Origin of the sequence: Stieleria bergensis (assembly GCA_007745635.1) — a bacterium.
GTDB lineage: Bacteria > Planctomycetota > Planctomycetia > Pirellulales > Pirellulaceae > Stieleria > Stieleria bergensis.
This window is the reverse complement of record CP036272.1, coordinates 1344792-1460134: the sequence shown is the minus strand read 5'-3', so window position 1 is coordinate 1460134 and position 115343 is coordinate 1344792. Positions and strand designations below refer to the sequence as shown.

Genomic DNA, 115343 nt, shown 5'->3' with positions numbered 1-115343 from the left:
TGCCAAGGACTCCAAGCAAGCCTGGGAAGATGTGATCTGGGCGATGCTCAACGCGAAGGAGTTCCAATTCATTCGCTGACCGTTGCTTCCGTCCTTTTCTGCTCCCTCATCCAGTGCCCGTATCAAGTGTCATGATCAAGCGTTCCCCCTTCGCGTTGGCTGTCCTGCATGTCATCATTGCTGTGTCAGTCGCCACTGCACAGCTTCCTGAGACGCACTTGGGTTCCATCTATCCTGCTGGGGCTCAAGCAGGCCAGAGCCTGACGCTGGAAATCTCCGGTGTTGACCTTGATGCAGTCAATCAGCTGGAGTTTTCGCACCCTGGCATCTCCGCGACTCAGAAACTGGCCGAAGCGGGGCCGTTTGAGGACCAACCCCAGCCCGTTGAAAATCAATTCGAAGTCAAAGTGCACGGCGATGTTCCCTCCGGTCAATACGAGGTCCGTTGCCGTGGCAAGTATGGACTGTCTAACCCACGTGCATTTCAGGTTGATTCACTGACAGAGTATCAAGAAAGCGAACCCAACCAAGATCCCGATACCGCGACCGAAGTGAGTTTCCCGGGGATCATCAATGGGCAACTCAAAACCACGTCCGACCACGACCTGTTTCAATTCGAAGGCAAGCAAGGTCAGCAACTGACGATCGATGCTTTGGCCAGACGGATCGATTCTAAATCAGAACTGATGGTCACCCTGCAAGCGCCCGATGGACGCACCTTGCAGCAGAGCCAAAACCAAGTGCAGGGAGATCCGCTGATCAACCTCACGCTGCCTCAAAACGGCAACTATCTGATCAAGGTTCGTGACTCCCTGCATCGCGGCGGTGCTGAATATGTGTACCGACTCGTGCTGTCAACGAGGCCACAAATCGACTTTGTCTTTCCGCCTGCTGGGCTGCTTGGCTCGAATGACAAATACACGGTCTACGGTCGCAATCTGCCCGGTGGAAAAGCCAGTCGCTTCACAATCGATGGAACGCCATTGCAACAGTTTGAAACCAACATTCCGATCCCCAAGCAAGTCGCTGATCAACTTGATTTCGACGCTCGCTTGGACCCGCATCAAGCGGGTTTGGATGGGTTTACATTCCGCATTGATTCTCCCGCTGGAAAATCAAACGCCTTTCTGATGACCGTCGCCGGTGCCAAACGCGTCCTGGAACAGGCTGAAAACGATTCCCCCCAACAAGCACAATCCATTGACTTTCCGTGCGAAATCCATGGCCAGTTTTATCCCAAACGAGACATAGACTGGTTCACTTTTGAAGCCACCGCGGGACAAAAACTAGCCATTGATTTATTGTCGCATCGGTTGGGCCAGCCGACCGATCCTTCGCTACTGATCCAACGCGTCACCCTCACCGACGAGGGCGAAGAGAAGCTGCAACAGATCGTTTGGCATGACGAGCTAACCACCCGCATTCGAGACAAGGGTTTTGACCATCGGCACAACGATCCAACGTATTTGTTTACAGCCCCCACAGACGGAACGTATCGATTGATGGTGCGTGACTCGTACAGCAGCGTGCAGAGCGATCCCCGCTTGGTCTACCGTCTTTGCATTCGCCAGCCACAGCCTGACTTTCGTCTTGCGGCATCACCGATCGATCATCCTGGTTCGATTCTGATCCGCAAAGGCGGCCGGACGGCGCTGCGAATCACAGCCTATCGTCGGGATGGTTTTGACGGTGAAATCACCGTCACAGCCAGCGGCTTACCAGCTGGAGTCACAACCGACCCGATCATCATCGGCCCGGGCAATGATTATGGCGTGTTGGTGCTGACTGCTGCGGCGGATGCTCCCGGGGCAACGTCCACACTTGCTGTCCAAGGCACCTCCACCGTCAACGGGCAAAGCCTCAAACGACTGGCACGTTATGGACGCGTGCTGGAAACCTACCGCTTTCAACAACCCAATGCCAACGTCTCTAGCATTCCGGCGCGTCTCACTCCAGCGCTGATGCTGACCGTTTCCAATAGCGAACAGTCGCTGGTGTCCTGCACCACCGGTGATGGCAAGACGATCGAAACCGCTCGCGGTGGCGTGATCAAGATCCCCTATCAGGTCAAACGTGCCGAAGGTGTTGGCGGCAACCTGACTGGCTATCCGCTGGGTCTGCCACCGAATGTCAATTTGAACCAAGTGGCGATGGCGGCCAACGAAAAGGGCGAGTTTGAACTCAAACTGCAAGCCACCACGGTCCCCGGGACCTACACGTTTTACTTAGCGTGCTCTGCTCAAGGTTTCCAATACAGCCGCAACCCCGAAGCAACCGAGGCAGCAGTCGCAAGGCAAGAGCGGTTCGCCACGATCCTTGCTGACGCCAAAAAGAAAACTCTGGAAACGCAAAAATCTGCTCAAGACGCAGCACGCAAGCTAACACAAACCGGGACAGACCTGAAAACTGCCCAAACCGCAGAGACGAATGCTGGCAATGCCGTCACAGCAGCTCAAAAGGAATTGCAAGACGCAACCAAGCGGCAGCAAGACGCGACCAAACAACTGGCCGCCAAGCCAGATGACGCCGCGATGAACCAAGCCGTTGCCGAGGCAGCCAAGGCGGTCACTGCGGCAACGGAAAAGGTCAACAACAGTCAAACGACCATGAAGACGGCGACGGATAAAGCGACTGCGATCAGCGCCCAGCAGAAATCCGAACAGGAAGCCAAGACCAACGCGGACAAGGCCTACGCAGACGCCCAGCAGACCGAACGCTTGGCACAACAAGAGAAACAGCGTGCCGATCAGGCCGCTCAGCAGGCCAAGCAACGGTCCAACAAACGCAGCACGAACTTCTCCACGGCCTCAACACCGATCACAATCAAAGTGGCGTCTTACCCCATCGAGCCAACGCTGCCCAATGCGTTGACGGTCAAACAGGGCGAGAACGCTGAAGTCACATTCGCCATCGAGCGGTTGTATGGATTCGACAGTAACGTCAGCATTCAACCACGGCTGCCTGGCGGCGTGGGCGGCCTGTCCATTCCAACGGTCAACTTGGACAAAGCGAAGAAAGCCGCCGTCGTAAACGTCACCGCCAACGCAACGGCGACGCCGGGTGAGCATGAGATGACGTTTCGATTGCAAATGAACTTCAATGGTCAAAACTTGACTTTGGAACACCCCTTCAAACTGACGGTTATCGAAGTCGAAAAGAAATAATCAATGGAACACCGTGGCATGAGGCGACGGTGTGTTCGACAAGTGATTCGCTTGTCACTTCCACTTGCAAAGGATGCTAACCCTTCCACTTGCTTACGGTTCAGCCTTGAAACGGTCACTGCTCATTCTGTCCTGCTTGATCGCCTGGATCACCAACATCACCGCCGAAATTCCGGTGGCGAGTGTCCAGCGTGATCAACCAGTGATGTTCGAAAAAGACATTTTGCCGATCATGCAAAAGAATTGTTTGGCCTGTCATAGCTTGACAGAAAAGCAGGGCGACCTCGTGCTGGAATCAGCGGCGGGCATCCTAAAGGGCGGTGACTCTGGACCGGCAGCCATTGCCGGAAAAGGGTCAGAGAGCTTGCTGCTGAAGGTTTGCTCGCATCAATCGGATCCCATCATGCCGCCAGAAGACAATGATGTCGCGGCCAGCAACTTGACCTCACAGGAACTTGGCCTGCTAAAACTTTGGATCGATCAGGGAGCCCGTGGGTCCGGTGGCATCGCCAGCTTATCCCCCAAGCAATGGCGTCCGCTGGCGAAATCAATTGGCCCCGTCAATGCGGTGACTCTCTCACCAGACGGCCAATACGTGATCTGTGGCCGAGCCAATCAACTGTACCTGTACCATGTCCCCACCGGCCAGCTGGTCACTCAATTGTCTGACCCTGCGTTGTCCAGCGACACCATGGGCAATGTCGCGCACCGAGACTTGGTGCAATCACTGGCGATCAGTTCCGCGGGCGATCTGCTGGCATCGGGCAGTTTCAGAGAAGTCAAACTCTGGCGTCGTCCACGCGATGTTGTGCGACAGCAGATCAACACCGCTGCTGACGTCCAGGCGATGACCGTTGACCAAACCAATCACCGCATTGCGACCAGTGGCAAAGATCATACGATTGTTGTTTGGGATAGCCAAACCGGCCAGCCACTGCAAACGCTTAGCGGGCATACCGCTCCAGTCAGCTCACTGCGTTTTTCAGCCGGCGGCAAACAACTGATCTCTGGGTCGCTTGATCAAACCATCCGCATCTGGAATCCAGACGATGGTTCGCTCAGCGGTCTCATTGAAACCCCTGCTGCGGTCAACGCAGTCGAATGGGTCAATGCCAACAATGATCCCAATCGTGATGAAAGACTCTTGGTTTCCGGTGGCAGTGACAAACTGATTCGCACCTGGCAGTTCCCCGCGTTTGCTCCAGAGATCCACCCGCTTGTCAGTCCTGCATTGCAACAAGCGATCTTTCGCGCCAATGGACAGCTGATTGTCTTGCTGGGCGAGAACCAAAAAGCGACGACGATTTCCGTTGACCCCAAAGGCGTCGTCAAACAGTGGTCGCCAGATCAAGCCTCCATCACTGCCATCGCGGCCGCCGGCGCAACAACGCTTGCCACAGCGTCCAGCGACAATTTTTTGACTCTGTGGAGTGTTGGCGAACAAAAGCAGATCGATCAATGGTTGATCCAAGCCGATGAAAGCGAGCTGCCAGCGATCACGCGGTTAGCCATCACGGCCGACGGCAAACGACTGGCCAGCGGTCACAGTGACGGACAACTCATTTTTTGGAACCTGCAATCGGATCCACAGCCCACACAAGAAGGCGATCCCAAACCCAAGCACTTCCAGCAAAGTGTTGCCGGAAACAAGCAAGCAGTCACCTCGCTGCGTTTCTCCCCCGACGGAACCACCTTGCTGGCGGGCTACGCAGACGGTGTTTTTCGAGGATTCAATCCCGACAATGCTCAACAGCGATTCGCAACCAGCCATGGTGCGAGGATCAACGACATTGCCATTTCAAACGATGGCAAAGTCATCGCCACCGCTGGCCAGAACAACAGCGTGCGACTGTGGCAAAGCAACGGCAGTGGATTCGGAATCAGCCAAGTCAACCAACTGCGGGGACCAGCCACCAGCGTCACACTTTCACCCGATGGCAGCCAAGTGATCGTTGCGGTGCAGGCCGAATCGCCGATCTGCCTGATCCATGAGACCGCTCAAGGCAAACTGCTCCAGCAATACACCCAACACAAAAACAGCATTGCCGCATTGATGACCGACCAGCAGGGGCGCATTGGATCACTGGACGCCACCTCGATCCAGCTTTGGTCGACCAACGGACTGAAAGTGATCACTGGACACAACGATCAGATCACCTCCTTGGCCGCGATTCCGAATGCCCCCCTACAAGTGATTTCAGGCAGTCGTGATTCAACGGCCAAACGCTGGGATTTAAACAGCGCACGGCAGGTCACCCAGTTCAGCCACGGTGGCCCGGTGACGGCCGTTGCCGCTAGTCCCGACGGCTCAAGAGTTGCAACCGCAGGCGAGAACAACCTGGCAAGACTGTGGAACATCAATGGCCAACGAATCGCCGACCTGAAGGGCGATCTGCGTTTGCAGTTATCAGCATCGCGCGCCGTGCAGCAAGAGAAAACCGCACAAGCCCGAGTCACTTCAGCCAAGAAGCAACTTGAAGACGCGGAAAAGCAACTTCCGACTCGAGTTGAAGCCGCCAAGAAAGCTGACGAGGAACTCGCCACTGCGGACAAAGATTTGCAGGAGAAAACCGCTGCACTGGACAAAGCGACCACTGAGAAAGTTGCGGCGGAAAAGCTTGCGATCGAGGCCTCCAAACAGGCAAGGGCAGCGTTGCTAGAAAAACTGCGTGCCGAAGCGGACGCTCAATCGGCTGCCGATGCTCTGAAAACAGCCCAAGCACGCTCCACTCAATTAGTCGCTGCCGCCAACGCAACCCCTGGAAATGACGCGTTGAAACAGGCGTCACAAAACAGTCTGGCCGCCGTCAAAACGGCCCAAACTGAATCCAGCCGCCTGCAACAAGAAATGAAGGCACCGATTCAAATGGCTCAGGCAGCGATCCAAAAAGCAAACGAAATGACCCAGAAGGTGTCTGTCACCCAAAAGCCATACACCGATGCATTGACCGCCAAACAGAGTGCGGAGACCGCTCGCAATTTGGCCGCTCAAAAGCAAGCCATCGCTGCCCGCGATAAACGCGAAGCCGAAGCCAAGGTGCCTGTGGCAAAAACCGCAGTACAGGAAATGGAAACAGCGTTGGTCGCCGCCAAAGAACAAGTCACGCAGGCCAATCAAGCAGCGAAGGATTCCGAGCAACCCCTGAACGCGGTGGCGTTTTCCGACGATGGTTCACTGCTGGCCACCGGCGGCCAGTTTAGTAACGTGCACACCTGGGATGGAACAACCGGGACAGCAGTCGCGGCGTTTGCGGGACATCAAGGACCGAATCGCTGCGTCACGTTTCTTGATGCGAATACTCTAGCTTCGACTGGGGCTGATCAGTCGCTTCGACTCTGGGATCTCAATCCAGGCTGGAAACTTCAACAAACGATTGGCGCTGCCGATCAACCTGAATTGATTTCACATCGCGTGACTTCGCTGGACTTTGATGCCACCGCACAGCACTTGCTGGTCGCCGGGGGGACGCCATCACGATCGGGGGAACTGTTGGTCTTTCATCTAGACGATGGACAGCGAACACTGTTTCTACCGCAAGCCCACGACGATGTGATTTACGCGGCAAAATTCTCACCCGATGGCAAACGCATTGCCTCCGCATCGGCGGACAAATACATCCGCACCTTCGATGTGATCAGCAGCCAACCACTGCGACGATTGGAAGGACACACCAACTATGTCCTGGACCTGGCATGGAAAAATGACGGCAGCCTGCTGGCATCGGCGTCAGCGGACAACACGATCAAGGTCTGGAACCCCGACACAGGTGATCAGTCGAGGACGATTCAGAACTTTGAAAAACAAGTCACCGCAATTCGCTTTGTCGGCGAGGGCAGCGACGTCGTGTCCAGCTGTGGCGATCGTCGAGTTCGAATGCAGCGCACGTCCAACGGCGGAAACATTCGCAACTTTAGTGGCACCACGGCATGGCAGCACTGCGTGGACATCACGCCTGATGGCAAAACCATTGCGGCAGGCACAGCCGATGGCAAGGTTTATTTGTGGAACAGCACCAATGGACAACTTCTGAAGACACTGGAGGTCGGACAGTAACCCCACCCCGCCAGACTGTTTCGCTTGCCATTGGTTCCCGCACATAGCGATGAACCGCTGGACAGGTCACCGAGTGAAGAAACAGCCCCAACGTCAAACTCGCCGTACACCGCTTCACCAACACTCCGCCGCGAGGCTGCCTATGCAAACCCCTGAGCGACCTTAACGAACATTCATTCTGCGAGATTTCGGATTCCGACGGCGTTTGATTTCGTTGCAATTCCCGCATAAATCTCACAGCGGCAACGTCAACCATGATATGATTGGCGGCTTGCCGACCCGAGCGATTGGCATTGATTGCCGCCGCACTGATGCCCGACACATCATCCATTGGTGATGTGTTTGTTTGAAATCAGGACGCAAGGTTGCGTCATACTCGTCCATTCCAAACAGGTAGACACAGATGCTAAAAATTTCTAACACGCGCCGTCACGAAAAGTGTGACGGCAGCAGTCGTCGCGACTTTCTTCAGGTTGGCGCGCTAGGACTTGGCGGCTTGACTCTTAGTGACATGCTGCGGAATAAAACCGAAGCTGCCAATGCCGGGATTTCGACGACCGATAAATCAATCATCTGGCTTTGGCTTAGTGGTGGGCCGACGCATGTGGAAACCTTTGATCCCAAGATGACCGCTCCGGCGGAGTATCGCAGCGTGACCGGCGAAGTCAAAACAAATTTGCCGGGCGTGACTCTCGGTGGCAACTTCCAACGCATGGCACAGGTTGCTGACAAGATGGCATTTGTGCGTTCGTTTGCACACACGAATAGTGGACACTCCGGTGGCACACACTATGTCATGACTGGCTATGACAATCGCTTGGCGGACAACGGCGCGGTGTCATCTCGACCGGGTATCGGTTCCATCCTTTCTCGCGTTCGGGGAACCAATCATCCGGTCACGGGGATGCCAACGTATGTGCGTCTCAATGGGATCTATGCCGACGGCCCTGCTTTCCTGGGCACCGCGTACGGTCCATTTGATTCAGGCGGGGAAGCTCGTCGCAACATGGCTTTGAATGTAGCTCGTGAGCGTCTGGATTCGCGCCGTGAATTGCTAAAAGGCATCGACAACCTGCGTCGTGACATCGACAGCAGTGATGTGATGAACGGCCTGGATGCCTTTGATCAACAAGCCTTTGACATCATCCTCAGTCGATCGCAGCAAGCCTTCGATCTCAAGTACGAAGACCCGCGTGTTGTCAGTCGCTATGGCAAGGGACTTGGTGAAAAGCTCTTGCAAGCGCGTCGACTCTGTGAAGCTGGCTGTGGCTTTGTCACCGTCAACTTTGGTGGCTGGGACATGCACGGCAACATCAAGCAATCAATGGATCGCCTGGGTCCACAAGTTGACCAAGCGGTTGCCGCCTTGGTCGAAGACCTCTCGCTACGCGGCCAACTCGACAACACGCTGCTAGTTGTCAGTGGTGAATTTGGCCGCACGCCGAAGATCAATGGCGGTGGCGGTCGTGACCACTGGGCGCCGCTTAGCACGCTTGCTCTGGCCGGCGGTGGCTTGCAAATGGGACAGGTGATTGGCGAATCAGCCGAAAAGGTCGACGTCCCCAAGACGTCTCCGATTGGTCCACAAGACTTGTTGGCGACCATCTTCCATGTGATGGGCATCAACCAACGATTGCAGTTTGTCAATCAAGCGGGTCGTCCAACCTACATGGTTGAACAGGGCAAACCAATCGAAGCGCTGGTTTAGAGCTGATCAGAAGGCTTGGGAACATTGGCAAAACGCAGCAACATCACGGTCAGCTGATCTTGCTGCTGCACGCTCTTGCCCGAGAACATCTGCTTGCCAACCCCTTTTTGAGGCACGGTTCCACTGATCATGAACCAGTCTCCCTCAGCGCCAGCGATTTCAAACTCAAGCTCTGCCAAAGACCACGCATCACGTCTCATGTCGATGCGTGAACCGGCTTGACCACGAATCACGTCGGGCCGCATGCTTCCCAATTGAACTTCGGGACGGATCTTTAACCTGGCTTCACCCATTTCGTCGGAAGCCAGCGCGGTGATTGCCAAGATGAATTGTGGATCGAGGAGCGTTTTGCCGATCGGCTGCGGCTCTTGATAGACAATCACGGCATGCTCGCCAGCCAAGGGTTGCCGAATGGAGAATTCCATGCGGCGTCCTAAACTAAGCGGCACCAGCTTGGCGCCTTCGGCCTGTGGCCCAGACAAGGTCGCTGCAGCCAGAAACTCGTCCAGCACATTGCCTTGTGTTTCGTCTTTCATCGTCTGCAGACGCGACAGCAGCCGCTGCTCTTGAATCACCTTGCCGATTCTCAGGCCGTTGCGTTGCAAGTCTTTCCGCAAGGCGCTGGGCACCACGGTCTCATCGGTCCACTGCCAGAGCGACTGAATTTGATCGGCCTGATTGGGATCAAAATTGACCTGAACGTAGCGAGTGTCCAGCTCTAAACGACGTGACACTTTCCCCGGTGGCAGCTGGTCCTGCAGCGTTGGCTTGGACGCTCGCTTGATCACATTTTCAGTGCTATCCCAGGCGGCCCAGGAAGCGCATCCAGCAAGTGCCGCAGTGAGTCCCAAGCACAGCATGGCCACAGCGCATCGGCGAATGGCCACCACTGAGCAAAGCTGCGTTCTGGCTGCGAATCGATTCGGCATCATACGGAGGGATAGTCAGGCTCGCTGAGAACCAACACCCAGGCTGAGTTCAACGACGACGGGATGAGGGAATTTCCCTCCATCGATACAAAAGCGCTTCGCGCGGCGTCAATCCCGATTCGCTCACAGCGAAACCTGATTCATTGACATCAGCGCCACCCGCCAGAGGACTGGTTGTCTTTACTGGGAACCAGCAGAGGAGCTGCCCAGGTACGGATAGTCTGGCCGAATCAACTGCTGCTCTTTGAGTTCCCGCCAGAACGCCTGCGGTAGCTCCACCGTTGCCATGTGAGCATTGATGTCCACCCACTTCACGCGGCTATTGTTGAGCGCGACGGAGACCACACCAGGCGGAGACACACTGAAGGCGACAGCAGCTTCTGCGGGCGTCGTCTCAAACTGCTGGCACAGGGACCAAAAGCGATCGCGCCAATCGTACAGTTCGGCATCCCGCGTCTCATCGCGGTTCAGCTGGCGGTAGTTAAAGAAGTCGCCGCCAGTCAGAAAGCCGCCATGAAACACAGCAGAGTTAATCACCGCAACGTTTCGCCGTCGCAGCGACTCGATAAACTCGATCAACGCTTGGTCGTGATCATAAATGGTGAAGCAGCCAGCGATCATGACCCAGTCTAAGTCGCAAGTCTCAAGGATCTGCTGTGCGATTCGCCAATCTTTGACGCCGGTCCCGATCGCCGTCGCCTTGCCAGCCTCTCGCAGTTCGTTCAAGGCTCGATAGGCACCACGAATGTCATCCCAACGCTTTTCAAGATCCTGGTCGCTGTCGGCGGCAGCCAGGTATTCGTCAGGATCGTGAACCGACAATAGCTGAGCGTCATAGCCGGCCAGGAATTGATTGCCTTCTTCCCAACAGCGCAGGATGCCATCATAGCTGATGTCTTGGACGGCATCGTGCTTCAAATCCACCCAGACGCCAGGCTCAAAGGTTGGCTCATCACCCTGCAAGGGAATTCGCCGCCAGCCGAGTTTGTTGCTGATCAGGACTCGCTCTTGGGGAACATTGAAACGCTTGAGCGATTGTCCCAGATTTTCCAGCGCCAATCCGGCGCCGTACTTCCCAGCGGAATCAAAGGCAATGATTCCGGGACAGACGTCCAGAACGCGGCCAATGATTTGATCGCGCGTCTCCTCGGCCATCACTCGATAAATGTTCCCCAGACTACTGGTGCCAAAGACAATCTTAGGGATCGCAGAAGAGGACGAGACTTGCATGAGGATCACCTTTGGAAAGGACATGACAGTGCAGGGCAGAGGCTTTCCCGATGTGAATGCCAATCCATCACCACCGTTGCCCGTCAAAGCCTGGGAATCTTAGCGAACCACTCGAGCCCCGCCACCCCCGACCAGGCGTTGGACTTCCGCCTTGGAAGCCATTGACGTGTCACCGGCAGTGGTCATCGCCAGGGCTCCATGCGCGGCACCGTATTCCACGGCCAGCTGCGGGCCAAGATCATTTAGGAGGCCGTAGATCAAACCCGAGGCAAAGCTGTCACCGCCTCCAACGCGGTCGAGGATTTCCAGATCTTCCCGGTGAGTCGCTTCATAGAAGGCTCCATCGGCCCAGCAGATGGCTCCCCAGGAATTGATCGTCGCTGTCTTCACCGTCCGCAGCGTGGTGGCAACGACTTGAAAGTTCGGAAATTCCTGGACCACATTTCCAATCATCGCTTGAAAGGAGTCCACTGGAATGCTGGAGATTTTCTCATCAACGCCTTCCACTTCGAAACCTAAACATGCGGTGAAGTCTTCCTCGTTGCCAATCATCACGTCGACATCTTTTGCGATCTCTCGATTCACTTGGCGAGCCTTTTCCACGCCGCCGATGCTTTTCCAAAGCGACGGTCGATAATTCAGATCATACGAGACAAGGGTGCCATGTCGCTTGGCTGCTTGAACTGCCTCGATCGTCAGCTCGGCGGTGCTCTCCGACAAGGCGGCAAAGATGCCTCCGGTGTGAAGCCATCGTGAACCGCGCTGCCCAAAGACGACGTCCCAATCGACATCCCCTGGCTTTAGCTGGGATGCGGCGGTGTGGCCGCGATCGGATGTTCCCAATGCACCTCGAATTCCAAACCCTCGCTCGGTGAAGTTCAAGCCGTTGCGGACGCGACGTCCGATCCCATCATCGGGCCGCCACTGAATCATCGATGGATCCACGCCACCTTGCAGAATCAAGTTCTCCAGCAAGCGGCCAACTTCGTTGTCAGCGAATGCCGTCACGACACCGGTGCGCATTTCGAAACAACGACGCAATCCACGCGCGACGTTGTACTCGCCACCGCCTTCCCAAGCGTTGAATTGCCTGGCGGTGCGAACACGCCCCTCGCCGGGATCGAGTCGCAACATGATTTCGCCGAGAGACACCAGATCGAACTCGCAGGAATCTGCCGAGCGAATCGCCAAAGGATCAGTCATGATGGTTTCTTATTAAATGAGATCGGTTGATCGAAAGAATCGTTCAGATCAAGTTCATTGCGTCGCGCGTCAACTGAGTGATCTCATCAAAGCGCCCCGCGCTGATCAGATCAGACTTCACCATCCAGCTGCCGCCACACGCAATCACGAAGGGTAAGTTCAAGTAGTCCACGATGTTGGATGCAGAGATCCCGCCGGTGGGCATGAATCGAATGGTGTGATAGGGACCATGAAACGCTTGAAGCGTCTTGATGCCCCCCAGGGCCTCGGCGGGGAAGAATTTGACGACCTCCAAGCCAAACTCAAGGGCCATCTCCAAATCAGTTGGACTGGAAATGCCCGGAAAGATCGGCACTTCGTTTTCCACACACCACTGGACGGTCTTGGGATTGAAACCGGGCGAGACAATGAACTGAGCCCCCGAGTCCACGACTTGTTTCGCTTGGGTGACACTGTGCACCGTCCCAGCCCCCACTAAGAAACCATCGCGTTTGCGAAGTCTTTCGATGGACGCCAGGCCAGCCTCGGTACGCAGTGTGATCTCGGCACAGGGAAGGCCACCGCCGGTCAATGCGTCAGCAAGCCGATCGGCGTGACGGACATCTTCGATCGCGACCACCGGAACGATTTTGAGTGACTCTACGCTTGCAATGATTTCCTTCATCAATCCACCTCAGTGATGCCACGGCGAACTCGCCTCTTCGTACACAACCGTTCTCTCTCGCCATGTTATCCGACATGGCGCATCGCAACCTCAAAATGCGTCTCCATGACAAAGCGTGCCTGCAGAGCGTCGTCAAGGTCATGGCCGCCTTCAGGAGAAAGACTGTCAGAGACGATACGATACTCTTTGATCTGGATGTTGCGACAGTGGGCAACGTGAATTCGTCGCCGTGTCACCCAGGTTGACGCGGCGCAGGCGAACCGACCTCGCCTGCCACCAGAGCGTCAAGAAGGCGCACCATTGACTACCGATTCCAGCAAGCGAGATTGTGCATCCATGATGGCGGCGGCGGAAAGTTGAAAGCGTGGATTGGGCGAGCCCAGTTCATTCCAAGCAAAGCCACGCCACAGTGCCAGCACGGCCGGCCCGTTGACGATCCCCAATTCGCGTTCCATCAGATCCACGCCATAGGCAGCGAGGCTGGCATCAACGAACGTCGAACGCTGCTTGAGCAATCCTTCCAAGACTGAATCCGGAACGCTTCGATGGCGCTCAACGGCCAATCCAGCCATCACGTTCACACGCATGGTCTGCGCTCGGCGTTTGGCTCGGGAATCCACCTTTTTGGTTTTCAGATGCGGTGCCTCAACGAACCAGCTGCACATCGGACAGAAACAATGTGCCCCGGGCGAGTATCGCTGCTTTCCCGGTTTTGCAACCAGATCAAACGAGTTTGACAGGTAAGTCGAAAAAAAGTGACTGAATGCCTTTAAATCCTGCCTGTCAGGTCGAGCATTGACAGGCAAGTTGCTGTAATGCTCGACCATCCACGGCTCCGTTGCCTCGGGCAGCGTGGTGTATTGATGGGCAGTGTCAAAACGAATGAATTGACTTGTCACCGCCTGACTGACCCATTTGAGCAACCGATAGCTGCGGTGTTGCATGTCCACCAGTCGCTGCATGTTTGCTGCGTCTAACATGAATCAATTTCCTTGCATCGAGAATCCAACGTTGCTTTCTAGATCCTCTCTGGCGAAGTCAGGTTCGCCTGCCGCTGTCTCACCGGCTCGAAAGATCACCGGCTCGAAAGATCACCGGCTCGCTAGTCTCCTGATCAGCACGACCGCTGCGAGGAGCCGACTGCCCACCGGGCAACTACCTGGTCATAGCGATGGCAAACCCGGCAATGAACATGATCACCCCAGCGACCAAGTTGTAAATCAAGATCGGCACGAGGTTCGATTTACCGCTGCGCCCGTTGTACTTCGTCCCACACTGGTCGCACTTCACATGATGAAAGAGCTTGGGCCCGAGGGCCCCGCCCCACAACGTGAACTTGACCTTGGTCGCATAAACACTTTGACACCCGGGGCAATTCGCGTGGACTTCGCCGCTGGGCACCGGCTGACGATCATCGGTGGGTAACGGAGACTGATAGGGATTGTTGCTCATCGTTGACAAAGGCCTGAGGATTCAAAACGGGATCAGCTCAAGAGTCTTGGCAAGACAATTAGAATCGCCACGCCGAGCGATTGCCAGCGTTTGGCCAGCAGTTAAGCGGCGAATCGCCAATCGCAGTCAGGGAAGAAGCCTCTGGCGGTGCGGGTGAACTTGGGTAATGAGGCGTGATTGGGGCGAACTCGCCAGGCAGCCTCCTCTCTGGGATTCGTCTTTCGCTGAGCAGAGAGATTTTCTAGAGTAGACTTTTCCCGCTGTTTGACTGGCAAAAACTGCCGGTTTTGACCCTGTCTGGACGTCTGGTGCTCACCCACTGGTGTTCAGAATGATTGACTGACATGGCCAAGGAGGAGCCTACCGTGTTGCTGGATCGCATTGATATCGACACGCACGGATTGTTGAACCGAGTGGAATTGGGACCGTTTTCCCAGGCGATGAATCTTGTCAGCATGCCAATTGGCGCTGGCAAAACCGCTTTGGTCCGGTTTGTCCGTGATTCACTGGTTCGACGCCAATATCCCTTGGGCATGATGAACAGCTCGGCCGGCCGTGTGGTCTGGGTCGAAGCCAATGGCAAAATTCATTGCCGCCGTGAACAGGATGGCAGCCAACAAGGTCGACGCACGATCGAATTCGAATCTCGCGGCGATGTCACGCATCGATTTGACTACCACCACGACAGTTGGATCAACGGCATTGCCGACACAACCCCTGCCTCGCGTGCGTTGCAAGCGATCCAATTGCCCGACAGCATCGTCGATGGCATTTTAACCGATACCGCAGTCAGCAGTGTCACGCGCAGCGTTCAAGCCTGCTTGCTGGCAGGGCTTTGCGATCCCGAGTTGACCGCTCGCTGCCAAAACGCAACGCAGCCGATTCACGCGTCTCGCCCCACCGCATCGTTCGCCGATCTGGCCAGCTCTTGGCTGAACCGACTTTCCAGTGGTCGATTGCGAACCATCAACTGGGACGCTTCTCAGTTCGTTGCTTCAGGCGACTGGCAAACCGTTCGTCCGCACGGCGGCTTGGTCGACATCAACGGCCAACCGGAAACGCAGCATGGTGCGGCTGAGCGCGCGTTAGCTGTGATTGCCGTTCGTTTGGCAGCAGCGGATGTGATCAAACAAAGCGGCTTGATGGCCAGTGCAGGACATGGCATTCCGTTGCTCATCGAAACGCAACCGGAATTGATCACTGGCGCCCACTGGAACGCAACCCAAATCGATCAGCTGGTGCAAACACTTCGACAAGCCAGTGAGTCCAGTGGACATCAGCTGATTGTTCTGACCAGCGATCGCATCCTGACCAACGTGATGATCTCTGCGGGTGCCAAATCGTTTGCCGTGCATGGCAAACGCGACGGCCATCAACACCGCCCGCTTTGGAAACCGCATTACGCGCTCGAACGCTACTCCGGGCCGCACTATCACGCCACTCAGCCAATCACCCATGATCCATCAAGCGATGCCAAGGTTGGCTTGGAGCATTACAGCGACGAGGCCGCCAGCTGGGAGCGATTGGCCAAACATTCACCGCTGCCGGAGGCACGCAGCCTGGATGCTGTCAACGAAGACTTAGACCAAGCTTACTGGGAATCAACCGATGCGACCGCAGCCGCATTCCAGATTCCTCCCATGTCCAAGCCAACACTCGATTACCCCGCCGGCGGCCAACGCCCCGCGGCACTAGGACCGGTCCCCCAAAAGGTTACTCAGCAGGTTACTCAGCGGGCTCATCGCTATGGCCATCTGGACAACATGCAACCTTGGGCGGATGGCTATTACTTTAGCGAGCACTTCACAACCGACGCGCCGATCGCTCGCCACGCTCAGCCTGCGCACTCGCCGTTGACGCTCCCCCAGGGCACACAACAGCCTGCCTCATTACAGAGCCCCTCACAAAGCCTTGCCGCTGGACAACCGCCACTGGGACTCAGCCAACAAGCTTCCGCACAGAGCCCCTTCTTTTTGAACTTTGACAGCCCGATCGATCAAGCGCCTTCAATCGATGCGGTTGCAGCGGCCAGACTGCGTCGTTTGGAAGTCACACACATCAATCACTTGATGAACCAAGATCCCAATCGGCTTAGCGACGCCTTGGGTTTAGCCGGTGTGACCGCCGCGACAGTTCGTCGTTGGCAAGCCGAATGTCGTTTGGTGTGCCATGTGCCGCAACTGCGCGGCTTCGATGCACGCATCTTGGTTGGCTGTGGGATCAAGGATGCGGCAACGCTTTCAGCCACCAATCCAAACTCACTGCTCGATCGCGTCGAAGCTTTCCTGGCCACCGAACGTGGGCAGCAGATTCTACTCAGTGGCACCAGCTATGAACTCGCTCGGCTGACCAGCTGGATCGCTGCTGGCAATGTGCAACCCGTCGAAACCAACACGGCGACGACAAAGGGGACAGTGAAAAAGGCATCTGCAGCGCAAGCGGAAAGCGATTCTCATGACGAAGTGGTTTACGAGTTTGTCGATGATCATGGACAAACCGCACAGGCCTCCTCGAAACGGAAACGTCAGCGGCAAGCACCCGTGGTGGAGGCCTCGGCGGGTCATGAATTGGACTCGATCAAGTTCTACTTGAACCTCGATAGCCCCATCGTTGACGCACCTTCGATTGGCGAGCGAATGGCAAGCCACTTGCACGCGATCGACCTTTGGACCGTCGCTGACTTGGTCACAGCCGACGCTGAAACAGTGGCCGATCAATTGCAACAGCGCCGCGTCGATGCTGCTGTGGTGACCACCTGGCAAGCGCAGGCCACGTTGATGTGCCGCGTGCCAAACCTACGCGGCCACGATGCACAGCTGTTAATCGCCGCTGAAATCACCAGCCCAGAAGAACTCACTGAGTACGATGCCGAGACACTGTTGGACACGATCAGCCCGATCGCCAAGAGTAACGAAGGCAAACGGATCTTGCGTGGGAGCCAACAGCCCGATCTGGAAGAATTGCAATCGTGGATCGATAGCGCTTATCATCAGCGGGAGCTCCGAGCAGCCTAGGCTGTTCAAAGAAACCGATCTCCCCCCCGAATGCCGAAATTGCTTGCATTGCCAGGCGGAATCGCAGAGAATCTGCCTACAACCCTTTCGCAAACGGATCTGCTGACTCGTTTGTGATCGCAGCGCAATCGCCGCCCCAAAGGAGTTAGGCATGAGCACTCGGATCCCTGTCAGCCAAAGCGACCAGGAAGCTCAGCAACGTTCGCTGAGTTTGGAATTGAGCATTGCAGAGATTGGCTTGTCGGTTCGCACAACGAACTGCCTGGAAACCACAGGCATTCTGAACGTCCGCGACCTTTTGAAAGCCAGCCCCAAGCAACTGTTGGCGATCAATAACTTTGGTGAAAAAACGCTTGGGGAAGTCTATGAAGCCCTGGAAAAACTGGGTTTCTATCGGCCAAGCCGCCGGCCCCGAAAGCCTCGCTAGCGAGACCTGACCGCGGTCCCTTAGTTCGAAAAACGACAAACGCCGCTGTCACCCAGGCGGTGACGACCTACAATTTGCGACCGTTCTGTTCGCCCCACGTTCTCATCAAGTCACTGGTATGCCCCGTTTTCCGCAACCTTGGAGCAAAAAACGGGGCGGGCGTTTTATTGGCGACGAACTTCGTAGCATCCTCTGGGAAACAGCCTTCTATAGCTGTGTATTCCTCGCAGGCGTGTTCGTGGTCGCCTTGGTGTTGATCAACCAACTGGCCAGCTGGGAATCGATCGCTCAGCTGACCAATCTTGACCCAAACACAGTGACCCCCAAGGAAATTCAGGGCAGTGGTCTGGGCGCCTGGGTCTTTGGCGTGACCGGCTTTGCCGCCGCTGCATCCGGCGTGGCTGGATTGGTGTACCGCTTGTTTCACATCGGCGCCAGCCATGAACGTCGCTCCGCGATTGCCAATCGAGCCTCCTCGATTGAAATCATCGTGCCCGAACCGACCAGCGAAGACCGCATGCCAACGGTTCCCAGCGGCGAAGCGATGAACGATTCGCCGGGCGAGCGTCTAACCTATCGCCTAGCCGCTGAGCGGGCCCAGGGCAAGGATTTGGTCGGCCCAACGCTGCTGGCGCTGCTCTGGAATTCCGTCTGGTTTGTCCTGCTGGCGGTGGTCATTCTGGGCTTCTGGCATGCTCAACCGCGTTACATTCTGGCCGGCCTGCTGATTCCCTTCGGCTGGGTGGGTTACTGGTCATTTTCCTACTTCCTCGCTCAGCTCCGACGATCCGTGGGACTCGGGTCCACCATCGTGGAAATCAGCGACCATCCGCTGTTCCCCGGTGGCAAGTACCGCGTCTTCGTCTCGCAGGCCGGAAAATTACGATTACGACGACTGCGCGTGCGTGTTTGTTGCGAAGAGGAAACGGTGTACAGTCAAGGGACGGACGTTCGCGTGGAAAGTTGTGAAGTTTTCGCGGAAGAATTGTGTGAAGAACGCGATGTACGCGTTGACCCGCAGGCTCCCTGGGAACAACAATTCACTTTAGATCTGCCTGACAACGTCATGCATTCGTTTGTCGGGCTGCACAATGCCGTCCGCTGGAAAGTCATCGTTTCCGGAGAAGCACGCAAGTGGCAATCATTCTGCCGAAACTACCCCGTCGTCGTCCGTCCTCCGGGCTTGCCGCAGAAACGCAGCCCGCGATGAGCGTGTGCCTGTGCCGTGAAGACGGCATGTACGAAGGCGGCAAGACGCTTGAAGCGCGCTGGCGAATCAGCCGCGTGGACCTGGATGCGTTGGCAGCCGTTGAAGTCTCTGTGCTGTGGTACACCGAGGGCAAAGGTGACACGGACATGCAAGTCCACTATTTCACTCGGTTTGAAAAAGACGACTTGCATCGCTGTGGACTGGCCGATGAGCAATCGTTGAACTGCTTGCTGCCCGCGACACCACTGAGTTATCACGGTCGTTTGATCCGCGTGAAATGGGCGGTGCGCATCCGAGCCTTCACCGTCGACGGTCGCAAATTCATGACCGAACAACCGTTCTACATGGTCGCTCCCGGATCCATCAGCAACGGAACGCAGTCGGTCGTTGGTGAACAACGCCGACGTCTCTCCTAGTCACCCCAGCGATTCAAGCAACAGGACACAGCCGCTAATGCTGTGTTGACTGAACTCTCCCGCAAGCGAGAGGATGTTGCTGAAAGCACTCGTTGACTGAACTCTCCCGCTGGCGGGAGAGTCGAGCCTAAGCGAGGTGAGGGTGAAGTGGTTGGCAACGCCAACCGCAATGCCACAACGAAACCCTCCCCGGCCGGCCAGTGAGACAACCATTGCTCCGCCTTGTAAACCTGCAAACTCACCAGCGCGCCACCACCGCAAACCGGCCGACCCTTGTATGTTACATTCTAGTGGTGTTTCGTTGGACACTACAGATGCAGTTGCTTTAGCCTCTGAGCGTAGCGAAGAGGCTAAAGCAACTGCGGCCGACGGCAGATCGTTGACCCTCGAGTGCTGCAACGCAGATACTGTGCGGGAGCTGGATCGTCGTCGGCCTTTGGTAAATAGCCCGAACAGCCGCCTGAGCCGAGACAAGCTCTCGAGCTCGCATTTGCAAGGAAGGGATACATCCAAGATGAGTTTTCAACACTTTATCGGAATCGATGTCTCAAAAGCCAAGCTTGATCTCGCGTTTGATGAACAAGCCACGACAACAGTCGTTCCCAATGATCCAAAGGGAATTGATGAGCTAGTGGATTTGTTGCCAGAAGCGAAGTCTTGCCTGATCGTAATTGAGGCCACTGGCAACTACGAACGTCCACTCGCTGTGCGACTTGTTGAAGCCGGCCATGTTGTCTCTGTGGTCAATCCGAGACAAGTGAGAGACTTTGCCAAAGCGATTGGAAAATTGGCAAAGACTGACAAGATCGACGCACGCATCATCGCACTGTTTGGGAAATTGACGAGGCCTCGAGCCGTCGCCAAAACCAAGCAATTGCAGGGTGAATTGGATCAGCTTGTGACTCGAAGAAGACAGTTGATCGGCACCAGAACTGCCGAGAAGAACCGACAGGGACAAGCCGTGTCCGGAGCGGTTCGCAAGAGCATTCAGCGCGTTCTCGATGCAATCAACAAGGACATCAAAATGATTGATCGTGAGATCCAAAAGCTTGTGCAGTCTGATGATGACTGGAAGCATCGCGCCGAATTACTTGGGACGATGCCTGGTATCGGCGATGTGACATCAGCAACGATCATTGCAGAGTTACCAGAGCTTGGCGACCTGAACCGACAGGAAATCGCCTCGCTCGTTGGACTAGCACCGTTCAACCGGGACAGCGGGCAGATGCGAGGCAAGCGTTCGATTTTTGGAGGCCGTGGATCAGTGCGATCGGCGCTCTACATGGCCGCACTGAGTGCTCGCCGATACAACCCAGCGATCGCAGCCTTTTCCAAGAGACTGGCCGAACAAGGCAAGCCTCCAAAGGTCGTTATTACCGCATGCATGCGCAAAATCCTCATCACACTCAACACAATGGTCAAAACAAATACAGCATGGGAAAATCCACAAAACGCTTGACATCTAACACAGCCGCTCCCGCAAACGGGAGGATGTTGCTGATAGGACCGTTCGTTGACTGAACTCTCCCGCTGGCGGGAGAGTCGAGCCTAAGCGAGGTGAGGGTGAAGTGGTTGGCAACGCCAACCGCAATGCCGCCACAACAAAACCCTCCCCGGCAATCGGGAGGGTGTTGCTGAAAGCACTCGTTGACTGAACTCTCCCGCTGGCGGGAGAGTGATATCGAGACACCGCTGTGGCGAACGGCTGATGTGCGTTTACTTAAGTTCCAAGACCGCCAGGATCGCACGATGATCCGACGCCACGGCTTCGTCAAGCACTTTGACTTCCACCACGGACCAGCGTTCGGCTGGGCGCAGCAGGATGAAATCAATTTGCTTGACCGGTTCCTTGACCGGAATCGTTGCTAAAGGCTGCTCGTTGGCAAGAGTCCATTGCTGTTGCAAGGCTTGCAAGGTTTGACTGTCCGGCGTGGCGTTCAAGTCGCCAGCCAACAATGCGGGTTGGTCAGGCCGCTCAGCCACCAATGCATTGATTTTGCGGGCCGACTGGAGGCGTTCGCTGGAATCCTTTCGATGATCAAAATGTGTTGCCAACAGCAAGAGCGATTGACCGCTGCCCGGCAACTTGAGATCCGCCTGAATCACACCGCGTTGTTCGCCGTGATTGACATTGGGCAGCAAGACATTTTGATGGGAACCGATTGGCAATCGAGTGAGCACCGCGTTGCCATAGTGCCCACCCTGTAAATCGATGTTGGCACCAAAGACAGACTTCATCTCAGTCAACTTGGCCAGTTCGGCGGCTTGGTCAACACCACCGGTGCGGCTGGTGTTTTGATCCACCTCTTGCAAGGCAACGACATCCGGCTTGACTGACAGGATCACGTTGGCGATTCGCTGCAGATCAAGCTTACCATCGACTCCCTGAGCATGGTGAATGTTGTAACTCAACACGCGAAGCCTGACAGGCTGCTGACCGGCAACCAGAGTCGATCCAGAAACAAGGATCGCGAGGACTAAGAAGAGTTGTTTCAGCATGTTGATTCCGCCCAGGAGACGCGGCATCGCGCCGCGTGTACGCTTCGGTGCATGGAGCGGCGCGAGGCCGCTTTGCATCAATCAAGAAAGCGGCAAGAGGCCGCTCTGACAGAATTTACTTGCCCATCGCGTCGACGACGGCTTGCCCCATATCAGCTGGGGTTGGCGCGACGACGATGCCAGCGGATTCGAGCGCCGCGACCTTCTCAGTTGCTGTCCCCTTTCCTCCGCTGATGATCGCACCGGCGTGGCCCATGCGTTTTCCTGGAGGCGCGGTCCGCCCTGCGATGAAAGCGGCCACCGGCTTGGTGACGTGTTCTTTCACGTAGGCAGCTGCTTCTTCTTCGGCCGAACCACCGATTTCACCGATCATCAAGATCGCTTCGGTTTGGTCATCTTCTTGATACCGTTTCAGCAGATCGATGTAGTTGGTACCGACAATGGGGTCACCACCAAGGCCAACGCACGTGCTTTGCCCCAGTCCCAGGGAACTGGTTTGCCAAACCGCTTCGTAGGTCAGCGTTCCACTACGGCTCATGACACCGACTTTTCCGGGCTGATGAATGTAGCCCGGCATGATGCCGATTTTGCACTGACCGGGGGTGATCAATCCAGGGCAGTTGGGGCCGATCAGCACGGCGTCACTGGCACGAACTTTCTCGTAGACTCGCACCATATCGACCACTGGCACACCTTCGGTGATCGCCGCGATGACTTTGATGCCCGCGTCGATGGCTTCCAGGATCGCGTCGGCAGTGAAGGGCGGGGGCACGAAGATCATTGAGGCGTCAGCACCGGTTTCGCTGACCGCTTCTTCGACGGTATCAAAAACGGGAATGCCTTCGACGTTTTGGCCACCTTTACCGGGCGTCACGCCACCGACCATCTGCGTGCCATACTCACGGCAACCGAGCGAGTGGAAGGTACCAGCCTTGCCTGTGATGCCTTGGCAAATCACTTTCGTGTTGCCATCAATCAAGATACTCATGGTTATTTCTAATATTATTTAGTGATGGTTTGTTATTGAATGAACTTCAGCGATCGGCATTAGACACCAGTGGCGGCAACGATTTTCTTGGCCGCGTCGGTGATGTCCGTCGCAGTGATGATCTCCACATCGCTTTCAGACAACATTTTGCGTCCCTCTTCGACTTCGGTGCCTTCCAAGCGGACGACCAGTGGCACTTCGAAGCCCACGGTCTTGCTAGCGGCGATCACGGCGGCTGCGATCGTGGTACAGCGGGCGATGCCGCCAAAGATATTGACCAACAAGCCTTTCACATTGGGGTCAGAGAGCAAAATGCGGAAGGCCTCGGTGACTTGCTCTTCGTTTGCACCGCCACCAACGTCCAGGAAGTTCGCTGGCTTGCCGCCGTGGTACTTGATGATGTCCATCGTTGACATTGCCAAACCGGCACCATTGACGAGGCAACCGATATTGCCTTCCAACTTGACGTAGCTCAGACCGGCATCACTGGCGCGAACTTCGCTGGGCTCTTCTTCGGCGAGGTCACGGTACTCAGCGAGTTTTGGATGACGATACAGCGCGTTGTTATCAAAGTTGATCTTTGCATCAAGGGCGATCATTTGATCGTCGCCGGTAATGACCAAGGGATTGACTTCGGCGAGCTCGCAGTCGTAATCGACATAGAAGCGGCACATCGCAGGCATGAACTTGGCGGCTGCCTTGGCGGCGGCACCGCTGATGCCGAGCTTCTTGCAAAGCTTGCGAACTTGAAAGGCTTCCAGTCCGATGGCTGGATCGAAGTGTTCTTTATGAATCAGTTCGGGCGTGTTCTCAGCCACCGTCTCGATTTCCATGCCGCCTTCGGTACTGACCATCAAAACCGGTTTGGCAACGGCTCGATCCAGGACAATGCCCAGGTACAGCTCGCGAGCGATATCACAACCGGCTTCAACGAAGACTTTGTTTACCGTTTGGCCTTCTGGGCCGGTTTGGATGGTGACCAGTTTGTTGCCCAACAGACCCGCGGCAGCCTGGCGAGCCTCATCGGCACTTTTCACCAACACAACGCCGTGCTGTTCGGGGTTGCCGATCACGGTTCCTTTACCGCGTCCGCCAGCGTGAATCTGTGATTTGACAACCGCGACCGGGCCGCCAAGTTTGTCATACGCTGCTGCTGCTTCGTCTGGAGTGACTGCGACAATGCCTTCTAGAACCGGCACGCCGGCTTGACGAAAGAGCTCTTTGCCTTGGAATTCGTGGATTTTCATCGAGGGTTATGATCCGCATGCGCCATAGGTCGTCTGGAAATTACAATGCACTGACAACGGCAACGAAGCCGCTCGTCGGAATCAAACCAACGGGGCAACCCCCTTAGGGTGGGATTCTCTCAAGCACCTTGACGATGCTTGGCAGCAAATTTCAATCTGCTCTCCCTGGCCAATCGCCAGCACATCCGCGAATATAGGGCGGCGAAGAACATTTCGGAACCACAGACAGGGACTGTTGCCCGGCACAATTCGGGCCTTCTACGATGAGCAACACTGCCACACACTGCATTCGGCTGAACCCCCAAGACAATGTTGCCATCGCGACGGCCGAAATTCAGGCCGGGCAGACGGCGATTCTGCCAGCCGGCGCGCACATTGCGCTTTCCCAGCGAATCCCAGCGGGGCACAAATTTTGTACCCGACCGATTGCGAAAGGCGAAAAAGCCCTGAAATACGGCTCCGCCATCGGCCAAGCAACCCACGACATTGCCGCCGGCCAACATGTTCACAGCCATAACCTTGTCCAGTCACACCAACCGGACAAGTCCGTCCAAAGCACCACCCCGCCGCCACCGCCACCGCCTCTTAAGCGGTCCTTTGAAGGTTTCGCGCGGGCCAACGGCCAGGTTGGCACTCGAAATTACGTCGCGATCATCAGCACTGTGAATTGCAGTGCGACCGTTTGCCACAAGATCGCGCAGCGCTTTGACGCTCAGCGGCTCAAACGATGGCCCAATGTCGATGGAGTCTTTGCTGCTACCCACCCCACCGGCTGCGCGTTCGAGTACAACGGGCTGAAGCACCAAATGCTGGGCAGAACCCTCGCAGGTTACGCAAACCATGCCAACGTCGGCGGGCGGCTGATCATTGGACTCGGCTGCGAGCAAAATGCCGTGGGCTACCTGTCACAGCATCAAGGCGTCGTGCCACTGTATGATCTGCAGGGACAACCCATGACCCGCGATGCGGGGGTCCCAATGCTGACCATGCAGGACGAAGGCGGTTCGCAGGCCACAATTGAGCGCGGCGAGCAGCTGCTTGAACAAGTTCTCGACATGGCCAACAAAGCCCAGCGAACCAGCCAAGATGCCTCGCATTTAAAGCTGGCCGTCGAATGCGGAGGCAGTGACGGTTACAGCGGCGTGACAGCCAATCCAGCAATCGGCGTGGTGTCGGATCGAATGGTCGCTTGTGGAGGTTCGGCAATCATCTCTGAAACCACCGAACTGTTTGGCGCCGAACACTTGTTGTGCCAACGAGCTCGAACACCGGAGGTCGCCAACGAACTGCTGCAATTACTGCATTGGTGGCAAGACTACGTCGGCGTTTACGGTGGCCAACTGGACAACAATCCATCCCAAGGCAACAAGGCTGGCGGCCTGACAACCATCACCGAAAAGTCGCTCGGTGCGGCAGCCAAAAGCGGCTGCACGGCGCTTGAAGCGGTCTATCAATACGCCGAGCAAGTCACCCAAAAAGGACTCTCCGTGATGGACACCCCGGGGTTCGATCCAGCCAGCGTGACCGGGAAAGTGGCTGGGGGCGCCAACTTGGTGATGTTCTCCACCGGCCGTGGCAGCTGCTTTGGATGCAAACCGGCCCCGGTCATCAAAGTCGCATCCAACTCCGCTTTGTTTGATCGCATGCGTGATGACATGGATCTCGATGCCGGCCAAGCCCTGGGCGATAAAACGATTCAACAGCTGGGCGATGAATTCTTTAATTATGCGCTGCGCGTCGCCAGCGGTGAGCAGACGGCCAGCGAACGGCACGGCTTCGGCGATCAAGAATTCGTGCCCTGGACGGTCGGTCCGACGCTGTAGTGCCAATAGACGAATCGCGAGCCTCTGACGGCGTTTGCGTTACACTCCCGCTTGCCCGAAACTCAGGCTTTCCCGGCCTGCAGAGGGTGATGGCAGGGTTCGCAAAACAAGCGTTTGATGCAGATTTCCCGACCTGGCCGCACTGACGGGGCCCTTCCGCAGGGAGCGTGGATGTCCCCAGTACGCAGCGAGTCTCCCCCCTGTCGTTTCTTGGTCAAACTCGTTGGCAGACGCACCATTCCGGTCCCAAGCAACCGATGATTATGCTAGTTTGCTACAGCAGGATCAGCGACTGGATCATTTCCGCACACCCCCGTTCACCGGGGCGTTCTGTCACATTGCCAAACGGGCAGCGAGGTGAGACAGACGTGATCAAATGCATCAATCTGTGAGATACATTGCGAGACCCCGATGGCCAGCGAATCAGCAAGCACCCCACAGCAAACGAACCCCGGCAACCTCAAACCATTCGCGCCCTCGACACTGTTCGCGGACGTTCGCGGTGGCTTGGTGGTTTTTCTTGTCGCGCTACCGCTATGCCTGGGCATTGCCTTGGCGTCCGATCCTGAAGGCGACCAAATCAATCTACCGCTGATGTCGGGATTGATTGCAGGAATCGTCGGTGGTTTGGTGGTCGGACCGCTCAGTGGATCTCAGACCAGTGTCAGCGGTCCCGCAGCCGGATTAACGGCAGTCGTTTTGCACTGGTTGACGCAGTGTGGGTCGGTCGAAACCTTTTTGCTGGCGGTGTTTCTCGGCGGCGTCCTGCAGGTTGGCTTGGGCTTCGCCCGTGCCGGATCGTTGTCGGCCTTCTTCCCATCAAGTGTGATCAAGGGGCTGCTGGCGGCAATCGGTGTGATTCTGATTCTCAAGCAGTTGCCGCACGTCTTCGGTCATGACCAAAACCCGGAAGGCCAGTACGATTGGTACCAGCCTGACCACGAGACCACGCTCAGCGAATTATTCAGGGTGATCAACGATTACCACATCGGTGCAGCGATCGTGGGCATTTTGTCGGTGATCTTACTGATCGCCTGGGACCGGATTCCGCAGCTCAAGAAGCTGGTGATCCCAGGTCCGTTGGTGGTGGTGATTCTTGGAGTCGTGCTGCAGTACTGGTTCCAATCGTTTCACGAAGCGATCAACATTGGTGCCGAGCACTTAGTCAACATTCCGATTGACGAGGAAAGTACACAGGGGCCGGTGCGTGACTTTTTCAACTTGCTGATTTTTCCTGACTGGATGCAAATCGGCAACCCGATCGTCTGGCAAGCAGCGGTCACGATCGCAATTGTGGCGTCATTGGAATCACTGTTGAACTTAGAAGCGGTCGATAAGCTCGACCCTCACCGCCGCCAATCACCGGCCAACCGTGAACTCTTCGCTCAAGGGATTGGCAACATGGTCTCGGGTGCCTTTGGAGGCCTGCCGGTGACCAGCGTCATCGTCCGCGGCAGCGTGAATGTGGGTATTGGCGCAAAGACCAAAGCGAGTGCCATTTTCCATGGTGGCTTGTTGTTGATCTTTGTGATGATGTTTCCCAAGCTGCTCAATACCATTCCGCTGTCTTGCTTGGCGGCGATCCTGCTGGTAACAGGATTCAAACTGGCCAGCCCGAAACTGGTCAAACAAATGTGGTCCGAGGGCCGCTACCAATTCATTCCCTTTATCGTCACCGTCGTCGCCATTGTCCGCACCGATCTGTTGACGGGGATCCTGATCGGGTTAGCCATTAGCACCCTGTTCATTTTGAACAGTAATTTGCGAAGCCCCATTCGCCGTGTGCTAGAAACTCACCTCGATGGGGAAATCACGCACGTTGAACTGGCTCAACAGGTCAGCTTTCTGAACCGTGGTTCACTGAATCAACTGTTTGATGAAACACAAAGTGGGACGCACATCCTGATCGATGCGAGCGCCTCCGATTATATCGATCCGGACATCTTAAGCATGATCCGCGAATTCAAAGACAAGGACGCCCCGGCGCGCGGCGTGAAGGTCTCCCTACGAGGATTCCGCAGCAAGTACGACATGAAAGACGAATTGCTGTTCGCTGATTATGCCACCAAGGAACTCAAAGAACGCAGCACCCCCGACCAAGTCCTGGCGTTGCTAAAAGAAGGCAATCAACGCTTCGTCAACGGAAAACGTGTGAGCCGCGACCTGGGCCGCCAAGTCAACGCCACCAGCATGGGACAAAACCCGTTGTCCGCAGTGCTCAGCTGCATTGACTCAAGAGTCCCGGTGGAATTGATTCTGGATCAAGGCATCGGCGATGTGTTTAGCATCCGAGTCGCTGGCAACATCATCGGCACCAAGTCGATGGCCAGCCTGGAATACGCCGTCGCAGTCAGTGGCGTAAAACTGGTGCTGGTCCTCGGACACACACGCTGTGGAGCAGTGATCTCCAGCATCGACTTGGTCGCTCAAGAAGCCGACGTGGCAGCAGTGACCGGTTGCCAGCACTTGGGGGCAATCGTTGACAAAGTTGCTGAGGTGGTGAACCCACAGGAGTGTCGCGACGCCAAAGACAAGTCGGAACAAATGCAATCGGACTTCGTCGACGAAATCGTGGTCCGCAACGTCCAGCACACGGTGGAACAAATCCCCTTGATCAGCAGCGCGATCGCCAAAGCCATTGACGAAGGCAAGACCCAAGTTGTCGGCGCTGTCTACGATGTGTCTAGCGGGAAAATCTACTTCCTTGATGACACCCCGGATCCGACCAAAGAACTCTCAGCCAAAGTGGTCTAGCGGCTTAGGCACCAGCCGCCGTTCCGTTTCCATCTGAACGCGACAAATCCGTGTGCTAACGCCAAATCCGTAGGTTGCCGTGCTTGCAAGCACCATGGTCGTCAAAAAAACGCTCATCACCAAAAACCGTGGCGAACGCCAAAACCTCGGATGCGCAACGGCCCGCATGCGGCTTATGCATGCTTTGATCGCGTCCCCTTGAAGTGCTTGGGCGGCAAAGATTCTTTGCCCGATTCGACGCTGAGCCAGTATTGATCTACACTAAACTGAGACGAAAGAACGGCCCTGTTCTCTTTTCTCGTCGCCATGCTGGCATCTTCTTCCTTTGGTACATCCATTGCTATGAAATCACCAAAGCCCCAACGTTCTGCGCGGATCGTCTCCCCATCGGCCATTGCGTGCGGAACGTCGCTTCCACTGCTAAGCCTGGTTTGGGTTTTGCTGACGGTGTTCCCTTGGTCAACGTTGATGGCTCAGAATCAGCCGCCTGGAAATCAGCCGCCTGGAAATCAGTTCCCCGGTGGACGTTTCCCGGGGGTTACCGGACCTGGCAACAACTCGTCACCACCGCAGGAATATTTCATTGCGATGGAGTTTTATCGCGCTGGCGAGCTCGATCGTGCCTTGGACGGATTCGATGTCGCTCTGCGGCGCACGCGTGTTGACGCGGCCGGCCGCTGGGTTGATTCGATTCCGGTGTATGCGATGTTGGCGGAAACCCAATATCAGCTAGGTGATTTAGAATCCGCGATGCGGAGCTTGGATCAACTGTTTGCGATCGTAGCTCGCAATCGTGGTTGGATGGCGCGTCCTCTTTGGCGGGATCTCAACAACACCGGTAACGTCGCCGTCACCCCCCCTCGTTACCTTTGGCAAGCAGCGCGTCGGTTCAATCGAATTCCGTTGCCGAGTGAAATCAGTTTTGTCCGTGGGCAAGTGATTGATGAAGCAGCCATTGCGGCCGGGGGCGCGATTGAGTCCCAAAACATTCGCCGCCTGAACGTGGTCGAAGTGCTGCGAGGCATTGCGATTGCCAACTACCGTCGACGCATCATCATGGGTGAATTGGCCCGTTTGGATTCGGGGCCACAACAATGCTTAGAAGCGACCAAGTTTCCTGCTGGACTGAACGTGCCCATCGCCAAAGTCATGATCGGAGCCATGCGAGGTTGCGAACGCTTCGGCGCCGGTCAAGACGAAATGGCGGTGAAAGATTCGGTTCAGTTTGGCCTGCTACAAGGTCGCATCCATCCGTTGACTCCGATTGCCAATTTGGCTTCGGCATCAGCGGTTGCCGCGACTGCCAAACCAGACCAAGCGTTGCAACAAGCCATTGCGGCGGCCAATCAAGCGGGCGCGGAGGATCAACTGGAATTTGTCGGCGAAGCAATGATGTTAGCCGCAGGCTGCAGCACAGCGCAGACCGCCAAAGCGGTGCAAGCGGCCGCCAGCGAGATCGCTGCGGCCTTGATTCGCGAATCGCGTCTGGCCTCCGCACAATGCTTGCTGGCGAGCGTCGATGCTGCGATCACGGCCGGTGACCTAGCCTATGCGACACAGCGTTTACAAGACGCCGGCGCGATGTTAAGCCGGCGCGACATGGTTGTGCCTCGATTGCGCAGTTACATGGCTTACCTATCGGCTCGACTTGCCACTCGCCAGCCCTACGCGGCCTCGGGCAACCCGATGCCTTGGCAGAAACCGCTTGGCGCCATGTTTGCCTTTGCCACCGACCACAAGGTCCGTAACCGGGGCCTGATCTCCATGCCGCGGTTGTATCAATTGGCTCGCCTGAATCAGATCATCGCCTCCACCAAGGACACTGGATCGATTGATGACCTGTTGGCGACGTATGCTGATCCACCCTCCATCGCGGTCTGGCGTCGCGATGCCACCGACGCCTTGGCGGGGCAAGTTGCCAATCGAGATCGCTTGCGTGTGGCACGACTGAGCACGGCGTTTGCGCGCAACAACGCTCCCGATGCCATGCTGCGGATCGAACAATTGCAGCAAGGCCGAGTCACACAACCGCTGGCCTTAGGTGGCCGCTTGCTACAGGCCAATGCGGTGACTCGCATGCCCGGTCCGATGCTATTACCAAAGGACTTACAGTGGCGCAATACAGCCGATGCTTTAGTGCGAAATCTAAGTGCGGCGCAGCTCGCGGCGGCCAACCAACCCAAACAACAAATCGCTCCGGAACAAGCGGCCGCCAACTATGGCAAACTGATCAGCCAAACCTGGGCGATGGCCTTGGATCGCAACGAGATCCCGACCGTGGTGCCCAAGCCGCTGGACGAAAAGAAACCCTTAGGGGAGATCCCAGACAAAACGGGATTGTTGATCTATCTCCGCGACGGCGGATTCTACCATGCGATTCTAGCCACCAAAGAAAAAGCCACCATCTGGTCAATCAAAGGCGGCCCGCGAATTGATGCTGACATCGCTAACCTGCTGCGAACCGTTGGCGTTGGAACCAAGAAAAAGCCTCGCCTGCCAACGGATGATGCCTGGCGCCAACAAGCCATGTCGCTGCGTGATCGTTTGATCCCGCCAGACACTGGCCCCATTTTGCAAGGTGTTCTAGCGAAGGTTGAACGACTGGTGGTGATTCCTGACAGTCGACTTTGGTACCTGCCATTTGAGTTGCTGCCGACCGATGATGCTTCCTCGGAACTGCTGGGCGATGCCGTGTCGTTGTCCTACGCGGCCACGCCTGCACTGGCCTTGTCGCCCACCGCCGCACCACCGCAAGATCATCACATCGGCATTGCCCTGGGCCGGTTCTTTGCACCGCGTGACATGGAACACGATGCCGCCATCGCCAAGTCGATCACCGATGTTCTGCCAGCCGGACAGTGGGTGGAGATTCCCAACGGCTATGCGATTCCCAGCAGTCGCAGTGGCGAAGTCGCCAACCACTTGATCGTCGGTCAAGTCACCACCCCCAAAGCCGGCGCACTGCTTCGCACCGCACTGATCCCCAGCGATACCAGCCAACCACTCGGTACGTTTGAAGATTGGCTGGGGCCACCTCCACGCGTGCCCAGTTCGGTATTCTTATCGGGGTTCCGATGCTATCTGGACACCGGACAGCCACCGCTGGGCTCTGAAATCATGGCGACCATTGCGCAGCTGCAATACAGTGGTGTACGCGATGTTGTGCTCAGTCGCTGGGCGCTTGGTGGTCAAAGCACGGCGACGTTGATTCAGGAGTACGGCCAAGAACTCCCATTTGCCTCCGCTTTGGAAGCCTTTGATCGCGCTCGGCAAATTCTTCGTGGCAGCGTTTTAGATCCGACAGGCGAACCTACTTTGCTTGGAGATGATCTAGAGGGGGTAATGCTATCGGGCGACCAGCCATTCTTCTGGTCGAGCTACCTGATGAGCACGCCACTAAACTGAGCGGATTCGCAGGAGCGAATCATCTGTCTGTGGAAACGTCGGCCTCGACCTTCACCACGTCGCCAGTTGACCTTCACCACGTCGCCAGTTGACCAGTGCGCTGCTGCGCGCACGCGACGATCACCCCGTAAACGTTTGCATGAACCAACAACCTACCAACCTGATCCAAGAACAACTTCAAATCACCGGTGAGGCAACGGCGACCCTTCCAGTCGGACCAGAAACATCACCCATCACTGTGATTGGAACGGAATCAATTCGACAGACCTTTGGTGATCAGACCTTTCAGCAAGCGATCAACAGTCGACTCGCCCCCGGCGTCAGCCACGTGGTGCTGAACCCGGATGCGCACCTTGGTTACGGGGCACCGGTGGGCTGCGTGATGGTGTCACCAGATCACGTTTACCCCGGGCCGGTCGGGGTGGATATCAAGTGCAGCATGAGCCTGTTGCAAATGGACCTGGAGGCGAGTGAGCTGGAATCCAAAAAGGTTCGTCGTGCAGTGATCCGAGCGATCTGTGAACGCGTGCCAACCGGTGCCGGTCGCGGACAACGCCATGTGCCGAAATCTCGGTCGGTCAAGAGCCGCTTGGGATTCCAGGTTGCCACCGAGGGTGCATCGAAGTCTGTCCTAAAGAATCTGGGCATTCCCACTCACTGGGCTGACGCCTGCGAGGACGCCTCGCACAGCGCGCCCGATGGTCGCACGGAAACCTTGGCTGAGCGTTTGGAGTGGATCGGTCGTGAACGCGATAAGCAAAAACGTCTGGATACCAAGTACCGTCAGCTGGGAAGTTACGGAGGCGGCAACCACTTCGGTGAAGCCGAAGCGGTTCAAGTGGACCAACAGCAAACTGGCGTGGCGAGCCAATTCGGTTTGAAAGATGGCTGCGTCGCGTTCCTCTCGCATTGCGGATCGCGTGGTTTCGGTCATGACCTGGCCATGATGCAGTTTCGCGCATTGAAATCATTGTTTCAAGAGCGAGGCCAACCGTTCCCAGCGAATGATCCGCAACTGGCTTACGCTCATGTCGATTCACCTGAAGGCCAGCAATACCTTTGCGATATGGCGATGGGAGCGAACTTTGCGACCGTCAATCACCTGCTGATCAATGCCCTGGTTTTGGAGGCCTTCCAAGAGGTCTTCCCAGGCGCGCAAGGCGATTTGGTGTACTTCATTTCGCATAATATTGCTCGACAGGAACCGATCGACGGGCAAGCTCAGTGGGTGCACCGGAAAGGTGCCACGCGCGCCTTGCCAGCCAATCACCCGCAACTGCAAGGGTCACGATTTGAGTCCACCGGACACCCGATCTTGCTACCTGGCAATCCGCGTGATGGATCATCGGTCATGGTTGCCAATGCAGGAGCGGACAAATCAGCGTACAGCGTCAACCATGGCGCGGGACGTCGCCTCAGCCGGACCAAAGCGAAGAAGCAACTCTCGCAACAAGCGATTGACCAAGGTTTGCTAGATCAGGACATCATCAGCAACTGTCGCCAGTATCCGCGTGATGAAGCGCCAGATGCCTACAAGGACTTCCAAGAAGTGCTCCGCAGTGTCAAACAAGCAGACTTGGCATCGCAAGTCGCGCATCTACGAGCTCGGTTCGTCATCAAAGATGGTGCACCTGCTGATGACTGATCGAATGCATCAGACGCACTGCTGATCGCTTTGCGAAGTGATCGCAGTGCAATTTGTTGTGCTCCCCAAGACGTCTACCAGGCCCACACCACCGGCAGCCTCGGCTGTCCAAGGTGCGAATGCAACGGTTGCAACGGCAATTCCAATGCCAACTAGCATCGTGTGCTCGTCAGCGGGGGGGAGGTGAGGGTTTTCCTAGCAAATCCGACTCATGAAATCCCCCTCAATCTCAGCCCTGCGCGGATCAGTGACCTACGTTTACGTTGACGACGTTCATCGTTATGGGGCTAACTGATGTCGGTGCCAGTGACCTGCCAGATGCAGATGACTGCAAGACACCTGCGCTCTATAGCACTTGCTGCTGGAACCTGGATCACTGACACCGATCCATCGCTGGTTACCTGCTGTCCCTGATTCGACTCAACGATAACGCTCGAGTCGGCAGCAACTGATTGACAGCGGCAACGATTGGCTAAACGAATCACGCTAATCGCACCTCCGCTTTTCACTTTACCGACGCTTGTTGGTTACGGCGACATTGTCCCCCAGAGACTTATTTAAGAGAGATCATCGTATGTCACTTCACAACGCTGATGCCGCCTCGTCGCAATTCACCACCGGCACTGGCTTTGTTGTCAGTGGTTTCCAAGCTGGAAATGATTCAGCCACCCAACCATCGCACCGAGAAGACTTTGTCGATCGACGTCGTGCCAATAGTCGGTCATTGGGCAGCAACGAGCGTCGTCAGTTTGGCAGCAGCTACCAGGGACTTAGCGAAGATGGACGCGAACTTGCCCTAGCGATCGATCAATACAAAATGGAACATCATCGTCGATACATCACCTGCGACGAAATGCTGATGGTCATCAACAGCCTAGGCTACAGCAAGCCAGCATCTGAATAGAAGTCTCGCAGCGGTCGATTGCAAGGTTACTTCAACGACTGCAATAACTGGCGACGGGTCACGACAGATCGCGTGACCTGGTTCTCATCTTGCAGCAAGGCGACTTCACTGCCGGAGTCGTACATTCTTAAAAGCGTGGTAAAGTGTCTTTCAGCCACACTTGCGGTCACCACAGGTCGACTCGCTGGCAACGTCTGCTGACCGATTAATTCAGCGTACCTCACGTAGCCTTTAATCTGCCCGGCTTCAGAGACCAACAGGATGGGATGGTTCTTGCGCCGAGCAGCAGACTGTGCTGTCGCCACATCCACTCCCGCATCAACCGCCGCAAGCCGTTGCACTGGAACGGCAAACGAAAGCGCCGGTTCGTTACCGGTTTCAAACAGATGCTCAGCCATGGTTCGCTGTGCGGCATGCAAAATACCAGCCTCTTCGCCTGCACGTAACAACTGAGCCACATCACCGCGCGCCATTGCTAATCGCAAACGAAACGGTGTCTGCCCTGTCAATAAACTCAGTGCTTTGCCCAGCAAGGCCAAGAGCATGCTGATGGGCAGAAACAGGATCGTGGCCAAGACCAACAGCGGCTGAACACGGTGCAACAGTCGATAGGGCGCGTGAAAGAACCAGTGTTTGGGCAACAGTTCGCCAAAGATAAACACCACCGGAGTCATCAAGATTGGCCCAATCAATTCGGCCGCCGAGGAACCCTGAAACAGAATGCCGATCAACCAGACAGTGGCAAAGCTGGACAAAAAGTTCGCAATATTATTCCCGACCAATGCCGTGGCTACAAAAACTGCCGGCCGATTCAGCAACCAGATCATCACGCGCGAACCACGTGAACCACCAAGCGCATCAAGAATCAATCGCGTTCTGGAAACGCGATACATGCCGGTCTCGCTGCCACTGAAAAAACCACTCATCAGCAACGAGACCAGGAACAAACCGAGTGCAGCGAAGATCATTGATCCACCTCCAACTCAGCAGTACCGTCACCAGCATCCGTTTCCTTCACCCGCCGAACCTCGATCGTGGATTCGTTTTCAACCTGATCGAGTAAAGACAACTGATAGCGTCCCAACAACGCCTGATCGCCAACTCGTGGCAATCGTTCGTTCGTGCGTTGCAGGTAACCGGCAACGGTCGCGATCGATTCATCAGCAAGTTCTTCCTGCAAGAATTTAGCGAGCTGGCGCAGCGGGATGCTCCCGGAAACCTGCCAGCTTCCATCTCCCATGTCTTTCATCGCGAGCGCGGCATCGCCTGAAACGTTTTCATACGAATGCGGTGCCAGAATCCGCCGAAAGATCCGATCCGTTGACAAGGCTCCAATGCAGTCGCCGTATTCGTCAACCACAATCGCGACGTGCGAATCGGTTTTGGTCAACTGGTCCAAGACTCTGGCGACGGAGGCGGCCCAAGGGACATAGGTGACAGGTTCAATCCAGTCCTGATAACGATCGACTTGACTGGGACGCAACAGACGAACGTCCAGAGAACCAACCATGTGGTTGCGAGACTCGTCCGTGATGATCAGATAGCCACCGGGAGTTTCTTGCTCAAAGATTTCAGCAAGGTCACCGGGAGGATGAAAGAGCCGCAGTTTGCCTCGCGGCCGCATCAGCTCACTCGCACGCATTGTCCCCAGTTCAACCAAAGAACGCACGGCTAGACGTTCGCGTTCGATCAACGCTGCATCGTCCGTCCCCAATTCCACCGCACGCTCGATGTCGGCCAGATCGATTTCGTTTTCCGCTTGAAAGCCTGGCCAAAGCAAACGCCCGGCAAGAAGATTCGCCGTTCCAATCAACGGCAACAGTGGCTTGATGATGTGAAACGCGATGTTCAAGGGCCGAGCGATCACAATAGACGTTCGCAGCGGCGCCAGAACCGCCAAACTCTTGGGCAGCATTTCGCTTAAAAAGATCATCGCCAGCAGGCTGAGCATCGTGAATCCCAGCGCCCAACCCGCTCCGAACGATTCATTGGCTTCTAAGTCCCCTGCGACGATCGAGGCGATGGCAAAGTACAGCATGTTGATCAGCAGATTCCAAAACAGAATCGCTGAGAGCAGTTGTTCGGAATTGCCCAACAACGACAACGCAATCCGGCCGCCACCGCCTGCCGAGTCAAGCCTGCGCTGGTCACGGGCAGAAAGCGAGAACAAGGCAGCCTCGCTGCCACTAAACAAAGCGCTCAGTGCGATCAAGACCGCCATGGGCAGCAGCCAGGCAGCGTACTCTGAGATCAAATTCAATCAGCCATCCCCTTCGCGGCTGCGATCTTTTTCCAGAGACACATCGAACTCGCTCAGGGCGGGAATCATCAGCGCCGCAATGGTGAATCCATAACCGGTCAACATCGCAAAAAACACAAACAAGTGGTCGGTCTGCAGCAGAAACTGAGTGATTGAATAGTAGGTAATCAGCGGCAGAGTAAAGGAGGCGACAAAGATCGCGCGCGAGGGATTCCGCCATCCGAGCGAAGCGAATAAGGCGCCACCGCCCCCAAGAATCATCAACAAGAACGGAGCCAACTGCATCTGAAAAGCACCTTGAAAGCTAACCATGATGGTCATGCAAATCGCGATGCCCACGCACAGGAAAAACACCGTGCCCAGGCTAGCCAGAATCGCGGTGCGTCCGGCAACGTAGTTTAATCCGGAATGAATCCCCAACATCGCTACGAAGGCATACAGGATCACAGCGCCCAAAATCGCATAGACCATGTTCTCGTAAGTCGTCACGCCACTGACACCCAAATAAATCAGCAAACCCAGCGGCAATAAAATCAGTTCCTTGCCCACATAGAGCACGCCCAGCATTTTGCCAAAGACAAACTCTCGCGGCGAAAGATCCGTGACCAGCAACAAGTCCAATGCCAATCCATCCCGTTCGTTTGTGACCGAGTTGACTGCCAGTGTATTGACCAAGACAAGACTCACCACGCCGATCGCCGCAACCGGCAGCGTTGCCGAAGGCAGGGAACGGCCGACCCGTGAAATCGACTCATACGCGATGCCGGACTGAATTTGATCAAAGACGATCAACGCTCCCAACGCAAATAACATGGCGAACGCCACACGAATCACGATGACTTTCCGCCCATAGGCCCAGGTGCGAACCTCACGCCACAGCACTGGGTTGTTCCACACCGGTCGCGGAGCTCGCACCTTCCATGACTCTTTCGTCTCCTGCTCCTTGGCTTCTTCACCGGTCTCGGGCTCAGGAGCCTTAAACCGAACTTCGCGAGAAGGGTTCCAGATGCGAACGCGCGCGACCCCAATCAACAAGACCAACGCCGAGAGCAACAGCATCACGGCAAACAAAGCAACAATTCCCGTGAACGTCGATGCGGTCAGAATGCCACTGGGCGAGGCCGATGCCATCAAGGCTCGAAAAGGACTGAAGGCTAAACGAACCGCTTCGGGCAAGCTGGACACACTGCCAATCACAATCTCGCCACAAACCAGCAACATCAAGATCGCCAGGACCGTCAACGCGATGGCCTGAAACGTCTTTTCACGCCATAGCCCCATCACGGTTCCCACCGACCCAGCAAAAATGATCGATGCCAAAGTAATCGCAAACACCGCCCCAACCTGCTCGGGAGCCACGCCGCCAAGCAATGGAAGCACCAAGAACAGCGGCAACGCGGCCAGCAACAGCGAAACAGGCCCTAGCAATGTGGCGGTCAGTTTTCCCACCACCACTTCGAACCCGCTGAGACGAGTCATTAACAACAACAAAATGGTACGGCGATCCTTCTCCTGAGCCACCGAGGCCGCCGAACCGACCGCGGACATGCTGCAAAGGATCAACAGCTGCAGTGGAGCGAGCAACACAAACATCCAGCCACCGAATCGAGCCGAATCCGAGACCGTCGACAGACTTCTCGATCCATCAAACACCAGATAGCCGGTGCACAGCAATGCAAACAACGCCGCAACGTAAATGCCCCGCGACAAGTACGTCTTCGTTCGCTTCGGTGCCACGATGGCTTCACGGTTGAAAACTGGACCCAACATGTATTCTTTCTTCCGATGGAGTGTTCCAAGGAGCAGCATCGACGCTTGGTACGTCGCCGGCCCGGAGAGTTTCCGTTTCCAGTAGCAGCAGGCAACCATCCCAGCAGGCAACTCTCCCAGCAGGCAGTGGCGTGTCGTTCCCCTAGCAAAAGACTATCTCGCCCCTTGGATCGACTCAACCAGCAGCTGTTGCTAGAGCGACAATTCCCCGGCAGTAAGGCATCGCTCGGCCAGGAAATCGTTCTCTGGGTGTCGGTGCATCACCATCCGCACTGGAAAAGCCAGCCAGCCACTCCCGCAGGGCATTTGCTCGCCCGCCCGAAAAACCGTCATCAACCTTCGTTTGGTAGCCGAACCTGCCGCTTTGCAGGTCGATTCCTGCACCCAACTGCATAGTTTAGGCCATGCTCCGGCACCCCAGGCGGCGGTTTAGCATGGAAAACAGATCAGCGCATTGGCAAACGCGAATTATCGACAGATTTCGGTCAATTATTACGGGAATCTGACCGTACTACGCCAGATCCTGACATAGGTTTTCAAGGACCGATGGTTTTCTTACAAAATCTACCTACTCGATATATATTTACCCATGTCACACGATGCCCCCGAACCCGAGCCAGTGTCATTCTGGCTTGATGAAGACGGCACTACTGCAGTGGAATACGCAGTGATGCTGGCTTTGATCCTGGTTGTCTGCCTCGGCGCAATCGACGCTCTGTCCAACGCAACACGCGAAAGCTTTGATGAATCAGCGACTGCAATCACCGGTGCAATCAACAACTAATCAACGCTTTTCCATCCCGCTGAAACGCTCGCCCAGTTAGCCACCCAGTGAATTCGCTTCACTGGGTTTTTTCATGCGCTGTTTTTCATGCGCTGAAACGAACTCGCCAAATTTCATCAAAATTCGCAGGGTGAATTGGCGTTTCATGGATCCACGCCGTAGTGGATCATTGTTATCGTCTTTGAAGACATTGCTGACGATGGGGACGCTTGAAACGTTCACTGGACCCTTTCCGTCATTCACTTGTACTTTTGAGTCATTCGCTGGCCGAGGACATCTTTCTCGATGCAGATTGCCGTCACGGGTGGAACCGGATTTCTAGGACGCTACATCATTCAACATGCCTTGGACCACGGACATCAGGTCCGTGCGTTGACTCGGCAACCGGCCAGCGCCCGCAAGGTGGCCAGCCATCTCAAGGTGGCCAGCGATCTCAAGGTGGCCAATGCAAACCTGCAGTGGATCACCGGGAATCTTCCTGAACCCGAAGCGATTGAACAGCTGCTGACCGGCGCTGACGCGGTGGTGCACAGTGCCCACGACGCGATGGGCGGTCGTTTTTTGGATCCACCTGCGGATGTTCTTCAGTACTGGAACCGCAACGCCACAGGGTCGCTGGCCCTGTTAGAGGCCGCCGCCCATTCCAGCGTGCAACGATTCATCTATTTGTCCAGCGGAGCCGTGCATGAGACGGTCCTGGGCGATCGGCCGCTGGACGAATCCCACCCAAGGCTTCCGAGCACACTGTATGGCGCGACCAAGGGCGCGGTTGAGTTGCTCATTCGTCAATACGGCGTCAGCACTTCGCTGCAGACCGCAACGATCCGTCCGACAAGCATCTACGGCGCCGCGTCCCCGATTGAAAACTCCAAATGGTTTGATCTGATTCAGTCCATCCGCTACTGCGGCCCTGGTGACAACGAACGGCGTGCCGAAGGCGGCAGCAAAACCGTCCATGCGGCGGACGTCGCCAAAGCCACACTGCTGCTGATCCAATCGCCACAGCTCCAAAGCGGCGACGTCTACAATTGCTGCGAACGCATGATCAGCAATTTTGAAGTCGCCAACCGGGCCAAGAAACTCCTGGGCAAGGATTGCAAGATCATCGGCGTGCCCAAACAGCCCAAGCACTTGATGGATACTCGCAAGCTGCAATCGCTGGGCATGACTTACGGCGGCGAGGAATTGCTAAATCAGACCATTGCTCAAATTGCTGGCATCAGCAATTCTTAACGCTGCACACCGAATCCTCACCAGAGACCAGTCAGCCTGCCATGGACCGCGCCTTGATCGTCCTGCCCGCACGCCTCCACTCGACGCGTCTGCCGCGCAAACTGCTACGCGTCGTCGCCGGCAAGACCGTGCTGCATCACACCTACTTAGCAGCCTGCCAGTGCCCGCTCACACAATTTGACGACCACGGCCAAGCCACCAACGTGATCGTCGCCGTGGATGACCAAGAAGTTGCCGACCAGGTCGAACAGTTTGGTGGCCGCTGGGTGATGACGTCCCCACTGTGCCCCAGCGGCACCGATCGCATCGCGGAGGTGGCCGCTCGATTCCCCGACATCGACACGTTTATCAATGTCCAGGGGGATGAGCCGGAACTGGATCCCAACGCGATTCTGGCCGTCGGAAAACTGCTTCTTGATCATCCCGACGCAGACATGGCCACCGCTGGCACCCCGATCACCGATGCTGCGGCGCTGGGCGATCCCGGCATCGTCAAAATCGTTCTGGCTGACTACCAGGAAATCGTCGCGGACAGGCAAGCTGATTCCGCCAACCCCTCGGCGACGCTCTGGCCGCAGGGGCAGGGCAGGGCAGTGTACTTTTCTCGAGCCTGCGTGCCGCATGATCGCCAAGGCCCTGCAGAGCGGTTGCTTGACCATCAACCACCACTTTACTGGCATCACCTTGGCCTGTACGCCTATCGACGTGAGTTCCTGAAGTGGTTCAGCCAATCCCCCACCGGATCGCTGGAGGCAACCGAAAAGCTGGAACAATTGCGGGCCATCGAAGCTGGCAAACGAATCCTGGTCGCCCGCGTCGGCCCTGCGCAACCAGGCATCGACACCGAGGCCGACCTGGAACGATTCCGACACCGAGCCGAAGGCTAAAAGACAACCGAGCCGAAGGCTGAAACGCAGCCGGCTAGACCGAGAAGCCGCGTGGGCTGACAGACCGCACAATGTGAAATCGGGAACTACGACGGCGGAATCCGGAACAAGCTGCCTTTTCCAATCCGTATGTCATGGTATGATCAGCGTCCATGACGAAACATATCTTTGTAACCGGCGGGGTCGTGTCCTCGCTCGGAAAAGGCCTGACAAGCGCCTCGCTGGGAATGCTGCTCGAATCACGCGGTTTACGCGTGCGCATGCAGAAACTTGACCCCTATATCAATGTTGATCCGGGAACGATGAGCCCTTACCAGCACGGTGAGGTCTACGTTCTGGACGACGGCAGTGAAACCGATCTGGACCTTGGTCATTACGAACGGTTCACCAGCGGTATTCTCTCGCGGGATTGCAATTACACCACCGGCCAGATTTACATGTCGGTGATTGAAAAGGAGCGCAAAGGGCGTTTCCTTGGCAAAACCGTGCAAGTTATCCCTCATATCACCAACGAAATCAAGTCGGTGATCTCTCGCATGGGTGGCGATGATGTGGACGTGGTGATCACCGAGATCGGTGGGACCGTGGGCGACATTGAAAGCCTGCCGTTCCTGGAAGCCATCCGCCAATACGCTCAAGACTTCGGCCGCGACAACGTGCTGTACATGCACCTGACGCTGGTCCCCTATCTGAAAGCCGCCGACGAACTGAAGACCAAGCCCACGCAGCACAGCGTGGGGCAACTGCGTGAAATCGGTATCCAGCCAGACATCTTGGTCTGCCGCTGTGAACACTCCATTAGCCGCGAAGATCGCGAAAAGATTGCGTTGTTCTGCAACGTTCCCGTGGAAGCGGTGATCGAAGAAAAGGACAAAGACTTCTCAATCTACGAAGTGCCGATTTCACTGGTCGATAACAAACTTGATGAATTGGTCGTCAAGCAACTGTCGCTGCCCAGCAAGTCGCTGGACATCACACCTTGGACGGACCTGCTGCACAACTTGCGAAATCCGCTGCATGAAGTCAGCATCGCAGTGGTAGGCAAATACGCCGAACACAAAGACGCGTACAAATCCATCTACGAATCCATTGACCATGCCGGCATGGCCCACCGAGCTCAAGTTCGTGTGGGACGGATCCAAAGCAGCGACATCGAACGCGAAGGCCCGGATCGACTGCTCAGTGGATACGACGGCATCCTGATCCCCGGCGGGTTCGGTGAACGCGGCGTCGAAGGCAAAGTCCAGTCCATTCAGTATGCACGGCAACGTGGCATTCCATTCTTCGGGATCTGCCTGGGAATGCAATGCGCCGTGATTGAATTCGGCCGCAACGTTTGTGGCCTGGAAAAAGCGCATAGCAGCGAGTTCGACAAAGACTCACCTGATCCAGTGATTTGCCTGTTGGATGAACAGCAGAACGTCACTCAAATGGGCGGCACCATGCGACTGGGCAGCCAGCCCACCAAGCTGATGCCCGGGACCAAAGTGGCGTCAGCCTATCAAAAAGATGAAGTCGACGAGCGGCACCGTCACCGTTACGAATTCAATAACTCGTACCGCGATCTGTTCACCCAGCACGGCATGCAATTCTCTGGCACCAGCCCCAGCGGCACACTGGTTGAAGCCGTTGAACTGGCCGACCATCCTTGGTTTGTCGCCGTTCAATACCACCCCGAATTCCAGAGCAAGCCGCTGAAGGCACACCCGCTGTTTGCTGGCTTTGTCAATGCGGCGATCGAACGAAAAGGCAAATCCAGTAGCGATCAACCTGCCTTTAGCGACCGCTAGGCGCGGCACACACACACGACGATCCCCTTTATTCCCCGCACTGAAGAATCATGAGCGAAGAAAACTCTGAACCCGATTTGGTTATCGATTCCGATTGGAAATCGCAGGTTGAACAAGAAAAACAAGTTGCACCAGAACCCGCCGCTGAAGAAGCGATGCAGCAGATGCCACCGCCTTCACTGGCGTTCCTGATCAGCACGTTCTACAGCCAAGCAATGATCGCCCTGGGCGTGATGCCCAACCCAGCGACCGAAGAGAAGTCGACCGACCTGCCAATGGCCAAACACTTCATCGACACCCTGGAAATGCTACGAGAAAAGACCAAGGGAAATACGGACGACGAAGAGAACAAAATGTTCGACGAAGTCCTGCACTTGCTGCGAATGGCATACGTCGGTGCAACCAAGGGCTAAACCAGCCCCAGATCCAACCAGCAAGCACGCACCAAAAATCGCTTACTCGAAAAGCTTCAAAGCAGTGGTGCGTGCACACACCAACCCAAACATACACCAACCCAAACATACACCAACCCAAACATACACCAACCCAAACATACACCAACCCAAACATACACCAACCCAAACATACACTGCGCCTCACATCACTCCCGCGCACCAACCCTCACTCATCGGTCAACTGGCCGGATACAACTGATACAACATCAGGTACACCAGCACGCCGGTGACACTCACGTACATCCAAATCGGATAGGCGTAACGGACCAAGCGTTTGTGATCTGCCACGCGATCTTTGACACCTAAATACACCGCTCGCAGTGCGAAGAACGGCACCGTGATCGCCAGCACCAAGTGTGTTCCCAGAATCGCAAAGTAAACCAGGCGAGCCGCTGCTGGGGCGATTTCCGGATCGGTGGGGAAACGCTTATTGAATTCACCGGTGACTTGATACAAAGCAACTTTGTGCAACAAGTACAACGCCAAGAACAACGCGCTGGTCGCTAACGCAGCAAACATCAAATTGCGATGTGCCACTCGCCGGCCTTGGCGAATCTTGACCAAGGCTAACACCAGCAAGACGGAGGCACAGCTATTGAGAAACGCTGTGCAATGAGGCAGATTATCCGAAAGCGTTTGCCACATGAATTCAGTGCCGCTGCAAAACAGAGAATAGAAAGCCTGCCCAGGTTCATTGTGAAAACTGAGCCAGAGGTGCAATTGAGACCAGAGGAGCGAATCAGCGGGCGACTACTTGGGCTCGATCATTGAACGCATCGCTTCACGCAACTTTTCCATGTGCACGGGTTCGGTTTGCACATACATGCCTTCAATGTTCCCCTCAGCGTCGACCAGGACCAGCTTTTCAGTATGAAAGCCTTTGGCGATGGGCTGGCGAAACATGTCGACGCCAATCTGGCGAATGTAGTCCAACTCGCCAGTCAAGAATAACCACTGCTCTTTGTCCGCCCCATAGCGTGCCGCGTATTCAGTCAACACCTCCGGGGTGTCCTTTTCTGGATCGCAGGTGATGGAGACAAATCGAATCGGCTGACCGGCAAACTCATCCTGCAACTTTTGAATCCGCTGATTCTGTTGCGGACAAATACTGGGACAGGTTGTAAAGAAAAAACTCAGCACGTACGGTTGACCTTTCAGGTCATCGGTGCTGATCGGTTTGCCACTGCGTTCGATCAATTCAAAGTGATTAAGCAGCGGCGGCGAATCGAGACGTACGACTTCGGGCACATCCATCTCTTCTTTCGATGCGGTTGGCTCTTCACCCGGAGCCACATCGGGCTGGTAGACGACTTCGCCAGGGCCAGGACCTGTGGCGGCCTTCGGCTTGCGAAACTCACGAAAGACCAGTCCCAACACGACACCGGCTACCAAGATACTGACAATATTTGCCGCTGTTTTCATCGCAAAGACTTCTCGGATTATAGAAACACACGCACCGTCACGACAGCCAAGACTGCTGGCAAGACCAGTAGTGATGATCGCAGCAGGCGCCGGGCGGTGACATCATCGCGTTGACGCAGAAACCGAATGGACGCTTTCAACATAGGCAACGTTGCCGCAGCAACAGCGACCGAGCCGATCGCGGCTGGCCAGACCCCTGGATTCATCCAACAGAGAGCAACACCACTGACGATCACAACGATCGATCCGATAATGCTTTGCCAGCCCGCGGAGATGCCCGTTGGTTCAACGGTGGTCGTCATCCGAAAGCCCGCTTCGTCGTACTGACGCCGATACAGCCAGGCGATGGCCATGAAGTGCGGGTATTGCCAAGCGCCCAAAACGGCAAACAACAACCAACCGGTGACGTCCAATAACGATCCACCCAAAGCGGTGTAACCAATCAGCATGGGCAGCGCCCCGGCGATGGCGCCGACGGTGGTGTTCCATGAGGTCCGTGTCTTCATGGGCGTGTAAGCAAACACATACAGGCCCCAAGTGGCCAAACCAACCAGTGCTGGGACCAAACCAAACCGCATCCCCAAAATCATCACCCCCATCGTACCGATGGACGCCGTGAATGCGGTGGCAAAGGCCAATGAAAGTCGAGCAGAGGGCAGGGGACGCACCGCGGTTCGCGGCATCCGAGCGTCAATCACTCGCTCCCAAATTTGATTGGCCCCACCGGCGCTGCCAGCAACCAAGCCGGTACCAAGTAGTAACAGAAACATCGTCGGCAAAGCGATGGTTCCACCAGCAGCGATCATTGCAGTGGCCACGGTGGTGACCAAAATCATGACCACGATCCGCGGCTTGGTCAGTTGGATCAGATCCTTTAGAACTGCGTTCACGTCAGTCGATGCCAGATGATGCATCCGAGACAAAGGTTGAATCTCCATCGCCATTTGGCCGTCCACCGAAGAGGAACTGACCTGTGTTCGATCCGCACGACCAGCCAGCGCATCTTCACCACGCGCTGCGACAGCGGTTCGGCTGTCAGATTCTGCAGTGAGCAAATCAGTTGCCATGACTTTGTGTGATCGACAAGAAAAAGGGATTGGAATTGCAACCGGCGCGAATGCCGTTGACTCGTTGCTGGAAAATCTAATGAGTTGCTAGGCTGTCTCGGGTGCGACGCCTGACGGAGAGCGTTGAACGGACTGGTCGCCCGCAGCCAGCCAATTCTGGCGGTAGCACTGCATCACGATCAATGCCGCATTCGCCAGAATCAATGATCCAACTGCCACATGAGCCGTCACCACCATGGACTCGAAAAAGCCCTTGGACTTGACCAAGTAACCTTCTCCCAACGGCAAGCTGCTCAGGATTTCGGGCCAGCCGTACTTGACGACCCAAGTGCTCACACCGAGCAAGACCTGCAGGGTTACAAACATTATCAAGCCCACACCCAATCTGGACAGCGTCAAATCGCCGCAGCGACGGGTCAGAGTCAATAAAACAGGTGCCGCCGCCAGCAATCCAGCGGCAACAGCCACGTGGGTCACCACAAGGTGGGTAAACATCTTCGTTGACGTCAACGGCTGCACGTGCCGCACTTGGGCTCCCAGAACCAGCTGCAAGTAGGCAAAGCAAAGGAAAGCGATGGCAAATCCAAGGGCCAGCTTCCCAACACCCTGCGGGGGATTTGACTGGCCGTCAAACCCTTTGCGATCCCACCAGCTTCGCCGGGTGACCGAAGCACACAGGCAACACAGCACAAAGACGATCGGCCCCACGCAGCCGTGAATCATGGCACTGCTGCGATCACTCAGCAGCACGCGAACACCGCCCAAGACGCCTTGGCCGATAACCATCGCCAAGACCAGTCCCGACAGTGCGATCACCCAACGACGTGGCTCGCCCTTGATCGCCACAGCGAACATCACAATCGCCACCATGCCGACCACGCTGGCTAACAGTCGGTGGCCGTGCTCGATAAATAAATCAAAGGGGCCGGAGACCCAAGTCGACAGTGGATACAGAAACAGGTTGTATCCGTAGGTGCCCGGCCAATCTGGCACTGCCATGCCAGCATCCATCGTCGTGACCATCCCACCAACCCAGATCAAGGGCCACACAAGGCACACCGCCAGCACACTAAAAACATGCAGCCATTTGGACCGCGCTAAGGCGCCGGACGCTGCCGAATCACTTGCAGGTGCTTGCCAAGCGGAACCCAATGCAGCGGCCCCGGTGGCTTCGTCAGTCGTGGTTGTTTCTACTTCGGTTTGTGTCATCGCTGATTTAACTTGGTGCCTGTTCAAATCTTGACGCTACCAAATCATTCGTTTCAAGGATCGCCACGCTGCCTGAACAGCGGCTATCGAGTTCGCTGCTTAAGATCAAATACTTGTTCGCCCAAAATGCCGCCGCATAATGTCCCACTAATACCGAACGCAGCACCGGCTACATAACCTTGGTAGCCCAGGACGCGAATCAAGACCAAGGCCAGAACAAGCCCGGACACGGCACCGATCCGGCGATACATTTCTCGGTTCATCACTTCGTCTCCAGCAGCGACTCAACGTAGTGAACCAAGTCCCAAACTTGGTCCGGAGTCAGCGCGGTCGCTGACGGTGTTTCACTCAGCATTACCGCAGGCATCGGAGTGCCCGCGATCCCTTGAGTGATTCGCCGATACAAGGTGACAGCGTCTGCGCCCCCATGGGCATAGCCTCCAGCCAACTCACGCGGCAGTGCAAGACGCGGACGCAATGCTCCCAGAGCTTCAAAGGGTTCCAGCGCCTGGCGGTCAGTGGGCGTGATCCCCAGTCGCGTTGAATACTCTTTTGACCAATCATCGTAGTCAACGATGTTCACGCCCCCCACACCGTCGACGCCGTGACATCCGGCACAGTTAGCAACTTGTCCATGAAACAGCTCCTTGCCGCGAGCAACACTGTCGGCATCAACCGACGAGCCGCTGGCGGGATCGGAACTTGCTCCAGGCACAGCGACTTCCGCTGACTGTCCCCATTGATCCACAATGCGCTTCAAATGCTCGGCCGCGTACAACGCAGCCTCACTGGCCCGGTCTCCGGTGGCGTTGTCGATCGAGACGAGCCCGAATCGGAAGGGGTCTTCCACCGGTTCGTCGCCGTACCCGATCTCTTCAACCGCGCCGTACAATAACCAGCGTTCCAACTCGCCGCGAACGGACAGGTAAATCACGTAGTCGACCAGCACGTCCAAGTCATCGTCAGACAACCGACTGAACGACGGCATGCTGGTCCCCGGGGCTCCGTGAACCATCAAGCGACGCAGGTCGTCCTTGGTCGGCCTCGCCGAACGCTGAGTTGATTTCCATTTGAAAATCCCGGCACGAAAATCACGCGGGTAGGGATTCTGAAGCGCTGATGCGGCCCCATTCCCGCCGCCATTGACTCCGTGGCAACGCACACAGTGTTCGGTGTAGAGCCCATAGTGCAGATTGTCTTGATCACTGTAAAACGAACCCGGAGCACGCAGCAAACGGTCCTGATCAACGAGCCCTTTCGCTGCTTGGCCGGACAGCAACTCCGCTGGCCAGTGCGGTTCCAGTGGCGTGCCGAACCACTGGTCGATCAGCTGAGTGACTTCCTGAGCGGCTGCTTCAGTCGGAAGATCCGTTCGATGGTGAACCACCAGCGCATGCACCGCGTTTGGCGGATACTGCTCAACAGGAGCATCGCATCCGGACATCAAGACAGCGGCCCATGCCATCAAGCCGCCAATCGGTCGCAGAAAATGGATTCGATTCATAGTGAAATCGTAACCGATAATCGAGTGCTGAACCAACCGCATCAATTGTCGCAGACGGTTAGTCGTCACGGACGAAGTCTGATCACTTGCCAACGCTCAAACGCTCCTCAAATGCCTTCGCGGGGACTTCCACCACGCCGATGTCGTTGAAACCGGGCTTCAAAGTGACCTGGAATCGGGCACCGCTCCAGGCGGTCAACTCGCCATTGAGAATCACAGCGGTCAGTGGAGCGGATTCGTGAAGCGCTCGAAACGTTACCTCTCCTGGCGGCAACCCCTTGATTTCAAGGACGCCATCGCGATCGCTTGCGGCGGCATAACGGTGCTCCAAAATGACCGCGTAACCCATCATCCAGGGGTGGATGTTGCAACGAATTGGGATCGGAGCCGGCTCAGCCCGAGCCAATTTCACCGCCAAGGGTGTCCCAGGCGGCGATTGGACCGAGGGTGCCGAGTTGGCCACTAACTGAAGATTCGCATTGTGAGTCACATCATCATGGCTGGCCACCTTCAAGGTGTCTCCGACAGCCAAGAACACGACGCGCGGCTGATAGCGGCAGTCCGTTTGCGAGATCACCACGGTCTTGGCCTCGCGGTCTACTTCAGGCAATGGTGTGCCACGTCGTCCTGTGTCAGCATACAGAATCACGTTGGCAATCCCATGATTTTCCTGGTCAACCAACAACCGCTCATCGGGAATCTTGCGCTGGCCACAAAAAGCTTTGTCGCGATCCGGCTCAATCCATGGCAACTTGGGCGGGTCGCCTTTCAATTTGAAACGCACACGAAGCGTCGCTGTTTGCGACTGCGCCAAACAAGTGACCGGCGTAAATCCCGACAGCAACACAATACAGACGAAGAGGGCTCTGAAGATCATCAACGGAACTCACCCATTCGGTCAGCGGAAACGGGGTTCTCTGAACCGGTTGGGTTGCGATTCAAAACCACGATGAACGTAACCGCTGGCCGGGGCGCCAGCCATCGATCCAGAACTGCATGAAATCATGCACTGCATCATACCAGTGCCAGCGCTCGGTCGGGCAACGGTGTTCGATCCCAACGAAAAACCCCAGCATGTCACCACGCTGGGGTTTCCGTTTTGATCAGTCGCTGCGTCTCAGCAAACCTACTTGAAGACGTCGGCGTCGACTTCGACAACGCCCAGGTCATTCACGCCAGGCTTGAGCTCAAGCTTCCAGCGAGCGCCACGCCAAGAGGTCTTCTTGCCGTTCAGATAAACGGTCGACATACGGCCGGCATCGTGAATCGCACGCATGGTGACTTTGCCCGCTGGCAAGCCTTTGATTTCGATGACGCCGTCAGCATCGCTGGCAGCCCCGTAAGGATTGTCAATGACAACGACTTGAGCCTTCATCCAAGGGTGAATGTTGCACGAAACGGGAATCGGTGCAGGCTCAGCAGACGCTGGCGTGGTTTCGTGAGATCCACCTGGTGGAATGTTGGGGTTCTCTGGAGTGTTGACCAGGAACTGCATGTTGGCGTTGTGAGAAACCTTGTCAGGGTTGGTGATCTTCAAAGTATCACCCACAGTGACAAACACAACGCGCGGTTGGAAACGGCAATTTTGATTCGCCAACACAACCGTCTTGGGCTCAGCATCTACCTTGGGCAACTTGGTGCCAAGACGCCCCGTGTCGGCATAAAGAATCACGTTGGCGATTCCTTTGTTGTCTGGATTGACCACCAAGGTCTCATCAGGAATGCCGAACTGACCACAAAAAGCTTGGTCAACGGTGGGAGTGATTTTGCTGCCCTTGGGGGCATCGCCCTTTATTTTGAATTGAACGCGCAAGGTTGCCGTCTCTTCACCCAACGCGGCGGGTGAATGGCTAACCGCTGCTGAAACAGCCAATGCAGCGGCAGACAACTGCAACAATCGTTTTGAAAACTTTTTCAAGCTCACACCATAGCTCCAAGTAGTAGAGGGGTTGTTCATCTTTGTGGGAGGTTGATGCCGTGATCATTGAGCGACCAACATCTGGTGGACATCCGTACACCAATTCCAAGGGCCGCAATGATTGCGTCAGTTCGCTAGCTTAGCTCGCCGGACGAAAACAGGAACAGCTATCAACAAAAAAGCGGTGACCAATCGGATGGAGAATCCACTGGTCACCGCAAAATAAAAACAAGTTGCTGGGAATCGCGTCACCGAGGGGTGGGTGGTGTATGAGGTGACAGAAAGACGGCTCCCGGCGGGTTTAACGACATTGTATCGTCAACGGGGCGATTGTCTACTGAATCATGCCAATAAAGACAACTTATCGACCCTTTCATCACCCAAACCGCGTTTCCCCCCATCCACAAGGGCGAAAAACCACCACCAAGAGCCAACCCGAAACTCCCCACAAGAACCAACCAACCAAGCCATGGCAGAGCCTCCATGGTGAAACGTGTTCCCAGCACGTGATTGCCAACAAGCACCTGCCAACGCCGATGCAGATTGCAGCACCTCTCCATCGCGTTTCCGTTGTGCAAAAGTCGTCGATCCGTCCGCTGAGACAGGAATTGGGAGGAGAAACTCAGCGTGTTCCTGGCGCTGCCGGCTGCACTGCCGAGGTGTCAGACCTCAGCGCAACGCTGTTGAGGGATTCAGCGCAACGCTGTTGAGGGATTCAGCGCAACGCTGTTGAGGGATCCCGCCTCGCTCGCTGCCAAGCACCCGACAGTGACGGTGTTCACCTGAAGACGGTGCTGATTCGAAACACGCCAATTTTGCCGCGCGACAGGCCACAACTCTGTGGCTGGTGACGCTTAACATCTGACATCTGGAATCATTTCTCGGTACATTCCAGCGATCCGTTGTAAGTCAGCCGAATGCCGCGAGAGAATCCTGGCGTTCATCAACTGGTTTTGACGAGCAACCGGCATGAAGGCGTTCGAACTTTCGATGTTTGTTACTCTGGAATTGGCTCACAGATTCATGAAAGTATTGGTTGTAGGTGGCGGCGGTCGTGAACATGCCCTGGCATGGAAACTGGGTCAAAGTCCGAAGGTTCGAGAAGTGTTTGTCGCTCCCGGCAATGCCGGTACCGCTTCAGAAGCGACCAACGTCGACATTTCGGCGACCGATGTGCCTGCCTTGGTGGAATTTGCCAAGACGAATGCGATCGACCTAACAGTTGTCGGTCCCGAAGCGCCTCTGGTTGCTGGTTTGGTCGACGCCTTAGAGGACGCCGGCCTGCGTGCCTTCGGCCCCTCTGCGGCGGCCGCGGAACTGGAAGGCAGTAAAGTCTTTTGCAAGAATCTGCTCCGCACTGCGGATGTCCCAACAGCGGACTACCAAACGTTTCGCAATGCTGGCGACGCATCGCGGTACATCAAAGACAAGTATCCAGAAATCGGCGATCCAGCCCCAGTCGTTGTGAAGGCCGATGGCCTGGCGGCAGGCAAAGGGGTGATTGTTTGCCAGACACGTGAAGATGCGCTGGAAGCAATCGATCGAATCGCGGCACAAAAAGAGTTTGGTGAAGCGGGCAATGAACTGATCATTGAAGAACGCTTAATGGGACAAGAAGCCAGCGTGTTGGCGATCACCGACGGTGAAACCATCATCTCCTTGCCAGCGGCCCAGGATCACAAACCTGCCTTCGATGGTGACACTGGCCCGAACACCGGTGGAATGGGCGCCTATTGCCCAACACCGATTGTTGACGAAGAGATGTTCGAAAAGATCGAACGTGATGTGCTGGTGCCAGTGGTGCACGCCATGAAACGAGCTCGCAAGCCGTTTAAGGGCGTGCTGTATGCGGGATTGATGCTGACCAATAAAGGCCCCAAAGTCCTGGAATTCAACGTTCGCTTTGGTGATCCCGAATGCCAGCCACTGTTAATGCGTTTGCAATCCGACCTGTTTGATATCCTGGTTGCGGCTGCCGACGGACGACTGGCTGAGATCGGCCAACTGGACTGGGACGAGCGTCCAAGCATTTGCGTTGTCATGGCGAGCGAAGGTTATCCGGGCAGCTATGAAAAGGGACGCGAGATCACCGGACTGGCCCAAGCTGCCGAAGTTCCCGATGTCAAAGTCTTTCATGCTGGCACCAAACTGGACGAAGGCCAAGTCGTCAATGATGGCGGCCGCGTGCTGGGTGTGACGGCAATCGGTAACTCCATCAGCAACGCCAAACTGCAAGCCTACACGGCCGTGCAAAAGATCCGCTGGCCCGGTGCATGGTGTCGCAAAGACATCAGCGACAAAGCGCTGTAAAACCAAGAACAGCCGTTCCATCGGCCACGGTTGCCATCGGCCGTTTTGGCGTTCGCCACTCGCCACTCGCCACTCGCCACTCGCCCACTCGCCCACTCGCCCACTCGCCCACTCGCCCACTCGCCTACTCGCCTACTGAGCGGCTGACTTTGTGCCGCCGCCGGCGTAGTTCACGTAGATGGGATTCCCATTCTCCAGTGGACGTGCTGCTGTGGCGTAGCCCTTGGCATAGATCTGTTCACGCACCTTGCGAAATGAATCAAAGCTATCTGGGTAGACGGCGATCGTCACGGTCGTGGTATCTTTGGGGGCTCCGGCCAACACGACGTCCAGCCAATCTGGATCCTTCAAGACCTTGGCAACCGGCTGGCCAAAGGGTTTCTGGACCGGTTCGATCGCTGCCAGCACGACTCGGGCACGCGTCAATTGAGCTAAATTGCCACCATTGGAAACCAATTGGTTTTGGCGATTCATGACATAGCGTGCCACGTAGCCACGGATCGGCCCGACGACTGCGTCGCTGGCACCCTTGCGGCTGTTTTGTGCGGTTCGTGTAAAGTCCACTCGGATGGCTTCTGACAATTCATCAAGAGGGACGACCGAAATCAGATCGTTCTTGATCCGCAGATAAATCTCTTTGCCAAACACGGTTTTCGCCATGGGAGTTGGCAGGTGTGAAATCGCGATCACCTCCGGCGTCGCCTTTTCCAACCGGCCTCGCTCACCTTCGATTTCAGCGAGTTCCTGCTTTAGTTTCTCTGCGGCTTCCTGGCGCTGTGCTGCCGCCTGAGCCTCTTGATCCATTTCAGCTTGCTTGTCGGTCCAGACCTGCTCTGCTTTTTGCAGCAGGGCAAGCATCACGGTGCGTCTGCGATTGGTGGTCTCAATTCGCACATCAAGTTGCTTGACAGTGGATTCCAACCGCTGCGAGTCTTTCGTCGCAGCAGAGGCTCGAGATCGCTCTCGAGCCAACTGCCTGACAACCGCTTGACGCTCGGCTTCGCTCGCGCTGTCATCGGAAATTGAATTCAATCCCAGCGGGTCAACGGGCTCGGCTTTGGAAGCCTCGTTGATTCGAGATTGTGACTGACTGCCGAGCACCACGACCAAGATGATCAGGATGCCCACCAAGTTGGCAACGATATCCAGAAACGCATCATGACCAACGGAAACAGAACTACGATTTCGTGTACCACTCATCATCGAATCTCCGTTGCTGCAGCATTGGGCTGCTGGTTGCCATCAAGATCATTCACAGAGCCGCCAACCGGCGTGCGAGCCTGCCGCTCGGGGTAAGGCACCACCTCGATTCCACTTTGAGACATTAACTGGGACAGCTGTTGATAACGCAACTCAGCCCCAGGCATCACCTTCACGCGCAACATAGGTGACCAGCGTGATCCGGGCGCTGCGGCTCCCCAACGCGAGATTCGATCGCGCAACGAAGTCGCCAGCTGCAAGGTCGCTTGATGGATGCCCAAGTCCCCAACGGAATACCGTTCCGCATTGGGATTGCGCGGACCAGCAGGGAGCACGAAACGATCGGGATAGACCTCCACGACAATCGAACGCACGATTTCAATCCCTCGTTGCCGAGCAAGGTTGCCGGGCAAGGCCCAGTTCTGACCTTCTGGACGCACCATCGGTGAACCAGAAGATGCCGATTGGGAACGGGGCGAGCTTGTCGCCTGCTGCTGAGCATTGGCGGCTGCTTGACTCGCTTGCTGCTGCCTGGCCGCTTGTCTCGCTTGCTGCTGCATCGAGTCGGTTGCACCACCACCAAAGGGCCCGGCAGAGTAGGGATTGGGCATGTTTGCTGAGGCATTGCCCGTGACACGACGCTGTGGACGTCCGCCTTGAAGAGCATCCCCGGTGGCATAGGGCTGATCACTCTTGGGGCCCGAGGGTTGACCAGAGGAATCGGCGAACGGCTCCGTGGCCGGCTGACTGTTTGGGTCACTGGCCCTATTCACACTGGCCCCATCCAGCCTGGCCCCATCAACCGGTTGACCTGCCAAGGCATCACTCCAGCTAGCACCGGGAGTCGGCTGCTGTGTCGATTGTGACTCGCGAGGCTGACCCCCGTTTTCCGACAGCCAGCTCACGCCTTCGGAAGAGGTTTGCGGTGGATCCAGTGGACGGTCAAAGGGGCTAAACCTCTGGCCGCCTGCAAACGACTCGGCGGTCTGTCCCATTTTATCTTCCAACCGGCGACGTGCCTGATCGGCAGAGAAGGGCTGGTTGGACGCGGTGACCGGATTCGACCATGGACTCAAACGCGTGCCGCCCATCGAAGGCTGACGGCTTTGGCGTTCCAATTGCGAGGCCGTGATTTTGGGCGGCGTGGTCGATCGTCGTGAAGGAGCACCGGCTTGTCCTGCTGGGAATCGATCCGAGTTCCCAGACAAGCGACCACTTCCAGCATTGCGATTTCGACTCGCAGCACTGCCGCCAGTCAAGCCGCCACGCCCAGAGGTCTTGCGAGCGAGAGACTGCTGCGAGACCTGTCGGGAGGCTTCTTTTACGGCATAGTCGATCCGCTGCTTCATCCGTGGGTCGGACGGTGGATAGGCCAATTCCATTTGATGTGGAACCAGTTCATAACCGAACTGATCGTCCCACTGCTTCATCGCACTGCGCGCCGCGTAGTAGCTTTCGACACCATTGGGCCGCACAATCAACATTGGGTACGGAGCGGTTTCATCGCCGTAGTTCTGCAGCGCATAGAATCGAGCGGCTCGCAGTGCAGCATCAAGTGGATTGGCAGCGGCATCACTGTTTTCCAGATACCAGGTACTGATCTGCACGCCTTCGGGCCAAATGGTCACGCCTTTGGAATGGCATTCCACATAAAGGGGTCGCCGCTGAGTTCCGTTCACTCCTTGGTGAGGCACGATGACGAATCGGGGCTGGGCCGTTTGCACTTCCTGACGCAACTGACGCACAACCACCTGCTGTTGGACGATTTTCTTCTTCAACTGGCTAAGCTCATCGGCTGTCGCGGCGGGCGCGGAGGCCTCGTCTGCGGCGGATTCCAACGCATTGCTGATGGCCTTCAATCGTTCACTGATCCGCCGCAAGTGATCTTCGACGTTCGCCAGTTGATTCCGTCGATGTTCTAGATCTGCTGTCTGTTGGTCACGGGCAGCGACCAATTGCTCCAGCCGAAACGCTTCTTCCTGCAACGAATCTTGCAGGCTTTCCAGCGTGGGCAATGAATTGGCGGACTCCTCAGCAACGGCCTGCTGCGCAACGGCCTGCTGCGCAGCGGCTTGCTGCGCCGACTCTTCGGCGAGATGCTGAGCGTCTTGATTCGCCTTCTGCGCCACCAACGCCAACAGTAAGATCAAAGTTCCCAGCGTACAAACCAGCACCGCTAGGAACGGAAATAGAGTTGGCGACAGCGACTGACGTCGACGTCGACTCATGCCGCATGCCTTGGGTTGTCAACAGATTGATGGGCGTTCTCAACGAGCGCCTGATTGAGCTGATCAACCGCACGCGCTAGCAAGACCATGGCATCGACCATGCCATGCCCCGCCGCAGCGCCAAGGTTTTCATCGATTCGACCGTTGAGAGAATTCAAGGCATCAATGTTGGTGACCAAGGTGTTCTGCAACTGCAGAACCGTCGCCGCTTGATCACGCACTTGAGCCGCCTGATCAGCCTGATCGACCAACAGAGCTTGCTGTCGAGTCATCGACTCAGCGCCGGTGACCATGGATTCTTGCCACGCGTTAAGCTGTTGCTGCCAGCGATAGAAGGACTCATCCAACTTTTGTCGGTTCTCACCAGCTGACTGATCCAACTGATCAGCGTGTGTCTGCAGAGCGGGCACCATGGTTTGCTCGATGGCATTCAGAAAGGCTTCGCTCTGCGCCGTATGACCTTGCTGCCAGTAGGTTTGTGCCTCATCGATGGTCTGGCGCCATAGAGTGGTTTGGTTGGCCAAGGAATCGGCAACCGCGACACGAATCCCTTCGTACAACTGAGCCAGCATGGCGAACTGGTTGTCGGCGGCTTCGTCTCCGGGCAGATGCTTGCCCGTCAAGTGCCCCACACGCTCGTCAATCGCGGCCAGCAAACGCTGTCCGCTGCGTTCGACGGGGAACTGCAAGAAGATCGCGACCACCGATAACACCAAACCCAATGCCGTGGTATCAAAGGCGACGTACAAACCGCTCTTTAAGTTATCGACAGCAGCATTGCCGCTGGAAAAGTCCAATCCGCCAAGCGTTTGCGTGATCCCAATCACCGTCCCCAAAAAACCCAACATTGGAATCGCCCAGACAATGATCCGCACCAAGGCGAACGAGTCGTGAGCAAGATCGGCATCGCGAGCGGATAACTCTCGCAAGTCATCGGCCAAGTGTTTGCTGGTCCCGCGACCGCCTTGTCTCAGTAAGACCTCTTTGAGCCGGACCACCAGCGCCGAACGCTTCATTGACGCCGAGAGCTGGTTCAGTGTTTCACTCCACTGCTGAGCGACAAATCCCGCTTCGTGTTCTTGGCGAAACTGATCCGAAGGACGCTGCGAGTGTTGCTCAGGGGCGAGCTCCTGGTCGGCGACAATGTGAAACAGACGCCATTGCCGACGGGTAAACAGAAACTGAGTGCCAAGAATCGCGACGGCGACGAAAAACAACGCTGTCGCTGCAACCGCCACCGGGTGGCCCAGAAAGTATCGCTCCAGCGCTGACCAACCGGTCGCAAACACCACGGCGTAAAATCCGCCGGTCAGAGCAAGGCCTGCCACGATCGCCAGGACGCCGCGACGCTGCTCGCTGCGGTCCGCCTTTCGTAGACTGTCGTAGTCGGCTGCTGACTGAGCTGACATCGTTTCAGCTTGGTCGGCTGAACGAGGAGTCGATTGCTGAGAGTTTCCCACGTTGGCTTCCTTGCCTAGGCAGAGTCAAAATTCAAAGTCCGATTCAATGAGTCGTCCAGCGCAGCTTTGCTACATCACGGCAGACTTCAGGTCTGAGGATCGACCGGTGCAACCGATGGACTTAACCCAAACGTCAAAATCGGCCGACACCAGACAGCTTTGTCGTGCCGTCCGCCCAAGATCAGGCGGAGCTACCGAGATTTTCAACAAGTCGTTTCGCGAATTGCTAGCATTTATTGCCGCGCAATCACCGGCGCTTTTTGCTGCGGCATCGACGGAGCGACGAGGTGGCCGAGGAAAAGCAGCAAGGCTTCGCGATCCTGATGCGAAAGCAATAAAAATCGATCACGCGTCCCGGTGGCTTCACCGCCATGCATCGTGATCGCTTCAAGCAACGTGCTCGCCCGACCGTCGTGCATGTAGGGCGCTGAATCAGCAACGCCCCACAGTGGCGGGGTTCTCCATTCCTGGTTGAAATTGGTGTCCTGATAGCGGACCTGAAAGGTGATGTCTTCGGTGGTCTCGATGGTGGCGCCGCCCCCTGACTGATTCGCGGTCAGATCCTGCACCTCCAGAGTCATGCTGCGCGATGGCCCTGGAATGATTTCCAAGGGTGTCGTGGGGCGGGTCGGGGCGACAAATCGATACGCTGTAGGTGTCTGATATGAAGTTGGTCGCTGCGCGGACCTGGCAACGGACTCAACAATCTGTGCCTCCGTGGCTGCGGCAGTCGACGATCGCTCCGTACGTGTTGGCAGATCGATGAAGGCGCCGCTGCCGTAGTACCCAAACATGCGTTCACCACCAACCTTCGCGGCGGTCTCGGCTACCGTTCGGTACACCGATCGATTGACAATGTAAGGCTCGGCATGGTTTAAGTCCATCAACGAATAGCCCATGTCGTGCAACAGCAAATCACTGTAGAGCCCCGCAACATCACCGAGCTGAGGCGTATGACAAACAGCACAGCCAACCGTTTCAAAAGCCTTCTTGCCTTGCTGTACCATCAAGCGATCCTCATTGGGTTGGGGAATCCGTTCAACGGGCCGCGGCAATGCGGCGACGAAGGCTGACATGGCGCGGATTTCGCGATCAGAGACATCAAAGCCTGGGTTCTGGTAAAGCGGCACAAACGGGTCCAAGGGCTGATCTCTTCGACGCGTTTTCAATCCCAACTCGGCAGCGCAGGCCCGATCAACGAAATTGAGCAACGAGGATTCGTTCCCCCGCCAGCCAAACCTGCCAATAGAACCATTGTCCAAAGTCGCCGGCCGACCGCTGATTTCGGGATGCCGCTTTTGCAGTCGAAATTGTTTCTGAATGTCTCGCAGGGGTATCTTGTCTAGCAGCCCGGCACCAAACAGGGATGTGGTATTGCGTTGGTAAACGCGAGCATGCAAATCGATTGAACGACCACCGAAGTTGTTCGTGTAGCGGAGCGGTGTCGCATTTCCAGCTCGCACCTCGCCTGCATCGAATGATCCTCCCGATGAGGCAAATCGAATCGACGAGTGCTCCAACACAGCTTGGGTTCGCTGCTGAAACGCCGCGGACCCACCATGATGCGCCAACGGAAAGATGTTCACCACGCTACCGGAGGTATCAATGAAGCCTGGATGAAAGCTGGAAATCATTTGAGCAATCACCTGCTGATCGATTCCCGGTCCCTTGATTTCCAGTCGATCAATGCCCACCGATTTGGCGTTGAACTCGGCTGCCCCACCGCCGCCCACGCCACCTTGATTGTGGCAGGCAACACAGGAACTGGCGTTGAACAAAGGGCCCAGGCCATCGCCTTGCAGCGTGGGATGCCGAGGCACGAAATCCTGCATGAAAAGCTGAGAACCGTGCACGATCTGGTTCTGCTTGATCGCTGCAAGCCCCTGGGCCGCAGCGCTGCCGAACAAGGGGAGTGTCATGGTCATGACCATGATCGCCGTTGAGAATCGTTTCATCACACCACCTCTTAAACCCATTGAGAAGTCACTTGTTTGGATTGGCTTGCGAGCTGAATTTTTCAGCCAACTTCAGCAACCGATTTGGCGATTCAGTTTGTCGAATCAAACGCATTCTCTGTTGCCCAGGTTCCACGATGACATAGCGCAGGCGACTGGGCAGATTCAGATCCACTGCCGGCAATTGGTCATGTTGAATCCACATTGCCAATTCTGCAGGCTTGATCATGCGCAGGTCCTCAACATCGATCGATTGATGTGCCTCGCGCCATCGTGTCACCACGTGTGTTTCGAGCGGCATGTTTTCAAACCACTCCCGCCCGCCAGCATCTCCAGGCACGGCATCTCCAGGCACGGCATCTCCAGGCACGGCATCTCCAGGCACAGCGATAGCCATGAATCGAGCCCGATCTGGCGCGGCTTTCAACCACTGCAACAACGAGTCAATTTCCCTGTTTCGATCATAGGGGTCGACGCCCCAAATCACTTTGGTCAGACCTGTCCAGTGCTGCTTGACGTCCACGCCCGCGATCAAGGGGATCATGGTTTGACACCAATCGGACCGTGTCTCACAGTGTTGCTCAACGGTGATCAAGCGTTGGGTATCGACCGGCAGTTCCAAGGCAAACCGCTGCTGGCAATCCTTGAGATAGACCGGCCAAAGCGTTTGACTAAGCGACGCCAAGTGTGTCGTCGTGACGATCTCGGCAAGATCTTGACGAGTGAAACGTGCCTTGCCGCCAGCGTGATTGGTTAATAACTGATCAAACAAGAATCGCCAACGTCGCGGGAGTCTCTGGCGACTGCGATCGGCCAAGGCTTGATCGGGCCAAACGCTATTCTGGTCAGCAAAACTGGCAATCAATGCAGCTTCCTGACTGTCTTCGATCAACGCTAATAAGTCGTCATGACTTGGCACACCAACCAAGAGTCCCAGCAATCGATCATCAGAACTGCAGCACATCACGATCACCCGTTTCGCAGTCGTCTCAGACCTGGCGGCGTGCAATAGACGAGGTTCGCCAGCTGGTAAATAGCTAACGACCAGTTCGTTGCTGAGTCCGGGGCGCACCTCCTGTGCTCTTCGCAAAGCGTTGGCAATCGAACGCTGACACCAAACCGAATGGCGAACAACCCCCGGTTTGATCGCTGAAACCAAACGCACCCCGGGCGCGGCTTTGACTGGTGCTTGACCAAGAAAATCGTCATTGGTGAGCACAATTAAATGTAGCTTGCGGCCATCGGAATCCCGTTGCGAGGGGGTTGACCGATCGTTCTGAAACGCTGGTCGCCAACCGAAATCGGATAGCTGAAACGGAGCGTCAACGTCTGGCTGCGGCTGATTGGCCTGGCCAAACGCCACGCTTGAAAGCAAACAGATCCAACAGGTCGCCAGACCAGAGAATAGCGGGCCCCAGGCAGCACGAGTTGATTCTCGCCAGCACCTAGGAAAGCTCCGTCCAGACCAGGAGCCAAGTTTGGAAAAGAAAAGTCCACACATCCCATCCACCTCAGACCAAGACACGCGAACCTTCAAGCTACCACACTGTGACAGCGGTGGTCAACAAATTTTGAGGCATTCCCAACGCGATTGACAGCAAGTCCCAATCGCCGGCGGCGGCCTTTCTGCTGATCGAATGAGCGGCAACCCTTCCTGATCAGGCCCCATGACATCGGCAACACTGAACACCATGTGCGTCCCCTTTTACGTTAGTGCTGAGATGGAACGGGCCACCGGTTCGACGGCCGGTCACCTCCCGCCTCGCTCACACGACACGTGCCTGCGACAGTTTCCAGCCAGTGCCACCATCGATCGATAACAGCGAACCACGCCCCCTAAACACCCCAATCTGCCCAGTCGCCAGGCTGTCAATAAACTGTAACGATTGCACTAAATATCTGACGCGGTTTGAGCCGAAAACGAGACTGAGGCTGTCTGGGTTGATCGGAGGATTAACAGCAGCACTCGGATTCCTTGATCATTGAATCGAGAGCATGGAGGCGCACCGCGATGGTGCTTTTTGTCCTAAAACTGCTGAAGAAGGTGTCTACCGCGATTGCCGAGCGGAAGCATCCCAAACAACTTGCCGCGGGCGTGGCTACCGGCGTGCTGCTCGGTTTGATTCCGCATGGCAACCTGCTGGCCATTGGCTTGCTGGTGCTGATTCTCTGCATGAAATTGAACCATGCGATGATGGGTTTGGTAGCGATCGGGGTGACCTTTTTAGCGGGTTACCTGGATCCCTGGTCTGATCAAGTTGGCAACTACTTGCTGACCGACCCAAGAACACTGCCCATTGCCCAGCAGGCTTGGGCGTTGCCCATGGTGCCCTGGACCGATCTGAACAACACCATTGTTCTGGGCAGTTTCCTGATTGGCCTGGGCTTGGTCTATCCGACGTATCGCCTGACGCTACCGCTGTTCAACTGGATTGCACCGGAAGAAGACGACAAGGATGAAGCCTCTGACAAGGAACAGCAGGCAGAAACGGATCCGGACGCACTGGCCAGCGAAGCCGCAGAGCAGGGTTCGACGGAAGAACTCAGTGCATCAGACACTCACGATCCTGTCACCGATCAATCGGCGAGCGACCAGTTGCCAAGTCACCGGCAAATGATGGCCGTTCGAACTCGAATCGATCTGATCCGCAGCAGCGACGATGCTGCTCAAGAGGAGGTTGCTCAAACAGCCGCTGATTCCGAGCAAGCTGATCGGCTCACAAGTCCGACGGCCAGCGACCCCGGATCGATCTTAGACCGAGACCATGGAGGCCTGTCCCCGCAAGAGTCTCTCAATGTCTCGCTCGAACATCTCCTCACTCAATTGCGTGAATCTCAAGACAAAAAGGCCGCCGGATGATCCGTTGGAGCTACGTTATTCCGCGTTTCGCGGTCGTTGTTGTTTTGATCCTAGCCATCGGTTGGTTGCTGGGGCCGCTTGCCAAGTGGGCCACGATCAAGTCCCTGCAGGCCAGCCTTGGCGCGAAGGTAGAGATTGATTCGGCTCACGTCGGCTTGCTTCCGCCACGCATTGCGTACCGAAACCTCAGGATTGCCGATCCGCGCGAAGGCAACCAGATGCGCAATGCCTTGATTGCAGAATCAATCGAAGTCGAAATTGATGGCGATGCACTGATGCAGCGTCGCTGGGTTGCCCGCAATGCAGTCATCCATGGCTTGGAGATCGGCACCGAGCGATCCGAATCCGGACACCTGCCAACGGACATCGAAGATCTCCCGTCTCCAAGTGACCTGCCAAGCCAGTTGTCACCGCTTGCCATGAATTTCCTAAACCACGTCGCCGGCGCAGCAGCTGACAAGACAGAACAAGTTGTCAACGAACTGGAAACCGTGCGGCGCAGTCGCCAGTTGAAAACCAAATGGCACGACGAGTTTCAGTCGCTCAGCAACCGAGCCAGGTCCATCGAATCCCAAGTCAAGGACCTGAAACGCACTGCTGGCGATATCAACAATCCCCTGCGCGACTTTCAACTGATTGGCCAAACCATCTCCAAGGGCGATCAAACGCGAGCGGAAATCCAAACCGTGCTGCAAACGCTGCAGTCCCTGCCTCGCGAGTTCGATGAGGACCTTGATTCCCTGGAACGGGCCAAACAAACCGACCTGAAACTTGTCGACCAGTACATTCCTGGCGACTTATCCCAGTCAAAAAACTTTGGCATCGATCTGGTGCAAGATGCGATTAAGCAACAAGTTCAAACCATCAAACAGTACTGGCAAGGCGGAAAGCAAATCGCACAGTTCACCGTCAACGCGACCGTCAAAGCTCCCGAAGCGCAGCGTGAACGCGGTCGCAGCATTGACTTACGCAATGGCGGCCCTGACCCGGCATTGCTGATTCGCAACTGCCAAATCGACGGCTTCATGTCCGCTGACGGCGAGCGTTATCAATTGACGGGCAATGTGGAAAATCTATCCAGCGACCCCTCGCTGGTGATGTCCCCCTTGCACACTCGGTTCCGATTGCACAAAGAAAATGATCAGGCATCCAATCGCGTGATCAATGTTGACTATGTGTTGGATCAATACCAAGACCGTGATTCCGATCGGCTAACCATCCACTGGCCCCAATCAACCCCCTCGCCCCTAACGTTCGGGACCCAAGAATCTCTCGCCATCATCGCGGATGGTGGAGAACGAGAAATCTGGGTGCAACTGCGATCCACAGGCGATGAAGTGCACGGCCGCTTGGTCAGCAAGCAAACCAATGTTTCTGTGCAAATCCAAACCGCTCCCAAACATGAATCACTGGCCGCAGTTCAAGCCTTTGAAAAGAGCCTGGCCGATTTAGATGTGATCACCATCGATGCGGGGTTCAGTGGTCGCTGGGATGACCTAGACATTACCGTCAACACCAATCTAACCGATGCAATTCGCGAGGCAACCGACCAAGCCATCGCGATGCAGATCGACGCAACAAAGGCTCAGATGCGGTCGAAAATCAACGCGGCCTACGAAAAGCAACAAGCGGAGTTAATCAGCTACTTTGAAAAGCAGCAAGAACAAGCTCAAAAACTTGCCGCCGAAGTGGATCAGTTGTTCCTGGAGCTTGCGAGCAAGATCACCAAGGGAACCCAAAACGAAAAATCGAACCTCAATCGCATGCGTTCGCTTCTAAATGGGACACTTCAGTAAACACTCCTTGCACATTGGCCGTTTATCTTGCAACATAACGGTACTGAAGGCCAAAGTTCTGTCCCCGCTCGCGCTGTTTTTCTTCAGATGCGTCTGCGTTTCGCTTGACAGCCCACCTGGACCGAATGGACTGCCGATCAAGTCGTTGAAAGATAGATTTTTCTCGGGCACATCTGCCCAGCAGCCTTGTTAGATTCTCGCCCCAATGCCCGACTCGCAACTCGACAAACAGCTCTCAAACCCACCTTCCTCGCAAACTCCCCCCTCCCAAGCTAATCCAGCTTTGCCAGTGCAGCCCCCCCAAGATCTCTCGCCCTCGGCCCGGCGGGACCTCGCACCAGGCCATGGGGCAATGGCCCCAACCACTGCGGGCTCAACAACTGCCACACCCTTGGTTGCCCAGAACAGCGTGACCAGTGCGGTTCACGCTAAACCCCGCGTGTTGCTGATCGATGATGATCCATCCGTGCTGCAAACCGTTGCGCACCGATTACAGGTCGAAGGCTATCGACCTGAATGCTACGCTTGCGGCAGTTCGTTTCTCAATGCTGTGACCGCCGATGATGTTGGCTGCGTTGTGACCGACCTGCGTTTGCCCGACGTCGATGGTCTAGAACTGATCCACCGACTCAAAAACGCAAACGCCTCGCTGTCACTGATTTTGGCCACCGCCTTCGCCGATGTTCCGATCGCGGTTGCGGCGATGCAGGCAGGCGCTCACACGGTTCTGGAAAAACCGATCGCGATGGAAAAGTTGCTGGGCGAGCTGCCTCTGGCGATCGAAAACAGCCTTGCGCGACACCAGACCAAAACGCGGCGACAACATGCCAGCGGTCTGCTCAAGCAGCTCTCCGACGCGGAACGCGCCGTGCTGGAACTGGCCGTCGCCGGGAAAAAGAATCGCGATATCGCCACGGAACTACAAATGAGCCCCCGGACGGTCGATCGCCGGCGACAATCCGCCATGAATAAGATCTGCGGCGAAACGCTGGCTGACTACGCGGTGCTCAAATCTCATGCACAGACCACCTAACCAGTTCACCAAAACCCCTCCCAAGGGCCGATTCTGCCTGATCGACGAACCACAACAAAGATTCGTCGAAAAAAGTCGTAGCAACCGCGTGCGAACATAAATCATCCCTGCCCAACGAGTTACCGCCAACGACGGTCGCCCGTATCCAGGATTCTCAAAAATCTGTGGTTGACCAGCCGGGTCCTCCGCGTAGGCTAGAGCTAGTGACAGGGGCTTTCCATGTTGCTACCCACCCATTGGACCTGATCGCGAATCCGCCTCAGAAACCATAAGTTGTTGCTAGCAAATAACTTAGGCCCGAGACGATCGCACTGCAGCTTCAACACCATGCGGCGTCGCAGGCCAGGATGGCCCTGCCAAACGCACTCGGTTCGAAGCTGTCTGCCTTGCTTGCTGACGCATTTGCTGACACATCTGCTGGTCTCCCGCCCACGTGGCAACCAGCGTGGCAACCAGCCAATTCGGCAAACCAGCAAACTCGATCAGCGTCCATTTAGAATCAATGATCTTCCGCGAGTTCGCCTTCGTGTGAGGTAGTCGCTATCAGCTTGCGGCCACGGGCTGATATTCATTGCAGATACGCTTCTGTATCGCGACAATGAACACCTCACGGGCCGGGCACAAGATGTGCCCGGTCGCGAACGCTCGCCTTTCAATCGGTTGCAACTTGGCTGCGACTCAGAAGCCAGCTCACTCTGGCGGCCAGCTCACTCTGCCAAGCAAGGCCACTGTTTGCGATCACGATTCAACGGTCGCCGCGCGCGACTTCTTCGCTGTCGTTGTATCACTGCTGGCAAAACAGACCGCTAGCGATGATCACAGTCGCGATGATCACAGTCGCTTGGCGACTCTCAACTTGGCACTGCGAGACCTCGGATTGGTCTCGATCTCTGCATCGGTTGGCCGGAGCGGCTTTCTTGTCACCACTTCCCAGCGTTGGTCATCACGCATGGCATGCTTGACCAGTCGATCTTCCAACGAGTGAAAGCTGATCACAACCAAGACACCGCCCGGGCGAATCCAATCGGCACAGTGTGCCAGCGTCCGCTGCAGAATGCCAAGTTCATCGTTGACTGCGATGCGCAAGGCCTGAAAGGTGCGAGTGGCGGGATGGATGTCGTGATTCTTGCCACGGGGCACGCAGCGACGGCAGACGTCGACCATCTCCGCGACGGTTTTGACTGCCTTGCCTTCACGGGCACGGCGAATCACTTCGCGAGCAATGCGACGACTGAAACGTTCTTCGCCGAACTGGTAAATGGCATCCGCAATTTCTTTCTCACTGTGACGCGCCATCCACTGACTTGCCGGCACTCCACGTTCGGGATCAAAACGCAAATCCAACGGACCATCGTGTTGGAAACTAAATCCCCGCGAACGATCTGCAAGCTGGTCACTGGACAACCCAAGGTCCAGCACCATGGCGCAGGCCTTTTCCAAATCACACGCTTCAAGTGCTTTGGGCGACTGTTCATAACTGCCCAGAAAAACGCTCAAGCGTGGATCGGACTGACCGGCCTGTTCAGCGGCCTCTTGTCGCGCTGAAACCGCAGGATCACGGTCCATGCCGATGATCGAGCCATTGGCATCCATCAGCTCCAACATCAGTCGCGAATGCCCGCCAGCACCGAAGGTCCCATCAATGATGACTTTGGGCTGGCACTCCGCCACAGCCTGCACCACTTCATCGGGCATGACCGACACGTGGCAGGGTTCAGACGGGCTTGCGGACGATTCTTCTGCGTGCATGAAGCTGATGGACCACTAAGAATAAGCCCGTTGATTTAAGGGGGGACATTCCCCACCATTGCCCCCGACTTTCGAACCGGGCTTTGTTTTCGGTTCGAATGACGAGGCAGCGGATTTTCGCTTGCGACAGCCTGTTAGGCGTTCTTGGTACAGTTCAAAGCGGCTTCCATATTGGCAGCAACCTCTTTCAAGCGATTCAAGTCGCCACCGCCAACTTCAGCGGCACACCAGCCGACAAAGCCAATGTCACGAAGTGCTTTTTCAATCGCGGGCCAATTGACATCACCTTCGGTGACCTTGGTGAACCTGTTGTTTGCTCGCGAGAAGCCTTTGATGTCCAGCTTTTTGATGCGAGGTCCAAGATCGCGCACCCACTGAGCAGTGTCACCATATTTCCAATGGTTGCCCAGATCGTATTGCAAGCCGACCAAGGGAGAGTCAAACGAATCGATGTAATCGGCCAGTGGTTTCACAGACTGCGTGTGATCTCCACCATGGTCGTACAAGAAATGGTTCCAGACGTTTTCGACCAGAATAGAAACGTTGTGCTTTTCAGCAGTTGGCAATGCTTTGAGAATATTCTCGCGCGAGCGCTGGGCGACTTCCTCTTGCGTCCCATCTTTTCCATGACCAACGACCAACAAGCAAGAGTCACCACCGACGGCGGCAGTCTCTTCGATGCCGCGAATCAAGTTATCCAGCGCCTTGGCACGAACCTCTGGTTTAGGATCGCTATGACGAATGTTCCAGTGGGTTCCGCCGACACTACCGTCGATGACGATTCCGGTCGCTTTGGCAGCGGCATTGATTTCATCCACATTGATGCCAGGCACGTTGACTTCGACACCTTCAAAGCCAGCTTCCAGGGCTGCATTGAACTTGTCTTCCAACGAACCTTTGACGCCGATCATGCCGATCTTCAGCGTCTTGCGAATCCAAGGAACCTGTTTGGCTGCCTCGTCGGCTGCAACCAAGGACGGCTTGCTTAAGGCACATCCAGCAATGCCAGCAGCAAGAGTGGCTTGAATCATGGTACGACGGCGCATGGAATGTCTCCCAGGAAGTGAATAAGTTTAGCAAAACGACAGGCGTCGTCCCGAGATTGTAACGACAGCTCGGGAGGATGTTGACCAAGAATGTTTTAATGCGTGGACTTGCGAGGCAAATCCCCCAACCAGCTACTGCTTCTTGGCCAGCGTTCGCAGGTGGAGTTCTGTCAACTGATCCGTGTCGACTTCGCCCGGAGCCTGAGTCATCATGTCGGACGCCTTTTGCGTCTTTGGAAACGCGATCACTTCGCGAATGTTTTCCAGACCGGCGAACAGCATTACCCAGCGATCGACGCCCAAGGCAATCCCACCGTGTGGCGGTGCACCGTAACGCAAGGCATTGAGCAAGAAGCCAAATCGATCTTCGGCTGTCGCTTCATCGATGCCCATTAAGTCAAAGACCTGCGATTGGATTTCCTGATCATGGATTCGGATCGTGCCACCACCGGCTTCGCTCCCATTGATGACCAAATCGTAGGCCTGAGCGTGGCAGTTTTCGGGTTCGGCCTGCAACTTTTCCAAGTCACTTTCCAGCGGGGCAGTGAAGGGGTGGTGCATTGCCACCCAGCGTCCTGACTCCTCGTCGCGTTCGAACATCGGGAACTCAGTGACCCAACTGCAGTGCAAGTCATCGTCGCCGTACAGTTCAAGCTCCTTGCCGAGCCGCTTACGAAGCGCGTACAAACCTTTGCAAGTCACATCCCAGGTGTCCGCCAAGAACATCAGCAAGTCACCAGGCTCACCGCCCATCAGTGACTTAATTTCAGCCAAGTGTTCTTCGTCAAAGTTCTTCGCGACAGGACTCCAGAGCGTCCCATTTTCTTCCACTCGGAACCACGCCAAGCCCTTGGCCCCGAATTCCTTGACAAACTCGGTCAGTTCATCGATCTGACGCCGTGAATACTTTTCAGCCGCCCCCACAGCTCGCAGGCCGCGAACAAAGTTGCCAGCATCGGCAGTTCCACGGAAGACGCGGAATTCGGTCTTCTTGGCCACTTCGGTGATATCGACGATTTCCATGTCGAAACGCAAATCGGGCGCATCGTGCCCAAACCGTCGCATGGCTTCTTCGTAGGTCATGCGTGGCAGTGGCAAGGTGACCTCTTTGCCCAAGACTTGCTGCGCGGTCTTGGCCACTAGGCCATCAATCAATCCCATGATGTCATCCGCGTCAACGAATGACATTTCCAAGTCAAGCTGAGTGAATTCAGGCTGGCGGTCTGCACGCAAGTCTTCGTCGCGGAAACACTTTGCCACCTGCACGTAGCGATCGAAACCGGCCACCATCAGGATTTGTTTGTACAGCTGTGGCGACTGAGGCAAGGCATAAAAGTCACCGGGGTGCACACGGCTAGGCACCAGGTAGTCACGCGCACCTTCAGGCGTGCTGCGTCCCAAGATCGGTGTTTCAACATCGATGAAGTCATGCTCGGCGAAGTAGTCACGCATGATCTTGATGACTTGGCTGCGCAACACCATCGCCCGCTGCATCTCCTGGCGACGCAGGTCAAGGAAGCGATACTTCAACCGCAAGTCCTCACCGGGCAGGTCAGGCTGATTGGGTGTGAACGGTGGGGTTTGGCAAGCGTTTAAGATTTCCAGCTTGGGGCAGCGGACTTCGATTTCGCCGGTCGCCAGTTTGTCGTTTGTTTTGCCTTCCAAACGATTGGCGACCACGCCGACCACCTTGATCACGCTTTCCGCTGAGACGTGGCCGGCAGCGTCGATACTGGCTTGCTCAGCCTCTGGCGGCCCGATGACAACCTGCGTCAAACCATAGCGGTCACGCAAGTCAATGAAGACTGCTCCACCGTGATCGCGTTTGTTCTCCACCCAACCGCACAGGGTGACTTCAGTACCGACATGTTCTTTGCGGAGTTGTCCGCAGGTGTGAGTGCGTAGCACAGGACTTCAGGTGGAAACGAGGAAACTGAGCATGGTTAAACCGTAACAATGAAGCGAGATTCTAGACAGAAAAACAGCCATTGCTCAGGGGAGATCTAAGCACTTCCATTGGGATCCACTGGCAGAAACAAGAAAAACGCCCCGAAGCGATAGACTTCGGGGCGTTTCACATGCAAAATTCCGAGTTCAGCCCTGCGCGGGCCGTCATCTAGATTCAGCTCAATATTCAGCAGGACCTGACTGAGCGATCTCTTCGGCCTCTTCGGTGTGCCCGCCGGCCGGTGCTTTGAAGGCAAGCAACAAGATCAGATACAGCACCGCCATCGTTGCTGGGACCAAGGCTGTCACGCGAATCGCCATCCGACTGCCATACAGTGTCGCCTCAGCGACAGGGCCAGCATCCGTCTTCGCAAATTCTTCGTTTTCCGACCACCAAGCTGCTTTCTCTCGCAAGCTGGTGAATGCCTTGTCATCAATTTGATCGGCTGCAATCTCGACATCTTTCAGCACTGCCTCGCCATTGTCGGACAGCATTCCAGCCTTCGAACCATCGATACCAGTGATTGCTGGGAAGAACAGGAAGGAGTTTTCATTGGGCGCTTGCACACGTTCAAACGTTTCCGGATTGTTCTCTTGGATGTACTTCGACGCAAAGTAGTCTTGCTTGTACCCAATACCAGGGCCACCCAACAAACCGGCGGAGGTCATGCCGATGAATCCCATCAAAGCCATCGCAACGGTGGCACTCTTGGGGAAACGCTCACCAACAACACCAAGCATGGTTGGCCAAAGAAAGGTTTTCCCAAGGGCATAAACCGTGGCTGCGAAGAACATGAAGGGAACGCTATCGCCGATACTAATCAGGTACAAACCCGTCGCACCGGTCACAGCTGAAATCAACAGCAAGCCCAGCGAAGAAATCTTGTGCACGATCGGTCCAGCGAAAAATCGCAAGCCTGTCATCAAGAGCGACGTGTAGATGAACAGCGCCGTACCCAACATTGCGCTGCTGAGAATTCCACCGGTGATCTTGTTGATCCAGCTGTCGGTCCCAAGTTCGACATATCCCACGCACGCGTGAGCGACCAGCAGGATCATGAAGAACGGCCCCATCAAGCTGGCAAACATCCCCCCGTACGAAATCGAACCCTCTTGAGCATCCGTCTTCGGGAAGGTTTCTTTCAGCGTGATCACCCCGTACATCGCGACAGGAATGAGGTAAGTCGCCAACAAGATTTCCCAGCCGATACTTTCTTTTGCGAAAACGATCAGGCCTCCAATCACCAAACCTGCTGGCCAGCCAGCGTGCAGGATGTTCAGATAGTGTGTTTTTTGCTTGGGGTAGAGAGCCGCGGTCAGCGGGTTAATCACGGCCTCGCAAATACCATTGCCGACGGCAAAAATAAACGCGGACCAGAACAGCACATCGTAAACTGCGTCTTTCCCGGCAGCATTAAAAATCGGAGTCGCGAAGAACAGCATGACCGCTGAGACGACGTGACAAACCATCGCCAGAACGAGCAAATTTTTGTAGCCAACGAAGTCGACCAAAAGCCCGGCAAAGAGAATCACCAAACCAAATCCCAGCAGACCTCCGCCGGTGATCTGACCCAATTCGGTCATCGTGAAACCATACTGCGCGGACCAAATGTCCAACAAACCTCCACGAACCGCAAACCCGATCCCGGCTGCAATCAGGGTGAGGAACCCCGCTGTGAGTAGTTTTTTCCGATTTTCCATCTGTCGCATTTACCTTGGGGAAGAATTAATCAGTGGGCGTGGCGATATTGACGTGTCTTGAAATCTGTTGCAAGCAAAAACCGCGCCTAGCGTACAAAACCAAGAAACTAACCTCCCTAACCGCCCGTCGCCACTAGCAGGGCCGGTATACTCGCCCTAGAACTTGAAAATTCTCCCACTGAACGACCTTCCCCCCCGCCAACTGGTAACGCACCGGGCAACAGACTTCCAAAACTGCTGCCCATAACCACGGCCCGGGCCGAAAGGACCTTTGGCGAACCCTTCGGCCGGCGTTGGCGCTCAGCACGGGTACGGTTCGTTGAAGCCTCCACTGGTCGGCTCGCAACAATACAGCTCAAAATGTTCGCTGTGTTTCGCCACAATCGAATTCCCTCCATTTTCCAACCTTTAATCGAGAGACTCTCCCATGACCCTGATCAAATCCTTTGCGACTGCGACCCTGGCGATCTGCGTTCTAAGCCTCAGTGGCCTGGTCGCAACCGCAGATGCGGACCACGAATGTGCGTTGAATTTCAAAGTCAAAAACATCAAGGGCGAAGTTGTTGACCTGGAAGACTACGAAGGCAAGGTCGTCCTGATCGTCAACACCGCCAGCCGCTGTGGATTGACTCCTCAGTACGCCGGCCTGGAAGATCTGTACAAGGAATATAAAGGCAAAGGCCTGGTGATCCTCGGATTCCCTTGCAACCAGTTTGGCAAGCAAGAACCCGGCACCGACGCCGAAATCGCGACCTTCTGCAGCGATCGGTACGACGTCTCCTTTCCCATGTTCAGCAAAGTGGAAGTCAATGGTGACGGCGCTGCCGACCTCTACAAGTACTTGACCGCCAAAGACATCAAGCCCAAAGGAAAGGGCAACGTCAGCTGGAACTTTGAAAAGTTCCTGATCGACCGCGAAGGACAGCTCGTTGGACGCTTTCAGCCTCGCACCAAACCCAGCGACAAAGAACTGCTCTCAGCGATCGAAGCTGAACTCTAAGCCGACCGCTAGCCCGGATCAACTGATTTGCTGGTCTCCACCGCTGCCCCCACTTGGGCAGCGGTCCTTCGATTGCTATCGTTTGAAACATCCACTTCCCAGTCACTTCACCATCTCGAAATATTGGAGAAAGCTCGCAATGGCTTACTCACTGCCCGAATTGCCATACGCCTTGGACGCCCTGGAGCCAAACATCGACGCCAAGACGATGGAAATCCACCACGGCAAACACCACAACGCTTATGTGACCAAGCTCAATGGCGCCATCGAAGGCACCGACCTTGGCAGCAAGTCGATCGAGGACTTGGTCGCTGATTTAGCCAGCGTTCCAGCCGACAAACGTGGCGCCGTCCGGAACAACGGTGGCGGCCACGCCAACCACAGCCTGTTCTGGACCGTGATGGGCCCTGGCAAAGGTGGCGCACCGAGCGGTGACTTGGCTGCTGCGATCGACGCCGCTTTCGGAAGCTTTGATGCGTTCAAAGAACAGTTTGCTGCGGCCGCAGCAACCCGTTTTGGCAGCGGCTGGGCTTGGCTGTACGTCGAAGCTGGCGAGCTGAAGGTTGGCAGCACTGCCAATCAAGACAGCCCGCTGATGGGTGCTGAAATCGCCGGTATCTCCGGCACACCCGTGCTAGGCTTGGACGTTTGGGAACACGCCTACTACCTGAACTACCAGAACCGCCGCCCTGATTACATCGCTGCCTTCTGGAACGCAGTGGATTGGGACGCTGTGGCGACTCGTTTTGCAGCGGCAAAATAAGTTCATCCCCCGCACACCAACAGGGTGTGTGCAAGCTCGCAGCGCTTTGAACATCTTATCTTTCTGGTGATGTTGCGATTCCCGGACTTTTCTCTGGGCAATCGCAATTTCATCGAACCGGGGCTGCGTTCGATAGGGGGCCGTGCTTGCACGGCACCCCGCGTGGCTAACCTGCAGATCTTCAAGGCCACGCTTGGCTAAAATTCTGCAGCCTTGAACTCTGTCCCTGTTCAGGAGTTGTCGAAGATGGCTTCTCCGGCCAGGGTTTGCAGAATGACGGGACAACCCTCTTCAAGCATGTCCAGAACTTCGCCAAAACCGTCCGCTTCGCCGTAATAGGGGTCAGGAACGTCACTCGGCCAGTTGCCGTCGAGGTAATCGCTAAACATGCGAATGTGATCTGTTGATCCACCCGCCAGATCCATCAAGTTTTGATAGTTGTCGGCATCCATCGCTAGCACCAAGTCATAGACGCCTTCTGCCAAATCTGCTTCAGTGACCTGCTGCGCTAGACTAGCCAAGTCGTAGCCACGATCCTCCGCAGCGGTCCGCATCCTGGGATCGGCACGATCGCCAACGTGATAACCATGCGTCCCAGCTGACTGAACTTCAACGTCCACGCCGAACTCTTCGGCAAAGCGATTCATCACCGCTTCGCCCGCCGGTGAACGACAGATATTCCCCATACAAACAAACAACACGCGTTTGGTTGACATCGATTCGATTCCATTTCGTTGCGTGACTAACGGACGACCAGCTCAGAAGGTCCTACGACGAGCTGTCCGCTAACAGATTAAAGCATCCAGCCAAATCCGTCCAATGCCAGTCTCCGCTGGCGATTAGACCGACCACCGCCCGCACCCCCAAAATGATCCATCAACCACCTGCCTAACGGACCGGGCGAAACACTATCGCATCAGGCAAAAATGCGCAGACCGGACTGATCATCAGCGATCAGCCCACAGCGTTTGGCTTGTTGATTCAATTGCTGCAAAGCGTTTTCACCAACCGTCCCCAAAGCGACGGTCCAGTCATTGACGTACAAGTGCACATGTTTCATCAAAACCTCATCTTCAAACTCCTGGGCGTATTTCCGCATGGTTGGCAGTGCTTGCTTAGGATCTGCCAGAGCACATTGCAGCGAGTCATGGACCACCGCCTGCACGTCAGCGATCAACTCATCGCCTAAAGAATCCTTGGCAACCAAACCGCCCAGCGGCAGCGGACAATCGGTCTCCTGCTCCCAACGCGTCCCAAGATCTTCGACCAAGGCCAACCCCTGATCCTGCCACGTGAAACGACCTTCGTGGATGCACACACCAAAGTCGGCCGTCTGCTTGACTAGCGCGGGCATGATGTCAGAAAACACCACATGCTGGACGGTGGTGGTCTCTGGATAGAACAATCGAAACAGCATGGTTGCGGTGGTGTGTTTGCCCGGACACAACGTGACTTGCTGCTTGGTCTGTGGCTGCGAATCAGCCTGACTGGCCAACAGCAACGGCCCAACACCAAAGCCCAATGCTGAACCGCTGGGCAACACCGTCTTGGAATCGCTCAGCAACAGAGCCGCATGAAAACTGCACTTGGCAACGTCAAACTGATTGCCAAACAATCCATCATTCAGTTGCTGAATGTCCAACAATTCAATCTGAAATTCTAAGCCCCGACGATCAACCAAATCATTGATCAATCCATAGAACGTGAACGTGTCATTGGGGCAGGTGGAGATACCTAAACGAATCGGCTTTGCCATGATTGTCTTTGGATGCGAATGAGTGACAGGGAAAGGATCAATCAGCAAGTTTTCCAAAACCATTGCAACTGACTGGCAATCGACTGCAACGCGGGCTGAATTTTCCAAGAGGCGTGGTCCCGGTACCCCACCGAGTTCGAATAGCCGCGCAACACGAACACGGGCACGTCAAACGCTTGGCACGCTTTGACAACAGCGTACGACTCCATGTCTTCGGCAACGGCGCCGGGAAACCGCTGCTGCCTCCACTGGGCTTCCTCGGCGCTGGCCGATGCTGCGCAGACGCTTAACAAATAACCGTCCGCTAAACCGGTCACCTGATCAACAGGGCAGGGCAGGGCACAATCCACATTCCGCGTCCCCTTTCCAGCGAAGTCCCAGCCCAAGTCTTGCGGATCAAGAAACTGATCAGCTTGGCCCACTCCGATCCCATCCAGGGCGAGACTTCGAAACCAGTGGGCATGCTGCGGAACATCTGTCGCCGCATCAAGGTCAGTGCCGTCATTCAAGCCATCAGCGTCATTCAAGCCATCAGCGCGACCAAACCGGCCGGCGATCCCAGCGACGATGACCCGCGCTGGCTGGAACCGCTGCAGTGCCTGCATGGTATGAATTGCCGCGGCGACCAAGCCCACGCCGATCACTTGAACGTTCACACGATCGGCAGCCAAGCCATCAAACTGGGCAATCCCGTCGCGTTCCATTTCGGTTGCCGTCAACAACAGATCTTGTTTCAAAGCAGGCTCCTTACAGCAGCACCGGCGAGCGACTGGCCAGTCCGATCGATCATGCCTCAGCCCGCACGAAACAACTCAATGGCACGGCGGTTGGACTCAAATGCCATTTGATCAAGTGGTTCCTCACCAGGCAGCACCCAGTGATACTGATCGACTTCCGCCACTTGCAATTCGATCGCGGTGACGTCTTGAACGGTACAAACATAGAACAGATCGATCACCGGAGAGACCAAGCCGTGGTACTCATATCGATTGGGAAACGAGACCAACAAGTCTGCTTGCTGAATCTGCAAATTGGTTTCCTCGGTGCACTCGCGACGCAACGCTTCTTCGATGGTTTCCCCGGGATCGACAAAGCCACCGGGCAAGCCAAGCATGCCTTGGCCAGGATCACGTGCTCGGCGGAGCAGCAATAATCGATTCTGATCATCGACCACCAACGCTCCAACAGCAGCCACGGGACCAAAGAATTGAGTGAAGCTGCACTGCGGACATCGAAACGGTCCCCCCGAGATCGGCTGAGACTCGGCACCGCATTGCGGACAGAACCGGTAAGCCTGCGAGATCGGAATCGGAGAAATCGGTTTCGTCATAACAGGCCCGGTAACAAGGAGCGAAACAAGCAAACGTGACTCGCAAACACCGCTAGAATAGTTTAAGTGATTCGAATCAGCAGTGAAAGCACCGACCAACCTCAGGAACTAGCAAACGAACTGGCTGCGTGCAGCACGTTGCAACTGGAAAAATTGCGACACAGGTTGGCGAGCTCCTCTTCGGATTCGATCACCCCCATGCCGATGGACTCAACGACATCACGATCCAGCCCACTGTGCAGCAGGACGCGATGTTGCCGCAACAAGGGTTGCAGCGCTGCGGCAAGTGCCTGAAACCGCTGCCAACGCGGCATGCCATTGACCAATTCCTGTTGCTCGCTGTTCGCCTGCAGAAAATCAAACGGCAGGTCGTCCAGGATCGCGAGCTCACTTTGGGGCGGTTGAATTAAATTCGACCAGACCACAATCGTTGCCTCCGGTTGCCCCGCCTCGGCTGCCACCTCGATGGCTCGCAAAACATTCTCCCACGTTTGCTGGTGCTGTTCTCCAGCGAGGATGGCCACCACCAGGGGCGCCGCATCAAGCTCCGTCCCCTTTTCGGAAATCCACTGTTTGGCTTGCAGCGCCGTTCCGGCATGCGCTGCGGCAGCCAAGCCATCTCCGCCCGATTCGATGGCCAGAATCAGCTGCACTCCTAATTGCCAAGGCACTTCCTCGGCAATGGTCTGACCGGATTTCGGATCCGTCGCAAACGAGGCTCCGGATCGCTGCGCCAGTGCAAACCGCTGCTTGGTTGCGGAATCGGCCATCGCAGGAAAGATGCCGCTGACATCCCCACGGTCCTCGGCGACACCTGTTCGCAGCGCGACAAGAGGCAAGACAAAATCAGCGTCGACCAGCACGCGACTCAGGTAGATCGGCATCGCGTCGACATCTGCCGCCAAGTACGACAACGTTTCACGGTGATCGCAAAGATGCTGTGTCAGCGGAGTTTCGCCAGCCACCTCGCGCAACCGCTCCATGATCTCTGGAGTGGCTTCATCCCAGACCAGGACTTCGATCTCTGCTGCCGAGGTTTCTTTCAGAACTTGTAAGGTTGCCGCCAAGACTTGATCCACTTGGGGCACATTGGGGTCCAACGCGATTGCCACCTGATCCCCTTCAATCACCGCCTGGTCGATTCCTGGAAAATCCTCGGGTTGACGCAGTGCTTGAATCACTCGTTCCTGAAGACTGGGCTCGTTTGCATCGCGCGCGACAGGTGCATTGAAGTGCCTGGCATCGGTGGGATCAAAACATTCCGACGAGACCCGTACTGCAGAGGCTGAGGACGACGATTCGGCAGGGGGACGTGCTGACATGATGCTCCTAACGGTAAACGTTTGATCGGATCAAGACGGCAGGCGGATCAAATGCCGCCTTCGCGGAGACAGTATTGGAACATGAAAACGGAGCCTTCAACAGTCGAGCTGAACCGAATTCGACGGGCAGCGACAACTTTCCCACAACCGGTGTTCACTCTGTACAGGTGCTGACTCGGTGGAGACGGGCGATCAAGCACCGACGGCTGTCTCACCCCGCGGAGGTGCAGTTTTCTGATTGCAAGCGTTTGGCAGAGAGCCGTAACAACGCGTGGACGCTCAGATTCCAAGCGACTAGGTGCCGCAGTGGCCTGTTTCCAAGAGCAACGCCACGATCGTCTGTTTCACCGCCACAAATTCACCACCAGCTGATCTTGCGTCCAGTGGGCCTGTTATTGGATGATCCGACGTTCTTAAGCGTCTCTCATGACGGTACCCCTGGTTTCCCAAACTTGCTTTTTGGCAGCATCGGTAAACCACCTCGGCGATAGGCCACGACTAAGACAACGTGATCGGTCATGGATGATCAAAAATTCGAACAAACCTCAAACCCCTTTTCCGTGTTCACTGAGAAACGCAGTGCGCGGCGCCGCAACCTGATGTCAGCGGCCATTGGGTTCACACTGGCCGCGACCCTGCTAGTTGTCGTGACGGGAACGGAAAAGCTGCGGCAGAACGCGAAGCTAAACAGCATCTTGGCTTCGTTTTCCCAGCAACCACCCAGCAAGAAGATTCAACAGCTTGATCATCTGCGTCAAGCTGGCACGCTTGGCCTGCAAGGCATCGCCACATCGGTTTTGGACCAGGACGCCACTGTCGCCGAACATGCGACCAAGCTGATTCGTTCTGAAGCAGCAACCTGGAACAGCCTGCCGATTGAAAAACAATTGGCCAACGCACTGGCAGTCGCCCAAGGCCTTGATCAGGCAAGTGCCGAATCGCAGCACAGCGAATGCTCGATCGAAGATTCACTGAACGAATGCAGTCACTCGCTGGGAATCGATCGTTCCAAATCACTTGCTCACACGTTGACGGTCCAAGCCATCGAGTTCCGCAAACGCTGCCAATCCGACGCTCAACAACAGCAATGCCAGCAAGTGCTGCAGCATCTTTCGCAGTTGCTAAACGAGAATCGTCCCGCAGCCAGTGTCACCACCGAAAGCGTGCCTCAGCGAATCCAGCCCACGACCCCCTTGCCGATTGACAACCTTGCTGGGGCCGGTGCGAACTGGACCGACTGGCCGCCGCCAAAACTGATCGATCGTGGCGTGTTGCAATCGATTCCTGCCGGTGATCAAGCGGGTGTGCTTGGCCAAGTCACCACCGCCACGACCGCCAACAACCCGACGACGCTCCAGCAGCAAACGATCCACGCCCCCACCGTCAGTGCGTCCGACATCATTGACCTGAAACAAAATCCACCCCAGACGACTGCGGCATGGATTGAACAACTGCGCAGCCCTAGCCGACTGGTTCGCATGTACGCCGCGAACACGCTGGGTCGCCATCACATCGACGAACCAGCCGTCTTAACGGCCATGCAGCAACAGTTGGCTGTCGAATCCGACGCGTTGGTTGCTGATCGCCTTCGTTCTCATCTGCCACAGCAGTGATTCATGTTAGAAGTTGAAGTCAAGTATCGTCTCAGCGATGCTGCCTCGGTCATCGACCAACTCCCGCGACTCGGTGCCGATGAAGCGCAGGCAGAACAACACGCGGACACTTACTTCCGCCACCCTTGCCGGGACTTTGTCGCCACCAATGAAGCCTTGCGAGTTCGCCGAATCAACGGCCAAGCGCATGTGACGTACAAAGGCCCCAAGCTAAAACTTGCCAATGCCGCCTTGAAAGCCCGCAAGGAACTCGAATGGCCTCTCGGACCAAACGATCAGCAGGGTGAACTGATGACGGATCTGTTACAGGAACTGGGCTTTAGCGCCGTCGCCACAGTTTGCAAGACTCGGCTGCCTTTTCAGTTTGCCAGCGATCACGCGGATTTCCCCGCGATGTGCGTCGTGGTGGATCAAGTTCAAGAACTGGGTGACTTTGCCGAAATTGAATGCGTGCTGGATGATGAATCCTCGGCAGCAGCTGACATCGCAGGCCAGCGAATCGAACAACTTGCGACGCTGCTGGGACTGACCGAATCGGTGCGACCGAGCTATCTCAGCATGCTACTGGCCCAATAGACCAACTGGCCCAATAGACCAACTGGCCTGCTGGATCGTCTTGTCATCAAAACGGTGTCAATGCATTGGCCGAGCGAATGCAGACGCACGACTAGACCCAATGAAACTCTTCTTCATCGGGCTCTTCGTCAGCATCCAAAAATTCGATCTGATCATGATCGAAGAATCGATTGAGCAAAAACCGCACGGGCACCAACAAGGCAATGAAAATCGGGAACAGGATGCGCACCACCTGATTCGGAAAGACATTGATCACGCACAGCACCACCAAGCAAACGAACTGAATCAAGGTGAACAAGTGAATGGTCTTGACCGGGACTCGGCGTGTGTAGTGATTGACGGGGTAGAGGGCGGAATCCATCACCAAAAAACTTAAACGCTCGATGAACTGCACACCGCGCAGGGAAACAAAGCCCATGTACAAAAAGATTCCATACAGAGCGGCCAGCGGAATGTACTGCAAGTAGGACAAGGCAAACATTGCCCCACCGATCAGCAAGTGGATCGCGACGCCGGTGACTCGGTTCTCGTGAACATGCAACACACGTTCACTGGTCTGACCACCGGGCTGAATCACTTCTTCGGTATCAGACAATGCCCGAAGATGGGCCAGCGAACGCACCGTTGCGGCCACCATCCACGGCCAGCCCAACAGCGAACACAGGCCGACCAACAAACCGATGATCAGTAAATCCCAGTGATAGGCTTCGCCCTTTTCAAGTTTATTTTGAGGACTATTGACCAACCGAGACGTGATGTTCTGCGACAGATAGATCAACACGGCCGCTAAGAAAGCAGGCCCCACGGCGGCCAACTTGGCCCAGTGCGGAACAGACCACAAGTCGACCCATAGCCCCGTTCGCTGACCGCTGCCGCTATCGGAAACCTGCAAGGTATCCAACGTCGCTGCACTGCCAAGTGTCCAGGCCAACATGACCATACAGACCAGTGCGATCGACGGTCCAAAGTCAGCCAGGAATTCTCGAATCCACGGCAGCAAATAGCGGCTCCGCCGAAAGCTGGCTAACGACATCGCGACATAGAACGTCCCCACCGCAAGCACCAGCGCCAACAATGCTTTTTCGTAACTTTCCCCCGCCGCCTGAGCGCCGGTGAAGCCAGCGACAAGCGCCTCGACCGCTTTGTAGATGAAGATTAACGACATCAACGCGGAAAAGATCTCATCCGTGAACCGAGTGAAATACCGCATTAAGTTGCTGGCGTTGGTGACCGCCATCAGCACCACCAGCAGCCCGGTCCATAATCCCACCCAGCCATAGACACCTAGGAACTGATCGCCCAGTCCCATGTCTGCGCACAACTGATAAAGAATGATTGTAAAGATCAGCAGTGGACCGATCCCACCAAGAATCACCAAGGGGCTTCCTGCAAAGAGCGCGTACAGGAATCCACAAACAGCGGTCGCCGTCAACATTTGTGCTGGCCCAATCGCGCCTTCAGTCTCGCGTCCCATCAACCCGCCAAACGTGACCGCTGGAGCGATACAGGCAAAGAACATGAATACGATCGAGGCGATACTCTTGGACCGCAGTCCATCGACAAAGTCCGCTCGGTAACACTTCCAGCGGCGGGCAAAGTCTTGGCTAATTCCAGCAAAGGGTTGCCTGGACGTCTTCAGTCCCTGGACGACTTCACGCGGCTTGGGAGGCTGAGCCAAAGCGTTGCGCGACAGATGCCGCTCAATCACCCCCAAGACATCTTCGACGGATTCGGCATACGTTAATTCGAACTGGCAAACATTGTCGCTCATCATCCGCGCGATCGAAGCCAATGAATCCAGGTGGCTGGCGGCCTGATCCGTCGGCCCGATTAACAGAAAAACATAACGAGTGGGAATGCCATCGGGTGCGCCAAAGTTCACGCCGCGCTTCAGCCGCACAAACACCATCAACGGCTTTTCGATCCGATCATCGTAAAAGTGAGGAACCGCCGATGCCGAGCCAATTGCGGTCGGAACCATTTGTTCACGCTGATGCACCCCTTCGATCACCAACTCACGTTGATACTCGGGCAGACGTCCGCTTTGAATCAAGATATCGATCGAGGACTCGACCACTTGATCCATCGATGTTGCATCTAGATTTAGAAGGCAACTCCCCTGCGAGATCGCTTTGATTAACTGTTTCATTGAGAGTTCTCCTGATGTAACAACGATCCATGAGGATCATTGTCATGTCCAAGGTTGCTGACTTCAGCACTTCAATGGGCCTGCGCACGAAGCTTTCGGAAATCCACAGGCCGCGCGAACCATTGGCAGCACAGAAAACCCCGCAATCATCTTTTAAAACAGACATGCCAACGAATCGCGCCCAGGAACGCCCTTGCGGAGACTCTCAATTTTACCGGCAGCCGAATGCTTGCAAGTGAAGCAAGAATAGTGGGACAGTCAATTTGATTGCGGCTTACTTTAACAACATTAAGTTCCGCATGTTGCCGCCACGAGGCTGAATTTCATTCAACGGCGAACAATTGTGATCTCGTTGGTCTCGCGAGTGACCTGAACCGCACCTGGCAATGTCAGCGTTCTTGGTCCCTGCCCAACCATCAAGGCATAGAGATGATGCCAATGACTTTGGTCCATCGCTTGCAAAGGAAAACGCTTCTGGTGCCATAACCGGCGTAAGGCTTCCACAACAACTGGCTGAGCACTGAGTGTGCGCTGCAAACTTGCGTTCGAGGGATCGCCTGGCAACGGAACCTCAACGGATCGCAGGACCAATGGCTCCGTCTTGAGAACATGCTGACTCAACCAAGCATCCGCCAAATCAGCAATCACGTTTCCCCAATGGTTTTGCGACTCAATCAGACGGGCAACCGCAGAGACGACCTGCGGATTCTGCGTTGCCAGCAATGGCAATAATTGATGCCGAATCCAATTGCGTCGATACTCGGTGCTGGCGTTGGATGGATCCTCGCGCCAGGGAATCTGCAGCTCGGTCAACGCATCACGAATCGTATGACGCTGAACCTGTAACATCGGCCGCGCCACGACAAAGTCACTGCCACCGGATTGATCCTGAAAAGGCCGAAACGCGGCGATACCTTGCATGCCGGTCGGCCCCGTGCCGCGCATCAAACGGTCCAGCACCGTCTCGACATTGTCATCCATCGAATGTGCAAGAAACAAATAGCGAGCGCCAGCACGCTGCAGTTGCTGCAAGAAAAACTCGCGACGCTGTTGCCGCAAAGACGCTTCATCCCGATCGGTGCCAGGCCCCTTTCCGGCAACGAATCGGATCCCTAATTCAGACGCCAACTGACGCACAAACGCTTGATCAGCGGCCGATTCTGCGCCGCGCAATCCATGATCGAAATGAGCGGCGATTACAAATCCACGCGCAGCGGGGTTCTGCTGGCGGTGCTGAAGCACAAGCGCCTGCACCGCCACCAGCAAGGCTACGCTGTCTGCGCCACCACTGCAGCCTACCAAAACCCCCAGCCCTGCGAACTCACTCGCTGGCAGACAGCCCTGGATCGCCTGCAACAGGCTGCTCCAAGGCTGGGAGTCACCGGACTGCTGAGCGGTCGCGTGAACCAGGGCGGCCGCCAAAGAGGGCTCGGCAAACGCTGATAGCCGCGGATCGGATGATTCGGTTGGCGCATCGAAAGCATCAAGCGATTCCGCTTCTGACTCTGATGCCATGCCGTTTCCTTCTTTCGGAGTGCTGAGACGACCCAAACGTCTCTAGGTGGTTGGCAGTTGGCCAAATTGCCACTGCCCAAGCGGTGTTTGAATCTGTTAAGATTGACCCCCTGTTGAGCGTCGACAATCTTGACGCATCCCATTACCAATTTAGATGTCTGGACGAATCTGTGTTCAGAAGATCTTTTAAATAGACCAATCCGATCACGCCACCTTGTCTGTAACGCCTATTGTCATCCAATCCCTTTCCTGGCTCTATTGTTCGGCAACCATTTTTGCTCAGCGTCAGGCAATCTACAACGCCATCGTTGGAAACTTATTCCTGTTCTTTATCTGCAGTGTCTTAGCTGGCGCTGTCCTGATGATGGGATACCAGCGTTGGAAGCTGTCGGTGTACAAAATCCGACTGGCAGAACAAGCTGAAGAACTGATGCGTCAGGCCGACCGTGAAGCGGAAGCCCTGAAGACGCAACTTCTGCTGGACGCTAAAGAACAGGCCTTGGAAATCAAAACCAAGGGCGAATCTGAAATCGCCGAACTTCGCCGAGTGCAAGCGAACCGGGAAAAGAATCTCGATCGCCGCAGTGAACAACTGGACCTGCAAGAGTCCGACCTGCGGAAACAGCAACGCGGCACCGAAACGGTCCAGCAACGCCTTGATGATCGTCAAAGCGAACTCAACCAGGAACACGAGCAACTGGCCGAGATGAAATCGCAGCAGCAGAAGCTGTTGGAAAGCATTGCCGGCCTCAGTCGCGAAGAAGCCTCCCAGCAACTCATGCAGTCGCTCGAAGAGGAACTGAAACACGAACGCGGCAAACTGATCCTACGAACCAAGAAGCAGACCACCGAGGCTGCCAAGGAACAAAGCCGCGAGATCATCCTGACCGCGCTGCATCGCTACGCGTCTGCGTTTACCGCCGAATCAACGACCAGCACGATCGATGTTCCCAACGATGAAATGAAAGGCCGAATCATTGGTCGCGAAGGCCGTAACATTCGGGCCTTTGAAAAGGCCACCGGGATCGATTTGATCATTGATGATACGCCGGGAGTCGTGATTGTCAGTGGCTTTGATCCCGTCCGCCGCGAAATTGCCCGGCGATCCATGATCGCGTTGATTGCCGATGGACGCATTCACCCTTCGAAGATCGAAGAGGTCGTTACCGAGTCGCAAGTAGAAATCTCCGAATTGATTCTGCAAAAGGGCAGGGAAGCGGCCAACGAAGTCAACATCAGTGGCTTGCATGATCGCGTGATCGAGATGCTTGGCCGACTGCACTTCAGAACCTCCTACAGCCAGAATGTGCTCCGGCACAGTATCGAAGTCGCCTTTTTGTCAGGCATGATCGCTGAAATGCTAGGGCTAAATGGCGACCTGGCGCGGCGCTGTGGACTGCTGCACGACATCGGCAAAGCAGCCGACCACGAACTCGAAGGCGGCCACCCCAAGATCGGCGCCGACCTGCTGCAACGACACAGCGAGTCACCGGAGGTTGTCCATGCCGCGTTTGGACATCACGACGAAGTCGTGACCGAGCACCCTTACACCATGATTGTCGCCACCGCTGATGCGTGCAGTGCCGGTCGCCCCGGCGCGAGACGTGAATCGCTAGAACGATACATCAAACGCATGGAAGAATTGGAGACCATTGCCAAGCGTTTCCAAGGGGTACGCGAAGCCTACGCGATCAGCGCTGGACGGGAAATGCGAGTCATCGTAGACAGCAACCATACCAGTGATGAACAAGCTGCCATCATCTGCCAAGACATCGCCAAAACCTTCGAAGCCGAACTGCTGTACCCTGGCGAAATCAAAGTCATCGTCTTGCGTGAAACCGTGTTTACCGAAACCGCCAAGTGATTCAAGTTCACCCGGCGGATGCCGCCTCTACTGACGCTGATAAATGGCGGTCAACAGCGATTCGGTGTCCTTGAATTTCTTGCCGGATTCCATCGCGGTGTCGATCAACTGACGCGCATCGGCTTCGCTGTGGCCGAGGGCCATCAACGCATCAAACGTTTCGGTGATCACAGGGTTGGATTCCTGCTGAACCTCGCCTTCGACGCCACCGCGATCGACCATCAACGCAAATCGAGGCATCTTGCGGCGCAGCTTGGCAATGATGCGCTCGCTGGTCGCCGGGCCGACACCTGGCAATGCAGAGAGCCCTTTGGCGTCTTGCTGTTCAATCATCACCGCCAACTCCTTGACGGGGCGAACCATTGCACGCAGCGCTTTCTTCACTCCGACGCCATCCACACTGCAAAACAAATCGAAAAACTGTCGCTCTGGCTCGGTGGAGAACCCGACCAGACGCGGCGTCAAACGCCCGCCGCCTTGCGTGTTCCCATCAATGTAATTCAACGTATGCAAGCGAATGTCTTGACCGACTTTGGCTTGCAGTTGCCGGCGTGTGTAATCACCGACCAAGACTTCGTATTCAAAAGGCGAATCCTGAATCGCAATCGCCGTGTCGCTAACATGAACGAGCTTGCCACTGATGCTGATAATCAATTGATCTGATCTCCGTTTCTATTTAACTGCTGGCTAGCGGATTACACCGTTGATGATACACACAGATTGCGATCGCCAACGCATCGGCAACGTCCGCCGGCTCCGGTGCTTCCTTCAACCCAAGTTGCAATCTGACCGCTTGCTGCATTTGATGTTTTGGTGCATGACCATTGCCAGTCATGATTTTCTTGACTCGCGTCGGTTCAATCGCATGAACCGGCGCATTGACCTGCGCGGCAGCCAAACAGATTGCACCGCGGGCATGGCCCATTAAAATCGCCGTCTTGGGCCGTTCGTAATGTGAAAACAACTGTTCAAGGGCAACAAAATCAGGCTGATGGTCCCGCACGACCTCTGCCACGCCGTCGTAAATTTCTTGGATGCGTTGTTCCAAAGGCCGACTGGCGACGGCCCGGACAATCCCGGCTTCGAGCAACTGAATTTTGCCCTCACAAGCGCGAATCACTCCATAACCAGTGATCCGCAGCCCGGGATCAATGCCCACCACGGTAACGGATTGCGATGAAGCGGTCGTCTTCAATTGAGCCCCCGACGGACTGCGTGACAACTTTGCACCAGAGGACGACACGGGCGATCGGTCATGAATCGCTCAGCGACACTCACTGGCGTTCCCAACTGGTGCCTTCTTTCTTGTCTAGCAACGCGATCCCAATCTCGCCCAGGCGGTCGCGGATCGCATCGCCGGTTGCATAGTCTTTGTTCTCTCGCGCGCTTTTGCGTAAATCAATCAAGAGCCGCACCGTCTTGTCGAGCAACTCTTGCGAATCATCATCACCGCCAGCCTGTGCAGGTGGCTTTTCAAACAAGCCCAGGATGGTGGTCAATTCCTTCATCGCCTTCAGGGAAGTGATCAAGGCTTGGACTTCAGCCGATTGCGTCTCGGCCCCGGCGGCTAACTGATGCTGATCCAGATAACGATTGGTCATCCGCAGCCAATCAAAGAGCGAACTGACGGCCAACCCGGTGTTGAAATCATCATCCATCGCTTGCAGGTAACTGGCGCGCAGCTGAGCTGCTTGCTGCAACATTTCATTGTCGCCGGCGTCGAATTCACCTTCTTCACGCGTCACGGCGGGTGTCAAGTCTTTGCCATCGTAAAACGACAACCCCGTGATCTCAGCGAAGCGATCAAACAGACGATAGAAACCATCCAGTGCGGTGCCGGCTTCTTCCAAACCTTCTTCGCTGAACAGAATGGTGCTACGATAGTGAGTTCGCAAAAGAAAGAATCGAATGCGAGTCCCGGTGTGACGCTGAATCAGACCGCTCAATCCTCCGTCACCTTTTGAGCGACTGATTTTTGCCGAGGCGGCTTCTTCGACCGATTCTTCCGCAGCAGCGGCTTGTTCGCGATCACTCTTGCCACCAAGCTTGCCTTTTTGGCCGGCGCGCATCAAACCATTGTGCATCCAATACTTGACCATCGGCTGGTTGTGGCAGCAGCTGCTTTGTGCCAGTTCGTTTTCGTGGTGGGGGAACATCAAGTCCAAGCCACCACCATGGATGTCAAAGGTATCTCCAAGGATTTTGTGGCTCATGGCCGAGCATTCGATGTGCCAACCGGGACGCCCTTGGCCCCAGGGACTTTCCCAGCTGATCTCGCCTGGCTTGGCAGATTTCCAAAGGGCAAAATCGCCGGCGGATCGCTTTTTCGCGGCCGCTCCGCCACCTTCCCCTAGCTGATCGTCCAGGTTGCGATTGGAAAGTTGTCCGTAGTTGGGATCTTTGACGACGTCGAAAAAGACATCGCCGTCGGCTTCGTAAGCAAAGCCTTTCTCGATCAACTGGCGGATGAAATCGATGATGTCATCCATGTGATCGGTTGCCCGAGGCATGTAATCGATCTGATTGACGCCCAATTCGCGCAAGTTCGCCAGGTAATCGGCGGTCATTTCGGTGGCGATTTGCGAAACGGGAATGCCGCGTTCGTGGCTTTTATTGATCAGTTTGTCATCAACATCGGTGATATTGACCACCAAAACCGGCTGATAACCGCTGTGCCGCAGATAGCGCTTGATGGTGTCAAAGATCACCGGTCCGACCATATGCCCCATGTGCGACTCGGCATAGACAGTAGGCCCACAGAGGTAGATTCCAACCTTAGGAGCCTGGAGCGGCTCGAAGGGTTCCTTTTCTTTCGTCAGCGTGTTGTAAATGCGAAGTTGGCTAGCAGCGTTTGTCACGGCAAGAATCGGTAGGAGGGGCAGTCGATCGACAAGGAAATCCGGTTTCTGCAAGCTGGCCGGCTGCTGCAACTCGGTGGGCGGCGGCAGCTGGCGAACGGTCAGAGGACGGGATTGTAAAGTTGAGCGAGGGCCACGCCGAGACCGATCCGGAAAAAAAACGTGTGAGAGTCCCAGCAGTTTGTGTTGCAACCGCGGACGAGCTGGCGGCATGTCGCTTGGTCTTGAGGAAGGCGATTTGGACGTGGAGCGATTTGAACGCCGCCAAATCCGCTACAAACGTTCACCTCTCATTGACCAAAACGCTTCTCCTAAATAGATTTAGGCGCGCTTGGCCGCAGTGGGTGTGCAAAACCGGCTCGACTGAGTAGGACTTGGTTCCTGAAAATCCTGGCTCGAGCAGCGGATTTCATGCCGCTCGCAGCCATCCTCGGCAGCTTTGTCGCCAAGACCGAGGATGAGTCAGACAGCAGGATGTCGGCGTTCTTGGATGTCGGCGGCGACCTGAACGCGACGTATGCGACAGTAACCTTACAATTCCCCGAGTTTCAGCGGACAACGATTCGGCTTTCCACATTTTTTGGCAACCGCCAAACAGAACTTTTGTGGACGCCTCCGCCAGCTCACGCACTTCATGAGACGGTTTCGATAGAGAACAACCATGGCGAACAAGATGGTCTATTACTTCGGTAAAACAAAAACCGAAGGCAAAGGAAAAGCGAAGAATCTACTCGGCGGCAAAGGCCTCAACCTGGCCGAAATGACATCCATCGGACTGCCGGTCCCTCCCGGATTCACAATCACCACCGATGTCTGCGACCAGTACTACAAATCTGGCGAGCAACTTCCCAGCGGCCTGATGGCTGATGTTGGCAAAGCGGTGAAGACTCTTGAAAAAGAGCTTGGCAAGAAGTTCGGTGACAACAAGAACCCCTTGCTTGTCAGCGTCCGTAGTGGTGCTGCTGTCAGTATGCCCGGCATGATGAACACCATCTTGAACCTGGGCCTGAATGACGAATCAACCGAAGGCTTGGCACAGGCGACGGACAACGCTCGCTTTGCCTACGATGCCTATCGTCGTCTGATCAACATGTTTGGCGACGTGGTGATGGGCATGGACCACCACCAATTCGAGCAAGCTTTTGACAAGGTCAAAAAGAAATACAAAGTCACCGACGACACCGAAGTTCCAGCCGAAGGCTTGAAAGAACTGTGCGTCGCTTATAAAGAAGTTTACAAGAAGCACACCGGCGAAATCTTCCCCCAAGATCCTTTCGCTCAGCTGGAACTGGCCATCAAGGCTGTGTTTGGTTCTTGGAACACTGACCGCGCGGTCAAGTACCGTGAGATCGAAAACATTCGTCACCTTTTGGGCACCGCTGTCAACGTTCAGTCGATGGTTTACGGTAACATGGGTGACGATTCAGGGACAGGTGTTGCTTTCACCCGTGACCCCAACACCGGCAAGAACAAGTTCTACGGTGAATTCCTGATCAACGCTCAAGGTGAAGACGTTGTTGCTGGGATTCGTACACCGCAACCTGTTGCAGAAATGCCAAAGTGGAACCGTGCGATCCACAAGCAACTTCTAGAGATCAAAGACACTCTAGAAACCCACTACACCGAAATGCAGGACATCGAGTTCACGATTGAGCGTGGCACCTTGTTCATGCTGCAAACGCGTACCGGAAAACGAACCGGTCTGGCTGCCGTTAAGATCGCTTGCGACTTGGTCAAAGAAGGCCTGATCGACGAGAAAGAAGCCATCATGCGAGTTCCTGCAGAAGCACTGACTCAGTTGCTGCTGCCTAGCTTCAAGCCTACCGCTCGCAACGCTGCCGAGGTGCTTTGCAAAGGGATCAACGCCTCTCCAGGTGCTGCCGTCGGTACTCTGGCATTCACCGCCGAGCAAGCTCGCGAGAGTAAAGACGCTGGCGAAAACGTGATTCTTGTTCGTCGCGAAACCAGCCCCGAAGACGTCGATGGCATGAGCGCTGCCGTGGGTATCTTGACCAGCACCGGTGGTGCAACAAGCCACGCAGCTGTTGTTGCTCGTGGCTGGGGCAAGTGCTGTGTCGCTGGTGCAAGCGACGTTCAAATCAACGAAAAGGCCAAGAAGATTGTCGTCAATGGCAAGACCTTGACCAGCAAAGACGTGATCAGCCTGGACGGAACGACCGGCGAAGTCATGGTGGGTGCCGTCGAAACGCAAGAGCCAACTCTCTCTGGCGACTTCGCCAAACTGATGAAGTGGGCCGACAAGTACCGTACCTTGATGGTTCGCACCAACGCTGATTCGCCTGCTGACAGCAAGCGAGCTCGTGGCTTTGGCGCTGAAGGCATCGGACTTTGCCGTACCGAGCACATGTTCTTCGAAGCCGATCGCATCACGCACATGCGTGCCATGATCTTGGCATCGGATGAAGACGCTCGCCGTACCGCGTTGACCAAACTGCTGCCTTTCCAACGGAAAGACTTTGAAGGCATCTTCAAGGCAATGAAAGGTCTGCACGTGACCATTCGTTTGCTTGATCCACCCTTGCACGAGTTCTTGCCTCACGATGCTGCGGCACAAAAAGAAGTTGCCGCACAGTTGGGCGTGAAACCTGCTGAAATCAAGGAACGTAGCGCTGCACTTCACGAAGCCAACCCCATGCTTGGCCACCGTGGTTGCCGACTTAGCATCACTTACCCAGAAATTCTGGAGATGCAAGTTCGGGCGATCACTGAAGCAGCCATCTCTTGTGCCAAGAAGAAGATCGACGCACACCCCGAGATCATGATCCCATTGGTGGGTACCTTCCAAGAATTGGCCACCCTGCGTGCCAAGGTTGAAGAGACCATCGAAGCGACCAAGGCTGCCAAGAAGTACACCGGCAAGCTGGACATCCTGATCGGTACCATGATCGAGATTCCACGCGCTTGCTTGACGGCCGATCAAGTTGCCGAACACGCTGACTTCTTCAGCTTCGGTACCAATGACTTGACCCAAATGACCTTCGGTTACAGCCGCGATGATATCGGTGGCTTCCTCCCCGACTACTTGGAACACGAAATCTTGGAAAGCGATCCTTTCCAAGCCTTGGACCAAACCGGTGTTGGACAACTGGTCGATATGGGTGTTGCCAAAGGCCGCAAAACCAAGCCAGCCTTGAAGATCGGCATCTGTGGCGAGCACGGCGGCGAACCAAGCAGTATCGATTTCTGCCACCGCGCCGGCCTGAACTACGTCAGCTGCAGCCCCTTCCGCGTGCCAATCGCCCGCCTCGCTGCTGCTCAGGCTGCCATTCGCAACAACTAGTTCATCGAAACGAGTCGCGCCGCGGACATTCCAGCGGCGAACTCCAACGTGATCTTCGCACACCCACCTCTGCAGACCGCAGAGGTGGGTGTTTTTTTGCGCTCACGCAACCCAACCGGGAACACCCCCTCCACAGGGCCGCCCCGAAGCAGTCATCTTTCACAAAATCACTGGAAACCAATCTTGAACTGTGGGAAAGGGGGGGGATTCCCATACGATGGATTTGAGCGGGCTCTCTTATCCGGTTCTCAACACTCATCACTTGACACCAGCCATGCACGCAACGGCTCATCGATCCCGCCTTGGTTTTACCCTGGTCGAACTACTGGTCGTGATTGCAATCATTGGCATCCTGGTTGGACTATTGCTTCCAGCGGTACAAGCGGCTCGCGAAGCGGCGCGGCGAATGCAGTGCAGCAACAACATGAACCAGTTGGGAATCGCGATCACCAACTACGAAACATCGCATCAACAGTTGCCAAAACACGGCTCTGGAACGACCAGCCCCATCGCACCCGATGCGGTGACACCACAGATCACACATAACTCGGGTGTGCTATCGATGCTGGTGCCGATCCTGCCACAGATGGAACAGGGTCCGCTGTGGGAACAAATCAAGAATCCACTGGACTATCAGCCCGATGGTGTGATTGATTACCCAGCCTTTGGCCCTCATCCGACCATTGGCCCAGGGCGTGAAAACTACACACCTCTGTTCACACAAATTCCTGGCCTGCGCTGCCCGAGCGATCCAGGTGTAGGCCTACCAGCAGGCGGCCGAACCAATTACGCCGCTTGCTTGGGCGATGCATTTCTGGTCGAGTCCGTCATGATGCCGCTGGCCTTTCCACCACCACAAAACGGCGCCAACGGAAACCCTTTCTTGCCAACAGGTGCGGGACGAAACATACAGCGTCGTTACGCGCGCGGCGCGTTCGTCTTTCGCTCGGTGATGAAATTCAAGCACTTCCTGGACGGCCAATCAAACACCATCTTGATGGGCGAGATCCTGACAGACCTCGGCGACAACGATGTGCGGACACATGGCAATGCCACTCAGAACAACGTCGAAACGAACGTACGAATCTGCCAGACCCTCGGTCAGATCGATACCGAGCGACCATCCAAATGGTGCACCGGTTCCAACTGCCCAGCACCCGCTGGATTGCTCGGTGCCAACAGCGTCAACAATCGCGGGATGCAGTGGATGGTCGCCTATCCTGTGGCAACCGGATTCTTCACAATCACACCGCCTAACTCGGAACTGTGTATCGACGGCAGCTTCCTTGGCTCGGGTGCAATCAGTACTGGCAGTCGCCACTCCGGCGGCGCTCATGTGTTGATGGCCGATGGAGCGGTCGGTTTCATCACTGACTCAATCGATACCGGAAACCAACTATTCCCCATCGGCACCCTGCCCGAAGGCGAACGCAGCCCGTTCGGAATCTGGGGCGCCATGGGAACTCGCGCTAGCGAAGAAGTGTTTGAAAATCCTATCGGGCAGTAAACCGCGACGCACCAATGCTTTGAACTGGGCAATCGCCATTTCATCGAACAGGGGCAGGGGGCACTAGGGTGTCGTACTTGCACGCACCAATGAAATCGCAGCGCACCGTTGGTGCCGCAATCACGTGGATTTTCCCCATCCGCACCAACGGACTCGAACAGCATCAAAGCAGTGCGTGCAAGCACGGCACCCTACATGGAAAGACGGGGCGTGCCAGTGTGCACAGTGTGTCATTTCCGCTCTCTTTGGCAGCAGAAACGGGGTCTTTGACCCCAATCTTAGGGCTAGCCGACAATGATTCGCGTGCCCCTGGTGAACTTTAACGCCGGCGCTGGGAGTTTTCATCACGCACGGATTTTTGTGCCGATTGAACGTCGCAAGGAAATCGCACATTCTTCCAACGAGCCAACGCATGTTAACCCACCACCTAAAAACACTTCTCATTCTGCTTGCAGTGGGCTCCCTGACAGCCCCCGTCGCACGTGCCCAAGAATTCCTGCAGCTGGCCAGCTGCAACTCCAGTCTTTGTGACAACGTCACCTGCGGAGCGGAAGGTTGCTGCGACACCTCCTGTGACGCGCTCTGCGACTCCGGTTGCGACTCGCTTGGCTGCGGTTCAGGCAAATGCCCACTGCTATCGGGCTGGGGTTGCTCTGGAGACAAGTTGTCCTGCATGAAGAGCTTGATCAAGCCGAGCGATCACTGCTTCGATGACTTCATCAGCCCGATGTCAAACTTCGTCTTCTTCGAAGACCCTCGCACCCTGACCGAACTGCGTCCCATTTTTGTCAATCACTGGGTCCCCAGCACGATTGGCAACGGCGTCTCTGCTGGAGGCACGATCCAGCTGATGGCGGTTCAGTTCCGCGCCGCACTCTCGGAACGACTGAGCATCATCGGTGTCAAAGATGGTTACATCTGGGACAATACCGACGGCACGCTGGATACATTGTTGGACGAAGGCTGGGCAGCGATCAGCGGCGGTCTGAAGTACAACCTGATTCGCAACACAGAAACCGGGACACTGCTCTCTGGTGGCTTGACCTATGAAATGACCACTGGATCTGACAAAGCCTTGCAAGATGTTGCCAATGGTGAATTTCACTTGTTCGGCACCGCTGGCCAGCGGTTCCTGGACGGAAACGCGCACTACATGACTGCGTTTGGCTGGCGAGTTCCTGTTGATGGATTCGCGCAATCAGAATCCGTGCACTGGTCGAACCACCTTGACGTTCGTCTAACCAACTGCTGTTACGTTGTTACCGAATTGACGTGGTGGCACTGGACCGATGAACCTGCCACCGCTGCAGCGGCCGGAGTGGCGGGACAAGACCTGTTCAACCTGAACTTCAGCGGAGTCGACAACAATGACTTGGTGTACCAAAGCATTGGTGGTAAGTACAAACCAAACGGTCACATCGAGCTGGGGCTCAACTACGAAATCCCACTGACGGACTTCCAAGACGTCCTGCTGAGACGTCTGCAAACGGAGATGATCTTCAGGTACTAATCTGACCCCACTCCAATTGCGGGCAATGCGAGAAGCGATCCCCATTCGATTGGAAATCCGTGAGCGCCGATCAACGACGGCCAATCGTCAAGCAAAGACGATTGGCCGTTGATTTATTTGTGGGTTCTGCCAGGTTGGTCAGTGACTGGCGTTGATTGGCGAAGAAGTGATTTCGTACAAGCCGTTGGGGCTTGATTCGAACTCCTCTGATGCCTGATCGATGATAAAAATGCCTCAACAGTTTTCTCGACGCCTCTTGTTGGCTGCTACCCCCGCGCTGCTGGCTGGCTGTGGAACCGTGCTTTACCCCGAACGCCGCGGCCAACCGAAAGGCCGCCTTGACTGGGGAGTCGTTGCATTGAACGGCGTTGGCTTGCTGCTGTTCTTTGTTCCCGGTGTGATTGCATTCGCGGTCGACTTTGCAACCGGTGCGATCTATTTGCCATGCTACCCGCACACGGCGACTGGAACAGCCGAAACAGAATTGCGCAAGGTCTCCTTGCCACCGGAAAAAATGAATCAAGAAGGGATCGAAGCGACGATCTCTCAGCACACCAAAAAAGAGATTGACTTGTCTCAAGACAGCTACCAAACCGAGTCACTTCAAGAGATCAAGGCATTCTGGCCGACCTATCAATCGCTGCAAAACGAGCTCGGTTAACCCGCCGCTCAGGTGTGTTCTGGGGTGTCTGTTCTGGGGTGTCTGGCCACGGCACCGGTTCTGGGGTGTCTGGCCACGGCACCGGGTCGCATTTTCGCTCTTCATGGCCGCCTGCACGCCGCCTCCTGTGGACCAGCTTCCTCCCCCCGCGATGCGTGCGGTAACGGACATCGGTGTGCGGGTTTGCATCATCCAGCGGCCCGACACCGCAGTTCTTCACAGAATTTGCATCAATTTGTGAAACCGCTTGCACGTCTGCACAAGGTAGAAACACGGCGGCGAATCTCCCGGCAATGGATAACAACGGGAGCTGATACGACGCTAACGAGACGCGGCAAGCAGTCACCCCGCTATCGAGTCCAGCGAGACACCCACCAGGCGAGGCTCCGACACTCTGCGATCGGTCTGGCGTCTGCTATTCTTGTGATTCCGTTCGCAAGCGAACGTTGTACTAAAGCAATGCCAACAGCTCGAGGAGCCCTTTTCAATGTCTTCGCGTCAAGAAAAATCCCTTTTCAACGAGAACCTCTCGCTACTGACTTCTGCGGCCGATTTACAACGTGCCGTCGGATGGGACAAAACGAAGTCTTCGAGCGAAGCGGAGCGAGACAACCTGAAAAGTTACTTAGCATTGCAGCTTGCCGCGGCGGGGCTTTTGAATCCGGAAGACAACTCGGCTGACGGCATCGCCACGTCGATGTCTGAATTCTCGATGGGGATTTTGGGCAGTATCAAAGAGAAGTCGCGTCTGCTGTCCAGTTACCGTGCACCGATTGATTCTCGCATCGAAGGCTTTTTGCAGCGTTACTTTGGTGACTTGCTAGACGGCCAAGAGCCTCTGCGTTTACCGTCCAATAGTTTGACATTGGATCGCCATGGGATGGCACGCGAGCTAAGCGTTCCTGCCAACGGCGATCATTTCCAGAATGAATTGGTGGACTCCTATCGATCGACCAACGGCATCCTGAACAACCCTCGTGCCGACCGCCGCACGACGGCGGGCACGTTTCATGTTGTCCAAGACGGCCTGCCCATTCCAGGTGATAAACGTGCAGTGCCGCGAAACGTGTTCGTCAACATGTTTCGTGCCGCGATGTCGCCACCGGATGAGTTGACGCTTCTGCCATACACCAGCGATCTCGAGCGTCCGGCCCACACTTGGGTCTCATTGATGCTCCGCCCCTTGGTTTGCCCTGCGGTTCCCGGAGTCTGTGAAGCCAGAACCATGGAAACACGCTTCTTTGTTCCTGGCTGCTTGGTCAGCAACTTGGATTTTGTGGAATCGATCTTTGGCAACGCGGGCGATCCGCTGATCCCACAGAACGATGCGGGCATTGACCCCGTTTCTTGGACGGGACATACCGGTTGCGTGATTTTGGCTCCACATTTGACGCAGTTGACCAAGAAAGAGCTTGGACTTCCGCATCGCGATCAAGCGACCGAGCGTCAAATTGCCGATGACATGAGCTGGACCGACGAATCTGAAAAGTACAACAGTGGCAGTGCATTCAAACTGACTTGTCGCAATCGCGATGGCGTTGTGGTCACTTTGATCGCCGACAACTACTACGGCTATTGCAAGAAAGAAGTCAAAACGCAGATCAGCTATGCCTGTAACATGATGGGCAAAACAGAAGAGGAGCATGCCGGCGGCGCGTTGGCGTTTGCGTCCTATTCACTGGGTGAAGAGTTTCAAGTCAACAGCCGACGCTACAACGGTCGTACGTTTGCAGATGTCGCCCGAGACTACAGCGAATTTGTTGAGCCACAGCCCGAAGGCTACGGCATCGACAAGAACGATCCCTCGATCATTTACATTCCCGAAAACGCCAAGGCAACACTCGCTGAACGCTGCATCAAATGGGAAACAGCGGAGGGCGAGCATCGAATTCCGTTGTCGCCTGAGCAGATCTACATTGCCCCAAGCGGCTACAAGATTCAGCTTCGCAAGCACCCCAATGCACCTTCATGGCGATTGGTCGGCACCGTAGGAGAAGGCGTTTTCTGCCACAAACCCTGCACCGTCAGCGGTGGAGGAAAAAGCGAAATCAGCAAGAGCCTACGCGACTACATGCTGTATGGACCGATCTTTATCGGCGACCGAGACCAGGACTTTGGCAAGCTGGACGAGATCTTTGGCAAAGACTATTCCACTCGCTGGTCGGCACAGTACCAAGGCCGCACAGACTATTCAGATTATGTCAGCCGCAGTGTGCTGGACCCACGCCGCAGTTTGGGGAGCGTGATCAAACTGCTCTCGCCATCGCCGGAGTACAACAACGAGTACAACGAATGGTTGGCAGAGATCCCCGAGAACGTTTATTCAATGGTGCTGATCATCAAGCGATTCACCTCCAATGACCAGCAAACCGACTGGCGAAAGCGGTTTGGCGTGGACATTGTCAATGGCTCGCCGGGACATGAACTGAAGATCGGCGATCGTCGACTGGTCGGGACTTACTTGCGAGTCGGACTGGATGATTCTCGCTGGCGAACCTTTAAGCTACGTCAGGACTTCATCGCAGCGGCCAAAGTTCAGCGCGAAGACGACATCAGCGTGAGCACCGTCGTTCCAGCCGATCAAGTCAGCAACGTGGGCGATGTTCCCGGTACTCCGACCAGCTTCAAGTTCATTGAAAACTGCGAGTATCGATTGTTCCAGCGTCCCGATGACGCGATCCATCGCGGCTTGGACAAGCAAACCGAATGGGACCTGTCTCGTCCCGCTAACTTCATTAGCAACTTTCAACCCTTGGACAAAGAAGACGTCAAAGAGATCGTTCAGGATGCGATTGAATTTGACAAGTTCACCGGTCCAATGTCTGAACTGCTGCGCAAGAGCTATGCCTCGGGCGATAGCTACGTTGTCTGCACGTCGAATCCTCGAATTGTCGATGGCAAGCAAACCAAGAACCCGCGTTACCTACAAGACCGTCCCGACATGGTCTTTGCACGCGACACCTATGTAGCGCGACGCGGCGTGCAGTTCTATCGCGGGTTGAAAGGTGATGAGCCCATTCACATGCCCGTTGGTGCGGTACTTGGCGGACGCCGAAACAATCCACCGGACAAAGAAACCGGCATTCGCTCACTGGCTGTCTATTCGCCGATCCATTATCAGGAACTGCCTGAATTGGTGATGGACTACCTCTGCTCGTTGACTGGGAAAAGCCCAAGTACAACCGGTGCCGGCAGCGAGGGTGCATTGACCAAGGGCCCCTTCAATGCCTTGATGCCAGCGACTGACCTGAACAACATGATCGTGTCGATGATCTTGACCGGGCTGGGTGGATTCAGCACCGCGGCCGGACACATCGGACCTCGCTTTGAGGTCGGTCACGACATCTCCTTGCTGGTTCCAGAAATCTGGTGCCGTCTGACTGCTGAAGAACGCACGCCGCAACACATGATTGAAAACGGCATGCTGGAAAAGGTTGAGGACTTTGAATACAAAGGCCAAATCATTCCAGCCAACCGCTTAGGTTATCGCATCACGAAACGCTTTGTGCGTACTTACATGGCGCGGGTCTTCGACACGCCAAGCAAAGCATTTAGCGATGAAATTTTGCGTCCTGAATCGCAAGACATGGAATCCTACGCCGACGGCATTCTGCATATCGCCGAAGCACAACGGGGTGTTGCCCAGCGTTACCTTGAGGACGGCGGCTATGAACTGTGCTGCCCTCCGCTGAAAGCCATTGTCAGCATCCTGGCCACCGGGACCTACGAAGGCAAAACCATCGACGACCCAACCGTGCGTGAACTCTTCACGCTAGAAAACATGCTGCAAACCGATTGGTACAAACGTCGCCTGGATGAGCAACAACATCGTGACATCCAGCACTGGAAAGCGTTTGTGCAGCGCATCGAAGAGGCGATCACGCAGCGTCAAGCTGATTCGACCGGCGAAGATGGCCAACTGGAACAGCGTTTGCGCTACGCACAGGACCAGCTGGCGATCGCAGAATCGCCCGAATACTTGAAGTCGCTGGTCGGCACGTTGGGTGCAGACCCGATGCGAGTCTCCGTGGACGATCCCTCCCTGGTGGATCGTTTGGCTGGCGTTTAAGCAAACGCCAGGTGATGCGAAGCCGCCACAAGCGGGCGGCTAGTTGGCCGACGCGGACGCAAAGTGCTCCGCGATTTTTTCGGCATTGGGCTCAGCAATGATGCCTTGCTCTGTAATGATCGCATCGACATAACTAGCCGGAGTGACATCAAACGCCGGGTTCAGCACGCTGGCCTGATCGGGAACAATCTTGATCCCATAAGGTGCTGCAACCTCATCCCGGTCTCGCTGCTCGATCGGGATGTCATCTCCAGACATCAATTTCAGATCAAAGGTATTGGTTGGCGCGGCAACATAAAAAGGCAAACCGTGATGCTTGGCCAGCACAGCGACTGGGTAGGTGCCAATTTTATTGGCCACGTCACCGCTGGCGCTGATTCGATCGGCGCCCACGATCACCGCGTCGATTTTTCCAAGACGCATCAACGACCCAGCCATCGAATCGGTGATCACGGTCACATCCACACCTGCTTGGGAGAGCTCCCAAGCTGTCAGCCGACCACCTTGCAACAAGGGACGCGTCTCATCGGCGAAAACCTTGGGCTTGCGACCTTGTTCTTGCAAGCAGTAAATGGGAGCCAATGCGGTGCCCCAAGTGGAAGTGGCTAAGCCTCCCGCATTGCAGTGCGTCAAGATGGATCGCGACTCTTGTAACAAGCCGGCTCCATGACGTCCTATCGCGTGACACATGGTGCGATCGTGCTCGTGAATGGCTCGCGCCTCGCTCAGCAAGGTCTCGCGCAGTTGCGGCAACGCCGTCGTCTCCACAATCTCACGCATTCGGTCGAGCGCCCAAAACAGATTCACCGCCGTCGGCCGACTGGTCGCCAAATAATCAATCGCGGCCAAGTAATCCGCTTGACTGGCTCCTGGTTGATACGCAGCCTGATGACCTTGGTCTGATGACGGAGCGGTCAGACAGACTCCGTAGGCTGCGGCGATCCCGATCGCTGGCGCACCTCGCACAACCAAACGCTTGATGGCATCAAATGTTTGAGCGACGCTCTGGCAGTGAAAGTAAGTTAACTCCTGCGGCAGAAGTGTCTGGTCAATCAGAATCAGCGTCTCGTTTTCGAACTGCAAGGTTTCCGGAGCAGTCATTTCTAAGCATCCTGAATCACAATGAGAAGTGGTTTGCACGTGCTGAAAAGCATAGCGTTCCCAGCTTGATGCAGCGAGCGTTCAGATTTGAGGTGATTGTGATTGTTGGGTGAAACTGCAGAGTAGCTGGCATCGATCGATCCAGTGCCAATGGACTGGCGTCAACACGCCAGGTGGCGTTGTTTCACGGCGTGAAACTCAGGTTCTCGGTAAAGTCTTCATGAATCATCTGGATTCCAGCGGGAACAATTGTTTACCTTCGCCGCAGAGCCACAGGGAAGTGGCCGCTTCGCCCACCTTTTTGGAACACGCCAACTGTGGCTTGGTTGGAACGTACACGTCCGTGGTTGCTCCCCGTTGGGCTGTTATTGTGCCTGGCGGTGATCCTCATGCCGCTGCCACCGGTAGCGATGGACATGTTGCTGGCGGGCAATCTAGCCCTGGCGGTGATCATTTTCGTCACGGCACTGCGCATCAGCACGCCGTTGGAATTCAGCGTGTTTCCCACCATTCTGCTGGCAACCACGCTGTCGCGTTTAGTGTTAAACATTGCCACGACGCGACTGATTCTGACCAACGCGGTAACCGATGGCCCAAGCGCAGCTGGCGACGTGATCCGAGTCTTTGGGCAATTCGTTGCCGGCAATCAGATCGAAGTCGGGCTGGTCATTTTTGCCATTTTGATCGTCGTTCAGTTTGTTGTCATCACCAAGGGAGCCACTCGGATCAGCGAAGTGGCGGCCCGCTTCGCGCTCGACGGGATGCCGGGGCGACAATCAGCCATCGAAGCGGATCTCAACGGCGGCAAGATTGATGCTCAAGAGGCTGCTGAGAAACGGGAAAACCTGATCGCCGAAGCAGACTTTTACGCGGCGATGGACGGGGCAGGGAAGTTTGTTCGTGGCGATGCAATCGCGGGCCTGATCATCACCGCCATCAACCTGATCGGTGGTCTGTACCTGGGCGTGGTGGTCTTTGGGATGCCATTCGCTGATGCGACCTCCACACTGACCAAGCTGACCATTGGTGATGGCTTGGTCAGTCAAATCCCTTCCTTGCTGATCTCCTTGGCGGCTGGCATTTTGGTCACTCGCGGGACACGGCGCAGCAACCTTTCGGACAACGTGGTCACCCAGTTGCTGGGGAATTATCAGTCGCTGGTTCTAACGGGCATCTTTCTGTTGGCGTTGACCCTGACCGGTCTGCCTCGAATGCCCTTGATCTTGCTTAGCGCTGTTTGCTTGACGATTGCCTGGAATCTGTACCGGCAACAACAACAGCAAGCGGAACAGGAACAACAGCTGGCACAACAACAATCCATTAAAGAAGCTCAGGCTGGCACGCAAAAGCGAGTGGAAGACTTCCTGAGCGTGGACCCGTTTGAAGTCGCCATTGGGCTGGGACTATTGCCACTGGCCGACCCCAGTCGGGGCGGTGACCTGATGCAGCGTATCGCTAGCCTACGAAATCAAATGGCTGCCGAGGTCGGCATTGTGCTGCCCAAGGTTCGCGTGCGTGACGATGCAACACTGGGTTCCCAAGAATACGAACTGCGTTTGTTTGGTGACTTCGTTGCTCGCGGCACCTTGCACGTTGACAAACTGTATGCGTTCGCCGAACAACCCACCACCGGCACCCTGCCTGGGGAACCAGCCACCTTGCCAACGATCGGCACCTCGGCCGTCTGGATCGATCCCGAACAGCGCGAGCAGGCGTTGATCTATGGTTACAAAACTCAAACTGCCGCAGGCTTTTTAGCGACCCACTTAGAAGCCACCGCGAAAACGCACGCCGATGAGCTGCTCTCACACGATGCCACTCAGCACTTGATTGAAGAGCTTCGCCAGGTGGCTCCAGCGCTGATCGACAACCTGATCCCCAACCGGATCGCGATCGCCGACATTCAACGTGTCTTGCAAGGCTTGTTACGTGAAGGCATACCGATTCGCCAACTGGGAATCATCTTAGAAGCCATGGGCGCGGCGGCGGAGAAGAGCAGTGACACGGGCATTCACATTGAAGCGATCCGCGGTCGACTGGCTCGCACGATCAGCGCACCACTGAAAGACAGCGCGGGCAAATTGCACGCTGTGGTCCCTAGCGACAGCATCCTGATGCAGTGGCAAAACAGCGTGAACGAGTTTCATGCGAGCAATGTTTCACAGTCGCAGCACACCGATTTACCGAGCTTACGAAAACAATTCTTGCCTGTCTGGAACAAAGTGCCAGACGTCACTTGCAATGCGATTCGTCAAGGGGTTAAAGAACTGATCAGAAACGGTTATCCGCCGGTTGTTGTTGTCCCACCACAACTGCGACGTTACGCCAAGGTTGCGATGGAAGCTGCCGAGATCAACGTTCCCTTTTTGGCAACCACCGAGATCGACCACAACACAACTCTGGCCCCGACAGTGGTTTCGCCACTGCCAGCGACAAGTCACCGCGACGCGAGCCTCACGGCCAGCACCTTCACCACCACCACAGGGACCACCCCCGCCACAAAGACCAACGCCGCCTAAGTCACCCTCCTTCACCACACCTGACAGCCTTTCTGTTCCTGATGCAAATCAAAACCTTTCGAGCCGCAAACCTACAAGCCGCGTTAGACGAAATCCGCGCGCAGCTAGGTCCTGAGGCGTCCGTCCTGCGAACGCGACAGCGACGCGACGGATGGATGGGTTGGTTGGGACGCAGTTACGTGGAAGTCGAAGCCGTCGCAACCGAGGCTGCGAGCAGTGAGTCAAGTGAGAGCAGCCAGCCAAACTTGCTGGCGGCACACGAGGCGAATTCAGCGATTGATTCACTGGCAACCGCTCCTCGCGGACGCTATAGAATTCACGACGCAGATTCGAGTGCCAGCACACGCATCCCCGGCCTGGTCGCGTCAAACGCTCCCACATCAGCCGAACCGTTGATGATGTTGCAGCGCACGCTCGATCAATGTGGCATCCCAGCCCAAGTCACCAAACGCTGGCTTCAATCCGCCAACGCGTTCATGGCTGGAACAACGGACACCCGTGGCAGCCTGGCCGGTCTCGATCAATATCGACAACAGCTAGAACTGGCCATCACCCGTGAATTAAGCTTCAGTGGTCCCATCCAGGCATCCCCTGGCACTAAACGCACCGTCGCGTTGGTGGGTCCCACGGGCGTCGGAAAAACCACGACCATCGCTAAACTTGCCGCGGGCTTCGGGATCCAACAAGGCTGCAAAGTCGGCCTGCTGACACTGGACACGTTTCGCATCGCAGCGGTCGATCAGTTGCAAGCCTACGCTGAACTGATGCGATTACCAATGCATGTCGCTCGTTCATCAACGGACTTAAGCGACTCCATCGCCCAGCTCGGGAACGTCGATTTAGTCCTGATCGACTCCGTTGGACGTAGCCCATCGGGTGACAGTCGTCTTGGCGAGTTAAGCCAGATGCTGAGCAGTGTCCCGATTGATGAAACACACTTGGTCATTAGCGCCACCAGCACCTATGCAGTTGTCAAATCTGTGATTGAAGGTTTTCGCGTCACGCGACCCAACGCAGCGATCTTGACAAAGCTGGATGAAACCCCCTACACCGCAGGTGCAGTTGCAGCCATTGCGGCGGAAAACAATGACCGCTGGCAACAACAGGGACAACTACCGATCAGCTACATCACTTACGGCCAAAACGTGCCGGATGATATTGCTGTGGCGAGCAGTGAAAAACTTGGCCACAAGTTATTACCTGCCGCACACCAAATCACTCAGTTAGAAGCAGCTTGAAAAAAACATTTAAGTTGTTCTCACTGAGCAACCGATAAGGAGTAAGTCGAATAACGAACTGACAGAAAAGCACTTGAGCGTTTTTTTCAGAGTCTGTTTTCGACGAATAGGGAACCGTGTTTGAGGCAATCAGAATGATTGAACGCTGCCTTTGGCAACATCAATCATTTTAGACGCGGCTGACCTTTGATCGTTTCCACTTACCTGTTAGCAAGGAAGCTGACTGTGTTAGTGGTTCGATCACAACGCCACAACTGGATCAAAGCGACGGGAAGTCGCTGGCGCAGAATTGAAGTTCACGGAGGATTGGATGCCAGCCGCAGTTTCAACAGACGATGAAATCCTAGAGGTTTGGAAACAAATCAAACAAACCCCTAAGGATGCGGATAACTACGAACCTCTGCGCAACCGATTGGTTGAACGCTACATGCCCCTGGTTCGTTACAACGGCGAACGCATCTGGCAACGATTGCCCGATGGCGTTGAGCTTGATGACCTGATCAGTGCCGGCATCTTTGGCTTAATGGATGCCATTGATGCCTACGACATGGAACGTGGTGTTAAGTTTGAAACCTACTGCGTGCCACGGATCCGTGGTGCCATGCTGGACGAACTTCGCACCATGGACTGGGTACCGCGTCTGGTTCGTAGCAAAGCCAGCAAGTTAGCCGTCGCCAAGAAGCAATTGGAAACCAGACATGGTCGCCCAGCCACCGTTCAGGAACTGGCCGAGCACATGGAGCTTTCCATCGCTGAAGTCGAAAAGATGGAATCCGACGCCAATGCCGTCGGTGTCGTCTCACTGAACAAAAAGTGGTACGAGACCGATAGCTACAAGGATGTTCGCGAAATCGACATCCTTGAAGACAAAAAAGGCGAAGACCCAACTCGACGCGTTCAAAAGAACGACTTGATGCGTCTGGTCACCAAAGGCCTCAATCGCAACGAACGCCTGATCATCATTCTTTACTACTATGAAGAACTGACGATGAAGGAGATCGGTGCCACATTGGACCTGTCGGAGTCTCGCGTCAGCCAAATGCATACCAGCATCGTCAACCGACTGAAGAACCAACTGGAACCTCGTCGCGTTGAATTTGGCACCGCCTAATTGATGGCAACCATCATCTGGCTACCGATCCGGTAGCCAGTCTTTTGCGGACGGCACTCTCTGCCGTCTGATCACGTTGATCCGAATCGCCTTTCCGTTTCCCCAACGCGGCGATCGAACTGCGGCACCAACCGCCAGCAATTTCGACCAAAGAGATCACGTTGACCGGGTGTCGTTTCCACGCCCACGCACCAACAGCGCAACAGAACGCCACCAGTGCAACCCGGATCTGGCAATCCTCAACCGACCGCCAGCGGCACGCTCTCGCGTCTTGAAACGGGTACAAACCGCCGCCAGCGCTGATCTGGGCCCTGCGGTCAGCGATTCACACAATCGTGCTCGGGGGACTATGATATCGGCTCCCCAATCGCTTCCCTCCCCCCCTGCCATCGGGACGTTTCCAATGCGTGTCTGCTGTCGCCTTGCTGCCGGTTCTCTGTTTGCCGCCCTTTTTGCCACTCTGTTTGCCTCTGCTAGCTTGGCTGCTGACGGGCCATCCTTGCTGCCGGATGATGCTCCGATCCAACCCGTTTCGACCGACTTTGAACTTGCCGACGGTGCCTCCTGGGATGGGCAAAGCCGATTGTTCGTGCCGGATGTCAAAGGCAAGAAACTGCTTGTCTTTAATTTGCGCAATCCCAAAGCCAAAGTCGTCGAGCGTTTAAAAGGCATCGCGATCAGCGGGACTTCCTTTCAACTCGGCAAGCTGTACTTCGCTGACAATCCCGGCGCGCGAATCTGTGTGCTTGGCCAATCCGGTCCTCCCCAGACACTGGCTCAGTTTGAAAAAACAGAACGCCCAAATGATCTGACAGTCGATTGCAACGGCAACGTGTTCGTCACCGTGACCGGGAAGGGCTTGGTTCGCAAGGTCTTACCAGACGGAACCACACAAGACATTGCCACCGGCTTGGTCACTCCCAACGGCATCGCTCTCTCGCCATCGGGACAAACGCTTTATGTTTCCTCCGCCAAGTCAGGCAAACTCTATTGCATCGATCTAACAACCAGTGCCGCTGCCGATCAAGCGGCGAAAGACTTTGCTCAGTTGCCCGAAACGGCAGACGGATTCCGCGGGGATGGCATGTGTGTGGATCGAGCAGGCAATGTGTATGTCACTGCCGCAAAGGCCGTCCACGTCTACGATCCCACGGGCACCGAGATCCAGACCATTACACCTCCAGAACGCCCCATCAATGCCATCATCGCTGGCGCTGTGACGGAAAAACTTTATCTAAGCACCTTTGGCGGTCTGTACAGCGTGCCAGTGAACGCTTACGGCGTGGTGCCTAACCGGGCTACCGATGACGATTCGGACCGTGCGACGTCGACCCGTATTCCTAAAAACATCAACGCAAAATTCAATCAAGTCTATCACACCGATGGATCGCGAAAACTGTTGATGGACTTGTTCACACCGACGGAGGGCCCGAGCGTCAAGCCAGCGATTGTGGTCGTCCATGGCGGCGGTTGGAAGAACGGTGACAAGAACAAGTTCCGTGCTCTGGCCGTTCACTTTGCCAAACGAGGCTACGTGGTCGCCGCGATCGAATACCGACTCGCTCGCGAAGCGTTCTTCCCGGCCGGCATTCAAGACTGCAATGCCGCAACGATTTACCTTCGTCAACATGCCAAACAACTGGGCATTGACCCAAATCGCATTGCGGCCGTTGGCGGTTCGGCGGGCGGACATCTGGTGGGACTGATGGCTTCGGGTAGCCAAAACCCCAAACTGCGGCACAGCCAGCATCAGCAAGCCAACAGCCATCTAGCAGCTGCCGCTGTTCTGGCGGGCCCGTTACAAACAACCTCTGGCAGCGTGGCCGAGCGCAGCCAGTCGGCCAAACCGCCGGTCTCAAACGCGTTTCTATGGCTGAACGGAACGCTGCCGGAAAAGCCCGAACTTTACCGCCTCGCGGATGCACACCAACAGATTGACAGCAACATGCCGCCAACGATTTTTCTCTCGGGCAGCAAAGACACGCCAGAGAGAAATGCCCTCAGTCGCACCAAGATGACCGAATTGGGAATTGCCAATCAAATCGTTGTTCACCAAGATGCTACGCACGGCCATTGGAATCGTGACGACTGGATCGAACAAGTCGTCAGCGACATTGACGCCTTCTTCGACAAGCATCTCAACAACTAGTTGTCCCGCTACCTGCAACCCAGGATCCCATCGTGCGCATTGCTCATCTGATCACCCGAATGATCATTGGGGGTGCGCAGGAAAACACTCTGTTCAATTGCCTGGACTTGGTGCGTGACTTTGGCGACGACTGCCTGCTGGTCACTGGACCATCCCTCGGCCCCGAAGGCGATTTACTGTCTCGATCCGGGTACACCGAAGGCGTCAATGAACTGCCTGAACAGAGCAGGGGAGGGCAGTTCGAGATTCGCCAGGTTGACTCTCTGCGGCGCAACATTCATCCGCTGAATGATTGGAAAGCCTACCGTGCTCTGAAACAAATCATCCGCGACTATCGACCGGATGTTGTTCACACGCATAGCGCCAAAGCCGGCTTACTGGGTCGCATCGCCGCTTGGTCATTAAAGGTCCCCGTGGTCGTGCACACGATTCACGGTGCGCCGTTCCATGACTTTCAGCCCAAACCGGCTCGTGAATTCTTTCGCCGCTGCGAGCGGTTTGCGGCCGGGCATTGCCATCACATGATCAGCGTCGCCGATGCGATGACAGACCTGATGGTCTCCACCAAGGTCGCGCCAGCAACAAAGTTCACGACCATCTCTAGCGGCATGGAAGTGGACCCGTTCTTGAACGCGGATCAGCATCGCCAGCGCGTCCGTGAGTCGTTTGGAATCCAGCCTGATGAAGTCGTCGTTGGCAAGATCGCCCGACTCTTTCACTTAAAGGGACACGACGACTTAATCACGTCCGCGGTGGACGTTGTCAAGCAATGCCCGCAGACACGTTTCCTGCTGGTCGGCGATGGCATCTTGCGTCATGAACTGGAACAGCGATTGGAGTCACTGGGACTGCGAGAGCGTTTTATCTTTGCTGGCTTGCTGCCGCCACACCAAGTCTGTGAAATGATTGGGGCGATGGACATCCTAGTCCATACATCGCTGCGTGAAGGCCTCGCGCGAGCCTTGCCGCAAGCATTGATTGCCGGCAAACCAGCGGTCAGCTATGACGTTGATGGAGCCCGCGAAGTGGTGATCAGCGATGTCACCGGCAAGCTGATCCCAGCAAGAGACTGCCAGCAGCTTTCGGCAGCCCTGATTGACTTGATCAATGACAGCGAAAAGCGACAGCGACTCGGCAGAGAAGGGCAGAGGCGTTTCGAAAAGCAATTCCGACACCAGTACATGACCGAACAGATTCGGGCTCTCTACGAACATTTGGCGGCCACACACCGAACCTGACGCATTCCCGCCAGCAGACCTTCCCCAGCACCTGCAATCTGAACTATCATGGTGACCGGCAAAATAGGTCTCAAAGACGCCCCGCTGCCGATCGAACGGCGTTCACCCACTCAGTCCTAATCAGACGGCTACCGATGACGAGAACTCGCGACTTTTTCGGCCCCTATCGATTGACTCGTCTGATTCGCGCCGGCTCCACTTCCGAAGTCTGGGAAGCGATCGAAGAACACGAACAGGTCCGCTATGCGCTGAAGATCCTGAAAGAATCCGCTAGCAACGACCGCAAAGAAGTCGCCTCGCTAAAGCATGAGTTCACCGTCGGGCAAGACATGCAGAGCAGCCCGCGAATCATCAAGGTCTTGGAACATCGCGTTGCCAACGATCGCCCCTTTCTGGTCATGGAACTGTTCAGTGAACTGAACGCCAAACAGGCGCTCCGCCGAGGCCCAGACTCGCTGGCATTCATGCTGCGTGAGATCATCATTCAGGCTGCCGAAGGCCTGTACTACATGCACACGCGAAACTGGATTCACCTGGATATCAAACCAGACAACTTTCTGGTCAGTCGCGAGGGCGAAGTCAAACTGATTGACTTTACCATTTCAGAAAAGAAGAAAACCGGGCTCAGCAAATTGATGCACCGGCCGCCGATGGCCAAGGGCACACGAAGCTACATGGCCCCCGAACAGATTCGCAAGAAAGTTTGCGACGAACGGACGGACATCTATTCCTTTGGCTGTGTCCTGTTTGAACTGGCAACCGGCAAGCCGCCATACACCGGGGACACGCCCAACGACTTGCTGAACAAGCACTTGCAAGCGTTCATTCCCAGCCCGATCCCGTACAACAATAACGTGACCAAAGAGTTCGCGGATTTGACGAAACGGATGATGGCGAAGAATCCCGCTCAGCGCCCCCAATCGCTCTGGGACTTCCTAAAAGAGATTCGCACCATCGAACTATGGAACAAACGACCACGCAAACCGGAAATCAGTGTCTTTGATGACATGCCCGGTATTCGCGGCGCTGACGACATGATCCGCAAACCCGCCGCCGGATCCATGAACGATTTCGACGACGCGGAATGATTGGGCATCGCCCGACATCAGACCGCTCAATCAGACATCGCACCACCACACAACTCTCTCTCTAGGATATCAAACCATGGCAGGACCAGGACTCGACTTTGAAGTTGAAATCGCCGATCTGGAAAGCCGCATCAATACCCTGCAACGTCAAACCGACCGCACCACACCTGCGGATGACGAACTGCGATCGCTGCGTCTAGAGCTGACTCAAAAACTGCGCGACGTCTACAGCTCGCTCGATCCATGGCAGACCGTCCAAGTAGCACGACACAAGAACCGGCCCTATACCAAAGACTACCTCAACCTGGCCTTCGACGACTTCGTTGAATTACATGGCGACAAACACTACGGCGACGACCGAGCAATCCTCACCGGGTTCGCAAAGCTTGATCGCTTCAAAGTGATGGTCATCGGCCACCAGAAAGGACGCACGTTCAAAGAACGCGCCGCATGCCACTTTGGCTGCGCTCACCCCGAAGGCTATCGCAAAGCCATGGCCAAAATGAAGATGGCCGAGAAGTACAAACTGCCGCTGGTTTGCTTCATCGACACTCCCGGTGCCTATCCCGGTGTCGGTGCTGAAGAACGCGGCCAAGCACAAGTGATCGCCGAAAGCTTGTTCCTGATGAGCCAACTCAAGACACCCATCATCTGCGTGGTCATTGGCGAAGGCGGCTCAGGTGGCGCAATCGGGATCGGCGTTGGTGACAAAGTGGCCATCATGCAGCACGCGTACTACAGCGTGATCAGCCCCGAAGGCTGTGCTGGGATTCTCTGGAAAAGCCACGAACACGCCCCCAAAGCAGCCGCGGCGCTAAAGTTCACCAGCGATAACCTGAAACGCCTTGGCGTCGTCGATGACGTGCTGGACGAACCGCTTGGCGGAGCTCATCGCGACCATCACCAAATGGCCGCCCGGATGAAAACCTATCTGTCCAAATGCCTGGCTGAACTGGAACATCAGCCAATGGATCAGCTGCTAGACAATCGCTACGACAAGTTTCGCCGCATCGGCGAATTCATCGAGCAAGCCGAATAACGCCCGCGACAGACGCAGGCAATGCACCCATCTCTTCAAGCGGCACGCTGCCGCTTCGATTGGCGTATCAACTGGAAGGCTTCAACTGGCGTTTCAAAGGTTTCAAGTGGCGTATCAATTGGCGCCGTCAACAACCAAGCCCTTGGTTGTCGACAACCGATCAACGCCTGAATCCAGGCAACGCTTGACGCGTTGAATCTCTTGCATCATGACTCGATGCCGCACCGTGATTCAGCCAACCGATGCTGTCGCTGCCAGTGGCGTTTCCAAGGCAACCGACAAGCCAAATCGGGCAGGCAATCGAGCCCAAACAAGGCAGTTTGGCCCTAAACGCAACGTCCGATAATCACTCTTATGTTGTATTGAGACAGCGAAAACGCCGCAAATACGGCACTTTCTGATCTCAGGACTGTTCGGGTTTGATCTCAGGACTGTTCTGGCTGAAGCTTCTCCAGCGATGGCTCCAGGACTTCCTGCAGCCCGGGCGGCAAGACCTGCTGATTGCGATGAAGAATCGTCGCGATCAGCCGACCACTAGGACTGGCGACGATCGACTCACGCACATCGTCACCCAACAACGTGACCGAAAACAACGTGATCAAGATGCAAACGAAAACACCTTGCAGCAACCCAACCAAAGCGCCGATCTGACGATCAAAGGACTTCATCCTCCAACGCTCGATCTGAGCTCTCAGCGTCATGAACATCGCCCAAATGACAAACGATGTCGCCACAAACAAAATGAACGTCGCCAGATAGCGATCCCATGGTGGCTCGGCACGAATGGATTCACTCAGTCGGCCCGAATAGCGAATGGCGACGACGCTGCTAGCGACCAGCGACGCGATCGACGCGACCTGCCAAATCACGCCCTTGATGCCGCCGAAAATGGTCGCCACAGCCAAGACGCCTAGCATCAAGTAGTCGTAAACCGCTAGCGATTCCATCCAATCCATTCAAGCAATCTCGTTCGTGGCACATCGATTCATCGCCGAACATACAGACTCTGGGATTCTAGCAGTACTGCAACGCGAGACAAAAATCACAGATCTGACCGGCCAAGCGACAACAGCCTGAAGAAGCGAAATTTCGATCTTGTGCTGAACCGCCCGGTCGTGCTAAACAACAACACGGACGTCTCTGACTGCAGCATGCAGACCTTGCCAAGCAACTCAATCCCATTAGCCCCAACACCATCCGTGGCCGACTTCAAAACCCATATCAGCGCCAGCACGATTGCTGGCATTGCCTATGGATACTGGGGCGTTGCCACACAGGGCATGTCAATTGAAACCGGCATCCTGGCCGGTGGGTTGATGTCCGTTGCTGGCATGCTGCCTGACTTGGATTCAGACGGCGGCAAACCACTGCGCGAGATCAGCATGTTTGCCGCGGCCGTCACGCCGATTGTGATGCTCAATCGTTTTCGCGACCTCGGCATGTCACATGAGTCAATGGCGTTAGCCGCGATGTTGATCTACGTCGTGATCCGATTCGGCGTGTTTGAATTCTTCAAACGCTTCACGGTGCACCGTGGGATGTGGCACAGTCTTCCCGCAGCTCTGATCGCTGGACTGGGTTGGTACCTGGTGATGCCGTGCATGAGCAACGGCGAAAGAGCTTACAAAGCGATGGCGGTCACACTTGGTTTCATTGTCCACCTGACACTCGACGAGATTTGGGCGCTAGAACTGGGCCTGGGAAAAATCCGCGCCAAGAAATCGTTCGGCACGGCGCTCAAGTTCTTTGGAGGCAACGCGACCTCGAATGCCTTCATCTATTCACTGCTATTTGCGCTGATCTATGTTGCCTGGAGCGACAATGAAATCGCGTCACGGTTACGGCAACGCGCCCAGTACGATTTAACGCGGCCCTGGTGGATGCAGCAAGCTGACGAACCCACCCAGCCAGCTGAAAACCCAAACTGGAATCGGCTGGACTTTAATTGGGCCAGCACCTCCAAAAAACAACAACGCTAGGCACAGCGCGACAGTTGAACCAACGGGCAACTGCCCTGCCCGCTTTGCCCTGCCCGCTTTGCCCGACTCGCGTCACAGCGTTTCGCTCAATCGCGTGGATCTTGCTCCAGAATGATTGTCACCGGGCCATCATTGACCAGCGACACCTTCATGTCGGCGGCGAAGATTCCAGCCTGGACCTCGTGCACGCCAGCCTCGCCAAGCAATTGCACGTATTGACCGTAAAGCTGCTTCGCATGATCCGGCGCGGCTGCATCGGTGAACGCTGGCCGGCGGCCTTTGCGACAGTCGGCATAGAGAGTGAACTGACTGATCGCCAGCACACCACCGCCGACATCGAGCACCGAGCGATTCATTTTGCCGGCGTCATCTTCAAAAATCCGCAACTGGCTGGTCTTTTGCACCATCCAGCGCACGGTCTCAAGACTATCGCCGTGTCCAATCCCCACCAGCGCTAGCAACCCCTGGCCAACTTGGCCAACGACCTGGCCATCGACACGCACACTCGCTTCACTGACACGCTGTAAGACCACCTTCACTGCACTCGCTCCTAAAACACGCTAAACTAAACCAACACGTAAAACACAACTGGCAACGTTTCAGACCGAATTGATTGACCGCTGCAATGCCTTACCTATTCACCTGCCCTTATTGCAACTCACAGACCGAAGTTGAGGATCAGTATAGTGGCCAATCCGGTGAATGCTTTTCCTGCAATTCACCCATCCAATTACCTGACTTTGACCAAATCCAAGCTCAAGCCGATACGACTGCGGCCAAGCAGGTTTCACAAAAGACCATCTTTCGCTTTGCCATCGCAGGCATGCTGCTAATCGTGCTGGTCGCCGGAACCGCAGCGGTGATCCGTTACGGCGGCACCGGCCTAAGCCGAATCAATGAAACCAGATTGCGACGCACAGAGTCGACCAACCTGGAAAAAATTGCCGACGGCCTGAACGCGTACTACAAAAAACACAAAAGTTACCCGCCTGCGACCACCTACGATTCAACTGGCCAACCGCTGCATTCGTGGCGTGTCCTGATCCTGCCATTCATTGGCCAAGAGGTGCTGTATGAACAGTTTAACCTAAAGGAACCCTGGGATTCAGCCACCAACCTCACTGCAGCCCTTGCGATGCCCGACGTCTACCGCCACCCCTCCATTCAATCCAACGCGGCGATGTACGAGCAAACAGGTTTCTTCTTGGTGACCGGCCCGCAAACCGTGTTCCCTCACAAAGGCAAACTGGACCTGGACACGATGTCGGATCTGCCATCCCAGACGATTTTGGTTGTCGCCACGTCTCCGCCCAAGGGGGCGACAATCGGATCTTGGACCGAGCCCGAGGATTACTCCTTTGCTCGCATGCAAGGCAACATCAACAGCTCAAATGGGACAGAGATTGGCGGACTGCATTCCACCGGAGTCAGCATTGCCACGATCGACGGGCGCAGCCATTTCTTGAAGAACCAAACGGACCCACAGATCGTTAACGCCCTGGTCACACCGAACGGCAACGAGCAACTACGAGACGACGTCCTCGATTAGTTGACTGCACTCTCCCGCTGGCGGGAGAGTCGAGCCTAGGCGAGGTGAGGGTGAAGTGGTTGGCAACGCCAACCGCAGGCCGCCACAACGAAACCGTCGACCATTCGTTGACTGCACTCTCCCGCTGGCGGGAGAGTCGAGCCTAAGCGAGGTGAGGGTGAAGTGGTTGGCAACGCCAACGGCAATGCCGCCACAACGAAACCGTTGACCATTCGTTG

The 115343-nt window shown here is 55.7% G+C and carries 87 protein-coding genes (1 of these 87 only partly in view); 43 read left to right on the top strand and 44 right to left on the bottom strand.

All coding sequences use genetic code 11. The features are described from left to right. The 4 genes from SV7mr_RS04850 to SV7mr_RS04835 form a co-directional block, all read left to right on the top strand. On the top strand, nt 1-79 hold the 3' end of the coding sequence (locus tag SV7mr_RS04850; protein WP_419188105.1) for a DUF1549 domain-containing protein. Its footprint begins 2480 nt before the window's first position; only the last 79 of its 2559 coding nucleotides appear in the window; its start codon lies beyond the left edge, outside the window; the stop codon is at nt 77-79. Between the two features lie 52 nt (nt 80-131). Then, nucleotides 132-3164, top strand: coding sequence for a pre-peptidase C-terminal domain-containing protein (locus SV7mr_RS04845; RefSeq protein ID WP_145269733.1), 3033 nt, complete (start codon nt 132-134; stop codon nt 3162-3164). Nucleotides 3165-3237: 73 nt separating this feature from the next. Continuing rightward, on the top strand, nt 3238-7218 hold the full coding sequence (locus SV7mr_RS04840) for a c-type cytochrome domain-containing protein (RefSeq protein ID WP_145269731.1): 3981 nt from the start codon (nt 3238-3240) through the stop codon (nt 7216-7218). Nucleotides 7219-7621: 403 nt separating this feature from the next. After that, nucleotides 7622-8926, top strand: coding sequence for a DUF1501 domain-containing protein (locus tag SV7mr_RS04835; protein WP_145269729.1), 1305 nt, complete (start codon nt 7622-7624; stop codon nt 8924-8926). On the opposite strand, the gene SV7mr_RS04830 is transcribed toward SV7mr_RS04835, so the two are convergent. From SV7mr_RS04830 to SV7mr_RS04805, 6 genes are all read right to left on the bottom strand, one after another. After that, nucleotides 8923-9813 carry a hypothetical protein gene (locus tag SV7mr_RS04830; RefSeq protein ID WP_145269727.1) on the bottom strand — a complete coding sequence of 297 codons (891 nt, stop codon included), beginning with the start codon at nt 9811-9813 and terminating at the stop codon, nt 8923-8925. The two genes, SV7mr_RS04835 and SV7mr_RS04830, sit on opposite strands and share 4 nt — an antisense overlap. 222 nt (nt 9814-10035) lie before the next feature. After that, on the bottom strand, nt 10036-11109 hold the full coding sequence (locus tag SV7mr_RS04825; protein ID WP_419188104.1) for an aldo/keto reductase: 1074 nt from the start codon (nt 11107-11109) through the stop codon (nt 10036-10038). A gap of 75 nt (nt 11110-11184) precedes the next feature. Further along, nucleotides 11185-12288 (bottom strand): sugar kinase, encoded by a 1104-nt coding sequence (locus SV7mr_RS04820; RefSeq protein WP_145269723.1) that lies wholly within the window; start codon nt 12286-12288, stop codon nt 11185-11187. A gap of 43 nt (nt 12289-12331) precedes the next feature. Continuing rightward, nucleotides 12332-12952 (bottom strand): bifunctional 4-hydroxy-2-oxoglutarate aldolase/2-dehydro-3-deoxy-phosphogluconate aldolase, encoded by a 621-nt coding sequence (locus SV7mr_RS04815; RefSeq protein WP_145269721.1) that lies wholly within the window; start codon nt 12950-12952, stop codon nt 12332-12334. Between the two features lie 284 nt (nt 12953-13236). Next, on the bottom strand, nt 13237-13932 hold the full coding sequence (locus SV7mr_RS04810; protein WP_145269719.1) for a hypothetical protein: 696 nt from the start codon (nt 13930-13932) through the stop codon (nt 13237-13239). Between the two features lie 175 nt (nt 13933-14107). Then, nucleotides 14108-14404: a hypothetical protein gene (locus SV7mr_RS04805; RefSeq protein ID WP_145269717.1), complete on the bottom strand. Its 297-nt coding sequence runs from the start codon at nt 14402-14404 to the stop codon at nt 14108-14110. A 365-nt stretch (nt 14405-14769) separates the two neighbouring features. Here SV7mr_RS04805 and SV7mr_RS04800 point away from each other — a divergent pair, with 365 nt between their 5' ends. The 5 genes from SV7mr_RS04800 to SV7mr_RS04780 all read left to right on the top strand — a co-directional run bounded on the left by SV7mr_RS04800 (nt 14770) and on the right by SV7mr_RS04780 (nt 20930). Then, entirely contained in the window at nt 14770-17418 is a 2649-nt protein-coding gene (locus SV7mr_RS04800; protein WP_419188103.1) for a DUF4332 domain-containing protein, read from the top strand. 151 nt (nt 17419-17569) lie between these two features. After that, nucleotides 17570-17845 (top strand): DNA-directed RNA polymerase subunit alpha C-terminal domain-containing protein, encoded by a 276-nt coding sequence (locus SV7mr_RS04795; protein WP_145269713.1) that lies wholly within the window; start codon nt 17570-17572, stop codon nt 17843-17845. Nucleotides 17846-17963: 118 nt separating this feature from the next. Next, the gene (locus SV7mr_RS04790) at nt 17964-19055 is read left to right on the top strand and encodes a hypothetical protein (RefSeq protein ID WP_145269711.1); all 1092 of its coding nucleotides are present in this window, start codon (nt 17964-17966) and stop codon (nt 19053-19055) included. After that, a complete protein-coding gene (locus SV7mr_RS04785; protein ID WP_145269709.1) occupies nt 19052-19471 on the top strand; it encodes a hypothetical protein in 420 nt (139 codons plus the stop codon). The genes SV7mr_RS04790 and SV7mr_RS04785 overlap by 4 nt, the downstream gene beginning before the upstream one ends. A 514-nt stretch (nt 19472-19985) precedes the next feature. Next, a complete protein-coding gene (locus SV7mr_RS04780) occupies nt 19986-20930 on the top strand; it encodes an IS110 family RNA-guided transposase (protein WP_145268727.1) in 945 nt (314 codons plus the stop codon). Nucleotides 20931-21187: 257 nt separating this feature from the next. Here SV7mr_RS04780 and SV7mr_RS04775 read toward each other — a convergent pair whose 3' ends face one another. From SV7mr_RS04775 to sucC, 3 genes are all read right to left on the bottom strand, one after another. Next, on the bottom strand, nt 21188-21970 hold the full coding sequence (locus tag SV7mr_RS04775; RefSeq protein WP_145269707.1) for an endonuclease/exonuclease/phosphatase family protein: 783 nt from the start codon (nt 21968-21970) through the stop codon (nt 21188-21190). Nucleotides 21971-22085: 115 nt separating this feature from the next. Next, nucleotides 22086-22958 (bottom strand): succinate--CoA ligase subunit alpha, encoded by an 873-nt coding sequence (sucD, locus tag SV7mr_RS04770; RefSeq protein ID WP_145269705.1) that lies wholly within the window; start codon nt 22956-22958, stop codon nt 22086-22088. 59 nt (nt 22959-23017) lie between these two features. Continuing rightward, nucleotides 23018-24205 carry an ADP-forming succinate--CoA ligase subunit beta gene (sucC, locus tag SV7mr_RS04765; RefSeq protein WP_145269703.1) on the bottom strand — a complete coding sequence of 396 codons (1188 nt, stop codon included), beginning with the start codon at nt 24203-24205 and terminating at the stop codon, nt 23018-23020. A gap of 263 nt (nt 24206-24468) precedes the next feature. Here sucC and SV7mr_RS04760 point away from each other — a divergent pair, with 263 nt between their 5' ends. The 5 genes from SV7mr_RS04760 to SV7mr_RS25075 all read left to right on the top strand — a co-directional run bounded on the left by SV7mr_RS04760 (nt 24469) and on the right by SV7mr_RS25075 (nt 34736). Next, nucleotides 24469-26028: a UxaA family hydrolase gene (locus SV7mr_RS04760; RefSeq protein WP_145269701.1), complete on the top strand. Its 1560-nt coding sequence runs from the start codon at nt 24469-24471 to the stop codon at nt 26026-26028. Nucleotides 26029-26439: 411 nt separating this feature from the next. Further along, entirely contained in the window at nt 26440-28782 is a 2343-nt protein-coding gene (locus SV7mr_RS04755; protein ID WP_145269699.1) for a SulP family inorganic anion transporter, read from the top strand. 468 nt (nt 28783-29250) lie between these two features. Further along, the gene (locus tag SV7mr_RS04750) at nt 29251-32187 is read left to right on the top strand and encodes a hypothetical protein (protein WP_145269697.1); all 2937 of its coding nucleotides are present in this window, start codon (nt 29251-29253) and stop codon (nt 32185-32187) included. Between the two features lie 139 nt (nt 32188-32326). Further along, on the top strand, nt 32327-33832 hold the full coding sequence (locus SV7mr_RS04745) for an RtcB family protein (protein ID WP_145269695.1): 1506 nt from the start codon (nt 32327-32329) through the stop codon (nt 33830-33832). Between the two features lie 574 nt (nt 33833-34406). Then, entirely contained in the window at nt 34407-34736 is a 330-nt protein-coding gene (locus SV7mr_RS25075; RefSeq protein WP_419188102.1) for a hypothetical protein, read from the top strand. A gap of 26 nt (nt 34737-34762) precedes the next feature. Here the strand turns inward: SV7mr_RS25075 and SV7mr_RS04735 are convergent, their stop codons facing one another. Genes SV7mr_RS04735 through SV7mr_RS04725 form a run of 3 tightly spaced genes read right to left on the bottom strand, consistent with a single transcriptional unit; the run spans nt 34763 to nt 38766 of the window. Continuing rightward, nucleotides 34763-35704 carry a CNNM domain-containing protein gene (locus tag SV7mr_RS04735; RefSeq protein ID WP_419188101.1) on the bottom strand — a complete coding sequence of 314 codons (942 nt, stop codon included), beginning with the start codon at nt 35702-35704 and terminating at the stop codon, nt 34763-34765. Then, nucleotides 35701-36996 (bottom strand): CNNM domain-containing protein, encoded by a 1296-nt coding sequence (locus SV7mr_RS04730; RefSeq protein WP_419188100.1) that lies wholly within the window; start codon nt 36994-36996, stop codon nt 35701-35703. Before SV7mr_RS04730 ends, SV7mr_RS04735 begins: the two co-directional genes overlap by 4 nt. After that, nucleotides 36997-38766 (bottom strand): hypothetical protein, encoded by a 1770-nt coding sequence (locus tag SV7mr_RS04725; RefSeq protein ID WP_419188099.1) that lies wholly within the window; start codon nt 38764-38766, stop codon nt 36997-36999. A 589-nt stretch (nt 38767-39355) separates the two neighbouring features. On the opposite strand from SV7mr_RS04725, the gene SV7mr_RS04720 reads away from it, so the two are divergent. Further along, a complete protein-coding gene (locus SV7mr_RS04720; RefSeq protein WP_145269691.1) occupies nt 39356-39550 on the top strand; it encodes a Flp family type IVb pilin in 195 nt (64 codons plus the stop codon). Between the two features lie 36 nt (nt 39551-39586). On the opposite strand, the gene SV7mr_RS04715 is transcribed toward SV7mr_RS04720, so the two are convergent. Beyond that, nucleotides 39587-39772, bottom strand: coding sequence for a hypothetical protein (locus tag SV7mr_RS04715; RefSeq protein ID WP_145269689.1), 186 nt, complete (start codon nt 39770-39772; stop codon nt 39587-39589). 63 nt (nt 39773-39835) lie between these two features. Here SV7mr_RS04715 and SV7mr_RS04710 point away from each other — a divergent pair, with 63 nt between their 5' ends. The 4 genes from SV7mr_RS04710 (at nt 39836) to SV7mr_RS04695 (ending at nt 43873) form a co-directional block, all read left to right on the top strand. Continuing rightward, nucleotides 39836-40783, top strand: a complete 948-nt coding sequence (locus SV7mr_RS04710) for an NAD-dependent epimerase/dehydratase family protein (RefSeq protein ID WP_145269687.1) — start codon at nt 39836-39838, stop codon at nt 40781-40783. Between the two features lie 41 nt (nt 40784-40824). Next, a complete protein-coding gene (locus SV7mr_RS04705) occupies nt 40825-41670 on the top strand; it encodes a 3-deoxy-manno-octulosonate cytidylyltransferase (protein WP_419188098.1) in 846 nt (281 codons plus the stop codon). Nucleotides 41671-41822: 152 nt separating this feature from the next. Continuing rightward, nucleotides 41823-43460 carry a CTP synthase gene (locus SV7mr_RS04700; RefSeq protein ID WP_145269685.1) on the top strand — a complete coding sequence of 546 codons (1638 nt, stop codon included), beginning with the start codon at nt 41823-41825 and terminating at the stop codon, nt 43458-43460. A 50-nt stretch (nt 43461-43510) separates the two neighbouring features. Next, nucleotides 43511-43873, top strand: a complete 363-nt coding sequence (locus SV7mr_RS04695; RefSeq protein ID WP_145269683.1) for a DUF1844 domain-containing protein — start codon at nt 43511-43513, stop codon at nt 43871-43873. Between the two features lie 219 nt (nt 43874-44092). Here SV7mr_RS04695 and SV7mr_RS04690 read toward each other — a convergent pair whose 3' ends face one another. From SV7mr_RS04690 to SV7mr_RS04655, 8 genes are all read right to left on the bottom strand, one after another. Further along, nucleotides 44093-44560 carry a DUF420 domain-containing protein gene (locus SV7mr_RS04690; RefSeq protein ID WP_145269681.1) on the bottom strand — a complete coding sequence of 156 codons (468 nt, stop codon included), beginning with the start codon at nt 44558-44560 and terminating at the stop codon, nt 44093-44095. Between the two features lie 105 nt (nt 44561-44665). Beyond that, on the bottom strand, nt 44666-45337 hold the full coding sequence (locus SV7mr_RS04685) for an SCO family protein (protein ID WP_145269679.1): 672 nt from the start codon (nt 45335-45337) through the stop codon (nt 44666-44668). A gap of 17 nt (nt 45338-45354) precedes the next feature. Beyond that, nucleotides 45355-46404, bottom strand: a complete 1050-nt coding sequence (locus SV7mr_RS04680; protein ID WP_145269677.1) for a protoheme IX farnesyltransferase — start codon at nt 46402-46404, stop codon at nt 45355-45357. A gap of 87 nt (nt 46405-46491) precedes the next feature. After that, nucleotides 46492-47613, bottom strand: a complete 1122-nt coding sequence (locus SV7mr_RS04675; protein WP_145269674.1) for a COX15/CtaA family protein — start codon at nt 47611-47613, stop codon at nt 46492-46494. 83 nt (nt 47614-47696) lie between these two features. Then, nucleotides 47697-47876, bottom strand: coding sequence for a hypothetical protein (locus tag SV7mr_RS04670; RefSeq protein WP_145269672.1), 180 nt, complete (start codon nt 47874-47876; stop codon nt 47697-47699). After that, on the bottom strand, nt 47876-49117 hold the full coding sequence (locus tag SV7mr_RS04665; protein ID WP_419188097.1) for a c-type cytochrome: 1242 nt from the start codon (nt 49115-49117) through the stop codon (nt 47876-47878). The genes SV7mr_RS04670 and SV7mr_RS04665 overlap by 1 nt, the downstream gene beginning before the upstream one ends. Before the next feature lie 82 nt (nt 49118-49199). Further along, nucleotides 49200-49994 carry a cupredoxin domain-containing protein gene (locus SV7mr_RS04660; RefSeq protein WP_145269670.1) on the bottom strand — a complete coding sequence of 265 codons (795 nt, stop codon included), beginning with the start codon at nt 49992-49994 and terminating at the stop codon, nt 49200-49202. A gap of 249 nt (nt 49995-50243) precedes the next feature. Continuing rightward, a complete protein-coding gene (locus tag SV7mr_RS04655; protein ID WP_145269668.1) occupies nt 50244-51074 on the bottom strand; it encodes a cupredoxin domain-containing protein in 831 nt (276 codons plus the stop codon). A gap of 984 nt (nt 51075-52058) precedes the next feature. Here SV7mr_RS04655 and purD point away from each other — a divergent pair. Then, entirely contained in the window at nt 52059-53345 is a 1287-nt protein-coding gene (gene purD, locus SV7mr_RS04650; RefSeq protein ID WP_145269666.1) for a phosphoribosylamine--glycine ligase, read from the top strand. Between the two features lie 132 nt (nt 53346-53477). On the opposite strand, the gene SV7mr_RS04645 is transcribed toward purD, so the two are convergent. The 5 genes from SV7mr_RS04645 to SV7mr_RS25070 form a co-directional block, all read right to left on the bottom strand. Continuing rightward, nucleotides 53478-54548, bottom strand: a complete 1071-nt coding sequence (locus tag SV7mr_RS04645) for a hypothetical protein (RefSeq protein ID WP_145269663.1) — start codon at nt 54546-54548, stop codon at nt 53478-53480. Next, a complete protein-coding gene (locus SV7mr_RS04640) occupies nt 54545-56773 on the bottom strand; it encodes a hypothetical protein (RefSeq protein WP_145269660.1) in 2229 nt (742 codons plus the stop codon). Before SV7mr_RS04640 ends, SV7mr_RS04645 begins: the two co-directional genes overlap by 4 nt. Next, nucleotides 56770-58182, bottom strand: coding sequence for a MotA/TolQ/ExbB proton channel family protein (locus SV7mr_RS04635; RefSeq protein ID WP_419188095.1), 1413 nt, complete (start codon nt 58180-58182; stop codon nt 56770-56772). The genes SV7mr_RS04640 and SV7mr_RS04635 overlap by 4 nt, the downstream gene beginning before the upstream one ends. Before the next feature lie 284 nt (nt 58183-58466). Next, entirely contained in the window at nt 58467-60188 is a 1722-nt protein-coding gene (locus SV7mr_RS04630; RefSeq protein ID WP_145269654.1) for a di-heme oxidoredictase family protein, read from the bottom strand. Between the two features lie 28 nt (nt 60189-60216). Further along, nucleotides 60217-61407 carry a hypothetical protein gene (locus SV7mr_RS25070; protein WP_419188094.1) on the bottom strand — a complete coding sequence of 397 codons (1191 nt, stop codon included), beginning with the start codon at nt 61405-61407 and terminating at the stop codon, nt 60217-60219. A 792-nt stretch (nt 61408-62199) separates the two neighbouring features. Here SV7mr_RS25070 and SV7mr_RS04620 point away from each other — a divergent pair. The 3 genes from SV7mr_RS04620 (at nt 62200) to SV7mr_RS04610 (ending at nt 65877) form a co-directional block, all read left to right on the top strand. Further along, nucleotides 62200-63048 (top strand): TIGR03546 family protein, encoded by an 849-nt coding sequence (locus SV7mr_RS04620; protein WP_145269648.1) that lies wholly within the window; start codon nt 62200-62202, stop codon nt 63046-63048. Then, nucleotides 63045-64844 carry a TIGR03545 family protein gene (locus SV7mr_RS04615; RefSeq protein WP_145269646.1) on the top strand — a complete coding sequence of 600 codons (1800 nt, stop codon included), beginning with the start codon at nt 63045-63047 and terminating at the stop codon, nt 64842-64844. The genes SV7mr_RS04620 and SV7mr_RS04615 overlap by 4 nt, the downstream gene beginning before the upstream one ends. A gap of 352 nt (nt 64845-65196) precedes the next feature. Next, a complete protein-coding gene (locus SV7mr_RS04610) occupies nt 65197-65877 on the top strand; it encodes a response regulator transcription factor (protein WP_419188093.1) in 681 nt (226 codons plus the stop codon). 831 nt (nt 65878-66708) lie between these two features. Here the strand turns inward: SV7mr_RS04610 and rsmH are convergent. The 4 genes from rsmH to SV7mr_RS04590 form a co-directional block, all read right to left on the bottom strand. Further along, nucleotides 66709-67626, bottom strand: a complete 918-nt coding sequence (rsmH, locus tag SV7mr_RS04605; protein ID WP_419188092.1) for a 16S rRNA (cytosine(1402)-N(4))-methyltransferase RsmH — start codon at nt 67624-67626, stop codon at nt 66709-66711. A 134-nt stretch (nt 67627-67760) separates the two neighbouring features. Then, nucleotides 67761-68672 (bottom strand): sugar phosphate isomerase/epimerase family protein, encoded by a 912-nt coding sequence (locus SV7mr_RS04600; protein ID WP_145269642.1) that lies wholly within the window; start codon nt 68670-68672, stop codon nt 67761-67763. A 132-nt stretch (nt 68673-68804) separates the two neighbouring features. Continuing rightward, nucleotides 68805-70580 carry an aspartate--tRNA ligase gene (gene aspS / locus SV7mr_RS04595; RefSeq protein WP_145269640.1) on the bottom strand — a complete coding sequence of 592 codons (1776 nt, stop codon included), beginning with the start codon at nt 70578-70580 and terminating at the stop codon, nt 68805-68807. Between the two features lie 219 nt (nt 70581-70799). Beyond that, nucleotides 70800-72320 (bottom strand): MFS transporter, encoded by a 1521-nt coding sequence (locus SV7mr_RS04590; RefSeq protein WP_145269638.1) that lies wholly within the window; start codon nt 72318-72320, stop codon nt 70800-70802. Nucleotides 72321-72756: 436 nt separating this feature from the next. Between SV7mr_RS04590 and SV7mr_RS04585 the strand changes: the two genes are divergently transcribed. Further along, nucleotides 72757-73320, top strand: a complete 564-nt coding sequence (locus SV7mr_RS04585; RefSeq protein WP_419188446.1) for a glutathione peroxidase — start codon at nt 72757-72759, stop codon at nt 73318-73320. A gap of 139 nt (nt 73321-73459) precedes the next feature. Next, complete coding sequence (locus SV7mr_RS04580) at nt 73460-74083, top strand: superoxide dismutase (RefSeq protein ID WP_145269634.1); 624 nt, start codon at nt 73460-73462, stop codon at nt 74081-74083. Nucleotides 74084-74313: 230 nt separating this feature from the next. On the opposite strand, the gene SV7mr_RS04575 is transcribed toward SV7mr_RS04580, so the two are convergent. From SV7mr_RS04575 to SV7mr_RS04555, 5 genes are all read right to left on the bottom strand, one after another. Beyond that, nucleotides 74314-74799, bottom strand: coding sequence for a low molecular weight protein-tyrosine-phosphatase (locus SV7mr_RS04575; protein ID WP_419188091.1), 486 nt, complete (start codon nt 74797-74799; stop codon nt 74314-74316). Between the two features lie 200 nt (nt 74800-74999). Further along, nucleotides 75000-75902 carry a 1,4-dihydroxy-6-naphtoate synthase gene (locus SV7mr_RS04570; RefSeq protein ID WP_419188090.1) on the bottom strand — a complete coding sequence of 301 codons (903 nt, stop codon included), beginning with the start codon at nt 75900-75902 and terminating at the stop codon, nt 75000-75002. After that, nucleotides 75881-76576 (bottom strand): nucleoside phosphorylase-I family protein, encoded by a 696-nt coding sequence (locus SV7mr_RS04565; protein ID WP_145269630.1) that lies wholly within the window; start codon nt 76574-76576, stop codon nt 75881-75883. Before SV7mr_RS04565 ends, SV7mr_RS04570 begins: the two co-directional genes overlap by 22 nt. A 56-nt stretch (nt 76577-76632) precedes the next feature. Then, a complete protein-coding gene (locus tag SV7mr_RS04560) occupies nt 76633-77169 on the bottom strand; it encodes an NUDIX domain-containing protein (RefSeq protein ID WP_145269628.1) in 537 nt (178 codons plus the stop codon). A 101-nt stretch (nt 77170-77270) separates the two neighbouring features. After that, entirely contained in the window at nt 77271-78491 is a 1221-nt protein-coding gene (locus SV7mr_RS04555; protein WP_145269626.1) for a hypothetical protein, read from the bottom strand. Nucleotides 78492-79009: 518 nt separating this feature from the next. Here SV7mr_RS04555 and SV7mr_RS04550 point away from each other — a divergent pair. After that, a complete protein-coding gene (locus SV7mr_RS04550; protein ID WP_145269624.1) occupies nt 79010-80104 on the top strand; it encodes a hypothetical protein in 1095 nt (364 codons plus the stop codon). Between the two features lie 3 nt (nt 80105-80107). After that, nucleotides 80108-80680: a class IV adenylate cyclase gene (cyaB, locus tag SV7mr_RS04545; RefSeq protein WP_145269622.1), complete on the top strand. Its 573-nt coding sequence runs from the start codon at nt 80108-80110 to the stop codon at nt 80678-80680. Between the two features lie 91 nt (nt 80681-80771). Here the strand turns inward: cyaB and SV7mr_RS04540 are convergent, their stop codons facing one another. Next, on the bottom strand, nt 80772-82829 hold the full coding sequence (locus tag SV7mr_RS04540) for a PTS sugar transporter subunit IIA (RefSeq protein WP_145269620.1): 2058 nt from the start codon (nt 82827-82829) through the stop codon (nt 80772-80774). Between the two features lie 327 nt (nt 82830-83156). After that, the gene (gene tilS / locus SV7mr_RS04535) at nt 83157-84344 is read right to left on the bottom strand and encodes a tRNA lysidine(34) synthetase TilS (RefSeq protein ID WP_145269618.1); all 1188 of its coding nucleotides are present in this window, start codon (nt 84342-84344) and stop codon (nt 83157-83159) included. A 292-nt stretch (nt 84345-84636) separates the two neighbouring features. On the opposite strand from tilS, the gene rny reads away from it, so the two are divergent. Beyond that, entirely contained in the window at nt 84637-86208 is a 1572-nt protein-coding gene (rny, locus tag SV7mr_RS04530; RefSeq protein ID WP_419188445.1) for a ribonuclease Y, read from the top strand. 27 nt (nt 86209-86235) lie between these two features. On the opposite strand, the gene ruvA is transcribed toward rny, so the two are convergent. The 3 genes from ruvA to cysS are packed head-to-tail and all read right to left on the bottom strand — an operon-like array spanning nt 86236 to nt 89066. Beyond that, nucleotides 86236-86862: a Holliday junction branch migration protein RuvA gene (ruvA, locus tag SV7mr_RS04525; RefSeq protein WP_145269616.1), complete on the bottom strand. Its 627-nt coding sequence runs from the start codon at nt 86860-86862 to the stop codon at nt 86236-86238. A 22-nt stretch (nt 86863-86884) separates the two neighbouring features. Further along, nucleotides 86885-87451 carry a crossover junction endodeoxyribonuclease RuvC gene (ruvC, locus tag SV7mr_RS04520; protein WP_473163672.1) on the bottom strand — a complete coding sequence of 189 codons (567 nt, stop codon included), beginning with the start codon at nt 87449-87451 and terminating at the stop codon, nt 86885-86887. Between the two features lie 31 nt (nt 87452-87482). Beyond that, on the bottom strand, nt 87483-89066 hold the full coding sequence (gene cysS / locus SV7mr_RS04515; protein ID WP_419188089.1) for a cysteine--tRNA ligase: 1584 nt from the start codon (nt 89064-89066) through the stop codon (nt 87483-87485). 411 nt (nt 89067-89477) lie between these two features. Here cysS and SV7mr_RS25065 point away from each other — a divergent pair, with 411 nt between their 5' ends. From SV7mr_RS25065 to SV7mr_RS04490, 6 genes are all read left to right on the top strand, one after another. Next, nucleotides 89478-89759: a hypothetical protein gene (locus tag SV7mr_RS25065; protein WP_419188088.1), complete on the top strand. Its 282-nt coding sequence runs from the start codon at nt 89478-89480 to the stop codon at nt 89757-89759. Continuing rightward, on the top strand, nt 89728-92367 hold the full coding sequence (gene ppdK / locus SV7mr_RS04510) for a pyruvate, phosphate dikinase (protein ID WP_145269612.1): 2640 nt from the start codon (nt 89728-89730) through the stop codon (nt 92365-92367). Before SV7mr_RS25065 ends, ppdK begins: the two co-directional genes overlap by 32 nt. A gap of 274 nt (nt 92368-92641) precedes the next feature. Beyond that, nucleotides 92642-93874, top strand: a complete 1233-nt coding sequence (locus SV7mr_RS04505; RefSeq protein WP_145278033.1) for a DUF1559 family PulG-like putative transporter — start codon at nt 92642-92644, stop codon at nt 93872-93874. A gap of 673 nt (nt 93875-94547) precedes the next feature. Further along, a complete protein-coding gene (locus tag SV7mr_RS04500; RefSeq protein WP_419188087.1) occupies nt 94548-95384 on the top strand; it encodes a hypothetical protein in 837 nt (278 codons plus the stop codon). A gap of 220 nt (nt 95385-95604) precedes the next feature. Beyond that, nucleotides 95605-96045 (top strand): hypothetical protein, encoded by a 441-nt coding sequence (locus SV7mr_RS04495; RefSeq protein ID WP_419188086.1) that lies wholly within the window; start codon nt 95605-95607, stop codon nt 96043-96045. 487 nt (nt 96046-96532) lie between these two features. Next, on the top strand, nt 96533-100114 hold the full coding sequence (locus SV7mr_RS04490; protein ID WP_145269608.1) for a PPi-type phosphoenolpyruvate carboxykinase family protein: 3582 nt from the start codon (nt 96533-96535) through the stop codon (nt 100112-100114). Nucleotides 100115-100153: 39 nt separating this feature from the next. Here the strand turns inward: SV7mr_RS04490 and mtnA are convergent, their stop codons facing one another. After that, nucleotides 100154-101215 (bottom strand): S-methyl-5-thioribose-1-phosphate isomerase, encoded by a 1062-nt coding sequence (gene mtnA, locus SV7mr_RS04485; protein WP_145269606.1) that lies wholly within the window; start codon nt 101213-101215, stop codon nt 100154-100156. Nucleotides 101216-101532: 317 nt separating this feature from the next. Here mtnA and SV7mr_RS04480 point away from each other — a divergent pair, with 317 nt between their 5' ends. The 7 genes from SV7mr_RS04480 (at nt 101533) to SV7mr_RS04450 (ending at nt 111597) form a co-directional block, all read left to right on the top strand. Then, nucleotides 101533-103734 (top strand): flagellar biosynthesis protein FlhA, encoded by a 2202-nt coding sequence (locus SV7mr_RS04480; protein ID WP_145269604.1) that lies wholly within the window; start codon nt 101533-101535, stop codon nt 103732-103734. 41 nt (nt 103735-103775) lie between these two features. Continuing rightward, a complete protein-coding gene (flhF, locus tag SV7mr_RS04475; RefSeq protein ID WP_145269602.1) occupies nt 103776-104972 on the top strand; it encodes a flagellar biosynthesis GTPase FlhF in 1197 nt (398 codons plus the stop codon). Nucleotides 104973-105282: 310 nt separating this feature from the next. Next, nucleotides 105283-106083 (top strand): FliA/WhiG family RNA polymerase sigma factor, encoded by an 801-nt coding sequence (locus SV7mr_RS04470; RefSeq protein ID WP_419188085.1) that lies wholly within the window; start codon nt 105283-105285, stop codon nt 106081-106083. 403 nt (nt 106084-106486) lie between these two features. Then, nucleotides 106487-108232, top strand: coding sequence for an SMP-30/gluconolactonase/LRE family protein (locus tag SV7mr_RS04465; RefSeq protein ID WP_419188084.1), 1746 nt, complete (start codon nt 106487-106489; stop codon nt 108230-108232). Between the two features lie 32 nt (nt 108233-108264). Continuing rightward, nucleotides 108265-109470 (top strand): glycosyltransferase family 4 protein, encoded by a 1206-nt coding sequence (locus SV7mr_RS04460; protein WP_145269596.1) that lies wholly within the window; start codon nt 108265-108267, stop codon nt 109468-109470. Between the two features lie 134 nt (nt 109471-109604). Beyond that, entirely contained in the window at nt 109605-110558 is a 954-nt protein-coding gene (locus tag SV7mr_RS04455; protein WP_145269594.1) for a serine/threonine-protein kinase, read from the top strand. 76 nt (nt 110559-110634) lie between these two features. Then, a complete protein-coding gene (locus tag SV7mr_RS04450; RefSeq protein ID WP_145269592.1) occupies nt 110635-111597 on the top strand; it encodes an acetyl-CoA carboxylase carboxyltransferase subunit alpha in 963 nt (320 codons plus the stop codon). A gap of 425 nt (nt 111598-112022) precedes the next feature. On the opposite strand, the gene SV7mr_RS04445 is transcribed toward SV7mr_RS04450, so the two are convergent. Then, nucleotides 112023-112553 (bottom strand): CvpA family protein, encoded by a 531-nt coding sequence (locus SV7mr_RS04445; RefSeq protein ID WP_145269590.1) that lies wholly within the window; start codon nt 112551-112553, stop codon nt 112023-112025. Between the two features lie 243 nt (nt 112554-112796). Between SV7mr_RS04445 and SV7mr_RS04440 the strand changes: the two genes are divergently transcribed. Next, on the top strand, nt 112797-113576 hold the full coding sequence (locus SV7mr_RS04440) for a metal-dependent hydrolase (RefSeq protein WP_419188083.1): 780 nt from the start codon (nt 112797-112799) through the stop codon (nt 113574-113576). Between the two features lie 86 nt (nt 113577-113662). Here SV7mr_RS04440 and dtd read toward each other — a convergent pair whose 3' ends face one another. After that, the gene (gene dtd, locus SV7mr_RS04435; RefSeq protein WP_145269588.1) at nt 113663-114115 is read right to left on the bottom strand and encodes a D-aminoacyl-tRNA deacylase; all 453 of its coding nucleotides are present in this window, start codon (nt 114113-114115) and stop codon (nt 113663-113665) included. A gap of 86 nt (nt 114116-114201) precedes the next feature. Here dtd and SV7mr_RS04430 point away from each other — a divergent pair, with 86 nt between their 5' ends. Then, nucleotides 114202-115125, top strand: coding sequence for a DUF1559 family PulG-like putative transporter (locus SV7mr_RS04430; RefSeq protein ID WP_145269585.1), 924 nt, complete (start codon nt 114202-114204; stop codon nt 115123-115125). 35 nt (nt 115126-115160) lie between these two features. Here the strand turns inward: SV7mr_RS04430 and SV7mr_RS25060 are convergent. Then, the coding region (locus SV7mr_RS25060; protein ID WP_419188082.1) for a hypothetical protein at nt 115161-115343 on the bottom strand (183 nt) is incomplete at its 5' end.

What these genes read in the sequence shown, in the direction of transcription:
- SV7mr_RS04845 (WP_145269733.1), top strand. Translation starts at nt 132, where the DNA reads ATGATCAAGCGTTCCCCCTTCGCGTTGGCTGTCCTGCATGTCATCATT.
- SV7mr_RS04840 (WP_145269731.1), top strand. Translation starts at nt 3,238, where the DNA reads ATGCTAACCCTTCCACTTGCTTACGGTTCAGCCTTGAAACGGTCACTG.
- SV7mr_RS04835 (WP_145269729.1), top strand. Translation starts at nt 7,622, where the DNA reads ATGCTAAAAATTTCTAACACGCGCCGTCACGAAAAGTGTGACGGCAGC.
- SV7mr_RS04825 (WP_419188104.1), bottom strand. Translation starts at nt 11,109, where the DNA reads ATGTCCTTTCCAAAGGTGATCCTCATGCAAGTCTCGTCCTCTTCTGCG.
- SV7mr_RS04820 (WP_145269723.1), bottom strand. Translation starts at nt 12,288, where the DNA reads ATGACTGATCCTTTGGCGATTCGCTCGGCAGATTCCTGCGAGTTCGAT.
- SV7mr_RS04815 (WP_145269721.1), bottom strand. Translation starts at nt 12,952, where the DNA reads ATGAAGGAAATCATTGCAAGCGTAGAGTCACTCAAAATCGTTCCGGTG.
- SV7mr_RS04810 (WP_145269719.1), bottom strand. Translation starts at nt 13,932, where the DNA reads ATGTTAGACGCAGCAAACATGCAGCGACTGGTGGACATGCAACACCGC.
- SV7mr_RS04805 (WP_145269717.1), bottom strand. Translation starts at nt 14,404, where the DNA reads ATGAGCAACAATCCCTATCAGTCTCCGTTACCCACCGATGATCGTCAG.
- SV7mr_RS04795 (WP_145269713.1), top strand. Translation starts at nt 17,570, where the DNA reads ATGAGCACTCGGATCCCTGTCAGCCAAAGCGACCAGGAAGCTCAGCAA.
- SV7mr_RS04790 (WP_145269711.1), top strand. Translation starts at nt 17,964, where the DNA reads ATGCCCCGTTTTCCGCAACCTTGGAGCAAAAAACGGGGCGGGCGTTTT.
- SV7mr_RS04785 (WP_145269709.1), top strand. Translation starts at nt 19,052, where the DNA reads ATGAGCGTGTGCCTGTGCCGTGAAGACGGCATGTACGAAGGCGGCAAG.
- SV7mr_RS04780 (WP_145268727.1), top strand. Translation starts at nt 19,986, where the DNA reads ATGAGTTTTCAACACTTTATCGGAATCGATGTCTCAAAAGCCAAGCTT.
- SV7mr_RS04775 (WP_145269707.1), bottom strand. Translation starts at nt 21,970, where the DNA reads ATGCTGAAACAACTCTTCTTAGTCCTCGCGATCCTTGTTTCTGGATCG.
- sucD (WP_145269705.1), bottom strand. Translation starts at nt 22,958, where the DNA reads ATGAGTATCTTGATTGATGGCAACACGAAAGTGATTTGCCAAGGCATC.
- sucC (WP_145269703.1), bottom strand. Translation starts at nt 24,205, where the DNA reads ATGAAAATCCACGAATTCCAAGGCAAAGAGCTCTTTCGTCAAGCCGGC.
- SV7mr_RS04760 (WP_145269701.1), top strand. Translation starts at nt 24,469, where the DNA reads ATGAGCAACACTGCCACACACTGCATTCGGCTGAACCCCCAAGACAAT.
- SV7mr_RS04755 (WP_145269699.1), top strand. Translation starts at nt 26,440, where the DNA reads ATGGCCAGCGAATCAGCAAGCACCCCACAGCAAACGAACCCCGGCAAC.
- SV7mr_RS04750 (WP_145269697.1), top strand. Translation starts at nt 29,251, where the DNA reads ATGGCTCAGAATCAGCCGCCTGGAAATCAGCCGCCTGGAAATCAGTTC.
- SV7mr_RS04745 (WP_145269695.1), top strand. Translation starts at nt 32,327, where the DNA reads ATGAACCAACAACCTACCAACCTGATCCAAGAACAACTTCAAATCACC.
- SV7mr_RS25075 (WP_419188102.1), top strand. Translation starts at nt 34,407, where the DNA reads ATGTCACTTCACAACGCTGATGCCGCCTCGTCGCAATTCACCACCGGC.
- SV7mr_RS04735 (WP_419188101.1), bottom strand. Translation starts at nt 35,704, where the DNA reads ATGATCTTCGCTGCACTCGGTTTGTTCCTGGTCTCGTTGCTGATGAGT.
- SV7mr_RS04725 (WP_419188099.1), bottom strand. Translation starts at nt 38,766, where the DNA reads ATGTTGGGTCCAGTTTTCAACCGTGAAGCCATCGTGGCACCGAAGCGA.
- SV7mr_RS04720 (WP_145269691.1), top strand. Translation starts at nt 39,356, where the DNA reads ATGTCACACGATGCCCCCGAACCCGAGCCAGTGTCATTCTGGCTTGAT.
- SV7mr_RS04710 (WP_145269687.1), top strand. Translation starts at nt 39,836, where the DNA reads ATGCAGATTGCCGTCACGGGTGGAACCGGATTTCTAGGACGCTACATC.
- SV7mr_RS04705 (WP_419188098.1), top strand. Translation starts at nt 40,825, where the DNA reads ATGGACCGCGCCTTGATCGTCCTGCCCGCACGCCTCCACTCGACGCGT.
- SV7mr_RS04700 (WP_145269685.1), top strand. Translation starts at nt 41,823, where the DNA reads ATGACGAAACATATCTTTGTAACCGGCGGGGTCGTGTCCTCGCTCGGA.
- SV7mr_RS04695 (WP_145269683.1), top strand. Translation starts at nt 43,511, where the DNA reads ATGAGCGAAGAAAACTCTGAACCCGATTTGGTTATCGATTCCGATTGG.
- SV7mr_RS04690 (WP_145269681.1), bottom strand. Translation starts at nt 44,560, where the DNA reads ATGTGGCAAACGCTTTCGGATAATCTGCCTCATTGCACAGCGTTTCTC.
- SV7mr_RS04685 (WP_145269679.1), bottom strand. Translation starts at nt 45,337, where the DNA reads ATGAAAACAGCGGCAAATATTGTCAGTATCTTGGTAGCCGGTGTCGTG.
- SV7mr_RS04680 (WP_145269677.1), bottom strand. Translation starts at nt 46,404, where the DNA reads ATGGCAACTGATTTGCTCACTGCAGAATCTGACAGCCGAACCGCTGTC.
- SV7mr_RS04675 (WP_145269674.1), bottom strand. Translation starts at nt 47,613, where the DNA reads ATGACACAAACCGAAGTAGAAACAACCACGACTGACGAAGCCACCGGG.
- SV7mr_RS04670 (WP_145269672.1), bottom strand. Translation starts at nt 47,876, where the DNA reads ATGAACCGAGAAATGTATCGCCGGATCGGTGCCGTGTCCGGGCTTGTT.
- SV7mr_RS04665 (WP_419188097.1), bottom strand. Translation starts at nt 49,117, where the DNA reads ATGAATCGAATCCATTTTCTGCGACCGATTGGCGGCTTGATGGCATGG.
- SV7mr_RS04660 (WP_145269670.1), bottom strand. Translation starts at nt 49,994, where the DNA reads ATGATCTTCAGAGCCCTCTTCGTCTGTATTGTGTTGCTGTCGGGATTT.
- SV7mr_RS04655 (WP_145269668.1), bottom strand. Translation starts at nt 51,074, where the DNA reads ATGAACAACCCCTCTACTACTTGGAGCTATGGTGTGAGCTTGAAAAAG.
- purD (WP_145269666.1), top strand. Translation starts at nt 52,059, where the DNA reads ATGAAAGTATTGGTTGTAGGTGGCGGCGGTCGTGAACATGCCCTGGCA.
- SV7mr_RS04645 (WP_145269663.1), bottom strand. Translation starts at nt 54,548, where the DNA reads ATGATGAGTGGTACACGAAATCGTAGTTCTGTTTCCGTTGGTCATGAT.
- SV7mr_RS04640 (WP_145269660.1), bottom strand. Translation starts at nt 56,773, where the DNA reads ATGAGTCGACGTCGACGTCAGTCGCTGTCGCCAACTCTATTTCCGTTC.
- SV7mr_RS04635 (WP_419188095.1), bottom strand. Translation starts at nt 58,182, where the DNA reads ATGTCAGCTCAGTCAGCAGCCGACTACGACAGTCTACGAAAGGCGGAC.
- SV7mr_RS04630 (WP_145269654.1), bottom strand. Translation starts at nt 60,188, where the DNA reads ATGAAACGATTCTCAACGGCGATCATGGTCATGACCATGACACTCCCC.
- SV7mr_RS04620 (WP_145269648.1), top strand. Translation starts at nt 62,200, where the DNA reads ATGGTGCTTTTTGTCCTAAAACTGCTGAAGAAGGTGTCTACCGCGATT.
- SV7mr_RS04615 (WP_145269646.1), top strand. Translation starts at nt 63,045, where the DNA reads ATGATCCGTTGGAGCTACGTTATTCCGCGTTTCGCGGTCGTTGTTGTT.
- SV7mr_RS04610 (WP_419188093.1), top strand. Translation starts at nt 65,197, where the DNA reads ATGGCCCCAACCACTGCGGGCTCAACAACTGCCACACCCTTGGTTGCC.
- rsmH (WP_419188092.1), bottom strand. Translation starts at nt 67,626, where the DNA reads ATGCACGCAGAAGAATCGTCCGCAAGCCCGTCTGAACCCTGCCACGTG.
- SV7mr_RS04600 (WP_145269642.1), bottom strand. Translation starts at nt 68,672, where the DNA reads ATGCGCCGTCGTACCATGATTCAAGCCACTCTTGCTGCTGGCATTGCT.
- SV7mr_RS04590 (WP_145269638.1), bottom strand. Translation starts at nt 72,320, where the DNA reads ATGGAAAATCGGAAAAAACTACTCACAGCGGGGTTCCTCACCCTGATT.
- SV7mr_RS04580 (WP_145269634.1), top strand. Translation starts at nt 73,460, where the DNA reads ATGGCTTACTCACTGCCCGAATTGCCATACGCCTTGGACGCCCTGGAG.
- SV7mr_RS04575 (WP_419188091.1), bottom strand. Translation starts at nt 74,799, where the DNA reads ATGTCAACCAAACGCGTGTTGTTTGTTTGTATGGGGAATATCTGTCGT.
- SV7mr_RS04570 (WP_419188090.1), bottom strand. Translation starts at nt 75,902, where the DNA reads ATGGTTTTGGAAAACTTGCTGATTGATCCTTTCCCTGTCACTCATTCG.
- SV7mr_RS04560 (WP_145269628.1), bottom strand. Translation starts at nt 77,169, where the DNA reads ATGACGAAACCGATTTCTCCGATTCCGATCTCGCAGGCTTACCGGTTC.
- SV7mr_RS04555 (WP_145269626.1), bottom strand. Translation starts at nt 78,491, where the DNA reads ATGTCAGCACGTCCCCCTGCCGAATCGTCGTCCTCAGCCTCTGCAGTA.
- SV7mr_RS04550 (WP_145269624.1), top strand. Translation starts at nt 79,010, where the DNA reads ATGGATGATCAAAAATTCGAACAAACCTCAAACCCCTTTTCCGTGTTC.
- cyaB (WP_145269622.1), top strand. Translation starts at nt 80,108, where the DNA reads ATGTTAGAAGTTGAAGTCAAGTATCGTCTCAGCGATGCTGCCTCGGTC.
- SV7mr_RS04540 (WP_145269620.1), bottom strand. Translation starts at nt 82,829, where the DNA reads ATGAAACAGTTAATCAAAGCGATCTCGCAGGGGAGTTGCCTTCTAAAT.
- tilS (WP_145269618.1), bottom strand. Translation starts at nt 84,344, where the DNA reads ATGGCATCAGAGTCAGAAGCGGAATCGCTTGATGCTTTCGATGCGCCA.
- SV7mr_RS25065 (WP_419188088.1), top strand. Translation starts at nt 89,478, where the DNA reads ATGCCGCTCGCAGCCATCCTCGGCAGCTTTGTCGCCAAGACCGAGGAT.
- ppdK (WP_145269612.1), top strand. Translation starts at nt 89,728, where the DNA reads ATGGCGAACAAGATGGTCTATTACTTCGGTAAAACAAAAACCGAAGGC.
- SV7mr_RS04505 (WP_145278033.1), top strand. Translation starts at nt 92,642, where the DNA reads ATGCACGCAACGGCTCATCGATCCCGCCTTGGTTTTACCCTGGTCGAA.
- SV7mr_RS04500 (WP_419188087.1), top strand. Translation starts at nt 94,548, where the DNA reads ATGAAGAGCTTGATCAAGCCGAGCGATCACTGCTTCGATGACTTCATC.
- SV7mr_RS04495 (WP_419188086.1), top strand. Translation starts at nt 95,605, where the DNA reads ATGATAAAAATGCCTCAACAGTTTTCTCGACGCCTCTTGTTGGCTGCT.
- SV7mr_RS04490 (WP_145269608.1), top strand. Translation starts at nt 96,533, where the DNA reads ATGTCTTCGCGTCAAGAAAAATCCCTTTTCAACGAGAACCTCTCGCTA.
- mtnA (WP_145269606.1), bottom strand. Translation starts at nt 101,215, where the DNA reads ATGACTGCTCCGGAAACCTTGCAGTTCGAAAACGAGACGCTGATTCTG.
- flhF (WP_145269602.1), top strand. Translation starts at nt 103,776, where the DNA reads ATGCAAATCAAAACCTTTCGAGCCGCAAACCTACAAGCCGCGTTAGAC.
- SV7mr_RS04470 (WP_419188085.1), top strand. Translation starts at nt 105,283, where the DNA reads ATGCCAGCCGCAGTTTCAACAGACGATGAAATCCTAGAGGTTTGGAAA.
- SV7mr_RS04465 (WP_419188084.1), top strand. Translation starts at nt 106,487, where the DNA reads ATGCGTGTCTGCTGTCGCCTTGCTGCCGGTTCTCTGTTTGCCGCCCTT.
- SV7mr_RS04455 (WP_145269594.1), top strand. Translation starts at nt 109,605, where the DNA reads ATGACGAGAACTCGCGACTTTTTCGGCCCCTATCGATTGACTCGTCTG.
- SV7mr_RS04450 (WP_145269592.1), top strand. Translation starts at nt 110,635, where the DNA reads ATGGCAGGACCAGGACTCGACTTTGAAGTTGAAATCGCCGATCTGGAA.
- SV7mr_RS04445 (WP_145269590.1), bottom strand. Translation starts at nt 112,553, where the DNA reads ATGGATTGGATGGAATCGCTAGCGGTTTACGACTACTTGATGCTAGGC.
- SV7mr_RS04430 (WP_145269585.1), top strand. Translation starts at nt 114,202, where the DNA reads ATGCCTTACCTATTCACCTGCCCTTATTGCAACTCACAGACCGAAGTT.